The organism is Rossellomorea sp. DUT-2 (assembly GCF_052665285.1).
This window is the reverse complement of record NZ_JBQPEO010000006.1, coordinates 1-115,343: the sequence shown is the minus strand read 5'-3', so window position 1 is coordinate 115,343 and position 115,343 is coordinate 1. Positions and strand designations below refer to the sequence as shown.

At 42.8% G+C, this 115,343-nt stretch carries 105 protein-coding genes, 21 tRNA genes, 2 rRNA genes, 5 riboswitches and 1 other annotated feature (1 of these 134 running past the window's edge); of the genes, 32 read left to right on the top strand and 96 right to left on the bottom strand.

Annotated features, from left to right (window positions below):
* The 3 genes in view from ACOSV2_RS20140 to ACOSV2_RS20130 are tightly spaced (at most 36 nt apart) and all read left to right on the top strand, a layout consistent with a single transcriptional unit that may run on beyond the window.
* A protein-coding gene (locus tag ACOSV2_RS20140) for a GNAT family N-acetyltransferase (protein ID WP_113969775.1) crosses the window boundary here: on the top strand, positions 1-247 show its end. Its footprint begins 386 nt before the window's first position; the window shows 247 of its 633 coding nt (coding positions 387-633); its start codon lies beyond the left edge, outside the window; the stop codon is at positions 245-247.
* Between the two features lie 36 nt (positions 248-283).
* Entirely contained in the window at positions 284-931 is a 648-nt protein-coding gene (locus ACOSV2_RS20135) for an acetoin utilization AcuB family protein (protein ID WP_113969776.1), read from the top strand.
* A complete protein-coding gene (locus tag ACOSV2_RS20130) occupies positions 928-2,103 on the top strand; it encodes an acetoin utilization protein AcuC (protein WP_113969777.1) in 1,176 nt (391 codons plus the stop codon). Before ACOSV2_RS20135 ends, ACOSV2_RS20130 begins: the two co-directional genes overlap by 4 nt.
* A gap of 94 nt (positions 2,104-2,197) precedes the next feature.
* On the opposite strand, the gene motS is transcribed toward ACOSV2_RS20130, so the two are convergent.
* The 4 genes from motS to ACOSV2_RS20110 all read right to left on the bottom strand — a co-directional run bounded on the left by motS (position 2,198) and on the right by ACOSV2_RS20110 (position 6,375).
* Positions 2,198-2,935 (bottom strand): flagellar motor protein MotS, encoded by a 738-nt coding sequence (motS, locus tag ACOSV2_RS20125; protein ID WP_428976620.1) that lies wholly within the window; start codon positions 2,933-2,935, stop codon positions 2,198-2,200.
* Positions 2,925-3,743 (bottom strand): flagellar motor protein MotP, encoded by an 819-nt coding sequence (gene motP, locus ACOSV2_RS20120; protein WP_428976619.1) that lies wholly within the window; start codon positions 3,741-3,743, stop codon positions 2,925-2,927. The genes motS and motP overlap by 11 nt, the downstream gene beginning before the upstream one ends.
* 60 nt (positions 3,744-3,803) lie before the next feature.
* Positions 3,804-4,802: a catabolite control protein A gene (gene ccpA, locus ACOSV2_RS20115; RefSeq protein WP_113969780.1), complete on the bottom strand. Its 999-nt coding sequence runs from the start codon at positions 4,800-4,802 to the stop codon at positions 3,804-3,806.
* Between the two features lie 496 nt (positions 4,803-5,298).
* Positions 5,299-6,375: a bifunctional 3-deoxy-7-phosphoheptulonate synthase/chorismate mutase gene (locus tag ACOSV2_RS20110; RefSeq protein ID WP_113969781.1), complete on the bottom strand. Its 1,077-nt coding sequence runs from the start codon at positions 6,373-6,375 to the stop codon at positions 5,299-5,301.
* A gap of 204 nt (positions 6,376-6,579) precedes the next feature.
* Between ACOSV2_RS20110 and ACOSV2_RS20105 the strand changes: the two genes are divergently transcribed.
* Positions 6,580-8,733 (top strand): cell division protein FtsA, encoded by a 2,154-nt coding sequence (locus ACOSV2_RS20105; RefSeq protein ID WP_428976618.1) that lies wholly within the window; start codon positions 6,580-6,582, stop codon positions 8,731-8,733.
* A 52-nt stretch (positions 8,734-8,785) separates the two neighbouring features.
* Here ACOSV2_RS20105 and ACOSV2_RS20100 read toward each other — a convergent pair whose 3' ends face one another.
* The 4 genes from ACOSV2_RS20100 to ACOSV2_RS20085 all read right to left on the bottom strand — a co-directional run bounded on the left by ACOSV2_RS20100 (position 8,786) and on the right by ACOSV2_RS20085 (position 12,060).
* Complete coding sequence (locus ACOSV2_RS20100; protein ID WP_428976617.1) at positions 8,786-9,364, bottom strand: YtxH domain-containing protein; 579 nt, start codon at positions 9,362-9,364, stop codon at positions 8,786-8,788.
* A gap of 1,231 nt (positions 9,365-10,595) precedes the next feature.
* Positions 10,596-10,910, bottom strand: a complete 315-nt coding sequence (gene ytxJ, locus ACOSV2_RS20095) for a bacillithiol system redox-active protein YtxJ (protein ID WP_428976616.1) — start codon at positions 10,908-10,910, stop codon at positions 10,596-10,598.
* 131 nt (positions 10,911-11,041) lie between these two features.
* Complete coding sequence (locus tag ACOSV2_RS20090; RefSeq protein WP_428976615.1) at positions 11,042-11,530, bottom strand: YtxH domain-containing protein; 489 nt, start codon at positions 11,528-11,530, stop codon at positions 11,042-11,044.
* A 17-nt stretch (positions 11,531-11,547) separates the two neighbouring features.
* Positions 11,548-12,060, bottom strand: coding sequence for a DUF948 domain-containing protein (locus tag ACOSV2_RS20085; protein ID WP_148970968.1), 513 nt, complete (start codon positions 12,058-12,060; stop codon positions 11,548-11,550).
* Positions 12,061-12,265: 205 nt separating this feature from the next.
* Here ACOSV2_RS20085 and ACOSV2_RS20080 point away from each other — a divergent pair, with 205 nt between their 5' ends.
* A complete protein-coding gene (locus ACOSV2_RS20080; RefSeq protein ID WP_428976614.1) occupies positions 12,266-13,381 on the top strand; it encodes an aminopeptidase in 1,116 nt (371 codons plus the stop codon).
* Between the two features lie 258 nt (positions 13,382-13,639).
* Here ACOSV2_RS20080 and murC read toward each other — a convergent pair whose 3' ends face one another.
* From murC to ACOSV2_RS20035, 9 genes are all read right to left on the bottom strand, one after another.
* On the bottom strand, positions 13,640-14,956 hold the full coding sequence (gene murC, locus ACOSV2_RS20075) for a UDP-N-acetylmuramate--L-alanine ligase (protein ID WP_428976613.1): 1,317 nt from the start codon (positions 14,954-14,956) through the stop codon (positions 13,640-13,642).
* 157 nt (positions 14,957-15,113) lie between these two features.
* Positions 15,114-15,782: a hypothetical protein gene (locus ACOSV2_RS20070; protein ID WP_428976612.1), complete on the bottom strand. Its 669-nt coding sequence runs from the start codon at positions 15,780-15,782 to the stop codon at positions 15,114-15,116.
* 8 nt (positions 15,783-15,790) lie between these two features.
* Positions 15,791-16,894 (bottom strand): nicotinate phosphoribosyltransferase, encoded by a 1,104-nt coding sequence (locus tag ACOSV2_RS20065; RefSeq protein WP_397551819.1) that lies wholly within the window; start codon positions 16,892-16,894, stop codon positions 15,791-15,793.
* 108 nt (positions 16,895-17,002) lie between these two features.
* A complete protein-coding gene (locus tag ACOSV2_RS20060; RefSeq protein WP_428976611.1) occupies positions 17,003-19,864 on the bottom strand; it encodes a DNA translocase FtsK in 2,862 nt (953 codons plus the stop codon).
* 454 nt (positions 19,865-20,318) lie between these two features.
* A complete protein-coding gene (gene ytpR, locus ACOSV2_RS20055) occupies positions 20,319-20,924 on the bottom strand; it encodes a YtpR family tRNA-binding protein (RefSeq protein ID WP_428976681.1) in 606 nt (201 codons plus the stop codon).
* Positions 20,924-21,733 (bottom strand): DUF1444 domain-containing protein, encoded by an 810-nt coding sequence (locus ACOSV2_RS20050; protein WP_428976610.1) that lies wholly within the window; start codon positions 21,731-21,733, stop codon positions 20,924-20,926. The genes ytpR and ACOSV2_RS20050 overlap by 1 nt, the downstream gene beginning before the upstream one ends.
* Before the next feature lie 167 nt (positions 21,734-21,900).
* Positions 21,901-22,218, bottom strand: a complete 318-nt coding sequence (locus ACOSV2_RS20045; RefSeq protein WP_428976609.1) for a thioredoxin family protein — start codon at positions 22,216-22,218, stop codon at positions 21,901-21,903.
* Position 22,219: 1 nt separating this feature from the next.
* Positions 22,220-23,251, bottom strand: a complete 1,032-nt coding sequence (locus tag ACOSV2_RS20040; RefSeq protein ID WP_428976608.1) for a PTS transporter subunit IIC — start codon at positions 23,249-23,251, stop codon at positions 22,220-22,222.
* A gap of 902 nt (positions 23,252-24,153) precedes the next feature.
* Entirely contained in the window at positions 24,154-24,660 is a 507-nt protein-coding gene (locus ACOSV2_RS20035) for a hypothetical protein (protein WP_397551813.1), read from the bottom strand.
* Between the two features lie 173 nt (positions 24,661-24,833).
* Here ACOSV2_RS20035 and ACOSV2_RS20030 point away from each other — a divergent pair, with 173 nt between their 5' ends.
* Entirely contained in the window at positions 24,834-25,280 is a 447-nt protein-coding gene (locus ACOSV2_RS20030; protein WP_428976607.1) for a YtoQ family protein, read from the top strand.
* Positions 25,281-25,490: 210 nt separating this feature from the next.
* Positions 25,491-26,984 (top strand): peptide MFS transporter, encoded by a 1,494-nt coding sequence (locus tag ACOSV2_RS20025; RefSeq protein ID WP_428976606.1) that lies wholly within the window; start codon positions 25,491-25,493, stop codon positions 26,982-26,984.
* A 71-nt stretch (positions 26,985-27,055) separates the two neighbouring features.
* Here ACOSV2_RS20025 and ACOSV2_RS20020 read toward each other — a convergent pair whose 3' ends face one another.
* The 3 genes from ACOSV2_RS20020 to ACOSV2_RS20010 all read right to left on the bottom strand — a co-directional run bounded on the left by ACOSV2_RS20020 (position 27,056) and on the right by ACOSV2_RS20010 (position 29,200).
* Positions 27,056-27,220, bottom strand: coding sequence for a hypothetical protein (locus ACOSV2_RS20020; protein ID WP_428976605.1), 165 nt, complete (start codon positions 27,218-27,220; stop codon positions 27,056-27,058).
* A gap of 268 nt (positions 27,221-27,488) precedes the next feature.
* A complete protein-coding gene (locus ACOSV2_RS20015; protein ID WP_428976604.1) occupies positions 27,489-28,019 on the bottom strand; it encodes a DUF84 family protein in 531 nt (176 codons plus the stop codon).
* A gap of 107 nt (positions 28,020-28,126) precedes the next feature.
* Positions 28,127-29,200 (bottom strand): M42 family metallopeptidase, encoded by a 1,074-nt coding sequence (locus ACOSV2_RS20010; protein ID WP_428976603.1) that lies wholly within the window; start codon positions 29,198-29,200, stop codon positions 28,127-28,129.
* A 236-nt stretch (positions 29,201-29,436) separates the two neighbouring features.
* Between ACOSV2_RS20010 and ACOSV2_RS20005 the strand changes: the two genes are divergently transcribed.
* Positions 29,437-29,751 carry a PepSY domain-containing protein gene (locus ACOSV2_RS20005; protein WP_113969801.1) on the top strand — a complete coding sequence of 105 codons (315 nt, stop codon included), beginning with the start codon at positions 29,437-29,439 and terminating at the stop codon, positions 29,749-29,751.
* A 67-nt stretch (positions 29,752-29,818) separates the two neighbouring features.
* Here the strand turns inward: ACOSV2_RS20005 and ACOSV2_RS20000 are convergent, their stop codons facing one another.
* Positions 29,819-30,661 carry a YtnP family quorum-quenching lactonase gene (locus ACOSV2_RS20000; protein WP_428976602.1) on the bottom strand — a complete coding sequence of 281 codons (843 nt, stop codon included), beginning with the start codon at positions 30,659-30,661 and terminating at the stop codon, positions 29,819-29,821.
* Positions 30,662-31,491: 830 nt separating this feature from the next.
* A complete protein-coding gene (trmB, locus tag ACOSV2_RS19995; protein ID WP_428976601.1) occupies positions 31,492-32,136 on the bottom strand; it encodes a tRNA (guanosine(46)-N7)-methyltransferase TrmB in 645 nt (214 codons plus the stop codon).
* Between the two features lie 251 nt (positions 32,137-32,387).
* Here trmB and ACOSV2_RS19990 point away from each other — a divergent pair, with 251 nt between their 5' ends.
* Positions 32,388-32,666, top strand: a complete 279-nt coding sequence (locus ACOSV2_RS19990; RefSeq protein WP_428976600.1) for a YtzH-like family protein — start codon at positions 32,388-32,390, stop codon at positions 32,664-32,666.
* 4 nt (positions 32,667-32,670) lie between these two features.
* Here ACOSV2_RS19990 and ACOSV2_RS19985 read toward each other — a convergent pair whose 3' ends face one another.
* The 5 genes from ACOSV2_RS19985 to thpR all read right to left on the bottom strand — a co-directional run bounded on the left by ACOSV2_RS19985 (position 32,671) and on the right by thpR (position 38,263).
* The gene (locus tag ACOSV2_RS19985; protein ID WP_428976599.1) at positions 32,671-33,444 is read right to left on the bottom strand and encodes a phosphotransferase; all 774 of its coding nucleotides are present in this window, start codon (positions 33,442-33,444) and stop codon (positions 32,671-32,673) included.
* A gap of 187 nt (positions 33,445-33,631) precedes the next feature.
* Positions 33,632-35,776 carry a type I pullulanase gene (gene pulA / locus ACOSV2_RS19980; protein ID WP_428976598.1) on the bottom strand — a complete coding sequence of 715 codons (2,145 nt, stop codon included), beginning with the start codon at positions 35,774-35,776 and terminating at the stop codon, positions 33,632-33,634.
* Positions 35,770-36,723, bottom strand: a complete 954-nt coding sequence (locus ACOSV2_RS19975; protein ID WP_428976597.1) for a diacylglycerol/lipid kinase family protein — start codon at positions 36,721-36,723, stop codon at positions 35,770-35,772. Before ACOSV2_RS19975 ends, pulA begins: the two co-directional genes overlap by 7 nt.
* The gene (locus ACOSV2_RS19970; RefSeq protein ID WP_428976596.1) at positions 36,720-37,688 is read right to left on the bottom strand and encodes a nuclease-related domain-containing protein; all 969 of its coding nucleotides are present in this window, start codon (positions 37,686-37,688) and stop codon (positions 36,720-36,722) included. The genes ACOSV2_RS19975 and ACOSV2_RS19970 overlap by 4 nt, the downstream gene beginning before the upstream one ends.
* 23 nt (positions 37,689-37,711) lie before the next feature.
* Positions 37,712-38,263: an RNA 2',3'-cyclic phosphodiesterase gene (thpR, locus tag ACOSV2_RS19965; protein WP_428976595.1), complete on the bottom strand. Its 552-nt coding sequence runs from the start codon at positions 38,261-38,263 to the stop codon at positions 37,712-37,714.
* Positions 38,264-38,428: 165 nt separating this feature from the next.
* On the opposite strand from thpR, the gene cysK reads away from it, so the two are divergent.
* Positions 38,429-39,358: a cysteine synthase A gene (cysK, locus tag ACOSV2_RS19960; RefSeq protein WP_428976594.1), complete on the top strand. Its 930-nt coding sequence runs from the start codon at positions 38,429-38,431 to the stop codon at positions 39,356-39,358.
* 74 nt (positions 39,359-39,432) lie between these two features.
* Here the strand turns inward: cysK and ACOSV2_RS19955 are convergent, their stop codons facing one another.
* The 3 genes from ACOSV2_RS19955 to pepV are packed head-to-tail and all read right to left on the bottom strand — an operon-like array spanning position 39,433 to position 42,007.
* Positions 39,433-39,711, bottom strand: a complete 279-nt coding sequence (locus ACOSV2_RS19955) for a hypothetical protein (RefSeq protein ID WP_428976593.1) — start codon at positions 39,709-39,711, stop codon at positions 39,433-39,435.
* A 13-nt stretch (positions 39,712-39,724) separates the two neighbouring features.
* Complete coding sequence (dat, locus tag ACOSV2_RS19950; RefSeq protein WP_428976592.1) at positions 39,725-40,579, bottom strand: D-amino-acid transaminase; 855 nt, start codon at positions 40,577-40,579, stop codon at positions 39,725-39,727.
* A gap of 21 nt (positions 40,580-40,600) precedes the next feature.
* A complete protein-coding gene (gene pepV, locus ACOSV2_RS19945) occupies positions 40,601-42,007 on the bottom strand; it encodes a dipeptidase PepV (protein ID WP_428976591.1) in 1,407 nt (468 codons plus the stop codon).
* A gap of 473 nt (positions 42,008-42,480) precedes the next feature.
* Between pepV and ACOSV2_RS19940 the strand changes: the two genes are divergently transcribed.
* Positions 42,481-42,702 carry a DeoR family transcriptional regulator gene (locus tag ACOSV2_RS19940; RefSeq protein WP_428976590.1) on the top strand — a complete coding sequence of 74 codons (222 nt, stop codon included), beginning with the start codon at positions 42,481-42,483 and terminating at the stop codon, positions 42,700-42,702.
* Between the two features lie 484 nt (positions 42,703-43,186).
* On the opposite strand, the gene ACOSV2_RS19935 is transcribed toward ACOSV2_RS19940, so the two are convergent.
* Positions 43,187-43,906, bottom strand: coding sequence for a pseudouridine synthase (locus ACOSV2_RS19935; protein ID WP_428976589.1), 720 nt, complete (start codon positions 43,904-43,906; stop codon positions 43,187-43,189).
* Positions 43,907-44,049: 143 nt separating this feature from the next.
* Between ACOSV2_RS19935 and ACOSV2_RS19930 the strand changes: the two genes are divergently transcribed.
* Positions 44,050-44,277 carry a hypothetical protein gene (locus ACOSV2_RS19930; protein ID WP_113969815.1) on the top strand — a complete coding sequence of 76 codons (228 nt, stop codon included), beginning with the start codon at positions 44,050-44,052 and terminating at the stop codon, positions 44,275-44,277.
* A gap of 131 nt (positions 44,278-44,408) precedes the next feature.
* Here the strand turns inward: ACOSV2_RS19930 and ACOSV2_RS19925 are convergent, their stop codons facing one another.
* Positions 44,409-46,028 carry a putative polysaccharide biosynthesis protein gene (locus ACOSV2_RS19925; protein ID WP_428976588.1) on the bottom strand — a complete coding sequence of 540 codons (1,620 nt, stop codon included), beginning with the start codon at positions 46,026-46,028 and terminating at the stop codon, positions 44,409-44,411.
* A 202-nt stretch (positions 46,029-46,230) separates the two neighbouring features.
* On the opposite strand from ACOSV2_RS19925, the gene ACOSV2_RS19920 reads away from it, so the two are divergent.
* Entirely contained in the window at positions 46,231-47,493 is a 1,263-nt protein-coding gene (locus ACOSV2_RS19920) for a BaiN/RdsA family NAD(P)/FAD-dependent oxidoreductase (protein WP_428976587.1), read from the top strand.
* A gap of 50 nt (positions 47,494-47,543) precedes the next feature.
* Here the strand turns inward: ACOSV2_RS19920 and ACOSV2_RS19915 are convergent, their stop codons facing one another.
* The 6 genes from ACOSV2_RS19915 to ACOSV2_RS19890 all read right to left on the bottom strand — a co-directional run bounded on the left by ACOSV2_RS19915 (position 47,544) and on the right by ACOSV2_RS19890 (position 55,575).
* Complete coding sequence (locus ACOSV2_RS19915; RefSeq protein WP_428976586.1) at positions 47,544-47,726, bottom strand: sporulation protein Cse60; 183 nt, start codon at positions 47,724-47,726, stop codon at positions 47,544-47,546.
* A gap of 295 nt (positions 47,727-48,021) precedes the next feature.
* Positions 48,022-48,336 carry a rhodanese-like domain-containing protein gene (locus ACOSV2_RS19910; RefSeq protein ID WP_428976585.1) on the bottom strand — a complete coding sequence of 105 codons (315 nt, stop codon included), beginning with the start codon at positions 48,334-48,336 and terminating at the stop codon, positions 48,022-48,024.
* Between the two features lie 274 nt (positions 48,337-48,610).
* A complete protein-coding gene (leuS, locus tag ACOSV2_RS19905) occupies positions 48,611-51,025 on the bottom strand; it encodes a leucine--tRNA ligase (protein ID WP_428976584.1) in 2,415 nt (804 codons plus the stop codon).
* A gap of 85 nt (positions 51,026-51,110) precedes the next feature.
* Positions 51,111-51,332 (bottom strand) — a binding site (T-box leader).
* Positions 51,333-51,801: 469 nt separating this feature from the next.
* Complete coding sequence (locus tag ACOSV2_RS19900; protein ID WP_428976583.1) at positions 51,802-52,578, bottom strand: 3-hydroxybutyrate dehydrogenase; 777 nt, start codon at positions 52,576-52,578, stop codon at positions 51,802-51,804.
* Positions 52,579-52,593: 15 nt separating this feature from the next.
* On the bottom strand, positions 52,594-53,916 hold the full coding sequence (locus tag ACOSV2_RS19895) for a GntP family permease (RefSeq protein WP_113969822.1): 1,323 nt from the start codon (positions 53,914-53,916) through the stop codon (positions 52,594-52,596).
* A 297-nt stretch (positions 53,917-54,213) separates the two neighbouring features.
* Positions 54,214-55,575 (bottom strand): sigma-54 interaction domain-containing protein, encoded by a 1,362-nt coding sequence (locus tag ACOSV2_RS19890; protein ID WP_428976582.1) that lies wholly within the window; start codon positions 55,573-55,575, stop codon positions 54,214-54,216.
* 174 nt (positions 55,576-55,749) lie between these two features.
* Between ACOSV2_RS19890 and ACOSV2_RS19885 the strand changes: the two genes are divergently transcribed.
* Positions 55,750-56,259 (top strand): cupin domain-containing protein, encoded by a 510-nt coding sequence (locus tag ACOSV2_RS19885; protein WP_428976581.1) that lies wholly within the window; start codon positions 55,750-55,752, stop codon positions 56,257-56,259.
* Between the two features lie 345 nt (positions 56,260-56,604).
* On the opposite strand, the gene ACOSV2_RS19880 is transcribed toward ACOSV2_RS19885, so the two are convergent.
* From ACOSV2_RS19880 to ACOSV2_RS19870, 3 genes are all read right to left on the bottom strand, one after another.
* Positions 56,605-57,792 (bottom strand): MDR family MFS transporter, encoded by a 1,188-nt coding sequence (locus ACOSV2_RS19880; RefSeq protein WP_428976580.1) that lies wholly within the window; start codon positions 57,790-57,792, stop codon positions 56,605-56,607.
* 155 nt (positions 57,793-57,947) lie between these two features.
* On the bottom strand, positions 57,948-58,112 hold the full coding sequence (locus tag ACOSV2_RS19875; RefSeq protein WP_428976579.1) for a glycogen biosynthesis protein GlgD: 165 nt from the start codon (positions 58,110-58,112) through the stop codon (positions 57,948-57,950).
* Positions 58,109-58,402, bottom strand: coding sequence for a YtzC family protein (locus ACOSV2_RS19870; protein WP_113969827.1), 294 nt, complete (start codon positions 58,400-58,402; stop codon positions 58,109-58,111). Before ACOSV2_RS19870 ends, ACOSV2_RS19875 begins: the two co-directional genes overlap by 4 nt.
* Positions 58,403-58,604: 202 nt before the next feature.
* Here ACOSV2_RS19870 and ACOSV2_RS19865 point away from each other — a divergent pair, with 202 nt between their 5' ends.
* Together ACOSV2_RS19865 and ACOSV2_RS19860 are read left to right on the top strand one after the other, a co-directional pair.
* Entirely contained in the window at positions 58,605-59,570 is a 966-nt protein-coding gene (locus tag ACOSV2_RS19865) for a TIGR01212 family radical SAM protein (protein WP_428976578.1), read from the top strand.
* Complete coding sequence (locus tag ACOSV2_RS19860) at positions 59,567-60,139, top strand: tRNA (mnm(5)s(2)U34)-methyltransferase (RefSeq protein WP_428976577.1); 573 nt, start codon at positions 59,567-59,569, stop codon at positions 60,137-60,139. Before ACOSV2_RS19865 ends, ACOSV2_RS19860 begins: the two co-directional genes overlap by 4 nt.
* Before the next feature lie 92 nt (positions 60,140-60,231).
* Here ACOSV2_RS19860 and ACOSV2_RS19855 read toward each other — a convergent pair whose 3' ends face one another.
* From ACOSV2_RS19855 to ACOSV2_RS19840, 4 genes are all read right to left on the bottom strand, one after another.
* The gene (locus tag ACOSV2_RS19855; RefSeq protein ID WP_428976576.1) at positions 60,232-61,236 is read right to left on the bottom strand and encodes an LLM class flavin-dependent oxidoreductase; all 1,005 of its coding nucleotides are present in this window, start codon (positions 61,234-61,236) and stop codon (positions 60,232-60,234) included.
* A 102-nt stretch (positions 61,237-61,338) separates the two neighbouring features.
* Entirely contained in the window at positions 61,339-63,726 is a 2,388-nt protein-coding gene (locus ACOSV2_RS19850) for an immune inhibitor A domain-containing protein (protein WP_428976680.1), read from the bottom strand.
* A 343-nt stretch (positions 63,727-64,069) separates the two neighbouring features.
* Complete coding sequence (locus ACOSV2_RS19845) at positions 64,070-65,143, bottom strand: tetraprenyl-beta-curcumene synthase family protein (protein ID WP_428976575.1); 1,074 nt, start codon at positions 65,141-65,143, stop codon at positions 64,070-64,072.
* Positions 65,144-65,157: 14 nt separating this feature from the next.
* A complete protein-coding gene (locus ACOSV2_RS19840) occupies positions 65,158-65,961 on the bottom strand; it encodes an alpha/beta fold hydrolase (protein ID WP_113969832.1) in 804 nt (267 codons plus the stop codon).
* Positions 65,962-66,045: 84 nt separating this feature from the next.
* On the opposite strand from ACOSV2_RS19840, the gene ACOSV2_RS19835 reads away from it, so the two are divergent.
* Positions 66,046-66,561 (top strand): gamma carbonic anhydrase, encoded by a 516-nt coding sequence (locus ACOSV2_RS19835; RefSeq protein ID WP_113969833.1) that lies wholly within the window; start codon positions 66,046-66,048, stop codon positions 66,559-66,561.
* A gap of 233 nt (positions 66,562-66,794) precedes the next feature.
* On the opposite strand, the gene metK is transcribed toward ACOSV2_RS19835, so the two are convergent.
* Complete coding sequence (metK, locus tag ACOSV2_RS19830; RefSeq protein ID WP_428976574.1) at positions 66,795-67,997, bottom strand: methionine adenosyltransferase; 1,203 nt, start codon at positions 67,995-67,997, stop codon at positions 66,795-66,797.
* Positions 67,998-68,208: 211 nt separating this feature from the next.
* Positions 68,209-68,353, bottom strand: a riboswitch (SAM riboswitch).
* A gap of 325 nt (positions 68,354-68,678) precedes the next feature.
* Between metK and pckA the strand changes: the two genes are divergently transcribed.
* A complete protein-coding gene (gene pckA, locus ACOSV2_RS19825; RefSeq protein ID WP_428976573.1) occupies positions 68,679-70,268 on the top strand; it encodes a phosphoenolpyruvate carboxykinase (ATP) in 1,590 nt (529 codons plus the stop codon).
* 60 nt (positions 70,269-70,328) lie between these two features.
* Here pckA and ACOSV2_RS19820 read toward each other — a convergent pair whose 3' ends face one another.
* Positions 70,329-70,478, bottom strand: a complete 150-nt coding sequence (locus tag ACOSV2_RS19820; protein WP_113969836.1) for a lmo0937 family membrane protein — start codon at positions 70,476-70,478, stop codon at positions 70,329-70,331.
* Between the two features lie 236 nt (positions 70,479-70,714).
* Here ACOSV2_RS19820 and ACOSV2_RS19815 point away from each other — a divergent pair, with 236 nt between their 5' ends.
* Positions 70,715-71,503 (top strand): GNAT family N-acetyltransferase, encoded by a 789-nt coding sequence (locus tag ACOSV2_RS19815; protein ID WP_428976572.1) that lies wholly within the window; start codon positions 70,715-70,717, stop codon positions 71,501-71,503.
* A 43-nt stretch (positions 71,504-71,546) separates the two neighbouring features.
* Here ACOSV2_RS19815 and ACOSV2_RS19810 read toward each other — a convergent pair whose 3' ends face one another.
* From ACOSV2_RS19810 to ACOSV2_RS19780, 7 genes are all read right to left on the bottom strand, one after another.
* Positions 71,547-72,113, bottom strand: coding sequence for a biotin transporter BioY (locus ACOSV2_RS19810; RefSeq protein ID WP_428976571.1), 567 nt, complete (start codon positions 72,111-72,113; stop codon positions 71,547-71,549).
* A 381-nt stretch (positions 72,114-72,494) separates the two neighbouring features.
* Positions 72,495-74,789 carry a 5-methyltetrahydropteroyltriglutamate--homocysteine S-methyltransferase gene (gene metE, locus ACOSV2_RS19805; RefSeq protein WP_428976570.1) on the bottom strand — a complete coding sequence of 765 codons (2,295 nt, stop codon included), beginning with the start codon at positions 74,787-74,789 and terminating at the stop codon, positions 72,495-72,497.
* Between the two features lie 153 nt (positions 74,790-74,942).
* A riboswitch (cobalamin riboswitch) is annotated at positions 74,943-75,127 on the bottom strand.
* 68 nt (positions 75,128-75,195) lie between these two features.
* A riboswitch (SAM riboswitch) is annotated at positions 75,196-75,306 on the bottom strand.
* Positions 75,307-75,405: 99 nt separating this feature from the next.
* Positions 75,406-75,603 (bottom strand): hypothetical protein, encoded by a 198-nt coding sequence (locus ACOSV2_RS19800; RefSeq protein ID WP_428976569.1) that lies wholly within the window; start codon positions 75,601-75,603, stop codon positions 75,406-75,408.
* A complete protein-coding gene (gene thiC / locus ACOSV2_RS19795; RefSeq protein ID WP_428976568.1) occupies positions 75,581-77,338 on the bottom strand; it encodes a phosphomethylpyrimidine synthase ThiC in 1,758 nt (585 codons plus the stop codon). The genes ACOSV2_RS19800 and thiC overlap by 23 nt, the downstream gene beginning before the upstream one ends.
* 148 nt (positions 77,339-77,486) lie before the next feature.
* Positions 77,487-77,603: riboswitch (TPP riboswitch) on the bottom strand.
* Between the two features lie 81 nt (positions 77,604-77,684).
* Positions 77,685-78,377, bottom strand: coding sequence for a copper homeostasis protein CutC (locus ACOSV2_RS19790; RefSeq protein ID WP_428976567.1), 693 nt, complete (start codon positions 78,375-78,377; stop codon positions 77,685-77,687).
* A gap of 222 nt (positions 78,378-78,599) precedes the next feature.
* Positions 78,600-79,538 carry an ABC transporter substrate-binding protein gene (locus ACOSV2_RS19785; RefSeq protein WP_428976566.1) on the bottom strand — a complete coding sequence of 313 codons (939 nt, stop codon included), beginning with the start codon at positions 79,536-79,538 and terminating at the stop codon, positions 78,600-78,602.
* A gap of 20 nt (positions 79,539-79,558) precedes the next feature.
* Positions 79,559-80,080 carry a hypothetical protein gene (locus tag ACOSV2_RS19780; RefSeq protein WP_428976565.1) on the bottom strand — a complete coding sequence of 174 codons (522 nt, stop codon included), beginning with the start codon at positions 80,078-80,080 and terminating at the stop codon, positions 79,559-79,561.
* A 167-nt stretch (positions 80,081-80,247) separates the two neighbouring features.
* A riboswitch (cobalamin riboswitch) is annotated at positions 80,248-80,434 on the bottom strand.
* A gap of 130 nt (positions 80,435-80,564) precedes the next feature.
* On the opposite strand from ACOSV2_RS19780, the gene ACOSV2_RS19775 reads away from it, so the two are divergent.
* Positions 80,565-80,897, top strand: coding sequence for a hypothetical protein (locus ACOSV2_RS19775; protein WP_428976564.1), 333 nt, complete (start codon positions 80,565-80,567; stop codon positions 80,895-80,897).
* Positions 80,898-80,936: 39 nt separating this feature from the next.
* Here ACOSV2_RS19775 and ACOSV2_RS19770 read toward each other — a convergent pair whose 3' ends face one another.
* Both ACOSV2_RS19770 and ACOSV2_RS19765 read right to left on the bottom strand, forming a co-directional pair.
* Entirely contained in the window at positions 80,937-81,179 is a 243-nt protein-coding gene (locus ACOSV2_RS19770) for a DUF2584 domain-containing protein (RefSeq protein WP_428976563.1), read from the bottom strand.
* Positions 81,180-81,844: 665 nt separating this feature from the next.
* A complete protein-coding gene (locus ACOSV2_RS19765; protein WP_428976562.1) occupies positions 81,845-82,627 on the bottom strand; it encodes an alpha/beta hydrolase family protein in 783 nt (260 codons plus the stop codon).
* Positions 82,628-82,844: 217 nt separating this feature from the next.
* Between ACOSV2_RS19765 and ACOSV2_RS19760 the strand changes: the two genes are divergently transcribed.
* The 3 genes from ACOSV2_RS19760 (at position 82,845) to ACOSV2_RS19750 (ending at position 85,476) form a co-directional block, all read left to right on the top strand.
* Positions 82,845-83,846: an ABC transporter substrate-binding protein gene (locus ACOSV2_RS19760; protein WP_428976561.1), complete on the top strand. Its 1,002-nt coding sequence runs from the start codon at positions 82,845-82,847 to the stop codon at positions 83,844-83,846.
* Positions 83,847-83,918: 72 nt separating this feature from the next.
* The gene (locus ACOSV2_RS19755) at positions 83,919-84,695 is read left to right on the top strand and encodes an ABC transporter ATP-binding protein (RefSeq protein ID WP_428976560.1); all 777 of its coding nucleotides are present in this window, start codon (positions 83,919-83,921) and stop codon (positions 84,693-84,695) included.
* Positions 84,676-85,476, top strand: coding sequence for an ABC transporter permease (locus ACOSV2_RS19750; protein ID WP_428976559.1), 801 nt, complete (start codon positions 84,676-84,678; stop codon positions 85,474-85,476). The genes ACOSV2_RS19755 and ACOSV2_RS19750 overlap by 20 nt, the downstream gene beginning before the upstream one ends.
* Here ACOSV2_RS19750 and ytkD read toward each other — a convergent pair.
* The 3 genes from ytkD to ACOSV2_RS19735 form a co-directional block, all read right to left on the bottom strand.
* On the bottom strand, positions 85,466-85,939 hold the full coding sequence (gene ytkD, locus ACOSV2_RS19745; protein WP_428976558.1) for an RNA deprotection pyrophosphohydrolase: 474 nt from the start codon (positions 85,937-85,939) through the stop codon (positions 85,466-85,468). The two genes, ACOSV2_RS19750 and ytkD, sit on opposite strands and share 11 nt — an antisense overlap.
* A gap of 96 nt (positions 85,940-86,035) precedes the next feature.
* Complete coding sequence (locus tag ACOSV2_RS19740; RefSeq protein WP_428976557.1) at positions 86,036-86,374, bottom strand: hydrolase; 339 nt, start codon at positions 86,372-86,374, stop codon at positions 86,036-86,038.
* A gap of 56 nt (positions 86,375-86,430) precedes the next feature.
* Complete coding sequence (locus ACOSV2_RS19735) at positions 86,431-86,820, bottom strand: phage holin family protein (protein WP_324745114.1); 390 nt, start codon at positions 86,818-86,820, stop codon at positions 86,431-86,433.
* Positions 86,821-87,049: 229 nt separating this feature from the next.
* On the opposite strand from ACOSV2_RS19735, the gene ACOSV2_RS19730 reads away from it, so the two are divergent.
* Entirely contained in the window at positions 87,050-87,295 is a 246-nt protein-coding gene (locus ACOSV2_RS19730; protein ID WP_397554453.1) for a DUF6154 family protein, read from the top strand.
* A gap of 222 nt (positions 87,296-87,517) precedes the next feature.
* Here ACOSV2_RS19730 and ACOSV2_RS19725 read toward each other — a convergent pair whose 3' ends face one another.
* Positions 87,518-87,700, bottom strand: coding sequence for a hypothetical protein (locus ACOSV2_RS19725; protein ID WP_428976556.1), 183 nt, complete (start codon positions 87,698-87,700; stop codon positions 87,518-87,520).
* A gap of 188 nt (positions 87,701-87,888) precedes the next feature.
* Here ACOSV2_RS19725 and ytzI point away from each other — a divergent pair, with 188 nt between their 5' ends.
* Positions 87,889-88,062 carry a YtzI protein gene (gene ytzI / locus ACOSV2_RS19720; protein WP_428976555.1) on the top strand — a complete coding sequence of 58 codons (174 nt, stop codon included), beginning with the start codon at positions 87,889-87,891 and terminating at the stop codon, positions 88,060-88,062.
* Between the two features lie 47 nt (positions 88,063-88,109).
* On the opposite strand, the gene ACOSV2_RS19715 is transcribed toward ytzI, so the two are convergent.
* Complete coding sequence (locus ACOSV2_RS19715) at positions 88,110-88,583, bottom strand: S-ribosylhomocysteine lyase (RefSeq protein ID WP_428976554.1); 474 nt, start codon at positions 88,581-88,583, stop codon at positions 88,110-88,112.
* A 239-nt stretch (positions 88,584-88,822) separates the two neighbouring features.
* On the opposite strand from ACOSV2_RS19715, the gene yidD reads away from it, so the two are divergent.
* The 5 genes from yidD (at position 88,823) to ACOSV2_RS19690 (ending at position 93,728) form a co-directional block, all read left to right on the top strand.
* Positions 88,823-89,068, top strand: coding sequence for a membrane protein insertion efficiency factor YidD (gene yidD, locus ACOSV2_RS19710; RefSeq protein ID WP_397554451.1), 246 nt, complete (start codon positions 88,823-88,825; stop codon positions 89,066-89,068).
* Between the two features lie 157 nt (positions 89,069-89,225).
* On the top strand, positions 89,226-90,188 hold the full coding sequence (locus ACOSV2_RS19705) for a metal ABC transporter substrate-binding protein (RefSeq protein WP_428976553.1): 963 nt from the start codon (positions 89,226-89,228) through the stop codon (positions 90,186-90,188).
* Between the two features lie 294 nt (positions 90,189-90,482).
* Positions 90,483-91,841: a cytochrome ubiquinol oxidase subunit I gene (locus tag ACOSV2_RS19700; protein WP_428976552.1), complete on the top strand. Its 1,359-nt coding sequence runs from the start codon at positions 90,483-90,485 to the stop codon at positions 91,839-91,841.
* A 24-nt stretch (positions 91,842-91,865) separates the two neighbouring features.
* The gene (locus tag ACOSV2_RS19695; RefSeq protein ID WP_428976551.1) at positions 91,866-92,894 is read left to right on the top strand and encodes a cytochrome d ubiquinol oxidase subunit II; all 1,029 of its coding nucleotides are present in this window, start codon (positions 91,866-91,868) and stop codon (positions 92,892-92,894) included.
* Positions 92,895-93,005: 111 nt separating this feature from the next.
* Positions 93,006-93,728: a 3-ketoacyl-ACP reductase gene (locus ACOSV2_RS19690; protein ID WP_428976550.1), complete on the top strand. Its 723-nt coding sequence runs from the start codon at positions 93,006-93,008 to the stop codon at positions 93,726-93,728.
* A 62-nt stretch (positions 93,729-93,790) separates the two neighbouring features.
* Here ACOSV2_RS19690 and ACOSV2_RS19685 read toward each other — a convergent pair whose 3' ends face one another.
* From ACOSV2_RS19685 to ACOSV2_RS19655, 7 genes are all read right to left on the bottom strand, one after another.
* Positions 93,791-94,162, bottom strand: a complete 372-nt coding sequence (locus ACOSV2_RS19685; protein WP_428976549.1) for a VOC family protein — start codon at positions 94,160-94,162, stop codon at positions 93,791-93,793.
* A gap of 77 nt (positions 94,163-94,239) precedes the next feature.
* Entirely contained in the window at positions 94,240-95,346 is a 1,107-nt protein-coding gene (gene menC, locus ACOSV2_RS19680; protein ID WP_428976679.1) for an o-succinylbenzoate synthase, read from the bottom strand.
* Entirely contained in the window at positions 95,336-96,826 is a 1,491-nt protein-coding gene (locus ACOSV2_RS19675) for an o-succinylbenzoate--CoA ligase (RefSeq protein ID WP_428976548.1), read from the bottom strand. Before ACOSV2_RS19675 ends, menC begins: the two co-directional genes overlap by 11 nt.
* 95 nt (positions 96,827-96,921) lie before the next feature.
* On the bottom strand, positions 96,922-97,740 hold the full coding sequence (menB, locus tag ACOSV2_RS19670) for a 1,4-dihydroxy-2-naphthoyl-CoA synthase (protein WP_064092736.1): 819 nt from the start codon (positions 97,738-97,740) through the stop codon (positions 96,922-96,924).
* Between the two features lie 15 nt (positions 97,741-97,755).
* A complete protein-coding gene (gene menH / locus ACOSV2_RS19665) occupies positions 97,756-98,565 on the bottom strand; it encodes a 2-succinyl-6-hydroxy-2,4-cyclohexadiene-1-carboxylate synthase (protein WP_428976547.1) in 810 nt (269 codons plus the stop codon).
* Positions 98,562-100,304, bottom strand: a complete 1,743-nt coding sequence (gene menD, locus ACOSV2_RS19660; RefSeq protein ID WP_428976546.1) for a 2-succinyl-5-enolpyruvyl-6-hydroxy-3-cyclohexene-1-carboxylic-acid synthase — start codon at positions 100,302-100,304, stop codon at positions 98,562-98,564. The genes menH and menD overlap by 4 nt, the downstream gene beginning before the upstream one ends.
* A complete protein-coding gene (locus ACOSV2_RS19655; protein WP_428976545.1) occupies positions 100,297-101,706 on the bottom strand; it encodes an isochorismate synthase in 1,410 nt (469 codons plus the stop codon). Before ACOSV2_RS19655 ends, menD begins: the two co-directional genes overlap by 8 nt.
* 303 nt (positions 101,707-102,009) lie before the next feature.
* On the opposite strand from ACOSV2_RS19655, the gene ACOSV2_RS19650 reads away from it, so the two are divergent.
* On the top strand, positions 102,010-102,933 hold the full coding sequence (locus ACOSV2_RS19650; RefSeq protein ID WP_428976678.1) for a 1,4-dihydroxy-2-naphthoate polyprenyltransferase: 924 nt from the start codon (positions 102,010-102,012) through the stop codon (positions 102,931-102,933).
* A 112-nt stretch (positions 102,934-103,045) separates the two neighbouring features.
* Positions 103,046-103,810, top strand: a complete 765-nt coding sequence (locus ACOSV2_RS19645; protein ID WP_428976677.1) for a TraR/DksA C4-type zinc finger protein — start codon at positions 103,046-103,048, stop codon at positions 103,808-103,810.
* A 37-nt stretch (positions 103,811-103,847) separates the two neighbouring features.
* Here ACOSV2_RS19645 and ACOSV2_RS19640 read toward each other — a convergent pair whose 3' ends face one another.
* From ACOSV2_RS19640 to ACOSV2_RS19505, 28 genes are all read right to left on the bottom strand, one after another.
* The gene (locus tag ACOSV2_RS19640) at positions 103,848-106,253 is read right to left on the bottom strand and encodes a glycogen/starch/alpha-glucan phosphorylase (RefSeq protein ID WP_428976544.1); all 2,406 of its coding nucleotides are present in this window, start codon (positions 106,251-106,253) and stop codon (positions 103,848-103,850) included.
* Positions 106,243-107,688, bottom strand: coding sequence for a glycogen synthase GlgA (gene glgA, locus ACOSV2_RS19635; protein WP_428976543.1), 1,446 nt, complete (start codon positions 107,686-107,688; stop codon positions 106,243-106,245). Before glgA ends, ACOSV2_RS19640 begins: the two co-directional genes overlap by 11 nt.
* Positions 107,685-108,713, bottom strand: a complete 1,029-nt coding sequence (locus tag ACOSV2_RS19630; RefSeq protein ID WP_428976542.1) for a glucose-1-phosphate adenylyltransferase — start codon at positions 108,711-108,713, stop codon at positions 107,685-107,687. The genes glgA and ACOSV2_RS19630 overlap by 4 nt, the downstream gene beginning before the upstream one ends.
* A gap of 40 nt (positions 108,714-108,753) precedes the next feature.
* Positions 108,754-109,911, bottom strand: a complete 1,158-nt coding sequence (locus ACOSV2_RS19625; RefSeq protein ID WP_428976541.1) for a glucose-1-phosphate adenylyltransferase — start codon at positions 109,909-109,911, stop codon at positions 108,754-108,756.
* Between the two features lie 14 nt (positions 109,912-109,925).
* On the bottom strand, positions 109,926-111,785 hold the full coding sequence (gene glgB / locus ACOSV2_RS19620) for a 1,4-alpha-glucan branching enzyme (protein ID WP_428976540.1): 1,860 nt from the start codon (positions 111,783-111,785) through the stop codon (positions 109,926-109,928).
* Positions 111,786-112,607: 822 nt separating this feature from the next.
* A tRNA-Glu gene (locus tag ACOSV2_RS19615) sits at positions 112,608-112,679 on the bottom strand.
* Between the two features lie 6 nt (positions 112,680-112,685).
* Positions 112,686-112,776, bottom strand: a tRNA-Ser gene (locus tag ACOSV2_RS19610).
* A 7-nt stretch (positions 112,777-112,783) separates the two neighbouring features.
* Positions 112,784-112,858, bottom strand: a tRNA-Asn gene (locus ACOSV2_RS19605).
* Between the two features lie 9 nt (positions 112,859-112,867).
* A tRNA-Ile gene (locus tag ACOSV2_RS19600) sits at positions 112,868-112,944 on the bottom strand.
* A gap of 9 nt (positions 112,945-112,953) precedes the next feature.
* Positions 112,954-113,027 (bottom strand) — tRNA-Gly (locus tag ACOSV2_RS19595).
* Positions 113,028-113,047: 20 nt separating this feature from the next.
* A tRNA-His gene (locus ACOSV2_RS19590) sits at positions 113,048-113,123 on the bottom strand.
* A 22-nt stretch (positions 113,124-113,145) separates the two neighbouring features.
* Positions 113,146-113,221 (bottom strand) — tRNA-Phe (locus ACOSV2_RS19585).
* Positions 113,222-113,272: 51 nt separating this feature from the next.
* A tRNA-Asp gene (locus ACOSV2_RS19580) sits at positions 113,273-113,349 on the bottom strand.
* 78 nt (positions 113,350-113,427) lie between these two features.
* Positions 113,428-113,501, bottom strand: a tRNA-Met gene (locus tag ACOSV2_RS19575).
* Between the two features lie 35 nt (positions 113,502-113,536).
* Positions 113,537-113,629, bottom strand: a tRNA-Ser gene (locus ACOSV2_RS19570).
* A 16-nt stretch (positions 113,630-113,645) separates the two neighbouring features.
* Positions 113,646-113,722: transfer RNA gene (locus tag ACOSV2_RS19565), tRNA-Ile, on the bottom strand.
* Positions 113,723-113,726: 4 nt separating this feature from the next.
* Positions 113,727-113,803, bottom strand: a tRNA-Met gene (locus ACOSV2_RS19560).
* Between the two features lie 81 nt (positions 113,804-113,884).
* Positions 113,885-113,960: transfer RNA gene (locus tag ACOSV2_RS19555), tRNA-Ala, on the bottom strand.
* A 7-nt stretch (positions 113,961-113,967) separates the two neighbouring features.
* Positions 113,968-114,044: transfer RNA gene (locus ACOSV2_RS19550), tRNA-Pro, on the bottom strand.
* Between the two features lie 7 nt (positions 114,045-114,051).
* A tRNA-Arg gene (locus ACOSV2_RS19545) sits at positions 114,052-114,128 on the bottom strand.
* A gap of 102 nt (positions 114,129-114,230) precedes the next feature.
* Positions 114,231-114,319: transfer RNA gene (locus tag ACOSV2_RS19540), tRNA-Leu, on the bottom strand.
* Positions 114,320-114,328: 9 nt separating this feature from the next.
* Positions 114,329-114,403, bottom strand: a tRNA-Gly gene (locus ACOSV2_RS19535).
* 8 nt (positions 114,404-114,411) lie between these two features.
* Positions 114,412-114,496 (bottom strand) — tRNA-Leu (locus tag ACOSV2_RS19530).
* A 40-nt stretch (positions 114,497-114,536) separates the two neighbouring features.
* Positions 114,537-114,612 (bottom strand) — tRNA-Lys (locus ACOSV2_RS19525).
* 29 nt (positions 114,613-114,641) lie between these two features.
* Positions 114,642-114,717, bottom strand: a tRNA-Thr gene (locus tag ACOSV2_RS19520).
* 126 nt (positions 114,718-114,843) lie between these two features.
* Positions 114,844-114,919 (bottom strand) — tRNA-Val (locus ACOSV2_RS19515).
* A 10-nt stretch (positions 114,920-114,929) separates the two neighbouring features.
* Positions 114,930-115,046 (bottom strand): 5S ribosomal RNA (gene rrf, locus ACOSV2_RS19510).
* A gap of 171 nt (positions 115,047-115,217) precedes the next feature.
* A 23S ribosomal RNA gene (locus tag ACOSV2_RS19505) occupies positions 115,218-115,343 on the bottom strand; the annotation flags it as partial.

Genomic DNA, 115,343 nt, shown 5'->3' with positions numbered 1-115,343 from the left:
CATCGTCATTACGACTGAATATTATTGGCATTGGGACTTAAAAGGGACTGGCCTGAACGTGTGGGAATATCGTAAAGTGATGGAAAAAATGATGAACGCCGGCGGATTGGAATATTACGCAACGGATGACCCTGAAATCAGTTCCCATCCAGCTAATTGTTTAATGGCGAGAATCGGTACCAGAGTGGATCCGGATTCCATCCAACGATTTGATCAACTGAGGTTTATGAATCGTTTTATGTATTAATGGAATTCTGACAAGTTTTCTAAAGGGGTGGAGAACGTGATTGTAGAAGAAATTATGAAAACGAAAGTCGAAACACTATGTGCAGACGATACTATTGAAACAGCCATAAAATTAATGCGGGAAAAAAAGATCAAGCATATCCCGATTACCAATCGTGATATGGAAGTGATCGGGATCGTGAGTGACCGTGATGTAAAAGATGGGACCCCATCTATTTTTCATGATGAGTCCTCAACCAGTGAATTGCAGAATCCGCTTAAATTGATCATGAAGAAAGATGTGATCACAGGTCATCCTCTGGATTTTGTCGAAGAGGTTGCGGCACTCTTTTATGAGCACCGGATCAGCTGCCTTCCTATTTTGAAGGAAAAGAAGCTCGTCGGAATCATTACTGAAACAGACCTGTTGTACACTCTCATCCAACTGACGGGAGCCCACCAACCCGGCTCTCAAATCGAAGTGAAAGTCCCGCATAAAGCAGGGATTCTTTACGAGGTAGCCGGTATCATCAGAAGGAATAACTCCAATATTCAAAGTGTGCTCGTGTATCCGGATAAAAAGGACGAACAGTATAAAATCCTTGTGTTCCGAGTAAGAACGATGAATCCGATGAATGTGATCAATGATCTGAAAAAAGAAGGATATGACGTGTTATGGCCAAACATGCCAGGAATCTCATCATGACCAAGGATGCTGTTTTCATCTATTCAGACGAACTCCTCGGGTATCGGTTCTCTGATGAGCATCCTTTCAATCAAACCCGATTGACCCTGACGATGGACTTACTCAAAGAAGCAAACGCTCTTCAATCAGATGAAATCGTTCCACCACGAATGGCTACTGATGAAGAGTTATTTCTTAATCACGATCCCAACTATGTAAGCGCCGTCAAACGAGCGAGTGTCGGCCAACTCTCTCAAGATCAGGCAGAAGGGTTTGGAATTGGTACAGAAGATACACCGATGTTTCAAGGAATGCATGAAGCGAGTGCTTATTTGGTAGGCGGGACGTTAACGGCCGTTGATCTTGTCATGACGGGAAAAGCGAAGCATGCCCTCCATCTCGGCGGTGGTCTGCATCATGGTTTCAAAGGAAAAGCATCAGGATTCTGTATTTATAACGACAGTTCAGTGGCGATCCGCTACTTGCAGGAAAAGTACGGTGCCCGGGTACTATACGTCGATACAGATGCTCATCACGGAGATGGCGTTCAGTGGTCCTTTTATGATGATCCCGACGTGTGTACCCTTTCCATCCATGAGACGGGTCGTTACCTCTTCCCAGGGACAGGCAATATTAATGAGCGCGGTCACGGAAAAGGATATGGGTATTCGTTCAATATCCCCCTCGATGCCTTTACAGAAGATGAATCGTGGCTCGAAGCTTACGAAACGTCCTTTCGTGAAGTGATTGAATTCTTCAAGCCGGACGTCATATTGACTCAAAACGGGGCAGATGCCCATTATTATGATCCACTCACCCACCTTTCGGCTACCATGAATATATACCGGGAAATCCCGCGTATCGCCCACGAGTTGGCTCATGAGTACTGCGGGGGCAAATGGATTGCCGTTGGGGGCGGGGGCTACGACATTTGGAGAGTGGTTCCGAGAGCCTGGGCGCTGATTTGGATGCAAATGACCGATCGATTGGACCGCACCTCTTCATTCCCTGCTAAATGGACGGAACGCTGGCAAAGTAAAGCAGGGGTCACCCTGCCATCTGAATGGTGGGATAGACCTGACATTTACAAGCCTATTCCGAGAAAAGGCGAAATCACGGAGAAGAATAAGCAAACCGTAGAGAAAGCTCTCTACTCCATACGGCAGCAGCTCAGGCAAAAGCCCGGTAGTTAAACAAGGCGGAGGCGGCTCGTTCAAAGGCGACAAGCATAAGGCAAGAATACGAAAAAACCAAGGTACTCTCATCCCATTGAGAAGTCCTTGGTTTTTATTGTTCCTCATATGCAGGATCTGTTATGATCACTTCCACACGCCTGTTCTTTTGAAGATTTTCCCTTGTGTCATTAGGTGCAATGGGTCGTGTGTCCCCATATCCGACGGCAATGAAACGCTTCGGATCTAAGTTCTCGGTTTGAACGAGATACCGGATCACACTGCTTGCCCTTGCAGAGGAGAGCTCCCAGTTTGATGGAAACCGATATGTACCGATGGGACGATTATCTGTATGTCCCTCCACTTTCACGAAGTTTGGGATTCTCGATAAGAGATCGCCCACTTTATTTAAGAACGGATAAGCCTCCTCAAGGACCGTTGCTTCACCTGAAGCAAACAGGGCTTGCTCCTGTAGGACCAGCACGACTCCACGCTCGGTTCTTGTGGCCACTACAACGTCACTTAGTTTGTTTTCATTTAAGTAGCTTTGAATATCGGCTAAAAGTTGATTCAACTCTTTATCGGTTCCCTCACTGTTCTGAGGCTGAGTTTTCTCCCTCTCCATTTCAGGCTCGGCAGAGGGATTCTCGAATGGGATGACAGAAGGATAAAACTCGAGTATTTGACGCTGCTGAAAGGAATCAGCGATGGTCCTGAATTTCACGATATCAATTTGAGACATGGAAAATAGTAAAATAAAGAATACGAGAATAAGAGTAATGAGATCAGAAAAGGTTACCATCCATTTCGGTGCACCCGTGGGCTGAGACGGTTGTCTTCGTCTACGCATCATGGAATGTTGCCTCCTCTTGCTTCCTGCCAGCAGAGTACATCTCCAGTTCCTCATTGGATAAGAACACTCTCAGTTTCTCTTCCAATATTTTCGGATTTTGACCGGATTGTACCCCGACGACACCTTCAATCACGATTTGTTTCATAAACACTTCTTTTTCTGTTTTCATCGCTAATTTGGATGCCATGGGCAGGAAGACAAGATTTGCAAGAATCGATCCATATAGAGTCGTTAATAAGGCGATGGCCATATTAGGTCCTAATGACGCTGGGTCATTTAAATTCTTCAGCATCAGTACGAGACCAATCAAGGTCCCGATCATCCCCCAGGCAGGCGCATACTCCCCAGCCTTATCCAGTAAACTTTTATTTTTACGATGCCGCTCTTCTAAAGCGATGATCTCGGCATTCATGATATCGACAATCACGTCCTGCTCAATTCCATCGACGGCTAACAGGACTCCTTTTCGAATGAAAGGATCCTCGACCTCTTCCACTTCCGCCTCTAATGAGAGAAGACCTTCTCTCCTGGCTTTTTCTGATAGCGTCACAAACGTGCGAATGAGGCCTTGAAGATCGTATTCCTCGTCACGAAAGGATTCTCTCATCACTTTCCCCAATTGCTTCAATTCCTTAATAGAGAAGCTGACCAGCATGGCAGCGACCAAACCGCCTATCACAACAAACATGGACGGCAGATCTACGAAGGAACTGAAGCCTGTAATACCAGCGTTCGTGATGATGGCGAAAGCGACGAATAGAAACCCAACTACAACCCCGATCGGTGTAAGAACATCAAGCTTTTTCATTTTGACTCTCCCTACAAAAATAAGTTCTGTTTGTCTTTACCTTTTATATCGACAAACTTCTTATTTTGTTGAGTTCCGATGTTCAAGTCGATGAGGAAGAACAACTGTGGATTCTTCAACCGTTTCTTTGTTCATATATTTCGTTAATAATCTCATCGCCACAGCCCCGATATCATATAAAGGCTGAACAACTGAGGTTAACTGTGGTCGAACCATAAGCGCCAGTCTTGTGTTATCAAAGCTGATTACTTCAACTTCATCAGGAATGGACACGTTTTGATCCTGAGCGCCGTGAACGACTCCAAGGGCCGTCTCATCATTTCCGACGAATATAGCGGTCGGCTTGTCCCCAAGCTCAGAAAACTTCTGCCAGGCTTCAAGTCCTGAGTCATAGGTGTACTCACCTTCAACAACCAGGTCGTCACTATATTCCACTCCGGCTTTAGCGAGGGCTTCGCGATACCCTTCTAATTTAAACTTCATGTTGATTGTATCGTGGAAAGGACCGCTTACAAATCCAATTCGCTTATGTCCTTTTTCCAACAATTCCGTAACAGCATCGTAGGAAGCCGCTTTGTAGTCGATATTAACGGAAGGAACTTTGTTTGTTTCTTCCACAGCTCCAGCTAATACGATCGGAACCGGGGAACGCTCGAATTCCTGAACGTGTTCCTCGGAAATGTGCCCGCCAAGGAACAGGATTCCGTCCACTTGTTTACCAAGCATCGTGTTGAGAAGATGAAGTTCCTTCTCCACATTTTGATCTGAGTTACTTAAGATAATATTGTACTTGTACATCGTTGCGATATCTTCGATTCCACGTGCCAATTCAGCATAGAAAATATTAGAGATATCCGGAATGATGACTCCGACCGTTGTTGTTTTCTTACTTGCAAGTCCCCTTGCTACAGCATTCGGACGATATCCAAGGCGGTCAATGACCTCCAGTACTTTCTTTCTTGTTGCCGGCTTAACATTGGGATTTCCGTTGACCACACGTGAAACGGTTGCCATGGAAACATTTGCTTCTCTTGCTACATCATATATTGTAACGTTCATAGCTAACTCTCCTTTACTCTTCTACTCATTTATTTATCTTATTTTACACTAAATAAACCTAAAGAAAAAAGCGATTACAATAGTTTGTTAAAAAATGCACATATTTATATTCACGTTAGTGTTTTTTCAATGTATATAGGTTATTTATCTGCAATTACCTTGATAATCATACGACAGTCTCTATATTCGTGCAACGACTGTGCCTTGTCTTAATAAAAAGTTCATTCTGGCATGGTGAAAAATCGACGAACAGTATACAGGCTTACTGGTAGAAGAGTATGCGTTTCGCTGATATATTTGGGATTACGCTGATAAAATGAATTTTGCGCTGATATCCTCAATGGAGTTTTTATGGTTCACCTGAAATTTACGCATTATTGGGTTCATCTGCAGCTCATATGTAAAAAAGCACTCCAAATGACAGCAGAAAAACATTTTATAAATCAAAAACAAAGGGTTGAATCCCATCAATAGGATCCAACCCTTCTCTTATATATTATACCTCGATCGTTCTTCCTTTTAACAGCTCCTGATAGAAGTGATCAAATTGATCTAAATCCATTTGTTGGGCAGAATCGGATAAGGCAACGGCAGGATCAGGATGAACCTCAGCCATTACACCATCTGCACCGATGGCAAGTGCTGCTTTCGCCGTTGGAAGCAACAGATCTCTGCGTCCGGTTGAGTGCGTTACATCCACAAATACTGGCAGATGCGTTTCTTGCTTAAGAATTGGGACAGCTGAAATGTCCAATGTGTTTCTTGTCGCTTTTTCGTACGTACGAATTCCACGCTCACAAAGGATGATGTCTCCATTACCTTGTGAAATGATATATTCTGCTGCGTTGATGAATTCATCGATCGTTGCAGCTAAACCGCGTTTAAGCAATACGGGCTTCTTCACTGCTCCTGCTGCTTTTAACAGCTCGAAGTTTTGCATATTTCTCGCTCCGATTTGAATCACATCGATATATTCCAATGCGGGTTCGATATCGGCGGGATTCACGATCTCACTGACGACAGCCAGATCATATTCATCGGCCACTTTTTTTAGAATTTTTAAGCCTTCAATGCCGAGGCCCTGGAAGTCATAAGGTGACGTTCTCGGTTTGAACGCTCCGCCTCGAAGTAATTTAAGCCCTTTTGCTTTGACGGCTTTGGCCACTTCTGCCACTTGCTCGTAAGATTCAACCGCACATGGACCGAAAATGAAGTGAGGCTTTCCGTCACCAATTGAATCTCCGTTGATCGTTACAATCGTATCATCCGGTTTCTTTTTACGGGAAACCAGCAGTGCTTTACGGTGATCATCTTTTTGAAGCTCCAAACCGGCTTTAAAGATTTCTTTAAAAATATGTTCAACGGTCGAATGTTCAAATGGACCATTATTATTTTCTTTGATCAGATTAAGCATGCCTCTTTCTCGAACAGGATCATAGCGGTATACTCCTTGAGTTTCCTTGACACGCCCGATTTCCTGAACTAGTTTAGCACGTTCATTAATGGTGTCTAATAGTTTTAAGTTCATCTCGTCTACTTGTTTTCGTAATTGATCGAGCTCTTGATTACTCACAATACAGCACCCTTTCTTTTTTTATCCTGTTCATACGTAAAAACTGTTATAGTTTTAAGAAAGTATGATACATTTTTGATATTGAAACTTATTATAATAGAACATATCCAAAATGTCACGATAAAATTCTTTATTAATTAGACGCTTTTAAGCGCTAAAGTATTTAGTATTGTATGAGAATAGGCTAAAGTAGGTGAACACTAATTGAAAAATACGCAAAAAATATTTGCTTTGGACATCGGAACCCGATCGGTCGTCGGGATTATTTTAGAAGAAATAAACGGAATATTTCAAGTTTCAGATATTTTAGTAGAAGAGCATAAAAAGAGAGCCATGCTGGATGGTCAGATTCATGACGTTCCAGCAGTTGCCGAGGTCATTTCTTCCATTAAAGCACAATTGGAGAAGATACATGGTCCCCTTCATAAAGTGTGTGTTGCAGCTGCCGGAAGAGCTCTAAAAACGGAAACCGCAGCTTCCACATTAACTATAAAAGGGAAACCACTTCTTCAAAAAAACGATATCCTCCATCTCGAATTAAGTGCTGTCCAACATGCTCAAGCATTGGCTGCAGAGAACGAAAATGATGCGAAGGGCTATCACTATTACTGTGTTGGTTATTCCGTCCTTTTTTACCGTTTGGATGGTGAGGAAATCGGCAGCCTCATCGATCAGCAGGGGGAAGAGGCCACCGTCGAGATCATCGCAACCTTCCTTCCACGTGTCGTGGTTGAATCCCTGATTGCGGCATTGAACCGGGCGGGCCTTGAAATGGAGGCCCTGACCTTGGAGCCTATCGCTGCGATCAATGTGCTGATTCCAGAATCCATGAGACGACTCAATGTAGCCCTCGTTGATATCGGAGCAGGAACATCCGATATCGCCCTTACCAATCTGGGCACAGTCATTGCCTATGGAATGGTTCCGACAGCCGGCGATGAAATAACAGAAGCCATCAGCAATGAACTGTTGCTGGATTTTCCTTTAGCCGAGCAAGCAAAAAGGGAGATTCATTCCGGAGAGGAGATTACGGTTACCGATATTCTTGGTTTTGAAACGAGTTTCCCTGTACTGGAGGTCGTGGAGAGAATTGGTCCAGCTGTCGATCGTTTAGCCGGGGAGATTTCTAAGGAGATTCTCCGTCTGAACAATGGAAAACCTCCACAAGCTGTCATGTTGGTAGGAGGAGGCAGCTTAACACCTGAGCTCCCGGGCAAATTAGCGTCATCCTTACAACTTCCACACAACAGGGTCGCTGTAAGAGGCGTGGAGGCGATTCAGAATATCACCATATTGGATGAAGTAACGAAAGGACCGGAACTCGTTACACCTATCGGGATCGCCATTGCCGCTAAACAGACACCTGTTCAATACGTCACAGCCCACGTGAACAATCAACCGGTCCGATTATTTGAAGTAAAGGACTTAACGGTCGGGGACTGTATATTGGCTGCCGGCTTAAAACTGATTAAGTGGCACGGGGTTCCAGGGAATGGTTTCTTTGTAACCGTCAATGGGCAAGATATATCCTTACCAGGAGGTCACGGTCAGGCACCTCTTATTGAAAAAAACGGTCAGCCCAGTGCACTGGACGAAAAAATCAACCATAACGATATGATCACTGTTCACAAAGGAGAGAACGGGACTTCACCACATGTAACCATTGGAGATCTATTAGACACCTCTTCTAAACAGATTGTGATAGATGAGAATCCTTTTTTACTGGCTCCACTCGTCTACAGAAACGATCAACCTGCATCTCTTGAGGAAATCATTCAGGACCGTGATTCTATCCGGATCGAATTAATGGAATCACTCTTCGACGTGTTAAAGCATTCAGGCTATGAGGAATGGTTAGAAAGCACTAAGCCCTATCGTATTTCCATCAATGGTAAAGACACCTTCTTCCCTGCATATAGTGGAAAGCTGTTCATCAACGGTTTTGAGGCGAAGCTTTCATCAAAGATTCAACAAGACGATATCATTTCATATAAACCAGGCTTTACTCCAACGGTAAAAGAGATTCTCGCCAAGAAACAGCTCACCACAGGGGCTTCTATCACTATTACTTTTAACGGAAAGAAAGTAGAGCTTATGAAAGAGAGCAGCCGTGTTTATCGCAATGGCAGCAGACTTGAAATGGACGATCGATTGATTTCTGGGGATTCGATTGAAGTAGAAGAACAACAAATAAGCTCATTTATTTTCCAGGACTTATTTAACACTGTTGAGATCAACATGCCTTCTCATGCTAACGGAAGCTTCGTGCTCTTGAAAAACGGAGAGGAAACCACCTTTTATGAAGAAATTCAACAGGGGGATGAACTCGAAATCGTCTGGCCTCAGTCCACACGCTGAAAGAAAGAATAGCGAACAACAAAAAAACTGGCATTTACGCCAGTTTTTTTGTTTATGATCCAACTTGTCCAGGTACGCTGCTCGTACGATTCGTTGGATGGATATTGTTGTTGTTATCGTTCGTAGCTGTTGAAGTCTGTGAGCTGTTTACTGAAGAAGTCGTGTCGCCTGTCACTTCATCACTCGCTTCTTTCACTTTACCGCCTATATCCTTCAATTCCTCTGCCGCTTCCTTTGTTGTAGCGATAATTTCTGAAGAATCTTCCTTTACTTGATTCACTTGATCGATTACATCATCATTCACCTTTTCATAAAGGTTCTGTGCGTCGTTGATCGCATCCTTTAATACAGTGGAAGCCGTTTTAAGGCGATCCTGCCAGTCGTTCACAACTCCCGATGGGTTCTCCCTTACCTTTGCCACCATCCCCATTGTGGAGTCCTTCACATTGGTTGTTCTGGATGAAACTCTTTTTCTCGTTGTTTTATCAAGCATAGCCAGTGCGCCGCCTACTACAGCTCCCACTACCATGCCTTTTAACAACTTACCGTTCTTCTCACCGGAAGTGCCGTTCATTGCAGTCGTATTAGTCGTATTGCTCGTTTGAGTATTATAAGGTACAGTCTGTGTCATGAATCGATCCTCCTAATTTACTTTAAATAAATTTTATTCTTACAGAGTAAATTCCCTCTATGCCAGAAAATAAACACTTGGGAGGGAATTACCAAATTTTTATATAAATGCACGCATTCTTTCTGTACTCTTATTGAAAAATACATAACCTCCCTCGCCATAAAAAAAGGTTCTTTTCACAACGATTGTTGTTCATTAACATAAGATCTGCTTGGGCTCTGTCAAATTAGTATGTGCTGGATGGTGAGGGGAACTACTTCGCTTTCCGCGGACGTTCGGCCGAGCCTCCTCAGCTTCGCTTCCGGGGTCTCGGCACGCCCGTACTTCCGCAGGAGTCTACGCAGTTCCCCTCACAATCTATAAGAAAATTTCGTGACAGAGCTTTAAAGTAACAAAAACTATCTGGAGAAAACGGAATTCGCTCTCTTTGAAAGATAGTTCAATGATCTTCTTGATAGTTTGTTTTAGGAACAACGCTCAACAAGGTCACAATAGGAGCAATTTAGAGATTAAGTATCTATACTTATAGCATTCACAATGTAGAAGCACAGAGTGGATTGTAGCGGAAGTCACTTGACTCCTGCGGGAGATAGAGGAAAGGTCGAGACCCCGCAGGGCCAAAGCCCGAGGAGGCTCGACTTCCTCCCCGCGGAAAGCAAGTGACTGGAGCGAAAAGGAACGGTCCATGATTCACACTACCACTCGTTCATAGCAATAATATTTACGAAAGGCTCTTTTCGCAAAGATTGTTGTTATCTAGCATAGAATCTGCAAGGGCTCTGCCAACCAGTTTATGCTGGATGGTGAGGGGAACTGCTCCGCTTTCCGCGGACGTTCCCCTCACCGTCTTTAACAGAATTTTCATGACAGAGCTTCAAGGTTGGGAAAAAACTAGAAAAAAATAATCCTTCTTCTTTAAAAGGAAAATCAATCTCTACTTACCTTAATTGAGATTGTTTGCTAAAATTCTTATTTTGATTGTTTTCCGTTAAGGATACATGCTCAGAAAGTTGATTGGAGCGGAAGGATGCTCGACTCCTGCGGGAATAGCTGGACAGGTGAGACCCCGGAGGCGCAGCCGAGGAGGCTCACCGCCAGCCCCGCGGAAAGCGAGCATCCTGTAGCGGAAAGCAACTATTACTTTCTCCTCTACAATAGCAACAAACTTTACGAAAAGAGCCTTACGAAAAGAGCATAAAAAAAGACCCTGCAATTAAACAGAGTCCTTTCCCTACAACTTATTCAATTCATTCTCAGTAATATTCCAATGTGAAGCATTCCAGCCCGGTTTCCCTTCAATAAACAAGAAGGCTTGGGGTGATTCATGCTTGATGCCGTATTTTTCAGCAATATGATTGGATAGCTCCCTTGACTCTTGAACGGCTAAATAGTAGCCTTCTTCCTCTTCATGCTTGTTCAAGAAGGCCTGGTATTCGTTGAAAGCATTTGAGCTCACCGGGCAGGTTAAGCTGTGCTTCATAAAAAAGAAGCGGGAATTCGTTTCGGATAGCTGTTCAAACTCTTGAACGGTTTCAATCTTTTGCATATCATTCATACTCCTTTACTCAAAAATGTGCATTATTAGATAGCAGGAGACAGACGTGCCTCTTAGCATTTTTATTCCAACAAAAAAACGGTGAAGTAATCATATCACTTCACCGCCCTTGGAATCAATTATTATTGTTTATATGTTTTTTCAGTTTCGTCAAATGCCTTTTTTGTTTCTTCGAGCTTTTGATTCACATCTTCTGTTTCTTCCACAGGTGTTGTATCACCCACAGCAACAGCTTGAAGTTCATCATTTGTTTCTTGTAGCTCGTTATTATTTGAGCGGTATGTTTTCAGCTTTCCAACGACATTGTTGGATTGCTCCTGTACTGATTTTGAAAGTGCAGATGATTTTTCTTTTGCTACTGCAGCAAGCTCATTGCTCTTTTCTACAGCCGTGTCTTTCCACTGACCTGTCTTTTCTTTCAGTACGCCAGCCTGCTCATTGATATCATGGCGAAGGTCTTTACCGGATTTAGGAGCCAGAAGAAGAGCTGATGCCGCTCCTACGATTCCTCCGATCAGTGTTCCGATCATGAAGTCCTTTGAATTGATGTTGTTGCTGTCGTTTGTTTGGTTCTGGTTTTGGTTCTGATTTTGATTGTACTGTTGTGTCATGTTTAAAATTCCCCTCTCTAATTGTTATAAGATCTTGCTCTTTTAATCAATTTTTCTCGAGATCGAACTTCTTTAGATGCTTGGTTTTGAACAGCTGCATCAGGTTGACTTGGCTGTTTTTCCTGTTTTTGTTTCCATTTGTCCTTTAACTCGATAAAGGCATTTCCCCACTGAACCACCTGTGAAATCTTCCCCTGATTGCGTTCAAGTTCAGTTGAAATGGAAGTACTTACTTTCTTAACCGAGTTATTGAGGTTCTGGATGGAATGCCCTACATCTCTTACTGCATAAACAACAGTGTTCAGATCCTCAGATTTCTTCTGGATATCCTCAGCTAATAAATTTGTTTTATGTAGTAATTCAGTAGACTCTTTGGTTACTCCCTGAAGCTGACTCTCTAGACCCGTCAATGTCGTAGAAACACTGTCCAGGGTAGAACCTAAAGACTTCAAGGTCTTCATGACACTCATAACTAAAATAAAAAATGCAACTGCTATCACAGCTACGCTTAGATAAAGAATGATTTCCATATGCCACACCTCCATGTATAGAGATTCTTTACCCTTATCATAAACAAATAAACATTATACTAGTATTTCTTCTTTTCTCATGAATTCTCCTGCATTAAAAAATAAAAATATTTATTGTTTTAGCATTTCTCATTTTGTTTCTTTCATCCATTAATAAATGTTTTAGGGTACAATAAAATGGACTATATAAAAGGGGGAAGATGACTTGAAAGACCCACGCATAGAAAAACTGGCAAAAAATTTAATTCAATATTCAGTTCAGTTACAACCTGGAGAGAAAGTATTGATCGAAAACTTCGGTTTGCAGCGGGAACTGGTGACGGCACTCGTAAAAGAAGCATATGCAGCCGGGGGATATCCTTTCGTATCCATTAAAGATCACGCAGTCGACCGCGCATTATTGATGGGGGCACAAGAAGAACAATACAATATGATCGCAAGTTTCGAGGCAAATGTCATGGAGCAGGTGGATGCGTATATCGGTTTGCGCGCAGGTGATAATATCAGCGAGCAATCGGATGTACCTGACGAAAAGATGAAGATCCACGGTAATACGATCGGGAAAAAAGTACATAGAGAAATCCGTGTTCCTAAGAAAAAATGGGTCGTACTACGTTATCCGACTTCATCCATGGCACAGCTTGCCAACATGAGTACAGAAGGGTTCGAAGACTTCTACTTCGATGTCTGCAACCTGGACTACAGCAAAATGGACAAAGCCATGGACAACCTGGTCGAGCTCATGAACCAAACGGATAAAGTCCGCCTTGTCGGGGAAGGGACGGACCTTACATTCTCCATCAAGGACATTCCTGCAGTGAAATGTGCGGGACGCCTGAACATTCCCGATGGAGAAGTATACAGTGCACCTGTAAAGGATTCAGTAAATGGAATCATTTCCTACAATACACCTTCACCTTATAATGGATTTACCTTTGAAAATGTGAAATTGACATTCAAAGAAGGTAAGATTGTAGAAGCCTCTGCCAATGATACAGACCGAATCAACAAAATCTTTGATACGGATGAAGGGGCAAGATACGTGGGTGAATTCGCAATCGGTGTGAATCCTTACATCCAGCATCCGATGCAGGACATCTTGTTTGACGAAAAGATTGATGGCAGCTTCCACTTTACGCCAGGCGAATGCTACGAAGAAGCATACAATGGAAACCACTCGAACATTCACTGGGATATGGTGATGATCCAGCGTCCTGAGTATGGCGGCGGAGAAATCTATTTTGATGATGTGTTGATTCGAAAAGATGGACGGTTTGTCATTGAAGAGCTTGAAGTGCTGAATCCGGAGAATTTGAAATAACAATGAAGAGTCACTGTCATGAATCATGATGGTGACTTTTTTTTTGAGGGTGCAAGAAAGATAGTGTTGAATCATCTCATGAATATGGTCAGATATTCTCCTGCTGAATAACTTCCAAATTTCACCTGTTAATTTTCGCATCATATTCTCCTGCTGAATATCCCTCTTTTTTAACAGGTGAATTTCTACAAATAATCTCCTGTCAACCCTATCTCAAAGCTTAAAAAAACCGGCTCCCATCAGAACCGGTTTTTCACATTAATTTTCTGCTAACTGTTCCTTTAGCGTTTTTTCATACGCTTGTTGAAACTTTTGTACATCTCCTGCTCCCATGAAAATCAGCACTGCGTCTTCATGTTTGAGTAAAGCAGTCGTATCTTGTTCATCTATAATCTCGCATCCTTCAATCTTGCTTCCAAGATCGTTGATCGAAAGTTTCCCATGATTTTCACGTGCGGAACCGAAGATTTCACATAAGTACACTTTGTCTGCAAGACTTAGGGTTTCTGCAAACTCAGAAAGGAAGGTTTGCGTACGTGTAAATGTGTGAGGCTGGAAGACAGCGATAATTTCTTTTTCAGGGTATTTCTGTCTTGCCGAATCTACGGTTGCTTTAATTTCAGTCGGATGATGAGCATAGTCATCGATCAGGATTTGGTTGCCCACTTCTTTTTCAGAAAAACGGCGTTTAACCCCTTTGAATGAGCTTAATCTCTCCTGGACGATGGCTGTATCAAGTTCTTCGTAATGACAGATGGCAATGACGGATAAAGCATTCATGATGTTATGGTCACCGAATGTCGGGATTTTGAATGCCGCATAAAATTCATTACGGACAAACACATCGAATGAAGTGCCGGTTCTGTCCCTTGTTACGTTTCTCGCCTGGAAATCATTCTCCTCAGCGAAGCCATAAAATACGACTGGCACTTGAGCTTGGATTTTCTGTAACTGTTCGTCATCTCCACAAGCGATGATTCCCTTTTTCACTTGCATCGCCATCTCCTGGAAGGCAGAGAAAACGTCATCCACATTGGCAAAATAGTCGGGATGATCGAAGTCAATATTTGTCATGATGGCATAGTCAGGAAAATAAGACAAGAAGTGACGGCGATATTCGCACGCTTCAAAGACAAAGTATTGAGCATCCACTTCCCCTTTCCCTGTTCCATCGCCGATCAGGAAGGATGTTGGCTTTGCGCCACTGATGACATGTGCCAACAATCCGGTTGTAGACGTTTTTCCGTGTGCGCCGGTTACCGCTACACTTGTAAATTTCTGCATGAAGTCTCCAAGAAATTTATGATATCTAGTGAGGGGTAGACCTTGCTCTACAGCTGCCTGAATTTCTTCATGTGTATCCGGAAATGCATTTCCTGCGATCACATGCATATCCCCTCCGATGTTTTCTTTTTGGAAAGGGAGAATTTTTATATTTGATTCATCCAGAGCTTTCTGAGTAAAGAAATATTTATCTACGTCAGATCCTTGGACCTCGTAGCCCATATCGTGGAGTATTTGGGCTAATGCACTCATGCCCGACCCCTTAATTCCTACGAAATGATATATAGTCATAATAGAACCTCCAACAATCGTCTATCTAAAAGCATTATATGAAATGGTTATTATTTTGCTATCTGTCTTTAGCTTTTGATATTGAGTATTAAATAAAGAGAACTTTCTTCAACTTGAAACATTATATCATTTTTTAAAATCCCTGACCATGCACAAGCTACGAAAGACTGGAGATAATGAAGTTTGGCGCTTCTTCTTTTAAATACGTTCTCCATAATACCCCAGTTTTTTGATTCATTTGACCATAATGATTTTTCACATCTATTAAAATCTCCTTTGATTCAACGGGAAAAACAGGACCTAAGATCCACTGATGGGTTACTAATGGGACTTTTCTCATAAAATAGACCCCACCCTCAACAATTCCCTTTTCTTGACAACCAAGGTTTGTTTTAACAGAAACTTCATCATCCTGAATCACATTTTGACAAGTAAGGATCATGTGTTCATTCTGGGTATCGATTTTTCTAATGATGACGGGTTCCCAAGCTGCAGTCAGCACGATTGCACCAAGCAGTTTGACCGATTCATGCAGTGAATGCGACTGAAGAAATTGAAAGAACAGAGTTTGGCCTTTAATGGTCTTATAATCAAACAAAAACCATTCCTGAAACAGCTTATCGACTTCTCCATCCACTTGCGTCTCATCCTGTAATAGGAAACGTTTAGAGAAAATCATCTTGGCCCGTACCTTTTCTCTGATATTCGTTTCCTTTAAAGCGTACACGGAAGCTTTTCTATAGAGGTCTTTTATATGTTCCTCGGCCATTCCCTGCTTTTTTTGTCTATATTGTTCTAGATTTAAAAGGCTTTCTGGTTCTTGCATCCTCTCACCTATTCGAATTCTACTTTTTCCAGGCGGGGGTTTGGACGGAGCTTTCTTCCTGCCTTGGCTTCAGGGGAACCGTCAATTACGACGTTATCTCCTGTAAACCCGACATGGATCTTAAGAAGGCTGCTTCCCACTCCATACATATCGACTGGAACCTGATTTTCCTCAAACTGGCGAATACGATCTTCGTTAAATCCACCTGACACCACGATCTTGACGTGGCGGAACCCCTCTTCATCCAAGGCATGTCTTAATGCATTAATCAGTTGCATGTTAACTCCCCGGGGATCAAATGTTCCAAGCACATGTTGATTACGCAGGAAGTATTTATCGATCATCATTCGTGATGTATCTACCCTTACCCCTTTTAATTCAGGGCCAAACTCCCGTGCTACCTTTAATGAGTCTGTAATGGCATCATTATTGTAGTCTACCAGTGCAATGAGCTCGTCTTCAGGAAATGTTTCCTGATAAGCTTTCGTGGCTTCCACGATATCGCCATTGAATAATTGGATCAGGGCGTGGGGCATGGTTCCCATCCCTTTCTTTCCCCACCATTCGTTCATGGCATGGGTAGCCTGAGCTGTGGATCCCCCGATAAAGGCTGCATATCCATCCCCGGCCTGCTGTGTAAAGTGATCATCTCGATCACCCATGAAGATGACAGGTTTTTGTTTGCCTGAAATAGAGGCAGCTTTCATCACATTATAGACACTCGTCGCCACTGACGTTCTTCTTGCCAGGATGCCGTCTATGATTCCTTCTAAATAACCAAAATCCTGGTAACGACCCTTGATGGTCAGAACCGTTTCAAAGGGTGAAATTTGATCTCCATCTTTTAAGGAATGGATTTCAAGATTTTCCGGATTATCAGCGAAACTATGCAGAAGTGCAATCACTTCATCCGTTCCGCAGATAACGGCATGGTTTTTTTGGAAGAATTGCATGGTGACAAAAGCATCCGGTTTATACTTTTTGGCAATTTCCTTCGTTTTCAAAAAATAAACCGCTGAAAACCAGCCATCCTTAATTCTTTCGTCAAACTTAAATGTATGATTGGTCAATCTGTTGAGTTTTCCTTGAAGTTTCAATTCTATTTCTTTCATCACTAAAGCTCCTTATGGCTCTTCCTACACAAAAATAGGTATTCTGTTTACTGAATCCTAAAAGGACACATATAAACAGAATACCATGTATTAAATGATTCTACTAGTCTATGCCAGAGTCTCCAATTCACTTTCCGAAATCAGGACATCCCTTGGTTTACTGCCTCTGGACTCTGAAATAATTCCATTACTCTCCATCATTTCCATCAATCTTGCCGCGCGGTTATAACCGATTCTGAATCTCCGCTGCAAGGCAGATGCAGAGGCCCCTCCCTGGTCGACGACAAACTCACAGGCTTCTAAAAATAATTCATCTTCTTCCTCAGTAACCTGTGCTTTCTTAATCAATTCATCCTGTTGGAAGAGATAATCCGGCTCTCTTTGCTCTCTTACATGGTTGATGATGTCATCGATTTCATCATCTGACACAAAGGTTCCCTGCAAGCGGACCGGTTTAGATGAACCATTTTCCAGGAAGAGCATATCTCCCTTACCAAGAAGCCTCTCTGCACCGCTTCCATCAATGATCGTTCTTGAATCGACGCTTGATGATACGGAAAACGCCACTCGTGTCGGTACATTGGCTTTTATCAAGCCTGTAATGACATCGACTGAAGGACGCTGAGTCGCAATGATTAAATGAATCCCACATGCACGGGCCTTCTGTGCGATCCGGCATATCGCTTCTTCAACATCTGCAGGCGACATCATCATCAAGTCAGCTAACTCATCAATGACTATGACTAAATACGGCAGCATATCGCTGTATTGTTTATTCCGTTTGGCCAGTTCATTAAAGCGTTTAATATCCCTTACACCTGTATGAGCGAATAATTCGTATCTTCTTTCCATTTCCTCCACAGCCCATTTAAGAGCTGCAGTAGCTGCTTTCACATCTGTTATGACCGGACTGACGAGATGTGGAATCCGGTTATAGGGAGCAAGCTCTACCATCTTCGGATCAATGAGAAGCATCTTCAATTCATCCGGTGATGCTTTGTACAAGAGACTCACCAGTATCGAGTTGATACAAACACTTTTTCCCGATCCGGTAGCACCGGCGATGAGTCCATGTGGCATTTTGCTTAAATCAGTCACGATCGGCTGTCCGGAAATATCGAGACCAAGAGCTGCGGTCAGAGGGGAAGTTGGCTCTTGAAACTCAGGACTTGCAATCACTTCACTGATGCATACAGGACGGCTCTCCCGGTTAGGCACTTCAATACCAATCGTATGCTTACCGGGAATAGGGGCTTCCATTCGAATATCCCTTGCAGCCAGGCTCAGCTTAATATCATCTGATAGATTGGTAATCTTATTCACCTTCACTCCAGGTTCCGGCTGAACCTCGAACCTCGTAACGGATGGACCTTGCGTGACATTCACTACTTTGGCCCTTACGTTAAAGTTATGAAGGGTTTCGTCCAATAATATTCTTTGTGAATCGAGCCACTCTTCGCTCATTTCCTTTGATACAGGAGGCATTAGATAATCCATTTCAGGAAATACATAGTCCCTTGTCCTTTTGGAAGATGAGCTTAATTCGCTGTAACTCTTTACCGCCTCTTCTCCTTGAACAGAACTTTGTTGGGACGCTTTCTGTTCAGGATGATGAATGGATGTCACTTCTTCCACTTTTTCTTGCTTCACTTCCCGTACAGGTTGTGCCCTCTTCTCGGGTTCTGCCTCAGTCTGGGTTAATGTTTCGACCTCACTTTCCTTGCGGGTGGGGGTCGAATCATTAAGAGCTGATCGTTTTCGCGTATCTAACTGTCGCTTATCCTGTTTCAGCATCAATACGTTAAAAGGAAGGTGAGACCTCTTACGTCTCTGAGGCTCTTCCTCCCTCGGGGCATGTTGGGAACGGGCAGATTCTGACTTTTCTTCTACTCGTTTCTCCTCACTCGTGGATTCACTTTGTACAACGGGTTCTTGAACCGGTGTCACTTGAACTGGTGTCTGTTGAACCGGTGCCTCTTGAACCGGATGAACGGGTTCCTGGACTTGTTCTTCATTTTCCCGCTCAGAATGGACGGGTTGTGGTGGCTCTTCTTGAACAGAGTGATTAATAAGCTCTTTCTCTTTATCTGCTGAATACTCTGGTGCTGGTTGCTCCGTTTCAGATATAAGTGAAACACGTTCATTTGGCTTCTGGGAAACTTCCTCGGTGAGCTCCACTTTTTGATCTGGATCTTCAACTGGAGTGGTTTCATTGATGTCTTCAGCCTCAACCATTAGCGTATCTTCAATCAGAGATTCTTCACGTTTTTCTTCCGGGAAATTCATCATCATCCCAACAGGTTCATCGTTAATAGGCTTTTCCGATTCAGCTGGTTCAACTTTGATATTGTTCGATTCAGTTGTTTCAACTTCGCCAACGGATGCTGATTGACTTTCCTCAGGAATTGAATTCTCTACTACAGATAGATCCTCATGATCAGTCACAGCTTCTCTGCTCTCTTCTTCTTTATGTAAAAATTTCTTAAGCTCGAACTCTACCTGGTCTTCTTTTTTTACCGGTCGTCCTCTAAAACCATAAATAGGTGAAGGAATTTCCGTCGGGGTGAACGGCCTGCTGTTCCCCTTTTCCACTTTAGGAGATTTCTTCGGTTGGACTTTAGCCGCTGGTTTTTCTTCTTTCCACTTTCTATTTCTAGAAGTGTGTTCCTGACTCTTATTCTTTTGTTCCTTAGCGGGCTCTTCCTTTTCCTGACTTCTTCGATTTCTATTCGTTCGTGGACGATCTATGTTTTCTCCATCCGATATAAGGGGAAAGCGAAAGGTTCCTTTAGGATATTGATACGTCATCCTTGCTTCTACATCACGTGAATGATTGGGCCCTACTATATTTTTACGTTCAGTCTTTTTACGTTCAACATGCTGAACTTCATCATTAGTTTCATCATAGTACTCTTCAAATTGATCATCATTATCTGATAATTTACCAAATATTTTTTTAATCCAGCTCACAAACATCACTCTTTCTTTCATACTTATTTATATTTTATCAGTTAAAGAGAAAAATTCGAGTCATTTCGATAGAATAAGAGAATTGTTAAAGGATTGTGTCGAAATAAAAATAGGTGTAAAGAGAATGTAATACGTTTTGGAAGGTAACTTTCGGTACTTTGTTGCCTAAGCGAGTAGTGGTTGATTTCCGCTCCAGGTGCTCGCTTTCCGCGGGGCGTGAGTTGAGCCTCCTCGGGCTTTGCCCTGTGGGGTCTCAACTTTCTATTCCCGCAGGAGTCGAGCACCTTCCGCTCCAATCAACTTATAAAGATCCCTTCATTTTCCAGTAATCAATGAGAAAATCTTAATCAAAAACTACTATGAATAAGTTTCAATAAGTTTTCAATCGTATGACCTCTAACATTAATAAAAACAAAAATACCTGAGCCCACACTCCGGACTCAGGTATATATTTTTAAGCTGTGAATGGTTGACCCACTTGGTAAGTGTCTTCAAGAACGAGGATTCCTTTTTCTTGTGGAGCATCTGGAAGTGCAAGTTCTTTGGCAGAACAAATCATGCCTGATGATGCCACTCCGCGAAGTTCTGCATCCTTGATGACCATTCCGCTTGGCATGACAGCGCCAACTTTCGCAACAACGACTTTTTGTCCTTTGTCAACGTTAGGAGCACCACACACGATTTGCAGGGTTTCATCCCCAACATCCACGGTACAAATGTTCAATTTATCTGCATTTGGATGCTTTTCTTTTTCAGACACAAATCCTACCACGAATTTTGGTGAAAAGTCTGCTTCCAACACTTCATCGAAACCGTTCTTCTTGATGGCTTCATTGATCATTTGGAGCTTCTCTTCATTCATTTCGACAGGTCCCACTTCACTTAAATCCATATACTTTGATGCATGGAAAAGGTTATATCCAAGTGTTTTCCCTGTTTTCTCATCAAACAAACGTGCAGCATCTTCTTTTCTTTCGTGTAGAACTTCTCCTTCAAACCCTGGTTCCATTGTAACGATCAGGGTATCACCAATACCTTCTAAGTTATAAAATACGTTCATCATTTCTTCTCCCTTTCCTTTTTGCGGTTTTTTGCCAGAATGAAGATCGGCTCGAGTTCCCCTTCTTCATACACAAAGGATAGTGCCGTAATCGGAACATTTCCTGTCGTAAAGAAGCTCATCGTCATTTGGGCAAGAACATCATAGCCCGTTTCATTGCGGATATCCCCGATGACCAAAACATCCTGATGAGGTACAGATACAGTCATTTCACCTTGAATATCCTTGCTTACCTGCTTTAAGAAAGCATCATTCAAAATACGACTTGCATCATATCCATCATTATTATTTAGAAAATAGAAGATGTTTCCTGCCACTTCATCCTTCTTCATTTCAGTTGGTAAGCTTCTGACATTGAACAAGGCGGTCTCCTTCATTTGCTCGTGGGACCATCCTTCAGCCTTTAGCATATTTTCATCTAATAGTCTATAGGTTTTCCCAAGATCAACAGCATAATAGATCCGTGTTTCAGCTGTATGATCATCTGTAACGAGGGCAACCCCTTCATTGGATTCTGTGGCAAAAGAAGTGGAACGGATTACTGGAAACACTTTTTTCTCTTTATTCCCAAGGTCTGCTCCGGTCCCCATTACGTTTAAAGCTTCTTCCACGTAATAAACCACTTCATTGATAATGGACTTATTATTTTCTTTCCACTTGGATACAATCGGTGGCAGGGCGACGGTAATCCCTTTTTTCGTATCGGTGTTCTCAATTCTAAGTGAATCCTTATCTCGATTATATGTAAACGTACGATTTGGTTTCTCTAATCGTTCCTGTAGTATACCTTTTAGCTTTTTAATGTCCAAATCTGATCCTCCTTTGGTGGTACTATTATAATAGAAAGTATCGATCCATTGCTGTTTCATTCACTTATAACATTTTACATCAAAATGCCTAGAATACAAAAGGAACCTGTTTCATTTCAGGCAAAAAGAAAAAGGACCCCAAAATAAGGTGATCCCTTTTCATCCTATTATGAAGATAATGTGTTCATGAAGTTCTCGATTTGTTCTTTTGTTTTACGGTCCTTATTCACAAATCGTCCAAGCTCACGGCCGTCTCCGTATGCCAGAAAGCTTGGAATTCCGAAGATATCCAATTCAATGCACAGATCAATGAATTGATCTCGATCTACGTATAGGAATGTGTACTCTGGATATTGGCTCTCGATTTCCGGAAGGATCGGCTCGATGATTCTGCAATCCGGACACCAGTCAGCTGAAAACATAAATACATGCTTGCCACTTTCTTTCAACTGGTGAAACTCTTCCACTGTTTCAAGTTTACGCATTTTATTTGCCCCCTGTTTCAATCTTCATTTGATTAGGTTTGATCCAACCTAGTTTACGCATATATTCAGATATTAACAGGCTTATGAATGCAGGTCCAACAAAATGCAACATAAGGATTCTCAATGTTACATCCCAACTGAATCCCATCGTTTTAAAGGTCATGATTTGACCGACGAATCCGCTGGTTCCCATTCCTGCCCCGGCAGCATTGTTCTCCATCAACCATATCGTGGTTCCGATGGGTGCCAATATCATGCCCGCAACGGTGGGAGGAATGAGAATTCGGGGATTTCGAACAATATTAGGTACTTGTAGCATGGAAGTACCTATTCCCTGAGCCAATAATCCACCTACTTTATTCTCCCTGTAACTGATAACAGCAAATCCTACCATTTGAGCAGCACATCCAATCGTTGCTGCTCCGGCCGCGACTCCATTCAATTCAAGCATAAGGGCAATGGCGGCACTTGATATCGGTGCTGTCAAAGCAAGACCCATGAGGGCAGCCACCAAAACCCCCATGATAATCGGGCGTTGCTCAGTCGCCCAGCTGATCCAGCTGCCAAACATGCTCATAAAGTCGGCAATTCCCGGTCCTATAAAGTAAGCTATCGTAAACCCTGAAAAGATGGTGACGAATGGAGTGACAATGATATCGACTTTCGTAGTTTTACTGACTAGCTTACCTATTTCCGTTGATATGACAGCTGCTACATAAGCTCCCGCCGGTCCACCCAAGCTTGCGCCCGCTGCTCCCGTAACAACCGCAGCAAACAGGACAAGTGGAGGCGCCCGAAGACCAAAGGCAATGGCTGCCCCGATCGCAGGACCCATCAAGCTGATCGCCAGACCGCCCATCTCAATGAAAAATTCACTTAACCCAGGTGAAAAAGGTAGCTGTTCCCCAATCGTCTTAATGATCAATCCGATGATCAGCGAACTGAACAATCCTAAAGCCATATAACTTAACGCATCTATGAAATACACCTTCGCAGATATTGTAATGCCTTTACTCTTTAAGAATTCTCTCACGTGGTCTCTCTCCTCTGTGTTAACCTTCTTCCTTTTACTAGTGTAAAGACACTTGTTTGTCTTGTCTATATATTTTACCTCTACCCGGCAATCAATTTCCACCTATTTTCCTTTTAATAAAGCGTCCCTATTCAATAAAAATGGCACTTTTAGCAAAGATTTTTATTTTTAACATTAAGTCTACTTGGGCTCTGTCAATTAGCGTGTGCTGGGTGGTGCGGGGAACTGCTCCGCTTGCAGCTAGCGTTCGACCAAGCCTCCTCAGCTTAGCCGAACGAGATCTTGGCACCCCCGTACTTCCGCAGGAGTCTTCGCAGTTCCCTACACCATCTAAAAAAATTTTCGTGACAGAGATTAAAGGTAGCAAAAAAGACAAACTAAAGAAACAACATATCTTCTACACAAATAATTGGCTTTATAAGAGATGGTTTTTCAAGATTTTTTTTTATAAATTTTCAGTTTGTAATCCAAGGGTAAATTCTGCCCAGGTTCAATTAAAATAGACTTGAATATGTCTAAGAATGAATAACAGGCGTTTGATAGATTTCGTTTTCAGCTTTACCATCAAAGTATATTTACAAAAGGAGCTATTTTGTGTTTGTGTATCCGTCATTAGGCAGTCAGATTATAGAAGCACAGAGTGGATTGGAGCGGAAGGCACTTGACTCCTGCGGGAAATAGAGGAAAGGTCGAGACCCCACAGACGGGACGTCGAGGAGGCTCGACTTCCTCCCCGCGGAAAGGAAGTGCCTGTAGCGGAAAGAAACGGTCCCTGTTTACCACACTACCACTCATCCAAAACACAAATTCATATTTTTGGAAGTTTTGCAAAGCACCAATGTTTACGAAAAGAGCCAAAAAAAAACCGATTTTCCGCCTAAGCAGAAAATCGGTTTTTATCGTTATGATTTATGTTTAACTGAAGCTGCCATTTTCATCATCATCTCTGCATGATCTGCTAAATCATCTAATTCCGCCTGTGTCGTTACCTTCGTTCCACCCACTCCAACAATAAGTTCGTATTCTTCCGTATCGGGCAGTTTCTTAATGACATAGTATCCTAAGCGATTGTCCTCTTTAAAAGTCCCATGTTTCAAGAGATTTTCATTGTCACTAATAGCCATTTGATATAGAAGTTCACTATCCTTATTTTCTTGAGGGTTTGTAAAAAGAATAAAAGTATCAGAGCTTTTTGAAATAATGATATTATTGGGTGATTCTTTTTCTATTTTGGCTCCAAATGGAAGATAAAAGTTAATGTTTCCAGCCTCTTCTTTAGCTGCCTCATTTGAGCTTAATGTGTTCTCCACCACTTTGGCTGTCTTTTCTTTTTCTTGATCGATTGTTGTGTTGCATCCGGCTAAAATAAGCACAAGAATAAAGAAAATGACTGTGTGTTTGATTTTCATCCTATACTTATCCTCCCTTTCATGCTTAGGACCTACGCTTATGATACCCTCACAAAGTCCTACCTGACAACCCTTTCAATAAGAAATCCTGCCTTTTTAATGGGAAAACAGGTTATTTTTAACTCACATAGGGTATTTATGATAAAATGACTAAAAACAGGAGAGTGAAAATCATGAAATTCACAGTGTATCTGGCAGGGGAAATACATAGTTCCTGGAGAAACGAGCTTAAAGAGAAAGCAGAAGAGCTTCGTCTCCCTCTATCTTTCGTCGGTCCGATGGAAAATCATGAACGTTCCGATGCAATCGGGGAAGAAATTCTTGGTGAACAGCCAAATAAAATACTCCGCGATGAGGCAGCATCGAGTATTAACAATCTTCGAACAGAGTTACTAATGAAAAAGGCCGATGTGGTGATTGCCTTGTTTGGAGAAAAATACAAACAGTGGAATACTGCTATGGATGCGAGCACCGCCATCACACTTGGAAAGCCTCTTATTCTTATTCGTCCTGAAGAACTCCATCATCCGTTAAAAGAACTCTCAAACAAGTCAAATGTCACCGTAACAAATATAGATCAGGCGATTAAAACGTTATCCTATGTTTTTGAAACAGAATAAAATCATAAAAAATAAGCATGCCGTCCACATTGGGAGGCATGCTTATTTTTTATGATCATTACATTATCCCCGGAACTATTTTACTATTTTAAAATAACTTAATATTAGCAATCTAAAGACATTTTGTGTTATTATTAACAATTTATAAACTTTTTTTGACTTTATGAAAATATTAAAATATTATAGTAAAAGAATAAGGGAGGTAGTAACATGTCATCAATGAATAAACAGAAAATTGTGGATAGTGTCCCTCAAAAAGGTTTCTTTGGACATCCGAAGGGATTATTCACTTTATTCTTCACAGAATTTTGGGAGCGCTTTTCCTATTACGGAATGCGTGCCATCCTCGTATTCTACATGTACTATGAGGTTTCAAAAGGCGGACTGGGCCTGGAGCAAAACACAGCTTTAGCAATCATGTCTATTTATGGTTCACTTGTATATATGTCCGGAGTAATCGGAGGCTGGTTGGCAGATAGAATATTCGGAACTTCGAAAGCCGTCTTCTACGGTGGAATATTCATCATGTTTGGTCATATTGCTTTATCATTTCCAGGAAGTTTAGCCATGTTCTTTGTTTCGATGGTATTGATCGTTGTCGGAACGGGATTATTAAAACCGAATGTTTCAACAGTTGTCGGTGAAATGTACAGCGAAAGTGATACTCGCCGAGATGCAGCTTTCAGTATTTTCTACATGGGGATCAACCTAGGTGCATTCATTGCTCCACTAATTGTCGGTAAGCTTATGGAAACAAAAGGATTCCATTGGGGATTTGCGGTAGCAGCCATCGGGATGTTCTTAGGTCTTGTTGTGTTCATGCTAACAAAGAAAAAGAATCTTGGTCTTGCCGGTACCTATGTTCCAAATCCGCTTGCGCCGGCTGAAAAGAAAAAGTATGGTTTAATCACAGGATTAATTGTTGTTGGTCTTGCCATCATTTTAGGTATTACGATTCCTGCGGGTCTATTTACATTAAACGTATTCATTAATTTAGTAGGTATCTTCGGTATCGTCGTTCCAACCATTTACTTTATCGTAATGTACTATAGTCCAAAAACCACAGAAACTGAACGCTCAAGAGTCATCGCTTACATTCCATTATTTATTGCAGCGGTTATGTTCTGGGCGATTCAAGAACAGGGTTCAACCATCCTAGCAGTCTACGCAGATAAGCGAACTGACCTGGAATTCATGGGAATCAGCATCTCACCTGCCTGGTTCCAATCGTTAAACCCATTATTTATCATCCTATTAGCTCCAGTATTTGCCTGGATGTGGGTGAAACTTGGTGATCGTCAACCATCGGTTCCGAAGAAGTTTTCATTCGGTCTATTGTTTGCCGGCTTATCCTTCTTAGTGATTCTATTACCTGCATACTTCGGAGGAGAAGATTCACTTGTAAGTCCATTATGGCTTGTGCTTAGCTATTTGATCGTTGTTCTTGGTGAGCTATGCTTATCACCAGTCGGTCTTTCAGCGACAACCAAATTAGCTCCGGAAGCTTTCTCTGCTCAAACGATGAGTCTTTGGTTCTTAGCTTCTGCTGCTGCACAGGCGCTGAATGCACAACTTGTCCGTTTCTACACACCAGAAACAGAAACTCTGTACTTTGGGGCAATCGGGGGAATGGCAATCGTATTGAGTATTGCATTATTCCTGCTTTCACCTAAGATTCAGGAGTTTATGAAAGGTGTAAAATAATTGACTTAACCCTCTGAAGTTTTTCAGAGGGTTTTTTATATAACTGAAGGGATTTACTTTTATCCATCCTGCTAAGTATAAGAAGAACTCCGCTTCAAAACGGAGTTCCATTCCCAACTATTAGAATAAGCCACAGCCACATCTTCTATTGCGTCTTCTTCTATGACAACCACATCTTCTACGGTTATCTTCAGTTCCCAGGACATTATCATCTCTTCTTCTGCGACATCTTCCACGATTATCTTCTGATCCTAATACATCATCTCTGCGATCACGTCTCCTTCTGTCACCAAAAAGCAACTTATCCCAGTCACAGCATCTTCTGTCATCACGACGGTCATCACGACGACCCCCAACTCGGTCATTACAATAATGGCATCCCATAAATTCTTACCTCCTTAGAAAGAATTTATCAGATAAAATAAAGTCTGATATACTCCATCCTATGAATATCAGGTAGAATTGGTATGGGCCAAGTACCCTCTATAGGTAAAAGTCTATCGATTATAAGTCCTTCTCTTTGTTTCTGAACTGCCACTGACCTATTAAGAGCTGAACCACGTGCAGAAACATAGCCTCTCTCGTAATGAGTCCATTCGTAAACACGCCCACTGCGCCTTCTTTTTTTCTTATCCCGGTGGTTTTAGTGTACTCATCCATCAAGGGTCCAAGCTCTTCCCCAGCTTTTAACTGACTGCTGATTTCTTTGGGAAGAGGGATTCTGGCTCCTCCACCAATGATTTCGTTGCCGCTCCGATCTACGAGTGCCCCCCAGTTACAGACAAACATTCCGTAAAGTGATTCCGTCACTCCTCCTTCAAGACCGATCCCAATATCGCTATCTGTTGCCCGCAGGATGTTCTTGGCCCGATTTAACGCACCTTCGATGGTCTCTTGATCAGAGATTGGCTGCTCATCTACATTTGAATCTGTTTTGTGACACTCGAACTCGATGTCCTCATAGTGTTCCTTAAAAGCCTTTTGAATGGCTTGTACTTTTGCGGGATTTGTCGTTCCAATTGCTATTTTCAACAAATTGATACCTCATTTCTAAGAGAGAGTCACTCCCTTTTTATCTCTATAAAAAGACTGTCTCAAGAAGTTCATAAATGAGACAGTCTTTTTAGTATATTTTTCTTGAATTAGCCGTTTGATTTAATGGATTCAATTGTGGAACGGTCACATTGCTTCACTAATTTGACAATCAGTTCTTTCGCAGCCGCATAATCATCTACATGGATCATGGATGCATGGGTGTGAATATATCTTGAACAGATACCAACAACGGCACTCGGAACCCCTTCATTTGACATATGTACTCTCCCGGCATCCGTTCCGCCTTGAGAAACAAAATATTGATAAGGAATGTCATTTGATTCAGCTGTATCAAGAACGAATTCCCTGATGCCTCTGTGGGTAACCATTGAACGATCAAGAATGCGAAGGAGAGCACCTTTCCCTAATTGGCCAAATTCATTTTTGTCCCCTGACATATCATTTGCCGGACTCGCATCGAGGGCAAAAAAGATATCCGGATTAATCATATTGGCTGCTGTCTGGGCACCGCGTAATCCTACTTCCTCCTGAACCGTGGCTCCGGAAAATAGAGTATTGGGAATTGTCATGCCTTGCAGCTCTTTTAACAGCTCAATGGACAATCCGCATCCATAGCGGTTATCCCATGCCTTCGCAAGTATTTTTTTCTCATTCGCCATAGGTGTAAACGGACAAATCGGGACGATCTGCTGTCCCGGTTTGATCCCGATTTCCAGTGCATTGTCCCGATCATCAGCACCGATATCAATGAGCATGTTCTTGATTTCCATCGGCTTTCTACGCTGCTCTTCTCCTAGCAGGTGAGGAGGGATGCTTCCGATTACACCTGTAATCGGACCGTTATCCGTAATGATTTGAACACGCTGAGCAAGCATGACCTGACTCCACCAGCCTCCAAGTGTTTGAAAGCGGAGCATTCCATTGTCCGTAACAGAGGTGACCATAAATCCTACTTCATCCATATGCCCTGCAACCATCACAACAGGATCCTGATCATTGCCTTTTTTCACTCCAAATATCCCGCCCAGACGATCCTGTACGATGTCATCAGAGTATTGAGACAATTGTTCTTTCATAAATTTACGAACCGCATGCTCATTACCGGGTGCTCCCGGCAATTCAGTCAATGTCTTAAAAAGTTCCAACGTATCTTGTTTCATGTCATATGCCCCTTTTATATAAAATCTACTTTATGTATAATCTTATTTTACAGAACTTTCGAACGTCTTACCACCAATTGAGAAGAAAAGGAGTTCTCTTTTTTGTTATTTCTTTGATAGAATGTACCTATAGATGGAAAATAATCGCGAATTAATGGGGAGATAGTGGAAAGAGCATGCTATTCCTTGCGTGTCAGAGAAACATCAAATACTCATTGCCTGTGGAGGGAATAAAAATGAACTGGAAATCTTTCATGATCGGTATCGGAATCGGAGCAGCAGGAGGATATTTTCTGAAAGAAAAATTGGATGATTCAAGCATGGTTTCTGCCGAAAAAGTATTAAAGGACGTCAAACTTTCATTTAAAAAAGAGGGGAACATTGATGGCTCTTGGATTGGAATGAAGCCCGAAGACTATCAGAAGCACTCGGTGACAACGAAAGTCTATAAAGGTGGGGTATCCAGAAGAAAAGACGGGGAACTGGAGCAATATGAGTTTTTAGCAGATGCGTATACGGGCACTGTTGTAGATGTGTATCCTTTAGCTTAAATAGACTAGCCGCATCATAACAAAGGATGATCCCAAGGTCTTGGGACCATCCTTTATTTAGTCATTATTATTTTTCCCTCAGTACGTGATCAACGATTTCTCCATCTCTATTCCACTTGATCCCTCTATAAACCGCATCATGATAGAAAAGGAACCAGTATTCTCCTTCAATCGCTTGATTGATCCACTTGTATTTGGCATCGATGGACGTCATCGGATAGTCGTCATAAGCCAGTACCCATAGCGGATTTTTGTGAGCGTGAGTAGGCATGATATCTGCCATATGGATGAACTTCTCCCCGTTATGCTCTAGAAGGATAATCGAGTGCCCATCACTGTGACCTCCCGTATGCACCATCGTAATTCCAGGAAGTACTTCCTTTTTTCCTTCGAACGTTTCCACTTGAGATTGAATGCTTTCCCAATTTTCTTTCCAGTATGTATTGCGGGAGCGGACATTCGGATTTCTCATTTCATCCCATTCCACTTGGGAGGTGTAAATGGTTGCATTCGGGAATACAGGAACAAGCTTATCCCCCTCATATTTTGTTAAGCCGCAAGCGTGATCGAAATGCATGTGAGTCATTAACACGACATCAATATCATCTGGCTTCAAGCCCAGTGTTTCCAATGATGCCTCGAGACCCGACTCTTCATGCACGCCGTAGTTACGCTTTTGTTTATCATTCAGCTTCCCTTTACCAATACCGGATTCAATTAATACTTTCTTCCCTTCCCATTCGAAAAAGAGCGGATCTGTTCGTAATTCGATTTGATTCAAGTCATTTACGGCATATTTTTTGGACCAAAGAGGCTTTGGGACCACTCCGAACATAGCTCCCCCATCCATGTGTGTGACGCCGCCATTCAGCCAATATATCGATATATCTCCAACCTTCAACGTTTCCATTTTGACTCCTCCTTTGTTCATTCCCTTTTATTTTATCAGAATTTATGGACAACTTATAGGTGGATGCTCGCTTTCCATGTGTCGGGCCTGGGTCTCACCCACTGGATTTGCATAACTTCCCAAAAAGTGAATTTGAGTTTTAAATAATTGGAAGTGTGAAAACAGTGACCGTTCCTTTCCGCTCCAGGCACTTGCTTTCCGCGGGGAGGAAGTCGAGCCTCCTCGGGCTTTGCCCTGTGGGGTCTCGACCTTTCCTCTATTTCCCGCAGGAGTCAAGTGCCTTCCGCTACAATCCACTCTGTGCTTCTATATTTTGACTGCCTAATAACGGATAGAATAAAAAAAATCCCATTGTAGACAGTTTGTTTCCAAAAACAAACTGTCTACAAGGGAGTACAAAATTAACCTCATTATGAAAGGTCAAAAAATCAGTTATTAGTCATATGTTTATCGTGATTACTCACGGAGGATTTAGCCTGTCTATCCTCATTTAACTTACTTTTCAAAGAAAGTAGTGGTCGATTTGTGATTGTATATGATTGAAAATCTGTTTTTTAACTATTTTTTGACTCTTTTTAGCTCTGTCACGAAAATCTTATATAGATGGTGAGGGGAACTGCGTAGACTCCTGCGGAAGTACGGTCGTGCCGAGACCCCGGAAGCGAAGCTGAGGAGGCTCGGCCGAACGTCCGCGGAAAGCGAAGCAGTTCCCCTCACCATCTGAGCACATACTGATTGGCAGAGCCGAAGCAGAACCTGTAAAAAAACAGTCTTTACCAAAAGGGCTGAAAAAAATAGCCCCACAAAATTGCAGGGCCATCAAATAATACTTATTGATTTTGATATTGGGCTTCAACCCGGTAAATTCTTTGTCCTTTGGCTGAAAATTTCTCTTCATATTCAGTCATGATATTTCCTTCAAAATCGCTTTTGTGAAGATCCAGACTCAAGAAATTCAGATGGAGACCATACCATGAGAAGCTCTTTAATGAGTATTCAAATAAGCCTTGATTGTCTGTCTTAAAGTGGATTTCTCCGCCTTTGATCAGCACATCTTCATATAGCTTCAAAAAATCTTTATAAGTCAATCGACGTTTTTCATGACGGTTTTTCGGCCATGGATCAGAGAAGTTCAAGTACACTCGGCTTACTTCTTCTGATGCGAAGTATTCAGTCAGGTTCTTTGCATCGACATTTAGCAGCTTGACGTTAGGAAGCCCGGCTTCAATCAAGCGATCAAGAGCGGTTACAATGACGCTTTCATATAACTCGATTCCAATATAATTAACGTCCGGATTAGCTCTGGCCATTTCCGTGACGAATTGACCTTTTCCAGTTCCTACCTCGATGTGGATAGGATTGTCATTACCAAATTCTTTATTCCATTGACCTTTTATCTCCTGGGGTTCTGCCACAACATACTGTGGATGGTCACTGATTCTCTCAGAAGCCCACGGTTTATTACGTAAACGCATGTAGACACCTCTTTTTTTATTATCGAAAAAAACATACCACGACTATCCGTCCTGTGCAAGAGCCAATCCCCGCTTCAGATCTTCTGGCTGATGTGCCCTTTTTGAGGTCCGTCCCTCAAAAAGCGCGCATAATTGAAAAAGGAATTCACACACTATTAGTGAATTCCTTTTTCGGGTCTGGTCATTTTGAAGGGCTGAAAAAGTACGTGTTTCTTTAAATCTTTGCAGACGAAAATGAAAGGGTGTACTCTATGCCTTTAAATTCACAGAATCAAATGCAGTTACTATCAGATATTTTAAGCAATCACAGTGCGGATTGCTGCGGTTCGGTTTCTGAATGTGAGCAAGTTGAACGATTGGTGAAGTCATTAATGGTTAATGCTGATATTCACGAAAACGTAAAGCCTGTCCTGCAGGAAATTTATCAGTATAGTCAAAGCGGGATATCCTCAGCTGACCTATCGAACCATATTACGTCGAATCAAGATAACTTGTCCCAATGGGTTACGGATATGAACAACTATTCTTAATGAATCAGATCACTTTGTGCAGATATTCAATCCAGTGATTCATTTCGTGAAATCGGGCTTTTCCTTTATGCCACTGAATGGATAATATCGTTTGTGCAACCACATACCATTTCATTCTCAGCTTTAAGTTATCGGTCAGCTCAACACCATATTGAGTTAACCAGCTCTCCCATTGATCTTCAGGGATATACCAGTATAATAAGAGCCCTACGTCAAAGGCCGGGTCCGCGATCATGGCCCCGTCCCAATCGATTAAATACAACTGGTTGTAATCAGACAGCAGCCAGTTGTTATGATTGACGTCACCGTGACAGACTACATATTCTTCCTGCTGAACTACCAAGAGCTCTTTTTGAAGAAATAATAGCGCCTCTCTAATGACAGGCAATGAAAGAAGATCGAATTCTAAACCTGTCTCCACTTCCGTAAGCATATGCTCCGGCTGAAACGGCTCTTTTCCCAACCGCTCAAGCATGGTTGAAAGCGGCTTTGAGGAATGAATCTTGTTAAGCAGCTTGGCCACTCGTTCATCCATCATTTCTTCCGGCTTTAATTCTCTTCCATTTAACCAATGTTGTGCCGTTATGACATCCCCGTTTTCCAGTCTTTTGGTCCAAACTAGCTTGGGTACGATTCCTTCTGCAGACAATACAGCCACAAAAGGGGAGGAATTGCGTTTCAGAAATAACCTTTGCTCCTGGTACTGAGCAAAGAACGCTTCTCCAGTAGCACCGCCTGCGGGGACTATTTCCCAATCTTGGTCAAATAAGTGTTCCAATATATTCACCTTCTATTGGTCCTTTGTCATGTTTATATGTTCAATTACGTTAAAAGTTGAATTCATTCACTACATCAAAAAAAGTCTTATAAAATAAAAAAGACAGCTATTGGGCAATACAATCAATAGCCATCTGTTTAAGATTTTATCGTCATCTTGCGTTTTCGTCAAGCACTGGAATGAACTGTTACCTTACAAATACATAGGAAGAGACAGGTTCAAGGGTTATGGTTGGCTCTTCTACCCCATAAAGACCGTTTACATTTGCCCGATTTCCGTCGGACAAACAAATCCAATCTTTTCCTTCGGGGAGTGCATACTGACACTTTTTCGAATCGGAATGGAAGACCATGAAGATATCGTTCCACGGACCATAAGGGTGAACATTCCGGTAGCGGACCACAACAAGATTTTCAATGCTATGCGAGACTTCCACATGCTCCCGGATCAGGCTGCTCTTTTGAAATCGGAAAGCACCATGGCTTTTACGGATTTGAATCAGTGCTTTTACGTATTGAACCACATCATCGAATTCTTCTCTTCTTACCCAGTCTAGTTGATTAATTTCCACAGGAGAATTGTAGCTGTTTTCAATCCCCTTTTTCGTTCTGTAAAATTCCTGTCCTGCATGAATAAAAGGGATCCCTTGAGATAGCAGCACCATCGTGGTTGCTAATTTATGGCGATTCATAAGGGTTCCTTCATCTTCATTTAAACAAGCTTTCATTTTATCCCATAGGGTGTGATTATCATGGGACTCCACATAGTTGACGGATTGCGTCGGCTCTTTAAAGAGACCTCTTTCCCCACTTTTCATCCCGACACTTCCAGTCAGGACGAGTTCCACCTTTTGTTCCAAGTGACCGTGACCAAGGGCAAACCCTTTGTCATATAAGTTAAACGTACTTCCTTTAATGGTGTCCCTGAACCAGTCATTGAATTGACCGATCCCCTGAAGCTGATGGGCGTTACGCAGGTTGGCTTTTTGATGGGGAGGCAGGGGTGTATTCAGGTCCCAGCCTTCTCCAATGATGATCGCTCCCGGCAAAACCCTTTCCACTTCTTCACGGATTGTCGTCATGGTCTTAATATCAAGAATTCCCATCAGGTCAAAACGGAAGCCGTCGACACCGTACTCTTTTATCCAATAAAGAATCGAATCAACAATAAATTTCCTGGCCATCAGGCGTTCGGAAGCAAAATCATTTCCCACTCCCGTCCCATTCGATGGTAAGCCATTTTCGTCGTGACGGAAGAAATAACCGGGCACGAGCTTTTCAAAGGATGATTCCTCCCGAATGAACACGTGGTTGTACACCACATCCAGTATGACCCTGATATTTTCTTCATGAAGGCTTTGAATCACGCTTTTCAGTTCACTGATCCGTTCATAGGGATCTTCAGGCTTTAAACTGTAGCTCCCCTCAGGCGCGTTAAAAAACAAAGGATTGTATCCCCAATTATAACTTTTATCGGTAGGGTGATCCGTCACCCCATCGAAATCATTGACAGGAAGCAGCTCAACATGGGTGATGCCCAGCTCCTTTAAGTACTGAATTCCACTACTGAATCCTTTCGGTGTAGAGGTCCCTTTTTCTGTAAAGGCACGATATTTTCCTGCGAATTTCATGCCGCTTTCTTTTTGGGCTGAGAAATCACGGACATTCAATTCATAAATGACAGCATCTGCAGGGGAAGTTAATGGTGCCAAGGAAGAAGGACCTTCCCCGCGTCCAAGGTTCACAACACATCCCCACTCACTGTCGTAGGAAACCGATTTAGCATAGGGATCGATCAGTTCATCCCAAACCAGGTTGATACACGTTAGAATGGTATAATAATAACGATCTACATCGGTATTCACCTTACATTCCCATACGCCGTTCTCAACTCTGGAGAATGGGTATTGTATCTCTTCATCATCAGGGGATTTCAGCTTTAATCTTACCTCGGTAGACGTCGGAGACCATACTTTAAACACGGTGCACCCCTCTTGGCAGGTAACACCAAGGTCATCCCCGTCATAATAATAGCGTTGATCAAACTCTTCCGTTCTAATGACCGCTCCGATTTGCAGGTCTGTCTTTGTGTTATGCTCATCGACAACTTCATAGATTTCACCCAGGACAACCTTCTCACTCTGGATCGTCGTGACATATTTCATCGCATCATTGAGGGGAATCTTTTCTTCAATGTGAAGAGCTATTTTTTCACTACCTTTTATGAGAGAGAAGTGACTGGAATTCCCATCATGATAATCGTATGGGAGAATCAATGTAACCGTATTGAACGTATCTAAAAACGCATCGTAATGCCTACTAATGACTAACACTTCTGCCACCCACTTCTGTTTAACATTTTCCAACTTAATGGAAGAACATTCACCTTCAATTCATTCCCCTTCTTCAGTTCTTCAATTGTGTCTCCGTCTGCGTGAACGGGTACATCCTGACCCGATCGGATGGTCATGGTTGTTCCTGAACACGTGCTGACTTCATTGAAAGCCGTATGTTTTCCGAAGAAGACAGATAGGAAGACCAGGAGTAATTTCCACCTCGATAACCCATGGAGAAGGGTCATATCGATAGATCCATCATGAGGACAAGCCTGAGGGGCGATCTTCATTCCTCCACCAAAAAAAGGCTGATTCGAAACAGTTACAAACCATACCTTGTGAAACACCTGCTCTTTCCCATCAACATCTATCGAAAGGGAAAAGGGTTTATACGTAAACGCTTCCTTACAAAGGAGGATAGTATAGATCAATTGTCCAAGGGACCATTTGTTCAACCACTTTTTAAAGGATGAACGATTGGCCTTACGGGCAATTTCCGCATCAAATCCTATCCCTATATTATTCACGAAATGCCCATTTGGTCCGCTGCTCATGGTAAATTGACCTGAATCCAGGGTCACGAAATCTTCTTTTTTTAAACCTTCCTTTATTAAGGTATATGCTTGTTTTTTATGGTTAGGCCAATTATAGCCCCTTGCAAAATCATTACCACTTCCTGATGGAATATACCCTATAACGACCTTGTCAAAACCGATTGTTCCACTCACCACAGAGTTCATGGTCCCATCACCACCTACTCCCACTACCAGGAGCCAGTCGTCTGGAGATTGGTTGACGACACTTGACACAATGTTCTTCACGTCACCGGGGTGACCCGTCACAAAAATCTCATGTGGAATATCGATGGTTTGACTAAAATGATTCCACGAAGATAAGGAATGATGATTCTTTGCTGAAGGATTCACGATGAAAATCGTCTTCATTGCTGGTTCTCACCTGATTCAACCGCCTGTTCTCCCCATTGAAGCCTCTTGAATGAAGTGGTCTGGCAATACTCCAAGATGGCTTGTGCCGCTTTCAACTGGACACTCTTGATCGGAGAAGAGCTTGAGCGCTGCTGCTGGAACCATTCATTGTGGAGCCGCTTGTCAAGAAACTGAATGCCCACCGGAGCTTGTGGGTAATCTATGTATCCATTTCTGCTTATCACGCCTTTATGTATAGGAAGGTCCACACCTGCATATTGAATGATTTGATGAAGTATTCCCTCCATCCTTCTCAGTCCGATTAGAGGGTTTAATACCTTCGTCTCTACATCTCCCCATTTTTTCAACCAAAATCGTTCTCCTGAACCGATATAGGCAGTTCCCTCTTCAAATTCGAGAAAGGTTAAGCACCAGATCCCTGTTGGGGTGATCAGAATGGTTTCGAGTTCTACAGGGGCATGTTTAATCTTTAGTACCGGGTTGTACATCACCAATATGTTATCTGGAAAGCGCTGAATCAGATAGCGCAATCGTTCGTCATAATGATAACTATTGTCTACATAGGATTTCTCCATGATCGTGGAGCTTGCCCATCTCAACTGAAAATCAAATACAAGGTCCAGGAAGGAAACCTTCAATTCTTCCTCCGTAGAGATATCCTGGTTTGAATCCAATTCAAATGCAATTTCTTCATCATTTGGCTGAATGAAATTTGAGAGCTCCTCCTCTTCAGCTTCTTTCTTTTTGAACAGTGAAAAGAGCTTCTCCTTAATGGAGTTCCTTTCCTCTTCTTGTCCTTCCTCCTTAATGATTGGGGAAGCGGGAGGAAGATCACCGTTTTCCCAATGTTGTTTCATTTTTTCCCATTGCTGCTTTTTTAATCGGACAAATTGGGAAGGATATCTATATAAATCCGTTTCGTACCTGGAAACGTAATCTTGAAGTTTAATCAGCTGTGCCATATGGATCGGTCCTTTCATGACGGTCAATTTGCATGTAACGGTTTGGTGTAAATGGCTTCATACTTTGGCAGTCTATCTAAGTGAGTTTGATATAACACGATTTCTCCTGCTGTGAAAGAATGGGTGTCCGTTGGCTGAAACGAATTCAACCACCAGGAAGTAAAAGGAAAATCCCCATTCCACTTTCTCCCTACGGTGATATGTGGAGAAAAAGGTCTCTTATCTAATGGAAAGCCCGCTTCTTCACACGCACCATACACACTTTCCCGAACTCGTTGTAAGATTTCAGAAGGCTGAATGCCCATCCAAAGAATTCTGGGTGAATCACTTTTTCCAAAGGTACCGTAGTGATCAAGGGTTAATGAAAATGAAGGACAATAGAGGGCCTCTATTTTATGGATCACGGGTTGAAGTTCGTCCGCACTTCCTAAAAAGGCCAAAGTGATGTGATAGTCCTGCGGGTGCACCCAGCGCTGAAAAGAACCCTCATCCATCATTGGCTCTGTCCACTTATGTATAAGGTGTTTCGTTTCTTGAGATAAAGAGAGTGCAAAGAAATAATGAGCTTTCAACATATCACTCGTCCTTTCATTTGTTACTACCATTTTAGCAAAATGTGTCATGAGAGAGAATGACTAGAAGGAAATGCAATAAAAATGAAATACAAAGCTCATTTATTTGATAAGATTTATCTGAATTAGTACGATAGAAGAAGAACGTTTTCTGAAAGGAAGTTGACTATGAAAGTTGTACAAAATATCGCTGAACTGATCGGGGACACCCCCCTTGTCAAATTGAATCGACTCAATCCTGCTGACGGAGCGGATGTATATGTTAAATTGGAATTCTATAACCCGAGTAAAAGTGTGAAGGATCGTGCAGCCTTTCAAATGATCGTTGAAGCAGAAAAGGAAGGCTACTTAAAAGAAGGCTCAACCATCATAGAGCCTACAAGCGGAAACACGGGTATCGGACTTGCCATGAATGCAGCAGCAAGAGGATATCGCGCAATCCTGGTCATGCCCGATACGATGACTCAAGAGCGTATTAATCTGTTAAAGGCATACGGGGCTGAAGTTGTCTTAACACCTGGAGATGACAAAATGCCAGGTGCCATTGAAAAAGCGAAAGAATTAACAGAGCAAATTCCCAATAGCTTCATGCCGATGCAGTTCGAAAATGATGCGAACCCGGATGCCCACCGAAAGACGACGGCCCTGGAGATTGTGGAGGCCATGAAAGAAATCGGCAAGCCCTTATCTGCATTTGTTGCGACTGCCGGAACGGGCGGCACGATTACAGGGACTGGCGAAGTGTTAAAAGAGCACTATCCGGATCTCGCCGTTCATGTGGTGGAACCGGCGGGATCCCCGGTTCTATCCGGAGGTAAGCCAGGTAAGCATAAATTAGTAGGAACGAGCCCAGGGTTTGTTCCGGATATCCTGAATACGAGTGTCTACGATGAAATCCACAAAATCGAAGACGAGCATGCCTACGATATTGCTCGCAGAATGGCAAGTGAAGAAGGTATCCTGGTAGGACCTTCATCAGGGGCCGCTTGTTATGCAGCCATAGAAGTGGCGAAGAAATTATCACCTGAAGATGTAGTCGTGTGCATTGCCTGCGATACAGGAGAAAGATATCTATCAAGTGACCTGTTTAGGTTTTAATGACAAAATCTGAACAGGCTTGGACGATAACCAAGAGAGGCTGCGCCCATGACGGCGCAGCCTCTTTCTTATGTTTATTTAACCTTATGATACTGCGTGATGAAATGCTCTGGGGAAGACTTAACAACAAACGTCCACACTCCTTCAATCGTGTGAAGATACAAAAAAGTATAGTAAGCTGACAACGGCTTGCTTGTCACATCCATCACGTCCTTGATGGTGAAGCTTTTCGTAGGAGTCTCGATTCGATCATTGTATAAATAAAGATGCTCCTCTGTCTCTACCGTGAATTGCTGGTTGTCTTCTATTCTTCGTTCTGTCTTCATAAATGGTTGTGAACAAATCAATCTCATTTAAAGCCTCCAACTATTTTACCGGGCTTTGTTCCCTTTTTCTCTCACTAAAGAGTGCCTGCAGCTTTCTCGTTACTGAACCGGGTTTCCCATTCCCAATCACCTGTTGATCAATCTTAATGACGGGCATTACTTCTGAAGTCGTACTTGCGATGAATACTTCATCCGCTTCGAGAAGATCAGGGACAAGAAACGTCTCTTCTTGAAAAGAGATAGCATTTCTTCTGCATAAATCTTCAATGACTCTTCTCGTAATGCCATTGAGGATCAAGTTTGTTACGGGATGCGTGTAGATGACCCCATCTTTCACTATGAATGCATTCGAAGAGGAACCTTCCGTCACCGTATCACCTCGATGCAAAATGGCTTCGAAATGGCCTTCAGAAGCCGCTTCTTCTTTTGCAAGCAGGTTTCCAAGAAGATTCAAGCTCTTAATATCACATCTCAGCCACCTGATATCTTCGACCAGCTTAGCTGTTACACCTTGCTCCATCTGGCGAAGAGGAACAGGGAAGTCTTTCGTATAGGCAACAACACTTCCCTTTACCTCTTTCGAAGGAAAATGGTGCTGACGGGAAGACACACCGCGTGTCACTTGTAAATAAACTATCCCGTCTTTCACTTGATTGGAATCGATAAGCTCCAGAAGATGCCCAGTCAGTTCATCTTCTGAATACGGAATGGACAGCTTCATCTTTTCAGCACTTTGATAAAGTCGCTCCATATGCTCCTTCATCGTGAAGGTGTTTCCGCCGTATACGCGAATCACTTCATAGATGCCATCCCCGAATTGATACCCGCGATCCTCAATATCAATCTTCGCATCGGCACGATCGATGACTTCCCCATTTACAAATACTGTGTTCATTCTGCTCTCCCCTTGTCTCTCTTAAGATTCACATGCTAATTCATAGATAGCCTGTGCGTAAATAGCCGTTGCTTTCAGGAGATCCTCTATATACATATATTCATCCTTCTGATGAGCAATATCTTCACGGCCCGGGAATAAGGCTCCAAAGGCTACGCCTGCCTCCAAGCTTCTGGCATAAGTCCCTCCACCGATGCTTAATAATTCTCCTCTTTCCCCGGTTTGGTCTTCATATACTTTTTTCAGCGTCTGAACGAGTTCATCATCCTTGGAAACGTGATGAGGTTTACTATCTGTGAAATTTTCAACCGAATAGCCTTCGATGTTTTCAATGATCGCCTTACCTTTTTCCATTTCAAATGTAACTGGATAACGCATGTTCAGCCCTAATCGTCCGCCTTCAGCATCTGAATATCGAAGCTTCCCTACGTTGATGGTTAAATCTCCCGTAATGTCGTCACGGTAACTTACACCAAGCTGGATCCCTCTTGAATCTTTAAAGAAATTCCTGGTCGTGAACTCAAAGAATTCTTTCCCCTGAGAAGAAAGGGGCAGCTGTGATAAGAATGCACCTAAGTAGAGACCGGCATTTTTCCCATTGTCAGGCTCCATTCCATGAGAGGAAACTCCTTCTACTTCAAAAACAAGCTCTCCGTTTTCAATGTAATAGTTGCCTTTGATGTTTTCTTCCTTTGTGAAAATTTCAAAGTTTTGAACCCACTTTGTGTGATCCTCTTCGACCAGCAGGACCGCTTTGGCATAGTCTGGAACCATGTTGTAGCGGCGTCCGGACTCAAAAGACAGGACTTTGATGCCCGATTGAGGCTCATCCTCCGATTTTGTTTGGACTAAATCATAGTCGGCGATCCCTTTTTCTGCATGGATGATCGGGAAGTCCGCATCAGGGGCAAATCCCATTGTAGGCATTTCTTCGTTTTTAAAATAGTGCTCTACACATCTCCAGTCACTTTCTTCATCTGTTCCAATGATCATCCGGACCCGCTTATTGAAGGTTGGATCAAGATCCTTTACGATTTTCATGGCATAATAGGCTGCCATTGTAGGACCCTTGTCATCGATCGCTCCACGGGCGAAAACCTTACCGTCTTTTATCTCACCGCCATAAGGATCGACGCTCCATCCATCCCCTTCAGGCACAACATCCACATGACAAAGAATACCGAGAAGATCATTCCCTTCCCCAAATTCTAAATGTCCGGCAAGATGATCGACATTCTTAGGAGTGAAACCGTCTTTCTCTCCAAGGGTTAACAAATAGTCCAGCGCTTCCTTCACGCCTTTCCCCAGCGGTGCTTCCTCCGTCGCATTCTCTTCATCCAGCACACTTTTAATTTGCAGGAATTTCTGCAGATCCTTAAGCAAATCGTCTTTCCGCTTCTCCACTTCATTCGTCCAATTAATACTCATTCGTATCCACCTGCTTATATGTATTTACTTCTACTCTCATTTTATACTGTTTTATGGGGAAATCCAAACAGAGAGAATCCTTATGTAAGTGGTCTTGCTCTGTTCAATGAGCATACTGCCTGAATGAATATCGTAGTGAAATATGTACCGTTCCTTTTCGCTACAGGCACTTCCTTTCCGCTACAACTCTTACGATTAGAACCTTATAAGATAAAAAATACATATATTTAGCATTTTCTTCATATTCTAGGAATACAACCATCAAGTTACTACGTAAATTGTTTGTAAATTTGGACAATATTTTTGAAATTTTGTCGGATTAGGAGTACAATGTAATTGTCTGACATCTTATGAGTAAACTTTATATGTAGAAAAGGGGTTGTCTAAAGCGCATAGTACATATGGTAGCACGTGAGGTGCACAAACGACACATGTAGTCTTTGCCTTTGGAAAAATGATGAGGGAGTGGTTCTTTGAAACCTTCAACCAATCGTATGCTAACTAGAATCAAAGCTGTGTACATGTACATTAATCAGAAAGGTACTGTAACAACTCAAGATCTTGTAGACGAATTTGGCATTACTCCTCGCACCATACAAAGAGATCTCAACGTGTTAGCGTATAATGACTTGGTACAAAGCCCAAGTCGGGGTCAATGGACAACTACAAAGAAGAAAGTAAAGATGACTTCTTAATCGAAAAGCGGAAGGGCTTTGCCCAGAGGCGACAAGCATAAGACGAACCTGCCAAAAAGGCGGGTTTTTGCCTTTTTGGCAGGTTTGGCTTATGACCTCGAGCCTCTAAGCCCTGGAGCTGGACACATACAAAAGCGGAGGCGGCTCGTTCAGGCCCGACAAGCATAAGACGAGAACGCCGGAAAGGCGCCCTTTGCCTTTTTGGTGTTCTTGACTTATGACCTCGAGGGACTAGCCGCCGGAGCTGGACACATAGAAAAGCGGAGGCGGCTCGTTAAGAGGCGACAAGCATAAGCTAAACCTTCCGGAAAGGCGCTTTTTGCCTTTTTGGTAGGTTTAGCTTATGACCTCGAGCCTCTAGCCGCCGGAGCTGGACACATACAAAAGCGGAAGGGCTTTGCCCAGAGGCGACAATAGCAAACTAAAATGACTTTCAATCAACGAAATGGGGCAGCACCTTTATGAAGGGTGCTGCCCCATTTCTTTATTCAGGTTTGTATTCTTTTAGTAACGTAACTTCCTCTTCAGTCAGCTCACGGTACTCACCAAGCTCCAGATCTTTATCAAGCTCAAGGGGACCCATCGTTAAACGCTTTAGATACATGACGCGCTTCCCTACGCTTTCGAACATTCTTTTCACCTGATGAAATTTGCCTTCTGTAATCGTCAATTCAATATCAGAGGTCAATCCTGATTTTAAAATCGTCAATTCCCCCGGCTTTGTTTCGTAGCCATCTTCCAACGTGACCCCTTTTTTGAAAGCTTCCACGTCCTCTTCCGTCACTTCCCCGTCAATCACGGCAAAATACGTTTTCGGCACATGCCGCTTCGGAGAAAGGAGCTGGTGGGATAATTGACCGTCATTAGTAATGAGGAGGAATCCCTCTGTATCTTTATCGAGCCTTCCAACCGGAAATGGATTGAATATTTGATCTTCCAATTGAAGTAAATCAATGACGGTTTCATCCTGTCCATCTTCTGTGGCGGAGATGACTCCAGGTGGCTTATTCATAAGAAGGTAGATGAATTCACGATACTCAACCTGCTCACCGTACAACATCACTGTATCTTTTTCCGTATTGATATGTACTTTCCCATCTTTAATGACCTCTCCATTGACTTGAAGACCGCCATCCTTTAATAATTTCTTTACTTCTTTCCGGCTGCCGTAACCCATATTGGCAAGCATTTTATCTATTCTCACATTAATCACGCTCCGTATATATATATTATGTTGAATTATCAGTGATTCGAACCGTCCATAGGCACCTACCCATTCATGTTTCTATTCTTAGCATAGGCTACTAAAGGTAAGCAACTTTGATAAAAGTAAATGAGGTGAAGCGTATGTATCCTTATCGACAACAAGGTTCAGGTGGATTATTAATCCCTATTCCACTCCCTGGAGGCGGTGGACAGGGATATCCAGGTTTTCCTGGTCAAGGGTATGGTGGCGGCATCAATGACCGGTTAGACCGACTCGAGAGACAATATGAGCGTCTGGACCGTAAAGTCGACCGCTTGGAACGAAAAGTAGAGCGACTTGAAAGACAGCTTGGGTATTATAATAATTAGCGTTTCCATTTCACATTTATTGGTTAACGGTGAATAAACCCATTAAATAAGAACGAGGCTCACTTTCCATTACGGACCTGCGCCATTCAATAAAAAAAGGGATGATCGGCATTGTATCATCCCTTTTCCTTTTACCCTATGCGAAGTTTACTGCGAATTCTCGTGATTTTATCCCCGAATAATCGATCTGCCAATTTACTTCTTAAGCTTAAGTAGAAGTAAACGAGTGCTCCCACCCCGCCACAGATCGCAACGAGAAGAATCGATTGGAATCCGGACTCAGGATTGAGGAATTGAACCAGTATACCATATAGCACCAATACCACTACTGCCATGACGGCATTCAGTGCTCCAATGAACATGGTTCTTCTCATAATCAGCCTGAATTGATATCTCGCGTATTTCTTGATGATATATAAATTGATTAGAATTGCTACCGAATACCCAATTACAGTGGCGATGACTGCACCTTGAGTTTCAAACAAGCGAATCAACGGTATGTTCAGGACAAGCTTGAGAAGCAAACCGACAAGCAAGCTGAAGATTGTAAATTTCTGTTCGTCAATCCCTTGAAGGATCGCTGCCGTAACAGCAAATAAAGCAAACAGAATCGCAACAGGTGCATATGCTCGTAAAATAGACGTTCCTAATTCATCACTGTGATAGAACATTGTATACGTTGGTTCAGCTAAAAGCGCAATCCCTAAAGCGGCCGGTACTGTTAAAAACAATAGAATTTGAAACGTTTGGTCGATGTTTCTACGCATCGTTTTCCGGTCGCCACTTGTGTAAGACGTCGTAATCAACGGAATCAGTGTCATAGAAAAGGCGGTTGCCAGTGACACTGGAATAATCACGAGCTTATGAGTATAGAAGTTCAATACGGCAAATGCCTGATCGGAAACACTCGCATTTCCAATCGCAGACATCGCAGTGTTAAAGGTAATCTGATCAACCAGTTGAAATAATGGATTGGCAAGCCCTACAAAAATAAACGGAATCGAATAGGCGATGATTTCTTTGTACATCGATCGTAATGAAATCTCTTCCTGACCGCGATCTTCCTTTAATAGCTCGTCTAAATGAGGCTTTCGTTTAAACCAATACCAAATCAATGCCCCGAGACTTGCCAGCCCCCCGATAAATGCAGCAAACGTCGCTACAGCAATGGCGGTTGTCACTGATCCGTCCAAGATGTTTAATACAACATAAATCCCGCCCAGTAAGAAAACAATCCGGACAATCTGTTCGATCACCTGGGAAACCGCAGTCGGCCCCATGGATTGATGACCCTGGAAAAAACCCCTGATCAAGCTCATAAACGGAATGATGATCAGTGCAAAACTTACTGCCCGAATGACGGTTGTCACCTGTGCAACCGAAATGACCTGCTCATCACTTTTGATCGTCATTTCAGCAAAAATTGGTGCAAATGCATACATAATGAGGAACGAAACAATCCCCGTCAGCGTCATCAACACCAATCCTGACTTAAATAGCCTTCGTCCTACAGCATATTCCCCTATGGCATTATATTTTGAAACGAATTTCGAAACGGCCAGGGGCACACCGGCAGTCGCTACAGTCAGAAAGATTGTATAGGGTACATACCCGTATTGATAAAGGGAAGCCCCCTCTTCATGACCTTTTAACAAATCATCAAACGGTATAACATAAAAAAGACCCAGAAACTTCGAAATAAAGGTCCCTAACGTTAAAATAAACGTCCCTCTTATTAATTTAGATGACATAGTATCCCTCTCTATATATCTTGTTGCTCATTAAACAAACAAAATAAAATCCTACTTGAATATTTACACACTATCAGTAGTTTACTACTGTACGAATCGAATGACAATTTTTTTCGAATGTTGTATTTAAAACCCATCCCATTTAAAATAAGGAGAAACTTCTTTTGAAAACGAAAGAGCAAAACTAAAAGTTGGTGGAAAAATGGTAAAAAAATACGATGTGATTGTCATAGGTGGAGGACCATCCGGATTGATGGCCAGTATCGCAGCCGGTGAAAACGGGGCGAACGTCCTTCTTGTGGATAAAGGAACGAAGCTTGGTAGAAAGCTTGCGATTTCCGGAGGCGGCCGCTGCAACGTGACCAATCGACTTCCCATAGAAGAAATCATTAAGCATATTCCAGGAAATGGACGTTTTTTATATAGTGCCTTTTCCGAATTCAGTAATGAAGATATCATCGCTTTTTTTGAAAAGCTGGGAATACAATTAAAAGAGGAAGATCACGGCAGGATGTTTCCCGTATCGAACCGGGCCATGGATGTTGTGGAAGCCTTATTGAAGCGCATGAAGGAGTTAAAGGTGGATACCCGGACGAGCACAAGCGTGGAGGAAGTTCTGTACGAAAATGGCGAGACGGTCGGTATCCTCTTGAAAGACGGGGGAACCATTGCCACAAAGGCTGTCGTCATCGCGGTTGGAGGCAAGTCCGTCCCTCATACCGGATCGACCGGGGATGGATATCCTTGGGCCACAAAAGCGGGGCATACGATTACCGACTTGTTCCCGACGGAGGTTCCCCTTACATCGGACGAGCCTTTTGTTAAAAAGAAAGAGCTTCAAGGACTTTCATTGCGCAGCGTTGATTTAAGCGTATTGAATCCTAAGGGAAAGAAAATCATCACGCATAAAATGGATATGATCTTTACCCATTTAGGAATTTCCGGACCGGCTGTTCTGCGTTGCAGTCAATATGTAGTAAAGGCCATGAAGAAATGGAACCTGACCCATGTTGCGATGCAAATCGATTCCATGCCTGATCAAAATGAAGAACAGCTATTCCAGACTCTTCATAAGCAAGTAAAGGAAGATGGAAAAAAAGCCGCGAAAAATATATTCAAAGGATTGGTTCCAGAGAGGTACCTGTTATTTTTACTCGACCGTGCAGAAATCGATCACGATGAAAAAGGAGACCATATCTCCTCAGAGAAGATCCGCCAGTTTACCAAGTTGTTAAAACAATTCACCTTCAATGTGAACGGAACCTTATCCATTGATAAGGCGTTTGTAACGGGCGGCGGAGTCTCCATTAAAGAAATCGAACCGAAAACGATGGCTTCAAAGAAGATGAACGGCCTCTTCTTCTGCGGGGAAGTACTGGACATCCACGGATATACTGGTGGGTACAATATTACCTCTGCCCTTGTTACCGGAAGACTGGCAGGCTTTAATGCAGCAAAGATATGATACAAAAAGAAAGGTTGATCCCATCTGCATCCGCAGTACGATCAACCTTTTTATTTTCTGTAAACTACCATGGCCGAGAAACAATAAATTTGATCTTCTACTTCCTCCGCCAATGCTGCTACATGATATTTAATATCCACGATTTTTTTATCATCCAGTTTACTGAGAAACTGATTCATATCTTTCTCTAAATCTTTCTCATGCTCATAATCGAAGACTTTCACCTGAATCATAGAGCTCCCTCCCCATTGTTGATTGATATTAGTATCGTCAGAATATTTAGTTTTCAAACAATTGGTGGGGAGTTTTTTATTTGGGATTGAGTTGTGATGGGAGGGGGAATTCGGGATTTCGCCGTTATATTTTGAATATCGCCGTTATATCCTGGATTTCTCCGTTAAACGAAAATTTCGCTGTTAAATCAATTTACTTGAGTAATTTCACCCTGCCAGCCACACTCAAATACATTAAGAAAAGAAAAAAGCACTCCCTTTATTAAAAAAGGATGTGCTTCCCTCAGAAAAACCATTATTTCTTCTCTGCTGTCTCCCCAGCCCAGTTCATCATGCCGCCTTCCATGTTCACCACTTTGTAGCCTTGTTCCTGCATGTAATGAGCGACATTTCCGCTGCGGTTTCCGGAGCGGCAGATAAAGATGTACTCCTTGTCTTTATCAAATTGATCCAGTGATTCAGGAATTTCACCCATTTTAATATGCTTCGCCCCAGGAATCACTCCCTCTGCCACTTCTTCATCTTCACGTACATCCACTAAAAGCAATTCTTCACCATTTTTCAACTTATGCTCCAACTCATCCGTCGTAATCGTTTTAATTGTATCCATTCTCAACTTCCTTTCATCATTCATTATTCATAATTCATTCATCACAATTATACCAAAGCCCGTCTCCCAAACAAAAAAATCAGATTGAAAAAGAGGGACGGACCTCGATAGAACTCTGATTTAAAGCGATTTGCGATCAAAATCCAGCCCATATAGAGGTCCGTCCCCCTAAATAGAAAAGAGGGACGGACCTTGCTGAAATACAGAATCCCCAATTGCTAGCATTTGCTAACAATCGGATTCATTTCAAGGTCCGTCCCTCATAAATAAAATATTAGTTAGCTACGATGTTCACTAGTTTGCCAGGTACGGCGATGACTTTGCGGATGGTTTTTCCTTCGATTTGTATTTTGATTTCATCGTTTTCCATGGCGGTTTTTTCTAGATCTTCTTTGTTCATGTCGCGAGGGATCATGACTTTGGCTTTCACTTTTCCGTTCACTTGAAGGACGATTTCGACTTCGTTGTCGACAAGCTTCGATTCATCGAATGTCGGCCATGCTTCGTAGGAAAGCGTTCCTTCGTGACCAAGCTTGCTCCAAAGTTCTTCTGTCATATGCGGAGCGATCGGTGCCAGCATCTTAATGAAACCTTCCACATAGTTCTTAGGAAGTGTGTCAGCTTTGTACGCATCATTGATGAATACCATCAGCTGAGAAATTCCTGTGTTGAAACGAAGCCCCTCGTAGTCTTCCGTCACTTTCTTAACGGTCTGATTATACGTTTTGTCCAGGTCACTGTTCGGTGCATCTGTCACCTTAGAGGATAGTGAACCATCCTCTTCGACAAGCAGGCGCCATACACGGTCAAGGAAACGACGGGCTCCGTCCAGGCCGTTTGTGCTCCATGCAATTGAAGCTTCCAGTGGACCCATGAACATTTCATATAGACGAAGAGTATCTGCTCCGTGAGATTCTACCACCTCATCCGGATTGACAACATTCCCTTTTGATTTACTCATTTTTTCATTGTTTTCCCCGAGGATCATTCCTTGGTTGAACAGCTTCTGGAATGGCTCTTTCGTTGGAACTACGCCGATATCATATAGGAACTTATGCCAGAAACGGGCATACAGCAAGTGAAGGACCGCATGCTCGGCTCCTCCGATATACGTATCCACCGGCAGCCAATTTTCCATTTTCTTCGCATCAGCAAGAGCTTCTTCGTTATGTGGATCGATATAACGAATGTAGTACCAGCAGCTTCCTGCCCATTGTGGCATTGTGTTTGTTTCACGGCGGCCTTTTTTACCTGTTTCAGGGTCTTCGACATTCACCCATTCACTGATGTTCGCAAGTGGAGATTCACCTGTACCCGACGGTTTGATCTCAGTTGTCTTCGGAAGTACAAGAGGAAGCTCGTTTTCCGGAACGGTCGTTGTTGTACCGTCTTCCCAATGGATGACTGGAATCGGCTCGCCCCAGTAACGCTGACGGCTGAATAACCAGTCACGCAGACGGTACGTTACTTTCTTCGTTCCGATATTCTTCTCTTCCAACCATGAAATGGCTTTCGAAATCGCTTCTTCCTTCTGCAGTCCATCAAGAAAACCGGAATTCACATGCTCCCCGTCACCTGTATATGCTTCTTTCTCAACGTTGCCTCCAGCGACCACTTCCACGATTGGAAGATCGAATTCTTTGGCAAACTCATAATCTCTCTCGTCATGAGCAGGAACAGCCATGATGGCACCAGAACCGTAGCTCATTAGAACGTAATCGGCAATCCAGATCGGCATTTTGCTTCCGTTAGCGGGATTGATCGCATAGGCGCCTGTGAATACACCCGTTTTTTCTTTTGCAAGATCTGTACGTTCAAGATCACTTTTTGACTTGATCTTGTCGATATACTCATTCACTTTCGAGCGTTGTTCCTCAGTTGTGATTTTCTCGACGAACGGATGCTCAGGAGCAAGAACTGCATACGTTGCACCTAAGATCGTATCAGGACGAGTCGTGAAGACATCGAATGATTTGTCATGACCATCGATCACAAATTTCACTTCTGCTCCTTCAGAGCGTCCGATCCAGTTGCGCTGCATGTCTTTAATGCTTTCAGGCCAGTCTACATCTTCAAGGTCCTCAACAAGACGGTCGGCATAAGCGGTGATCTTCAGCATCCACTGCTTCATCGGACGGCGTTCTACTGGATGCCCTCCACGTTCACTCTTCCCATCGATGACTTCTTCATTGGCAAGGACCGTCCCCAGTGCCGGACACCAATTTACGGCAACCTCATCCACATAAGCCAAGCCTTTTTCATAAAGTTTGGTGAAGATCCATTGTGTCCATTTGTAGTAGCCTGGATCTGTTGTATTGACTTCGCGGTCCCAATCATAAGAAAACCCCAGTGATTTAATTTGACGGCGGAAGGTATTAATGTTCATCTCTGTGAATTCTGCCGGGTCATTCCCTGTATCAAGGGCATATTGCTCAGCCGGTAAACCGAATGCATCCCACCCCATCGGATGAAGGACATTGTACCCTTGCATGCGCTTCATGCGGGAAAGGATGTCCGTTGCCGTAAACCCTTCCGGATGTCCTACGTGAAGGCCAGCGCCTGATGGATATGGGAACATATCCAGTGCGTAAAAATTGGATTTCCCTTCGTCTTCCGTCACCTTGAACGTTTTATTTTCTTCCCAATACTGCTGCCATTTTGTCTCAACACTTCTATGATCAAAACTCATATTGAGATCCTCCTTTAATTTTCATTCGAAAGGCAGGTGCCTTTCTTTTTTTAAAAAAATAAAAAAACTCTCATCCCAAATAAATATTTGGGACGAGAGTTTGTAATAACATTCTCCCGCGGTACCACCCACATTAGTGTACACGCACTCAGCTTCATTCATCCTTAACGCGGAAAACGGCAAGTCTTACTGATGTTCACACTTGCAACTCAGCAGGCGAGTTCATGATGCTTCTGGTTGACTTTCACCACCCGTCAACTCTCTACGACAGAAATCCATCATTACTACTCCTGATCAACGTTTCGATATAGGTAAACAATATATGTATTCACTATTTTAGTGAAAAATATACAGAAGCGCAAGCCTATTGTTGGTTTGCGGGTAAGAATTTTGTCATTTGTTTGTGAGTATGGGTGGGAGTTTTGTCCTTTTGATGAAAGTTCGGCCGTACTCGTCTTCTATCAGGCTGTTATTGAGAAGAATTCAGCTTTATTGGTGGAAATGGGGCCGGTCACGAAGTCGAGTCCGGCCGTTCAGTGCAAAATGGGACCGGTATCCAGACGAATCCAGCCGTTTCCGCCGAAAATCCGGCCGATATCGAGAATAATCCGGCGGTTTTGACGAAGTATACAGCCGAAACTGAAGATAATCCGGCCGTTTTCATCATAAATCCAGCCGATTTACGTTTTTTCACAAATCAACACACTTCACTTTTCTCTCGACTCCACATCAATAAAAAAAACGACCTCCTAAAAGGTCGTTTCTCCTCCATCAGGCTACTGAACCGTATACCCGCCGTCCAGCACGACTGCCTGCCCGGTAATTCCCTTGGCTGCGTCGCTGCACAGGAACATGGTATAGTCTGCAATTTCTTTGACATCCAGTAATCTTCTCTGCGGTACGAGAGGATAGATGACTTCTTCTATCACTCTCTCAAACGGGATATTGCGCGTTTTGGCAAGGTCCCCCAGCTGATTGCGAACCAGGGGGGTGTCCACGTAGCCCGGACAAACCGCATTCACGGTAATTCCATGCTGTGCCGCTTCCAATGCCGCTACCTTTGTGAGGCCGATGACTCCGTGTTTGGCAGAATTATAGGCGGCTTTGCCGGAAAAACCGACTAAGCCATTAATGGAGGCCATGTTGATGATCCGTCCTGCCCCCTGCTCCTTCATGTAAGGCAGGGCATGTTTGATCGCGATAAATGGAGCGGTCAACATGACTTTTATGAGAAGTTCAAATTTCTCTGTCGGGAACTCTTCAATATGGGACACATGCTGAAGTCCTGCATTATTGATCAATACATCCAGCTTCCCGTAGTGATCCACCGTTTTAGCGATTGCCTCTTTTATTTCCGATTCCGATGTCACGTCACAGCGCAATCCAAGAACTTCATGCCCTTCTGCCTTAAGGGCCTCTGAGGTTTTTTGAACGGCGTCTTCCTGCAGATCCGTCAGGACGACTTTCGCTCCATTAGCAGCGAATTCTCTTCCGATTTCGTATCCGATTCCTTGCGCTGCCCCTGTTATGAATACAACTTTGTTTTCAACCATGATGATACTCCTTTCTTAGATCCCTACGCCAAATGAGAATAAAAGAATCGCTAATGCTAAACCGATAAGTGGGACAATGACGGTTACTGCACCTACCGCGCCATACGCTTCTCCATGTGATTCATTACAGATCGAGCGGATCGTCGTCACGACATATCCATTGTGCGGCAATGAGTCCAGTGCTCCTGAAGATATCGCGACTACCCGGTGAAGGGCTTCAGGATTCACACCCATATCAACATAGTGAGGAGCGAGGATCGGCAATGCGATCGCTTGACCACCGGAAGCTGAACCGGTCATCCCTGCTATCACACTGACGGCGATGGCTCCACCGATCAATGGGGATCCAGGAATATTCGTCATGACATCAACGGCTGTACTGAAGGCTGGAACGGCTTTGGCCACTCCTCCGAATCCAACGACTGCAGCTGTGTTACCGATAGCGATCAATGCTCCAACCGTACCTTCGGAAACAGCTCCCCAGAAGCCTTTGAAATATTTGCGATTCAACACATAAGCTGAAATGACACCACCTAATAAGGCAATGATAAGAGCGGATTGTTTTAAAGAATCGTGGAAAGTGAAAGCCAGGATAAGGACGACTAATAATGGCACCAATCCCATGAACGGATTAGGTAAAGGTCTTCCTTCATCAATGACCGGATCTTCTTCACGTGAATGAAACTTCTCTCCTTTATTGACTGCTTTAGTGATCATACGTTTTAACCACCAGTAGCCAAACACCGCCATAAACACGGCAACGATCAAGCTGACTTCCCAGCCTGCATATGGTGTCGTCCCCAGATATTCAATCGGGATCCAGTTTTGGATCTCAGGTGAACCTGCAGAAGTCATCGTGAACGTGACCGATCCGAATGCTAATGCCGCAGGAATGAAACGGCGCGGCAGATCCGCTTGTTTAAATAAACTAACGGCCATAGGATAAACAGAGAATGCAACTACAAAGAGACTGACTCCCCCGTATGTTAAGACCGCACAGGCAAGCACAATGGCGAACACGGCATACTTCATCCCCAGTTTTTCTACTACAAACCGTGAGACACTATCAGCTGCTCCGCTGTCTTCCATCACTTTTCCAAAAACGGCACCTAATAAGAACATCAGATACCAGGCAGCGACGAAGCTTGTAAAACCTGACATATAGTTTGAAACGAGATTCGCTTCCCCTTCACCAGCTAACTGAGGAAAGAGCGGCATCCCACTCAAAACTGCGACGAATAAAGCCGATATGGGACCAACAATCAATATGTTCATGCCCCTCATCGTTAAAAAGATTAATAAAATGAGTCCTCCAATAAGACCGATCATGCTTAACATGATATTTCCCCCTTTGTTCTCTAAAGATGATCAAATTAAAATGAAATCGTTTACATTTTTATCTTCTCTTTTTCTCTCCTTTCCATAAAATACTTTCAAAAAGAATACATGCAACAATTGTGCCAACTTTCAGATTACTACTCATCCACTCATTTCCTCACCCCCACATTATAAAAATTCCAGGATTCTGGACAGATTCAGCATTTCAGTCACGAAATGTACATATTTACACAAAAAACAAAACAGTCCGGAAACATGGACTATTTTCCATATTTCCGGACTGACGGCACAATCATATTATAGGAGCTGATATTTATTTAACTTCTCATACATACTTGATTTACTTATTCCCAGTGTCTCTGCAACCTTTCGTTTATCGTGCTGATGAGTTTGCAGACTTTGAGTCAACACGGATTTTTCCGTTTCTTCGAGGATTTCTTTTAATGTCTTAGTGCCGACATCATATAAGTTTCCGACCTTCATATAAGAAGGCAGTGACTGAAGAGAGATCCAGCTTTCATTAGACAAATAGGTGGAGGCGTTAATGACATTTTCTAATTCACGCAGATTCCCGGGCCAGCTATAGGAACGAAAGATCTGGATCACTTCGTTTTCAAATCCTTGAATCCGTTTCCCCGATGATTTTGTGGATTTCCCCAAGAAAAAGGCAGCCAAATTCTCGATATCTTCCTTCCTCTCACGGAGAGGGGGAATTTGAAAGGGGACTACATTAATACGATAGTACAGGTCGCTTCGAAATCGTTTTTCTTCCATCATTTTTTCAAGGGGTCGGTTCGTTGCGGCGATGATGCGGACATCCACATGCTGAATCCTTGTTGAACCGACGGCTTCGACCTCCCCTTCCTGTAAAGCCCTGAGAAGCTTCGCCTGCATGTTGAGAGGCATGTCCCCGATTTCATCAAGGAATAGTGTTCCCTTATGAGCCAGCTGAAACTTCCCTTTTTTACCACCCTTTTTCGCTCCTGTAAAAGCTCCTTCTTCGTAACCGAATAGCTCTGATTCCAGTAGCTGCTCCGGGATCGCCGCGCAGTTCACTTTAATAAAAGGTTGTCCGCTTCTTTCGCTCAGCTGGTGAATACTATGGGCGAACAGTTCTTTACCCGTTCCGCTCTCCCCTCTGATCAGGATCGAAATGTCACTGGGGGCAATCATTTGAGCTTTGTCCTTCAATTCATTCATCCCGGGTGATTCACCGATAATATCATTCAGCGTGTATTTCACGCCTGTATTGATATCCTGGATGTAACTTTGAATTTTTGACATCATGTTCTTTACGTGAGAACTCATTTGCATCCATTCACTCGTGTCCCGGAAGATCACTGAACCAAATGCTCCTATTACTTTGCCATCAACCCGAATCGGAATCCGATTGGCGATCATATAGTTCCCTTTTATATATTGAAGGTCTGCCACTTCCTCTTTGCCACTATTCGCAACAATATGCATACGTGTGTTTTCGATGACATTAGTCACATGTGAGCCAATCGCTTTATCTCGTTCTACTTCAAGAAAGTGACAGTAATTGTCATTTATATAGATAATCGTGCCTTCGTTATCAACGACGACCAACCATTCGAATGCGTTCTCAAGAATGATTTCAATCATTTCGACGGATACCTTTTTTAATAAGCTGCTCATTTCCGTTGCCTCCTCTGTTTTTGAAAGAGAACGTATACATCTATAGTAGCACATACAATCACCTTCGTTGCGGAAATGAAAACGGTTTGCCAATCTTTCAATTACTAGTGGAGAATCGGTTTAATTTATACGGAATTAGGGAAACTTCTTAACAATGAATGGAGGAATGAAAGGATGAAAATCGCAGAACTGAAGATATTTTATTTCGAAGACGATGGAATCATCCCGAACAACCCGGACCTGCCCGTAATCATTTACCGGAATGCACTTGATCATCCTCATGACGCCGAAAAGCTCTTTAACAGAAATCAGTGGCTCAATAGTTGGACAAATGGCATATATGATTACCACCATTACCATAGTAATGCACATGAAGCATTAGGGGTCATGGAAGGTGAGGCAACGGTTCAATTAGGTGGCGAAATGGGCGAGGAAGTGACGGTCCATAAAGGTGATGTGATCATCCTTCCAGCCGGGACCGGACATAAGAAATTATCCTCAAGTCCCGACTTTAAAGTCGCAGGTGCTTATCCGAACGGGGACGATTATAATTTGAAAAAAGGTTCATTGCGTGAACGGCCAAGTGTTCTAATTGAAATTAAGAACGTTCCGCGTCCATCATTGGACCCTGTGTTTGGAAATACGGGTCCACTCATAAAATATTGGCTCAAGAAAAAGGTTTAACCTAACGTTCTGCATCCAATCGTTACGTTTTTATTCGATTTTTTTCCCATTCCTATTTTTCTATAGTAATGCTTCTTAGAAACGACTATAAATATTTCTAAAACTTCCTTTAATCTAACTGATTAGATTATTTTTTGTAAAATAGTCTTGTTTTCTTATAAGTCCTATGCTATTCTATTATAGCGATGAGCTGAATTGTGTAAGTCGGGGATCACGTCCTTGTGACAACAAACGATGTGGCGTTTGCTGATCTCTCGCCTCAATTTTTTGCAAGTGGGCTTCCGTAGGAAACGGGAGCCCTTTTTATATGGAGAAACCCCCAATGAATTCTCATTGGGGGTTTCTTTATTGTTGAACCGATACGGAGACTGGGCTTTTCTTTTTCAACGGTCGGTCATATTGACTCGTAATGACTAATGAAACCATGAAGAAAGCGATCAACGTCATAAACAACACCTGCATGCTGAATACGTCCACTAATACTCCTCCGATAAACGGTCCAATCATTCTCCCTCCTGTTGCTGTACTATTGACGATTCCCTGATAGAATCCTTCTCTCCCTTTTGGAGCCAGTGAGTTAGCAATGGTAGGAACAGCCGGCCATATGAGCATCTCACCAATCGTCAGAATGATCATGGCAATGGCAAACCATTGAAATTGATCGGCAATCGAAGCCACTGCGAACGAAACCATGAAAATAATCGTCCCAATCATAATTTGAAGCTTTAAATTATGTTCAAACCGCTTGATGGCTTTCGATAAAAGTGGCTGTGCAAGCACAATCAATGCTCCATTGATCGTCCACAATAAGCTATATTGTTTCAAGGAAATATTGATTTCCTGGGTGTACGTTGCAATAGTGGATTGCCATTGTACATAGCCCATCCAACATAATAAATAGGCCACACAAATGAAGAGCAGTGCCTTCAGTTTCGATTTATCCCTTATCACCTTAGACTCATTCAACACGGATGTTTGATGACCGTTAACGGAAATGTTTCGATAACCCAATAAGGCAATGAAGAAAAAGACGATATACATACTAAGATTCGCTAAGAATATATAGTTAAAGGAAAACGAGGCGACGAATCCTCCTAATGCGGCTCCAACGGCAACTCCAATATTTTGCGCCACATAGACGGAATTGAATGCTTTCCGTCCACCTTCAGGCCATACCGAACCTGCCATGGCATACATGGAAGGAAATACAATCCCTGAGCCAAATCCAACAATGGTCAAAAAGACCACATAGTGAGGCCAGCCATGCCAAATATTCATCCCGATGAGTGCAGTCAAGGTAATGGAAATCCCTACTAATATCGAGCGGTATCCACCAAACTTATCAAAGAGTGTTCCCCCGATCAGATTACCGATGACGCTCGCTCCAGCGTTCATCATCAGCACAATTCCCGCTACAGACAGTGACTTCCCTAAATTCTCATGAAGATAAATGGTATTAAGAGGCCATAAAAAAGAGGCACCTGTCACATTCACCATCATTCCAATGACAAGCAACCATAATGATTTGGGCATGTTTCTGCCCCCTTTCCATCATTTTATTTCGAGTCCCAAAAGGATTTTACTCTTTTTTGTGAAAGGGGGCAAGAATTTTTTCTCAAAATAGATGTCCTTTTTCATAACTTAAAAAACCAGGTGCACGTATTTAAAGAGCACCTGGTTTCTGTCCATTATTTTCCGTTATGATGATCGGACTTAACAGGCTGTCCTTGTTTTTCGTAACGCTTTTTCGCAGCTTTGACAGGATTGTTTTCAGCCCCGAATTCTGTATCTAAATTACGGAATTCACTGCGGGTCTTTTGTTCAGGGTTTTTTTTATCGGAACGAGTGGTCAATGTAATTTACCTCCTACTACATTTGGATCATGATCTAACAAAATCATCTCATTTTGTAAGGCCTGAAGCTGAAGTCTCATGCGATGCAATTGCTCACGCTGTTGAGAGTTGGCGCTGTTGGCCAAATGAGCCACATCATTCACCGCTTCTTCAAGCTGCTGCATGGCTTGAGTGTATTCCACATCGTGGTAATGCTCTTGCTGTGTCCCGGATTTATATTGTTCTTGAGCGTAACGAATGGCATCTTCACACTTTTGAATGCATTCATCAACCGAATTTCTTGTTGCCATTTCGACTACCTCCTTGACGTATAGAATAAAGAAGAGGAAGGTCCCATCCTTACTCTCCTCCATCTTAGTTTGAACCTGATTGCCCGTTTCAGAAGTGGTAATCTTCACCTATTTCTCTATGCAGGATACATTTGACCCCGTGTTCATGGTAAAATCTCTTTGAGCCATACATACTTTTTTTTTACACATTGAAACGTAGGAGGTGTTTGTCATCGAGACAAACCCATTTCCATATGCCACAGATTTAAAACGATATCATACGTGGAACTACCATTTACGAAATCACTTTGGACATAAAGTCTTTAAGGTTGCTTTGGATGGCGGCTTCGATTGCCCGAACCGGGATGGCACGGTCGCCCATGGCGGCTGTACTTTTTGCAGTGTTGCCGGCTCTGGAGACTTTGCCGGGAGCAGGATAGACTCCTTAGAAAAGCAATTCAATGATATTAAAGGAAGAATGCACAAGAAGTGGAAAGACGGTAAGTATATGGCGTATTTCCAAGCCTTCACCAACACTCACGCACCTGTTGATGTGCTAAAAGAGAAATACGAATCCGTTCTCGGGCAAGAGGGTGTTGTAGGTATTTCCATCGCTACCCGTCCGGACTGCCTTCCTGACGATGTAGTCGAATATTTAGCTGAATTGAACGAAAGAACCTATTTATGGGTAGAACTGGGTCTGCAAACCGTTCACGAAAAGACCGCCTCGTTGATCAATCGGGCCCACGATTATCAGTGCTATGTCGATGGAGTCAATAAATTAAGAAAACACGGTATACGGGTCTGTTCCCATATTATTAACGGACTTCCTCAAGAAGATGAAGAAATGATGATGGAAACGGCACGTGAAGTGGCCAAGCTTGACGTCCAGGGAATTAAAATCCACCTCTTGCATTTACTGAAAGGAACTCCCATGGTCAAGCAATACGAAAAAGGACTGCTCGACTTCATGGATTTCGATCATTACGTAAAATTGGTTTGCGATCAGCTGGAAGTCATTCCACCGGAAATGATCGTTCACCGCATTACGGGGGACGGACCTATCGACCTGATGATCGGACCGATGTGGAGCGTGAATAAATGGAGTGTATTGAACGCCATTGATGATGAACTTAAACGCCGGGACAGCTGGCAGGGAAAATACTATAAAGTGGATGTGAAAACATGAAATTAGATCGTATCTTACCTTTTGCAAGAGAGCTTCTGGAACGGGCTGTCAAACCAGGAGACATTACAATAGACGCAACACTCGGGAATGGGCATGACACTTTATTCCTGGCTCGGTTAGTCGGAGAAAATGGCCGGGTATACGGTTTTGATATCCAAGAGGATGCCATAGAAAACACGAAAGAACAGCTCATCACCCATGACCTTGCTCACCGGGTGACACTCTTTCAACAAGGTCACGAGACAGTGATGAATGTCATTCCTCCCGTCCATCACGGGAAAGTGACAGGCGCAATCTTTAACCTTGGGTACTTACCCGGTGGCGACAAAGAAATTGTCACCCGCCCAAAAACAACGATACTCGCCTTGAATCAAATCCTGGAAATGATGGCACCTGAAGGGATCCTTGTCCTTGTCATTTATCATGGTCACCCGGAAGGAGCGGTAGAACGGGACTATATCCTTCGCTACGTGGAAAAACTGGACCAAAACTACGTCCACGTCCTTCGCTATCAATTCATGAACCAGCTGAATAACCCTCCATTTATTGTGGCATTGGAGAAACGATAAAAAGAAAAGCGTAAGGGCTTTGACTAGAGGCGACAAGCATAAGCTGGACAATAAAAATAGGGACGGACCTTTTCGAGGTCCGTCCCTATTTTCTATAATAATTCCTTAGCAATTAATTCAAATGATTTAAGTTTATCTTGAAAGTCATGGGTGATGCTGACGAGCATGATTTCATCTGTTTCGTACTGTTCACTGAGTGAAAGTAGTTGTTCTTTCACTTTTTTAGGATTTCCCACTACCATGCGTTTGCGATTTTCCCTCACTCTCATTTCTTCAAATGGGGTGTACTGATAAGCTGCCGCTTTTTCAGGGCTTGGTGTCCCGTTTGAACGCATGCCTTGTTCAATCATTAAGATCGCTAAGTCTATGCTGGATGCGACTCTTCCTGCTTCTTCATCCGTTTCGGCACAGATGGCAAACACGGCTACGATGTTCTTTGGCTCCTTCAGGTATTCGGAAGGAACAAAGTTATTTCTGTAAGCCTGCGTATATTGAGGGCCGCCTTCCCCGTTAATAAACTGGGCAAAGGTATACGGTAATCCTTTTTGTGCCGCCAGCATCGCACTGGATGGACTTGAACCGAGCATCCAAACTTCCGGCATCGTTTCAATTATCGGTGCTGCGGTTAAGCCCTGGTAGGGATGGGTATCCGGTAATGAATCGGTTAAGTACCCCAGCAGATCATCGATTTGTTCAGGATATCGATTGACGTCCCTCGGCTTCCCGTCGTGCAGGGCCATCGTTGCCATCGGCATTCCGCCAGGTGCCCTCCCGAGGCCTAAGTCAATACGATTCGGGTTCAGCCCTTCAAGCAACCGAAAGTTTTCCGCTACTTTATAAGAAGAGTAATGAGGAAGCATAACCCCTCCGGAACCTACACGGATTCTTGACGTATTCTGTGCCAGATGGGCGATCAACACCTCCGGGGAGGAACCTGCCAATCCCGTTGAATCATGATGCTCGGATACCCAGAAACGTTCAAATCCCAACTTCTCGACATGTTGTGCTAATTGTACTGTATGATGTAAAGCCTCTTGTGGGCTCATTCCTTCTGAAATGGGTGATTGATCTAAAACACTAAGCTTCAAAATGGACATCTCCTTTAATTGATGTGAGTATTATTATCAATTCAGTAGTAAAAAATGTCCACTAACATGCTTAAAGGGTGACTGCCGAGATGGCAGTCACCCTTAACTTACTTATTTTTTGTAGATTAACACTTTACCGACTGTACCGTCAGCACTTTCTCCTGTTACACGGAAATTCAATCCGTAATTCGGTACGTTACGTCCCGCGTCTACCATACCTTTGTTGCTGTAATCTGCACTGTCGTCAAATAATGGGTTACGTTTAGTGTGGTTGTCTTTCATCGTGATACCAGTAATATCAGAGTAATCCAAGAACATTTTCTCAGATTTATTTAAGCTGAATGCAGCATCGTGAACCTGGTAACGAGTCGATCCAACTGTGCCGTCGCTCCAATAATTTGTCTTTTGGTCTGCATCGACAACACCGACGAATCCATCTCCAGGGTGAATTCCTGTCCAGTTTTCGCTGAATTGTTTGTCAACGTACCATACTACCAAACCACCATCATATTTCATTAAGCTTGCACCACGGCGGATGTTGGCAAGACCTTTATCTACACCGTTGTGGCTGCGCCATTCCAGTAGGTAGTAGTGGTCTGAGCGCTTGATACCGTCGTTTTTCGTGAAGCCGTCTAAAACGAATTTTTCATCGCCTTCAGCGTCATCAAACAATACTTCTTGTCCATCGACCACTACAGATAAATCATCTGCATATAAACCAGGATTTGAAACTGCTCCGTCTGTTACGTACTCAATGGCTACCTCAACTTCTTCTCCTGCATAATCAGACAAATCGAAAGAAGCATCTATCCAACCGTCAGAAGAGCCTGTGATACCATTTCCTTCATTAACATCATATGGATCCTCATTTGTAGTAATATCACTAGCAATAGGCTCGCCATTTACTGTTACATATGCATAATCCCAATCTTTCTCGATGTCATACCAGGCTTTGAAATTGAACTCAGCAGATGTAGCATTCGTTAAATCCACAGTAGTAGTTAAATAATTGTGTAAGTCATCTGCACTTCCTGAGAAATACTCATATTCACCGCTTGCCGGCTCATTGATGACTGTTTCTTTTTTAGGAAGATTGACTTTGACTACGTCGTTATTTGTTCCTTTTGTGTTTGCTTCGTCGAGTAATAGTTCTGTTCCTGCTTTAGTAATGTCTTCTAAGTTGGTTTCTTCTCCATTTAACCAGTTCCCTTGAGTACCTTCACTATCCACTACAGCAGAAGACTGAAGCATTTCTTTCATATAAGGACTGAACCCTGTAGGCTGAGTTCCCGGAATATCCCCGGCCCAGCTTCCGCTTGCCATGATGGACCAATAGCTTACCGGCTCACCTGTTCCTGTGTACTGAGTATCGTACTCATCTGGAAGACCTAAATCATGTCCAAATTCGTGGGCCATAACCCCGACAGCACCGTCTTCAGGTTCGATAGTGTAGTCGTAGGCATACATTGTTCCTTCTCCCCAATAATCCACTTCAGGTGCCGGAGAACCTTCGATTGGGAAAATACCACCTAAATTCCAACGATGAGACCAGATTGCGTCTGACCCTAATGACCCCCCGCCTGCTTCTTCACCCACACCAGAGTGAATAACCATTAAGTGATCAACAAGTCCGTCTGGCTCAAGATAATCCCCATCCCCATCGAGATCATAACGATCCCATTTGTCATAGTCAGCAAGGTTTACATTCGGATCTGCAGCTGCTGCCTCTAAAGCTTCTTTTACAAGACCTCTTGCATTCACGTCACTACCATCGGGTTGTGGGTCATTACCACCATATGCTGCTGCCGGCTTACTTGCTGTATACCAACCGGCAACTTCACCTTCTACAGAATAGCTTCCACCCGATTGTTGTTCATAATATTGCTTCATGGAAACATAGTTTTTACCGTCTGGGCCTGTCCAACCACCTTCACCAAACAGCATGTCTTGATAATGTGCTCTAGAATAAGCATCCTCATCATCATAATACATATCAGTTTCATCCGGAGTTAATGTATTATGAGGCTTGTCAGGATAATCCACTAAAAGAACTAACACGTCATCCGTTCTTTTCACGCCATCATACGCTTCTTCCTCCACAGAAGCCGGTGCATTCTTCTTAGCTTGTCCAAGCTTATTTCCCTTACCTGAAGTCAAGCTGTTATTCTTCATTTCTTTTTGAAGCTTAGACTTCGCTTCTGCTTCTTCACCGTGTAGTTCGCCTTCTTCCGCTTGTTTTTCAGCAGAATCCGCTTTCGCTTTCAGGAACTTTTGCAATGCTTTCTCCGCTTCGGCAGGTGTCGCATTTTGCTTAATTTTGCCTTCTTCCTTCAGCATTTCAATCAGGCGTTCATCATTCGCAATGCCTAAATCAAAAGGCCCTCCATGTTTATGATCATGTTTCACCGTCGGCTTCGCTAACACATTTTCAGGCACTGTGGTTGCAGCTGATGCAGGTACGGCAAATGCCCCTACACTTAATGCCGCGACCATGGCCATCGATAATACTTTACGAGATTTCAAACACGTTTCCCCCTCTTGTTATGCACTAAATTTTTACACTAATTAAAATATACTCCATTATTCTGAAAAGTAAATATTTTCAGAATACATTAGTTACTTAGTATTACGAAATAATATATATTTAGGTAAATAGTATTGTATTCTGCAATATTTTTAATGAGTAAATTGTCATAAATTGAAAGATGTCAACGAATATTATTTGTATAAATATGGTATTTAAGGTCGAATTTAGTATACTACCTACCGACTATAGTTTGATAAAACAGACAAAAAAAGGGACGGACCTTCGAAACTTGTTTCGAAGGTCCGTCCCTCTTTTTCAGGATGTTTTTTTCCGATTTCTCCATTTTCGGTAGATTTTTCCGTTTATGTAGAAGAATCTGGTGATCCAGCCGGCTTGTGCGATGAATTGTTTGGAGAAGGATTGTACTTTTTCTTGTTTGTTTGCCTTGTCGTCTGACAGGTAGACGCCTATGAGTCCTTTGTTGATCAGGCGGTGAAAATGGGCATGGGGCAGTTCATGGGTGTGTTCGTCTGCCTTCTGAAGGAAATGAAGAAGACGCTCTTTTAAATGCTCATCATCTTCATAATAAAAGCAGAAGTTCAAGTCTCCCCCCTCATGATCCTCATCCTGATCGATGAAGTAATCAAGAAGAATGTGTAATCCTTGAATGTATGGAAAATATCCTTGTTTGATTTTTTCTGTATAAGATGGCTGAAAATCACTTCGGCATGCGTATGACACTAAACAGAAGATGCCAAGTGTCGATCCGGAGCAGGCGGAAAACTCGTACCAATTCATTTCCGGAAGGTTCGCACGGTGAGTTTCAAACCAATTCTGCAGCCTTCCTACCCTTTCCTCTTTTCTTACATGTTTATGTATCTGCAAGTCGCAGTAGTATTCACAAAGCTGTATAAGATCCTTTTGGATGCTATTATAGTGGGTCAATGATTCAAGTACGGACTGACAGGTAAGCACTAAATCCCTCAGATATCCCCCGTCATCCTGATCGGCCCTTAAAGCATAGTAATTGGCAGGCTCAGCACCCACCGTCAAGGCATCTTTCATGGATTGATGAAGAAGGGCAAAATCGTCGGGATCCAGGGAAACGCTTCGATCACACAGATTATCCAAATAATCACTTATGGTTTGATAGGCGACGATAAATCGAATCGTGTCTTCTTTTTTGTCCAGTGCCAGCAGGGAAAGGATCGATCCACCTTCACAATGAAATGTTTTATGTTCGATACTGGCAAGGGCCTGACTTCTTAGTTCCTGATTGGGGATCGCTTCTGCCCGTCTCTTCCACTCATCTAGTTCTTTATTAACAATCGGAAAAACATTTCGGTATACTCTTGTCATTAACGAAAAGGGATCACTTGGGATCGACACCTTTACCACCTCTTTTACAAAATGTATCCTAGCGCTTTCAAACGACTTTCAATGAAAATCTTCGAGTATTCAAAGATATCTTCTCTTTCTGGTTCATTATAGATTTCATGATAGCATTTCGGCCATTCTTTGTAATGCATTTCAGATAAAGACAGTTCGTTGAACCATTTTTTCACTGCTTTTTTATCGACGATTTTGTCGTCACCAGCCTGCAGAACGAGCAGAGGAACGTCAGGCATTTTTTCCAGGTTTATAAAAGCCAGTTTGATCGCATGGGCGAGCTCCCTGTACCAGCGGACAGACACCTTGGTGATATAGAGTGAATCGTTGCTGTCAATTTCACGTACATCTGCATTTCTTGTTGCCATATCAATCGTTAATCCTGATGGAAATTTCACCATGGGAGCGATCTTATTCAAACCGTGGGACAAGAGCTCGATCGGTTTTGAAGGGGTCGTGACCAAGCCTAAACATGGTGAGGACAATATCACACCTGCCAGGTTCACATGGGATTCCTGAAGCATACGCACCGCAACGAGCCCACCCATACTATGACCAATCACAAATACAGGCAATTCAAATTGATACGCCGCCTGTACCCAATCTTTCACTTCCACTATATATTCATCAAACGAATCAATATGTCCTCTTTGACTTCTTGAAGTCATACCCTGACCCGGTAAATCCCCCATGATGACATGGAAGCCTGCTGCACGCCACATTTCAATGAGCCAACCGTACCGGCCATGATGCTCCATTGCTCCATGAATGATAACGATGACTGCCTTTGCTTCTTGATCTGTTTCCCATTTCCACATGGCAATTCCTCCTTAATAGTTCTCTATGTGAATGAATTCTGCTACCATTATTATAGTAAATATTATTGAAAGGGGTAGTAAAAAATGCTCTATCCATATTATGATAAAAAACCAATCATCGCTCATTCGGCATACATTGCCGATCATGTGACCATCTCCGGGGACGTGGAGGTCGGTGAAGAGTCCAGCATCTGGTTTAACACCGTCATCAGAGGGGATGTCGCTCCAACGAAAATCGGTAATAAAGTAAATATACAGGATAATTCCATTCTTCATCAGAGTCCAAATAACCCTCTTATTCTTGAAGATGAAGTAACCGTAGGCCATGGAGTGATTCTACATAGCTGCAAAATCCGAAAAAAAGCTTTAATCGGCATGGGATCGATCATTCTCGATAATGCTGAAATTGGTGAAGGGGCATTTATTGGGGCAGGAAGCCTTGTTCCACAAGGGAAGGTCATTCCTCCCAACACACTGGCATTCGGCCGGCCGGCAAAAGTAGTGAGAGAGTTAAACGAACATGATATTAGCGAAATGAAGCGCATCTCCAGAGAATACGCAGAAAAAGGACAATATTATAAAAGCATCAAACCATTTTAATATCCTATACTTGGGATACCCCAACCAGCCTTTGCTTACTCATGGAATTTTTTCATGTGTGGCTGGTAAAAAAATGATGAACTTGATGGTTGTCTGCCATTTCAAGATTTATCTGCAAAAAATCAATTTTATCTGCCGATAGACACAGAACATCTCATTTCACTACAATCCGCCACAACTAAAAAGACCAACACTATAAAAAAAGTGTTGGTCTCTTCTATCTCTCTATTTCCTTATTCGCTTAACGCTTCCGCTTTTAATGCTTCCGCTTTGTTTGTACGCTCCCAAGGAAGATCAATATCGTTACGGCCAAAGTGTCCGTAAGCAGCCGTCTGCTTGTAGATCGGACGACGAAGGTCCAGCATTTTGATGATTCCTGCAGGACGCAGATCAAAGTTATTGCGAACAACGTCAATGAGTACGTCTTCTGATACTTTACCTGTTCCAAAAGTATCAATTGAGATGGATACCGGTTGAGCGACACCGATTGCATACGCTAATTGAACTTCACATTTGTCAGCAAGTCCTGCTGCCACAATGTTCTTCGCTACATAACGTGCTGCATAGGCTGCAGAACGGTCCACTTTTGTTGCATCCTTACCAGAGAATGCACCGCCGCCGTGACGAGCGTATCCGCCGTATGTGTCAACGATGATTTTACGTCCTGTTAATCCTGCATCACCTTGTGGTCCGCCGATAACGAAACGACCAGTCGGGTTGATAAAGTATTTTGTTTGCTCATCGATCAGTTCTTTCGGTACAACAGGATCGATGACATATTCTTTTAAGTTACGTTGGATTTGCTCAAGTGACACTTCAGGGTGATGCTGAGTTGAGATAACGATCGTGTCAATGCGAACCGGCTTATCGTTTTCATCATATTCAACGGTTACTTGAGTTTTTCCATCCGGACGTAAGTAAGGAAGGATTTCTTCTTTACGAACTTCAGTCAGACGACGGGAAATTTTGTGAGCAAGGGAAATCGGAAGAGGCATAAGCTCTTTCGTTTCATTACAAGCGAATCCAAACATTAACCCCTGGTCACCTGCACCAATTGCATCGATTTCTTCATCCGTCATTTTACCTTCACGGGCTTCAAGTGCCTGATCAACACCTTGAGCGATATCAGCAGATTGTTCATCGATGGATGTTAATACAGCACATGTTTCAGCATCAAAGCCATATTTCGCACGAGTGTAGCCAATTTCACGGATCGTTTCACGAACGATTTTTGGAATATCGACATACGTATTGGTTGTAATTTCACCTGCAACAAGAACAAGACCCGTCGTAACAGACGTTTCACATGCTACACGAGCATTCGGATCATTTGTAAGAATTGCATCAAGAATTGAATCAGAGATTTGGTCACAAATTTTATCTGGATGTCCTTCCGTTACGGACTCAGATGTAAACAGACGACGTTTAGTTGACATCAAGGTTCCTCCTTAAGCATAATTGTTAGACTTTAATCTAACAAAACATTAAACAGATACGGTACTCATTTCCCTAAGTAGTATGAAGTAAACATGAAGTTTTTATAAGAAAATCATGAATTATGTGCATTTGATCCACTATAAACAGAAAAAACCCTTCCTCGAAAAAAGCATTAGAGGAAAGGTTTCAGATCATAGCCGCGCCTTTTCTCTCTTATCGTTCAAGGTTCTTAGACCTTGCCTCAGTTTAGCACCTTCGCTTAATCGGATCGTTTCAAAAGAATAAGATCCATTCACTATATAGCAGGTTGCTGGGTTTCATAGGGTCTGCTCCCTCCACCAGCTCAGGATAAGAGTATCCGTTCAAGGAACTATGATAACGTTTCGTACAAAGGGTGTCAACTTTTTTTCGAGTGACATGTTTAACCATTTAAGCTTACTCTATTTATGATTCCAACCTATCTTGCCCTCATAAAATAACCTAATTAGGCATTGAGGCTAAACATTATGATATTTCCTTCATATATATAAGAAGATACAAGCTATATTTGGACAAAAAATGTGACAATATGAAGACACAATATAAAATTGAATAAATAGTATAGACTAATGATTCAATTGTGTTATACTATTTTTGTGAAGTAAACGAGATCATTAAATTTATATAAAGGAAGGGTTCTAATGAATTCAGTGAGCATGTCTAATGAATTAACAGAATTACTTAACGGTCAAAACATTCAGGAACAATTATCTGTTTCCCAATTAGTTGAAAAAGTCCTTCAACGAAATGAAGGCGTTTTAACATCATCAGGTGCAGTCAGAGCAGAAACTGGTAAATACACAGGACGCTCTCCTAAGGATAAATTCATTGTAGAAGAACCATCCACAAAGGATAAGATTGAGTGGGGTTCTGTCAATCAACCAATCTCTTCAGAATCATTCGATAAACTATATACAAAAGTATTAGATTACTTAAAAGAAAAAGAAGAAGTATTTTCATTCAAAGGGTTCGCAGGTGCTGACCCAAAACATAGACTACCGATTCAAGTGATCAACGAACTCGCTTGGCATAATCTTTTCGCTCACCAATTATTCATTCGCCCTTCAGAAGAAGAGGTAAAGGGTCATCAATCAGAATTCACCGTCGTTTCTGCCCCTAACTTCAAGGCAGATCCAGCAGAAGATGGAACTCACTCTGAAACATTTATCATTGTATCATTTGAAAGAAGAATTGTCTTAATTGGCGGAACTGAGTATGCAGGTGAAATGAAGAAATCGATCTTCTCTGTCATGAACTATGTGCTTCCAGAATCCGATATCCTTTCCATGCACTGTTCTTCAAATGTTGGACGCGAAGGAGATGTGGCATTGTTCTTCGGTTTATCCGGTACAGGGAAAACGACATTGTCCGCAGACCCTAACCGCCGTTTAATCGGCGATGATGAGCACGGATGGTCCCCGAACGGTGTATTCAATATTGAAGGCGGCTGTTACGCTAAGTGTATTGGACTGACACGTGAAAAGGAGCCTCAGATCTTTGATGCGATCCGTTTCGGTTCTGTCCTTGAAAATGTGGTTCTCGATGACCATTCCCGCATCGCTGATTATGAGGATAACTCATTAACAGAAAACACTCGTGCTGCGTACCCTCTTCAAGCGATGGAAAACATCGTTGAACCAAGTGTTGCAGGACATCCGAATACCATTGTATTCTTAACGGCAGATGCATTCGGGGTATTGCCTCCAATCAGCAAACTGACGAAAGAACAAGCAATGTACCACTTCTTGAGCGGTTATACATCGAAGCTTGCAGGTACTGAGCGCGGAATCACTTCACCACAGGCCACATTCTCGACGTGCTTTGGCTCACCATTCCTGCCGCTCCCTGCCACTCGTTATGCCGAAATGCTTGGGAAGAAAATCGATGAGCACAATGCACAAGTATTCTTAGTGAACACTGGTTGGACCGGTGGAGAATACGGTGTTGGAAACCGCATGAAGTTATCGTACACTCGTGCTATGATTCAAGCAGCTCTTGAAGGGGAACTGACTCACGTTGAAACAGAAACGGACGACATCTTTGGTCTGAACATCCCTGTTCACGTTCCTGGTGTTCCTGACGAAGTCCTTCAACCAAAGAGAACCTGGTCCAATGAAGCAGCCTATGAAGTGAAGGCAAAAGAACTTGCCCACAAATTCAACGAAAACTTCAAGAAATTCTCAAACGTACCATCTGAAATCGAACTTAAAGGCGGCCCAGCCGTTAAATAGTCTATATATCAAAGGTCCGTCCCTCGAATTCGAGGGACGGACCTTTGATATTGTAAGGGGTTATAGCCCTTTCTTTCGCCCGGTTATTCTGTTAAATAAGAATACAACAATGGCAATAACAAGTAATACATGGATGATGGCTCCTCCGATTTTAAAAATCAATCCAAGTAACCAAAGGACTAAAAGAATTCCAATAATGGTCCAAAGCATAAAGTTTCCCTCCTAATAACTGTGTTTGATGCTAAGATTCCCTATTTTAATGAATTTAAAACCACGCATGGTATTTCATAAAAAAGTGTAGCTATTCATAATTTCTGTTAGTCCAACAAAAATTATGCAAGCTACACCACTTGTACCCGCTATTATTGAAATTCTCCTAAAAATAATACTTTACTAAATATTTCTAATTTTGGTATGATAATGATTATTTACAGGAGGGGAACTTGATGATCAGACAGCTTACAGAACAGGATCATGGTCTTTGCCAGCAACTCATTCATCAGCAGCCTGCTGAGAATTTGTTTATTATCGGGGATATTGAAGCCTTTGGGTATGAACAGGATTTTCAGAAAATTTGGGGCGACTTTGATGCGGAAGGGAATTTGAGGGGAATCCTCCTTAAGTACAGAGAAAACTTCATCCCTTTTTCCATGGGTGAATTTGATGCAGAAGGGTTTGCCGGAATCATCAATGGAACCGAAGACTACAGCATCGTTTCCGGTTTAAAAAGGATTGTGACGCAGGTCGAACCCTTTTTATCCAGAGAAATTAATTCCAAAAGACATATGTACTATGCTAAATGTGACAACACGGAAGCAATGGATCGACAAGACCTGCCTCATGTAAAACAGGCTACCCTCACTGATTTACCTAAACTTGTGGACCTGTTGAACAGCATCCCTGAATTCAGTGGTGGCGACTTTTCTGTAGAAAAAAGAAAACATAGCATGGAAGCAGGAGTGTCGAGAAGCTATTACGTAGAAGAAGACGGAAAATTTGTTTCTTCTTCTTCCACAACCGCGGAAAACAGTATGTCTGCGATGATTGTCGCTGTATGTACACATCCTGAGTATAAGAAAAAAGGCTATGCGACGGAGTGCATGACGAAGCTTTGTCGTGACGTATTAGAAGAAGGAAAAGAGTTGTGCCTATTCTATGATAATCCCGAAGCAGGGAAAATTTATAAACGAATCGGATTCAAAGATATTGGCTATTGGTCTATGTATAAATTTTAATCATAAAAAAGTTGACTCCCAACAAAGAGTCAACTTTTTTTCATTATGCTGCTACTTTCCGATTCCCGATCAACCTGGCTTGAACCAGACGCTGTCTTACCGTGATCCCAATCCAGCTTGCAAGGAATGCTTTGATAAGTCCAACTACGATAAATGGATAAACGCCTGCTGCCATTGCCTGATTCCAGCTAAGATCGGCAACAAATTTCAGTTGAATGGTACCCAGGACCAACGTAATGATCATTCCGACCGTATTGGCAATCATCGCCATCGGAATCGTGAATTTGGTTTTCTCAAGAATGAATCCAGTAAAGAAAGCCGCTACGATAAAGCCGAAAATATAGCCTCCTGTAGGCCCAACCAGTACCTGTGCACCTCCACTGAATCCTGCAAATACAGGAACACCGACTGCTCCCAGGGCTGCATAGCATACCATGGCAAACGCACCATATCGGCTTCCAAGAATCGTCGCTGTAATTCCTACTGCTAATGTTTGCCCACTGATAGGAACGAGTGGAAGTGGAATCTCGATTTGAGCGAAAATCCCCGTAATCGCAGCAAAGATGGCACAGTGAATGATCACCCTTAATTTTTCTCCGTTCACTTTCAAATCCCCCTTGTGTATGTAAACTATGTATAACTTTAAGTTAACACAATTCAAAGGATTTTGGGAAGCTTATTTTTTTCTCCCTCTATATTTTAACTGGGAGCATAGACATTGCATATCTTTTCTTCCGCCTGCCATGCTAAAGCGGTTTTTAATGAAATCCTCCCTTGTAGGAACTCATCAACCCCCTTATCACTCACCAAATACAGGATAGTGCGCTTTGGCTGATGTTCATTAAATACTTGAATGATTCTTCCTATGGCTATGTATGGCATTTTCTTTTTATCTCCTTATGAGCAGGACGCAATTCTTTTCAATTGCGCCCTGCATTTTGAAAAGGTGGATCAAAGGAACGTAATCATCGGCACTCGATCATATTGACAATTATCCTTCCTTTTTCATGAGCATCTCTGCACGCACTTGTTCCGCCGCTTCCACCATGGTTTTAAGAGCTGATACCGTCTCATCGATTCCACGTGTTTTCAAACCACAATCCGGGTTGACCCAGAATAAATCGGCATCCAGCACTTCAAGAGCCCGATGTATATTACGGATTAATTCTTCATGCTTCGGCACCCGGGGGCTGTGAATGTCATATACCCCAAGACCTATCCCTTTATCATACGTATGATCTTCAAAAACATGGATCAATTCCCCATGACTTCTTGATGTTTCAATTGAGATGACATCAGCATCCAAATCACTGATGGCATCTATAATATCTTCAAAATCCGAATAACACATATGGGTATGGACCTGGGTTTGGTTCTGTAAAGATGAAGTGGCCAATCTGAAAGCATAAACGGCAGCCTTTAGATATTCCTCCCAATTCTCACTCTTTAAAGGGAGTCCTTCTCTAAGTGCCGGTTCATCGACTTGTATCATACGAATGCCATTGGCTTCTAATTCCTCTATCTCCTTTTGGAGAGAAAGCGCGATTTGATTAGCTACTTCATAACGTGATACATCATTCCGAACAAATGACCAGTTTAGAATCGTGATCGGGCCCGTTAACATCCCCTTAACCGGTTTATCCGTTAAGGATTGAGCGTATACAGTTTCTCTAACGGTCATGGGTTCTTTAAATTTCACATCACCATATATGAGTGGTGGCTTCACACATCTGGAACCGTATGATTGTACCCAGCCATACTTCGTAAATTGAAAACCTTCTAATTTTTCACCAAAGAATTCAACCATATCCGTCCGCTCGAATTCACCATGTACAAACACATCAAGGCCGATTTGTTCCTGAATTTCAATCCAACGTTTGATTTCTGCCTGAATATATTGCTGATACTCCCCTTCAGAAAGATCTCCCTTCCTCCATTTCAGCCTTTGCCTTCTCACTTCCTGGGTTTGAGGAAAACTGCCGATTGTAGTGGTAGGTAGAAAAGGTAATGAAAAGTACTTGGCCTGTTCCTGTTTACGAATATGGAAAGGATCTTTTCTCCCGACATTGTTAGGATCTTTCACCTCTTCCTGCACCTCTATCTTATTACGCAGTGGTGATTCGTTTAAATTCTTAATCGCCGTTTCACTTTGAACGATATCATCGTTTATTGTCCCGGCTCCCTCACGAATCCCCTTTGTTAAGATAGAGATTTCATGTAATTTCTCATCAGCAAATGATAGAGCGTCAATGAGGGGTGTACCAAGTGTTTCTTCATTCTGCAAGGTTACTGGTACATGTAGTAAACTGCATGATGGTTGTATGATCAAGCGATCACTCGGAACATACCCTGCAATGAACGATAGAAGCGAATGGGTATCCGCAAGATTACTTCTCCAAATATTCCTGCCATCAAGAATGCCGGCAGCCAGGAGTTTATCCTTAGGAAAGCCAAATCTTTTCAGCGCGGCCAAATTCTCACCACGATCATGCACAAAATCTATCCCTATGCCATCTACCGGCAATGCTAACACCCGCTGGTACCTTTCCAAACTATCATAATAGGTTTGAAGGATGATTTTTAACCCGGGGCAGGATTCTTTAAGCGTTTGATAGACTTCTTTGAATTGACCCATCTCTTCATCCCCGATGGATGTGCATAAGATCGGTTCATCCATTTGTACCCACTCTACCCCCTCTTCCTGTAATTCACGCAGTACTTCAGCATAAAGAGGGACAAATTGATCAACAAGAGTTTTATAATCACCGGTTTCATACCCTTTAGACAATTTCACAAAAGTGAAAGGACCTAAGATAACCGGTTTCCCTTCTATACCTAGCTTTTGTTTTGCCTCTCTAAATAAATGCAGGGGACGATTTTCCACTAACTGAGGTATGATCCCATCAAGCTCAGGCACGAGATAGTGATAGTTGGTGTTAAACCATTTTGTCATTTCTAATGCCACCGCGTCCTTCGCGCCTCTGGCCATTTCAAAATACGTTTCAAGAGAGACCTTACCCCCACTATAATGAAACCTCTCGGGAACCAAGCCGAACATAACGGCTGTATCGAGCACATGATCATATAAGCTGAAATCTCCAACCGGAACTAAATCAATCCCCTGTTCTAATTGCTTCTTCAAATGGTTGACTCTTATTTCCTTCATTTGTTCTAAGAAGGAATCCTTTTCAATCTTCCCTGCCCAAAATTGTTCCAGGGTCTTTTTCCATTCACGCTTTTCACCGATCCTTGGATATCCTACATTGGAACTAATCACATTACTCATTCAATCCTCACTCCTTATACTTGATATGGTTGTCATCAACAAAAAAATCTCCCTTTCAAATGAAAGAGAGATTCATACGTATCACTAACTAGAGTTGAGACATTCTTGTATTCTCAACACGTATTCCTCACCCCTCTCTATATCCACGTAGAGCATAAGCGCATACAACAGGCAGGTCTCCTGACTTAGGTTCACAGCTTCTTATCCCTTCCCATTTCAACAGAAATAGTGGTTGAATGATAAGTCGCTCCCCATTACAGTGGCGGGACCGTGCCGGATTTTCACCGGTCTTCCCTTTTAGCTGAGCATGACTCAGCACCTATTGCATTTGTCTATTAAATTTTTATTTCAAAAAAAGAAAAGCCCTCTCTTGCGATAGAGAGGGCTTCATGTCTATTAGAATCCTCTCTTATTTTCCAAAGCCAATTGCTTTGCAGGAATTAGCACCTTTTCAACACATCGGTTGAATGGTTGCCGGGTTTCATAGGGCCAGTCCCTCCACCTCTCTTAATAAGAGTCACACATATATATTCATTTACTATTCCGAAATTTGTAATAATCGTAGCACGGTACATACAAGCTGTCAAAAGAAATTTAATCTATAACTTACACGTTTCTAATAATAGGTACTTTCTACATAATGACATTTGATACAAGATCTTGTTACTTGCGTTTCATAGAAGACATGCCTGCAGTTTTCCTGAATGCTCTTCACTTCTTTTTCGAGTTGGATGACTCTCTGATTGAGCTTTACGATCTCATTCTTCAATTTGAGTACATGGCTAAGAGGTTCATCGATAGATGTTTGATCCATTTTCCACAAACTCCTTCGATTTTTCTTTCAGCCCTTTTTCTATTTCCTTATGAGCGTCATCAATGCTATTTTCCTTCATTTCCCTTATATCATGTGATATTCTCATTGAACAAAATTTCGGTCCACACATTGAACAAAAATGGGCCGTTTTTGCCCCTTCTGCAGGAAGTGTTTCGTCATGATATTCCCTTGCACGTTCCGGGTCCACGGATAAATTAAATTGGTCATTCCATCTAAATTCAAATCGAGCCTTAGAAACGGCATTATCTCTTACTTGTGCCCCTGGATGCCCTTTCGCCAAATCCGCTGCGTGTGCAGCGATTTTATATGCAATGACACCCTCTCTCACATCATCTTTATTCGGTAATCCGAGATGCTCTTTCGGTGTTACATAGCACAACATGGCTGTTCCAAACCAACCGATCATGGCAGCCCCTATGGCGGAAGTAATGTGATCATACCCCGGGGCAATATCTGTCGTTAATGGGCCCAAGGTATAAAAAGGAGCTTCATGACAGATTTCCATTTGCTTATCCACATTCTCTTTAATCATATGCATCGGTACATGACCAGGGCCTTCAATCATCACCTGTACATCATGCTTCCAAGCAATTTTGGTTAGCTCGCCCAATGTTTCAAGCTCGGCAAACTGTGCTTCATCATTCGCATCAGCAATTGATCCGGGCCTTAAACCATCTCCTAAGGAAACGGAGATATCATAGGCTTTTAAAATCTTACATATATCTTCAAAATGTGAATAAAGAAAGTTCTCTTTATGATGGGCAAGACACCATTGTGCCATGATTGAACCTCCACGGGAAACAATGCCTGTTGTACGCTCAGCCGTCAGCTGAATATACCGCAATAATACACCTGCATGAATGGTGAAATAGTCAACTCCCTGCTCCGCCTGTTCGATTAATGTATCCCGGTACACATCCCATGTAAGATTCTCTGCAATTCCGTTTACTTTTTCAAGTGCTTGATAGATCGGTACCGTACCAACAGGGACAGGGGAGTTTCGAATGACCCACTCCCTTGTTGTATGAATGTTTTTCCCTGTTGATAAGTCCATTATGGTATCGGCACCCCAACGAGTTGCCCACGTCATTTTCTCCACTTCTTCTTCAACGGAAGATGATACGGCAGAGTTTCCGATATTCGCGTTTATTTTCACATGAAAGTGACGGCCGATGATCATCGGTTCACATTCAGGATGATTGATATTGGCAGGAATGATGGCCCTGCCATTTGCTACTTCTTCTCTTACAAATGAAGGATCAACATTTTCCCTGATCGCGATGAACTCCATTTCCGGTGTAATGATTCCTTTTTTCGCATAATGCATTTGAGTCACATTACGCCCCATTTTTGCCCGCATTGGGGTACGTTTGATAGTAGGGAACGACTCTACGTTTGCACGAGGATCGTCTCCTTTATAGCCGTTATCTTCCGGCTCGATTTCACGTCCCGGGTAAGCCGTGACATCTTGACGTTCTTGAATCCACTCTGTGCGAACGGGAGGTAACCCTTTATGAATATCGACTTGGTAACGCTCATCTGTATATGGTCCGCTTGTATCGTATACACGAACCGGTTCATTCTCTTCCACGCCCAAGGAAACATTCGTCCTACTCAGTTCAATTTCTCTCATCGGTACAAGTATGTCTGGCCTTGAACCTCCGACATATACTTTTTTACTGTTTTTAAATTGCGTCTTTAACTCGATTGCCACTTAACTTCTCCTCCTTTTGATTGGATCTTGGAAGTTACTGCGTCAGGCTTCCCATTGTTAAACAAAAGGACATGAAGACACAAAAAAGGGTCCTGAATAATCAGAACCCGAAATGTCAAAAAGTAGTAAGCGCCTCAAAACACAAATAAGCGCTTTCGTACTACTTCCCTACGCTGGTATCATCCAGATCAGGTTCAAAGGGTCAAAGAACTTATGCGTTCTCCTCTCAGTCCAAGCAATGTATCGGACTCCCCTAGTAGAAATATTGATAGTATTCTATTGTATTACATACTATTTTTACCATGATTCATTCTTTTTTCCAATAGTAGTATAGTAACAAATCAAATTAGGACATAATCACACTTTTGATTTCCATTACCTTTTTAGAGTCTATCCCTAAGTCATAGCTCCCATTATGACGGACACCTGATCCTACATGATATTCTCTTGCTTTTAGCTTGCTGTGTATTTCGCCTATATTATCCACAGTTAAGCCCGAACCCGGCATGATGATAGGACCACCCATTTTCTCTATTTCCCTCATTTCACCAATCGTATCCAATCCCTTACTCACTTCAGATTTTCCGCCTGATGTAAGAATTCGATCAACGTTTAAGCCTGATTGGAATATTCCTTTACATAGGGCTACTGGATCATCAGAGAGGTCGATAGCGCGGTGAAAAGTAATCGATTGACCCTTCGCATTTTGTACGATCTCCTTTAAAGCGTTGGGATCAAGCTTACCTTCAGGTGATAATGCGCCAAAAACGATGCCTCGTCCTCCCATTTCAACTATGGTTCTAACTTGATCGGCCATGGTATGCAATTCATCAGACTGATACGAGAAAGATTTACTATGTAATCGGATCATAATCTGAACAGGAATCGAAACAGTCCCTAATACTTTTTCTATCACATGAAAATCAGGAGTTAATCCTCCCTCATGTATGGCAGACACCAATTCAAGACGATCTGCTCCGGATGCTTCTGCCACTTTGGCATCCTCCTCATTCAAGACTATGACTTCCAGTTTACTCATGTTGAATTCTCCTAACGTGATGATGTTAGGTTAACTTTATCACAATGTTAAAGATTGTTGAACTTGTGATGAAAAGGATTTCCCCGCAAAAATATGTGGCTATTTAGAAAGAAGACAGTACTAATATGTTTGCTTTACAAAACCTACAAAAAGTAACAATCTATCAGAAAAAGACAATGATCCCTCTTTCAAATCATTGTCTTCCCCATCTAACATTCAATCTTATTCAGAAAACAATTCCGGATACACCGTTTTGGCTGTAAGCTCAACGGCTTCTCCAATACGTGGTCCCGGTCTTGACATAATGTCTGAATCCAAGAAATAGACTTGGCCATTTTTCACTGCATGTACATCTTTCCAGCTTTCCCGGGACTTGATTTCGGCTGTCTGCTCGTCGACATACCCCACTGTCGTTAAAATCATATTAGGATTCCGTTTAATGATTTCTTCTTCTGCAACTTTCACCCAGCCTTTTTGATCTACAAAGATATTCTCGACCCCGGCCGTTTCCAGTATTTCCTGCTGAAATGTTTCTGCTCCAGCTGTATAGATATCAGGAGATGGACTGATTTCAAAATATACTTGTTCTTTTTCCTTTAGCGTGCTTACTTTTTCTTTCACATCTGAAATCTGTTGCTTGATACCGTCTACCAATTCGTTCCCCTTCTTTTCTACTCCCATTACCGTTGCAATTTGTTCAATATCCCCATAAACATCTTCAAAGGTTTGGGCAGATTGAATGACGAATACGTTTAATCCCGCCTCTTCAAGCTGCTTCACTCCGGCATCGTCTCCAGTAGTATAAGCAATGACAACTTCCGGCTTTAGTGCAATGACCTCTTCAGCATTGACCGTCATGGAATCCGACACTCTTTTAATCTCCTTCGCTTCTTCAGGATAGTTGTCGTATTCAGTTGCCCCGGTTACCTTATCTCCGGCTCCTATGGCAAAGAGAATCTCTGTGTTACTCGGCTGTAAGGAAATAACGGTTTCCGGCACTTTCTCAAAGCTAATTTCTTCTCCCCTGTCATCGGTCACAGAATAAGACTCATTTTCAGGCTTGACTTCCTTTGTGGATGTTACTTCTTCCCCATTGCTGCACCCTGCGAAAACAACCAGAATGATTGATAATAGTAAACTATTTAACCCTGACTTTTTCATATTTCATCTTCCCCGCTTCTCTATATTTTGTCGCTATACGATTTACTCACAAAAGGAATTTCTTCAATCCCTTCACATTTATTCACATACACAGCCATCACAAACAGGACATTTGCCAGTAAATGAGCGTATTTAAATAAAATATTTTCCACTTTCATCTCAGTACTGACTTTATGTAAGGCACGGACGGACTTTTTCGCTTCACTGCGACAGGTATGAAGCGTACATGCGGCTGTACAGCCTTGCGGAAGGACAAAGGTTTGAATACGATCCTCGACTTCCGACACATAACGATCATACATTTGGCTCAATTTATTCAAGTCCTCTTCCATGATGGCCGTAATTCCCCGCACCGAGCCATTGAGATGGTACGCCATCTCAGCTAAATATAGTAAATCGCCGTGCAATTTCGGTAAGTGTTCCGTCATTGATGACGCGAGTCCGATTTTAGTCGACAGTGAATCGGTCCGGATCTCAAAATCTACAGTTGAAACTGACTCTCTCATATAGGGATAACATAAGTAGCGGAAATCCTTTGCCATATGTAAGTTCCTCCTTTCTGAATGATGTTTGTGAAACACCTATCGTATCTTCCGGGAGGGTACATAAACACAAAAAAAACCACCCAAGAATATTGGCCGGCAGTTGTCATCCATATAAAAAAAGAGATGCTAAAAAGCCGCACCATACCCTTAACTTCCGAAGAGCATAATACGATGGAAAATAGGCAGGTATCCTGGCTCGTGCGTCAGCCTACTTTAAGAACCTTCCCATCTGAATGATCAAATAGTGGTTTTCTTCTTATTTCGTCAGCACTTACAGTTGCGGAAACAGCTTCGGATTCACACCGAATTCCCTTTATGCTAAAGATCAGCACCTAATTTCTGCGTGGGTTTATTCACTTAAGGAACATTATACCACTATATCCATTTCAAAGTTGATGAAGTTTTGCATAAAAAACAAACATGTTGACGTACAAGCTTGAATATCTTTTGAGTATGTGAAGAAATGATAAGGAGGAAAAACATGAAGCGATTCGTTGTTTTGATATTATGCGCATTCTTATTAAGTGCATGCGGAGCCAAAGAAACTGCATCCTATGAATTATGTGGATTCGGGGATATGATGGTGGTGAACAAGAAGGAATATGTAAAGGTCACTGAGGAGAAGAAGCTGGTACTGGATAAAAGGCTCGGGGCTATTAAAGAAAAGATTGATAGTGAGTATCACCCCGTGAATGATTTTACGGCCAATACACTGAAAAAAGGGACACCGATTTATAGCGTGAAAAATCACAGCAACTATCTCATCGCACAGACTGAGGATAACCGCTATATTTTATATGAGGAAATCGAGTAAAAGGAGGGCTGTAAGCGGATGTTTACAGCCCTCCTTTATTTAGTTCGTGGAATTCAAGGAAATCAAACGATACAGAATCGTCGTTTTCTCATCCGTCCACTCCAGCTTTTCAATCCTGCCGTAACCACTGGGATCACTGTGTTTCGTTTTTCTGACATCTATCGGAATATGCATAGGGTAAAGGCGATATCCTTCCTTTTGGAGCTCGAACAGATTCTCTTCTTTCCGCACTTCTTTTCCTTTTGTCACAATCATCGTGTTTAATTCCAAGCCCATGCCCATTTCGCTTGACCTCAATCCTATTTTTATTTGCTCTATTTTAACATAAGAACTGCCTAGGCTCTGTCAATTAGTGTGTGCTGGATGGTGAGGGGAACTGCTTCGCTTTCCGCGGACGTTCGGCCGAGCCTCCTCAGCTTAGCCGAACCGGGTCTCGGCACGCCCGTACTTCCGCAGGAGTCTACGCAGTTCCCCTCACCATCTTCAAGAGATTTTTCATGACAGAGCTACAAAGCGTAAATCAATCTAATTAGAAAACAGAAATCTTCTATAAATCATTTACCTCCACCTTAAGGGGGTTGTTTACTAAAAGTTTTGTTTTTTTCAAAGAAACATGCTTAGAAAGTTGGTTGGAGCGGAAGGAAGCTCGACTCCTGCGGGAATAGCTGGACAGTACGAAAAGCGGAGAGGCTTTGCTCAGGGGCGACAAGCATAAGACGAGTCTGCCGGAAAGGCGCTCTTTGCCTTTTTGGCAGACTTGGCTTATGACCTCGAGCCCCAAAGCCCCGTAGCTGGACAGGTGAGACCCCGGAGGCGCAGCCTAAGGAGGCTCACCGCCAGCCCCTCGGAAAACGAGCATCCTGTAGCGGAAATCAACTATTACTTTCTTCATTAAGATAGCTACAAGCTTTGATCAAAGAAGAGCCTTTTATTTAATACACCACTGTCTATTGATTTTTCATCCATGTGCATAGCATGGAGACGATTTGTTGATTCTTTCGTGGTGGGAAGTAGTGCGTAAACTCTTTAAAGTATCGGGACGACACAGATTTCTCCAACTCTTTCAGTCTTTTTTCTAATCTATATGCATGCTCCACAGAAACGTTCTGATCCTTTTCACCGTGAATGATCAATACGGGAGCTTCAAGGTTGTCTAATTCGTATAGTGGGGTACGCCATTCGTATCGTTCCGGAACTTTATTGGGACTTCCCCCTATAACTCGTTTCATCATTCTCCTGAGATCCTTCCGTTCGTCATATGTTAAGAACATATCGGAAACGCCTCCCCATGTAACAACAGAGGTGACGTCCCTCTGCTCTATGCCTGTCAGAAGTGCCATGACCCCTCCACGGGAAAAGCCAAACACATGGATCCGGTTATGGACCACTCTGTGATAGTCTTTAAGCAGTTCAACACCCGAAATGGCATCTTCACGATCATCCCCCGCAAAATCTTCATTTCCCTCTCCTCCAAGATTACCTCGGTAATAAGGAGCAAATACAATGAATCCGTGAGAAGCAAATTGAGCGATTCTCGCCGGACGGACCATGCCGACGCCTTTGATCCCACCTCTTAAATAGAGGAAACCCTCATACTTCCCAACTCCAGCAGGTTCAGCCAATAAGCCCTTTACCCGTAGACCGGAGGATAGATAGGTAATTTCATATAGTTCCACATGAGGATTAGGTGAAGGAAACAAGGTTTTCTTCACAATCGTTCCGTTTTTCATATTCTCTTCCTTTCAAAACGTGCATTGGGTATTCACACATTTTTTATACTTCACATAAGATATTTTAGCAAATCTCATCATTAGCAGACGATTCAAAACCCTGCCTTTATGACCATCCTACCCTTTTAATATGGAAAGATAAACAAGGCAAAGAGAGATGCACTCATCCCCATTCTATCGTTAAACGAGTTTATAAAGCTTAAAGGAGGAATATTGAATGAAAAAATGGCTTCGTAGTGGCTTTGCCGTGTTGCTCATAGGTATGTTGGCAATCGGGTTGACAGCATGTGGAGAAAAAGAAGAAGTCGTACAGAAAGTTCGTGTAGCAGAAGTAACACGCTCGATTTTCTATGCTCCTGAATATGTCGCAATCGAAAAAGGATTCTTCAAAGAAGAGGGACTCGACATTGAACTGACCACTACCTGGGGTGGAGATAAGACCATGACTACCTTGCTATCGGGCGGCGCCGATATCGCCCTGGTCGGTTCAGAAACCTCCATCTACGTCCATGCACAAGGTTCCGATGATCCGGTCATTAACTTTGCTCAATTAACCCAAACCGATGGAACATTTCTCGTCTCCCGTGAAAAAGTAGAGAACTTTGATTGGGATCAGCTAAAGGGGTCCACCTTCCTTGGTCAGCGTAAAGGCGGAATGCCACAAATGGTAGGGGAATTTGTCCTAAAGCAGAACGGCATCGATCCACAGAACGATCTGAACCTGATCCAAAACATTGATTTCGCGAATATTGCCAGTGCCTTTGCTTCCGGTACAGGGGACTACGTTCAATTATTCGAACCAACGGCATCCATTTTTGAACAGGAAGGAAAAGGGCATATCGTGGCTTCCTTTGGAACAGAATCAGGGCACGTTCCCTATACAACGTTCATGGCAAAAGACAGTTACATGAAAGAAAACAAAGAAACCGTTGAGAAATTCACGAAAGCTTTGTTCAAAGCTCAAGCATGGGTCGAGGAAAACAGTGCTGCAGACATCGCCAAAGTGATTGAACCCTATTTCGAAGATACAGAGCTTTCATTGATTGAAACGGTAGTTGACCGCTACAAATCACAAGGATCCTTCGCGACAGACCCGATCCTTGACGAAGAAGAGTGGAACAATCTCCAGAACATCATGGATGAAGCAGGAGAGCTTCCACAGTCCGTTGATCATGAAACGTTAGTGAACACGTCGATTGCTGAAAAAGCAGCAAAGTAGAACGATCCGGGGCTGACTTCACATGTCAGCCCTTCCCTTATAGAAAAAAACGAAAATGGAGGCTTAAATACAGTGAACTTTCTATCTTTAGAATCGATCCACCACACCTACTTTTCACCCAAAACGGCCACCCATGCCCTCTCAGACATTACGCTTGCGGTAAAAGAAGGGGAGTTTGTCTCGTTTATCGGTCCGAGTGGATGCGGGAAAACCACGCTGCTCTCCATTATTGCAGGACTTATCAAGCCGACTGAAGGAACGATTCTTTTAAACCAGCAACCCATTCGAAAAATGAAAGAAAAACTGGGATACATGCTGCAGCAGGACTATCTGTTTCCGTGGAAGACCATTGAAGAAAATATTTTATTAGGTTTAACCATTATGGGGACCCTGACTGAAGAAAAGAAGAAGGAAGCTCGTGCTTTGTTGTCTGAAATGGGGTTGGAAGGTGTCGAAGCATCTTATCCAAGGGAACTGTCGGGAGGAATGCGTCAAAGGGTGGCCCTGATTCGAACCCTGATTACAGAACCTCAATTACTTCTCCTGGATGAACCTTTCTCGGCACTCGATTATCAAACCAAATTAAAGTTAGAGGATTTGGTGTACTCCACTTTAAAGTCCTTTGGCAAAACCGCTATTCTTGTGACCCATGATATTGGCGAAGCCATCTCCATGAGTGACCGCATCATTCTATTCGCGTCGAAACCAGGGTCTATCCACACGATATTCGAGGTCCCGCCACGGTTAAAAGAGTTAATGCCCTTTGAAGTGAGGAATCACCAGGAATACCCGGGATTTTTCCAAACCATATGGAAGGAGCTTGAAAAACTTGAATCACGAATCGGTTAAACAAAAACACCAGGAATACATCCAATCAATTAAAAAAGAACAGCGATGGGTTTGGTTTTATCAGGCTCTTATTTTCTTTGTGTTCTTTTCTCTGTGGGAAATCGCGAGCCGGAACAGCTGGATAGATCCCCTCATTTTCAGCTCACCTTCAAAAATCTGGAAGCTTTTTCTCATAAAACTTGGAGACGGAAGCCTTTTGGCCAATCTTTCTGTCACACTCGGTGAAACCATCATCGGATTCATTCTCGGCACCTTACTTGGAACCCTTTTAGCCGCTTTATTATGGTGGTCACCATTTCTTTCTAAAGTATTGGACCCTTATCTTGTAATCATGAATGCCATGCCCAAAGTAGCCCTCGGTCCGATATTGATTGTGGGGCTGGGACCCGGCTTCACATCGATCATCGCCATGGGTACCGTCATTTCCGTCATCATCACCACGATTGTTGTGTATACTTCCTTCAGGGAAGTGGACCCGAATTATTTAAAGGTGATGCAGACCTTCGGAGCCAAAAGGGGGCAAATGTTCAAAGAAGTCATTCTCCCTGCCTCTTTCCCGACCATCATCTCGACACTGAAAGTCAACGTGGGTTTATCATGGGTCGGGGTCATCGTAGGAGAATTCCTTGTTTCCGCCAAAGGGCTTGGGTATATGATCATTTATGGTTTCCAGGTCTTTAACTTTACCCTTGTCCTGCTATCCCTGCTTGTCATTGCCGTATTCGCTACCATTATGTATAAGCTGGTTGAACAACTCGAAAAGAAGTTGATCAAATCATAAGGTTGAGATCCCTTATTCTTTTGAGAGCCAAGTCCACCACTTGATCTTTCATGATAAAACTAAAGGAAGGATCGTCATGAATGTTGGAGAAATCCCCATTCCAAAGGACGGCTCCTTCTGTTTCCAGATAATCTTCCTTGCTTATGATCTCCTCAGCGTTAGCAAAGAAAATCGTTTTGATAAATGGTGAGTGATCATATACCTTATATTCGCCAATGCATAACGGCTCCTTGATCATTCCCCCTGTCTCTTCAAACGTTTCACGTACCGCAGCTTCCTCAAGGGTTTCTCCTTTTTCCCTCTTCCCCCCAGGAAACTCCAAGCCTCTTTTTTTATGCCGTGTTAACAACCATTTCTCCTTGTAGCGGCATAGAACCAACACATGATGTGATTCTTGTTGAAAGCTTCCCTTTTCAAAGGATATTTCTACTCTCTTCCCATTTACATCGATAAAATGTTCCATCTGACTTCACCTCATCCGTACACACTTTCTTTCATCTAAACATAAATAAAAAGCATTGGTCCACAGATATCTCTTCTGAACCAACACTTTTATTCATTACTGAGGATCCTCATGAGGCTCTGAGCTCAAGATACCAATACTCTCAATGAACTTCTTCGCTTCATCATCTCCCAGACGATGAAGCATTTCATACACTTGATGCAGGTTCTCATCATATGCATCATTTTCCCGATCAAAATGATATTGAATATAAGGGACATGCGCACGATAGAAGTTCTGCCAATCGACTGAGTGATTGGAATCGAATACCTCCCGCAGCTGGGTGATTTCTTCATCTGTTGCAGATATCTTAAAGTTCCAAGGTGAATCCGTAGAGCTTCTTGAAATTTCACCAGTGGCTACTTCAATATAATAATCGTGTCGTTCTTCGTTCATCTTCCCACTCCTTCACTGTGCTTACCCTTCATTTTCCTCAATTGACGAAATTCTATTCACTTCGATTTCTTCTTTAAGACTTCTACCGCTTTCCTTAGAAACTCCGGTACAGGTACTCCTGCACGCCCTACATTTTCTATGATCGATATCATTTCATTACATAAGTAAAAAATAATTGTGGCATTACGAATAAAGTGTTGATTTGTTAGTATAGTATCAATAAGATGGGCAACCGTGACAAGGGAAAAAATCAACACCTTGCGGCCAATCCCCCTTAAACCGAATTTACTGGATAACTTCCCTTCAATCCCACTTGCAATCATCCCTGTAAAATAATCCAAAGTCACGGCAATTAACAAAATGGTCAACAGAGAATTCCATTCTCCAAATAAGTTTAAAATGATTGCACCCAGTCCCGATCCAACGAACAGCATACTTTTTTCCAAATAAAGCATCTCCTTTTTGTAATGGTTGGCTTGTAACAAGTGAATGTGAAACCAGGACCTCACCGGCTTTAACAGCAGCTTCTCGTGTCAAAAAGTGCAAAAACCATTTTATAGCCCATGGTTAATTAGTCTTATAAAGGGTAAAGACAAATAAGAGTTGTCCTAGCATAATATGTAGAGTAATTCATAAACGTTCATGGTAAAATGAAACGAAAGGGAGGTGAAGCGCATGAAGTTAATCGAAGAAATCTATGAAATGTACCGTGGAAGGATCAAAGGTACCGATGAAGACTTAGACCTCATTGCCCTTACAATCTTAGAAGATACCTCCAGGAGCGAGCTACTGGAACTTATTCAGGAAATGGAAACAGAAGAATTACAATACTTCTTCCGCTTATACATATTTGAAACACTAAAAGAAAAATGGTCCAACAGCGAAGAACGAGTGAGACTTGAGAAAAAGAGTCTGCACTAACCAAAAAGCGCAGGCGGCTTCGGTAGGCCCGACAAGCACAACTGGGAAATCCCAAAAGGCGCTTTTTGCCTTATGGGATTTTTCAGTTGTGACCTCGAGGGACTAGCCGCCGGAGCTGGACAACCGAAAAGCGCAGGCGGCATGAGCAACAACTAATTGAAATTTTCCAAATGAAAGAAGAAGCCTTGCTCCGAATTTCCCGGAACAAGGCTTCTTCCCTTTTCAACCCCTCACATCAAGGACATGTCCTTTATCGGGATGCAGCGCAGGCTGACTGACCTGCATTTCTTTCATCATTACGGTCGCTTGAGCCGTTTGTGTCGCCATCTGACTTTTCAATAAATTCATACTGAGTGTTCGTTGAAGCTCAGCGACTTGCTTACCCATCATTGAAGAAACGTCCATGGTAAAATCCCCCTCGTTTCGTTTATTGAAGCTCGTACATACTAAAATTCACATGCACCTTTGAGGATACCAAATATTACTAGTCATTAGTAGATAAACCTGCGTATTCACGTCATAAAAATGTTGATTTTCGTCCATGAACATCCCCATCTTCTATGGTAAAATAGTGAAAAAAAGGGGGTTGCATAATGTCAGTAACTCTTGTCCTGGTCATTGCTGTTGCTATATGTATTTTAGTGATATTCGTAAGTGCCCTTACGACTTCCAAAGCATATACAGCGGTTAAACATACAGTCGATCCACTTGAAGATAATCCTCACTTGGAAAAGATGAAGCAAGAAGAAGAAAATCAAGACAAATAAAATAAAATCCACCGTTCTAAATTTGAACGGTGGATTTTATTATGTTCTTATGCAAAAACCTGCTTTAACTCTTCGTTGCTTTTGCTAAGCCAGAATTTCATTAATTTCTTTGCTCCTTCTAAATCATGGAGCTTCGCCTGGCCGCATTGTTTTTCATTGGCAGCCGGAATTTCTTCTATCTCGACCGCTTCTTTCATCGTATCATTTAAGAGGTCGATGATTTCTTCTACTTTCGGCTCTCCGCTGACGACCAGATAGTAGCCTGTCTGGCATCCCATAGGAGAAATATCAATAATATCGAAATGAGCATACGGCTCAGCATATTTACGGATGGTGAAGGCTAATAAATGCTCAAGTGTATGAATGGAATCAGGCTTCATCGCTTGTTTATTAGGCTGACAGAAACGAATATCAAATTTGTTGATAAGTCCGTCGCTACCTACTTTATGGACACCGCAATGTCTAACATAAGGTGCTTTCACTGCATTATGATCTAATTCAAAGCTTTCTACTGAAGGCATTAAAATCACTCCCATTTAGTTTCTAGTTATAAGTATAACGTAAATTCATAGTTATTTCATCAACTTAATCTGAATTAGGTTGAAAACCTGTTCTTTCTATAAAAAATGTAACCTATTTTTCATTAATCCCATTGGAATGCCGCGACTATGATTCCCTTTGAATCAGCAATAAGTCAAAAACATTTTAATCCCCTATACAGTTTTGATATAGTAAAAGAAAATCAATCAGGAGACAGATTATGAAAAGGTTATTGTTATTTGTATTTAAGGTGTACCAACGAGTCATCTCTCCCCTCAAGCCTCCCACTTGCCGGTTTTATCCAACCTGTTCCCATTACGGTGTTCAGGCAGTGAGTCGGTTCGGTGCATTACGAGGAGGATGGTTGACAGTAAAACGGATTTTGAAATGCCACCCTTTTCATCCTGGTGGAATTGACCACGTGCCTGAAGAATGGCCTTCTAAAAATACGAATCATTCCGACTAGCTCCTATCCGGAGATGGTCTTTCTTTTTTTAAAGGATAAAAATTTAAAAATTCATCCATATGTCTTGCTTATTCCCCATAACGGTAGTAAAATAACCTTTGTGCTAAATCGTAATCATTACAGTTATCAAATTATTTAATTTAAAGGAGGATTCCTCTTGAACTATATTCGTATGAGTTTACTTTTATTATTGATTTTAGTATTATCCGCTTGCGGAGCCTCTTCTGAACAGGAAGAAGGAAAAAATAAAGATAAATTGGAAGTGTACACCACCGTGTATCCACTGGAGGATTTCACGAAGAAAATCGGCGGGGAACATGTGGATGTGGAAAGCATTTATCCTCCAGGAGCCGATGAGCATACGTTTGAGCCTTCTCAAAAAGATATGATTAAAATGGCTGATGGAGATGTTTTCTTCTACATCGGTATGGGACTTGAAGGATTCGTTGAGGGATCGAAATCGATTCTGGAAAACGAAGATGTAGTCGTTGTACCGACCAGTGAACATGTTGAATTGAATCATGAAGGAGATCATGGTGAAGAAAGTGCGGAAGAGCATGAAGAACATGGAGACTCTCACGAGGATGAGCACAACCATGACGTTGATCCTCATCTTTGGTTAGACCCGGTGTACTCTAAAGAAATGGCGAAAACCATTGCCGATACCCTTTCAAAAGAAATGCCGGAACATGAGGAAGATTTCCAGGGGAACCTCGCTGCATTAACGAAAGATTTAGATGCGCTGGACGCTGAATTTAAGGACATGGCAGCAAATGCGCCAAAGAAAACCTTCTACGTTTCTCATGCTGCTTACAGCTATTGGGAAGAACGCTACGGACTGCATCAAGAAGCCATCGCCGGATTGAATACGGCTGATGAGCCTTCTCAGCAAGAGCTTAAGAAGATCATTGAAAAAGGGAAAGAAGACAATGTTCAATTCATCCTCTTTGAACAAAACGTTTCTTCCCGTCTAACAGAAGTCGTTCAAAACGAATTGGGTGCAAAAGCCCTTACCCTCCATAATCTATCTGTCCTTACTGAAGAAGATAGAAACAATGACGAAGATTATTTTTCACTCATGAAGAAGAACATCGAGACGTTGAAACAGGCATTACAATAGAACATTTTGAGAGAGAGCAGCTGGTGAGCTGCTCTTTTTTAGTTTTCGCGATTAAATTATCGGCTATATTATCGACTTTTCGAATTTATTATCGACTTTCCCCCATATATTATCGACTTTCCGATTATATTATCGATTCTGCCTATTATATTATCAACTTAAAAAAAATCAACATACCCCTGCAGCATTCTAGATCTCCAATCAAACTTTCTCCCCCTACTAAAAATCATGAATATTATTTTCCATTAAGTGGACAATAAGGAAATGTTAAAGACTAGTAAGGGAGACATGAGAATGGATGAATTAGTAATTGCTCGTTCCTTGTTTGGTACTACGATGGCCTTTCATATCATTTTTGCCACACTAGGAGTCGGTATTCCTTTAATGATTCTTGTTGCAGAAATTATGTATCAGCGGACGAATGATCTGGACTATTCCGTGATGGCAAAACGCTGGACGAAGGCGTTCGCCGTGCTGTTGGGGGTAGGGATTCCGACAGGGACGATTGCCGGTGTTCAATTGTCGCTCCTATGGCCTGGATTCATGGAGGTTATCGGGCGGGTGATGGCACTCCCGTTCCAAATCGAAATCTATGCGTTTTTTGTGGAAGCATTATTTATGTCTATTTATGTGTATGCGGCGAATCGGATCGCTCCATGGATGAGGATTGTGAGTCTTGTCCTGGTCGCCATCGGGGGACTCGCATCAGCCGTATTAATCACGAATGTGCATGCTTTTGAAGGGACACCTGCCGGATTTGAAATGGTGAACGGAGAAATCACCAATGTGGATCCTTGGAAGGCCTTCTTCAATCCAAGCTTCTTCGTAACGGCGGGGCATGTAGCCTTATCTGCTTATGTAGTGGGGTCGTTTACGATTGCGACAGTTTCTGCATTTAAGATGCTCCGAACTTCATTTGGGTCAAGAATTTATAAATTTCATCAAAAATCCCTCATGATTTGTTTATTAGTAGGGGGCGTCTTCTCCTTCTTCACGGCGATTAATGGTCATGAATCGGCCCAAATGCTTCATGAGTATCAGCCTGAAAAACTGGCTGCTGCTGAGGGATTATTTGAGACACAAACCCATGCCCCGCTTGCGATTGGAGGATTCACGGATCCTGTGGACCAGGAAGTGAAATGGGGTATCGAAATTCCTTGGGCCCTTAGTTTTCTTGCTGGAAACAGCTTCGAAACGGAGGTTATCGGCTTAAATGACTTCCCTAAAGAATATTGGCCGCCTCTCTTCGTTCATACGTTATTCAACGCGATGGTAGGAATTGGATCTCTGCTTATTTTACTTTCCCTCATTGCCTACGTATGGAACAAATTATTGAAAAAAGACCGGTTCCCTAAATGGTTGATGTGGTCGTTTGTAGCCGGTGGTCCCCTATCGATCTTAGCCATCGAATTCGGATGGATATTCGCTTGTACGGGCCGTCAGCCTTGGACGATTTACCGCATTCTCAGTACAGAGGACTCGGTTACCACGTCAGGAAACTTAGCCGTTCTGTTCGTTCTGTTTGTTTCGGTTTATGCGATTTTGGCTGTATCCGTGGTTCTTGTTCTCTTGTATTACTTCAAACGGAATCCGCCTGAAAAAGACATCAACAAAGCGGAAGGAAAGAATAAGGATATTCCTCTATCCACATAACCAGCAAGAATTGGAGGTGAAGTTATGACACAAGCATTGATTGCCATCACGATACTATGGGGATTCGTCTTTATTTATGCCGTCATGGCAACGATGGATTTCGGGGCCGGCTTTTGGTCAATGGTCTACATTAATCATGACAAAACAAAAGCGACCAATATCGCCAACCGGTATCTGTCACCAACCTGGGAGGTGACGAATACGTTCATCGTTGCCCTGGTAGTGGCAGTGTATAGTATGTTTCCGGGTGCTGCCTATTCATTAGGAACCGTGCTGCTCATCCCGGGAAGTTTAATCCTGCTGCTTCTGGCTCTTCGGAGTGCATTTCTGGTTTTCTCACATGTGGCAGATGATTACAGAAAGCCGCTGACCTATGTGACAGGGATTACAGGCTTACTGATTCCAGGTCTGCTCATCAGCGTACTTCCTATCTCTCACGGCCCTTACATCGATTTTGAAGACGGACAAACGCTTCTTCTGGGGAAGCTGCTTACGAGTCCGCATGAATATGCCTTCTTCGGATTTGCCGTTGCCAGTACGTTGTTTCTTTCATCCTTACTTCTTGCTGACTACTCCAAAGCTTCCAAGGAATTTGAAGCCTTTAAAGTGTATCGGCGGGATGCCATGATCATCGGTCCTATCTCTGTCGTTATGGCGTTCTTCATTATGTTCACCATGAAGAATGAGGCGTCATGGATATATGAAAGAATGATGGAAGACCAGAAATTGTTATGGCTCTCCTTAATTGGGTTCCTGGTTGCCGGTGGAGCATTATTTCTACCCACCAATAAAGAGGGGATGAAGGGAATGCCCCGTGTGGCTGTCATCGCCGTGACATTTCAATATGTACTGGCAAGCTATGTATACGGTAAAGCCCACCTGCCCTATATCATCTACCCGGAAGTCACGATTCAGTCCGGATTCACGGATCCCAACTCGTTTAAGGCTGTGTTCATCACCTATATCGTTGGATTCATCATCCTGTTTCCCGGTTTTGTGTACTTTTGGAGCTTGTTTATGAATGATAAACGATATTTGAGGCAAAAAAGTTAATGACTGCACGATAGCTCCGAGAATTTCGGAGCTATTTTTCTTATCATTTGCTTATCCATTTCCGTGGCCTTACACTAACGGTAGAAATTCGATTTGAAAGGATGATCCATAGTGGCACAATCGATTAAAGGTAAAATCGCTTATATTACGGGTGCTGCCCGGGGAATCGGAAAAGCAACGGCATTGGAGCTTGCACGTGAAGGAGTTCATGTCGGGTTGATCGCCCGTACACAAAGTAAGCTGGAACAAGTTGCAGAGGAAGCGAAATCTCTGGGTGTGAAGGCAAGTGTCGCAGTAGCTGATATCTCAGATATGGAACAAGTGAATGAAGCCATTTTAAAACTGAAAAATGAACTCGGTGCAGCCGATATCCTGATCAATAATGCCGGTATCGGAACGTACGGTTCTTTTCTGGAAATCGATCCGGCAGATTGGAAGAAAACCTTTGAAGTCAACGTATTTGGAACGTATCATGTGACGCGTGCCGTCCTGCCTCAGCTTATCGAGAAAAACCGAGGGGACATCATCAATATTTCTTCCAGCAGCGGATTGAAAGGCACGGCAAAAAGCACGGCTTACAGTGGTTCGAAATTTGCCGTTCAAGGTATGACAGAAGCGTTGATGCAGGAGGTTCGACCACATAATATCCGTGTCATGACTCTGAACCCAAGCCTCGTAGCAACGGATCTTACCTTTGGGGATAAGCTCGATGAAGCAGACAAAGAGAAATACATGCAGCCGGAGGATTTAGCGGAACATATGGTTTCTCAGCTGAAATTACACCCTCGCATCTTTATCAAGCAGTCTCTTCAGTGGGCGACGAACCCTTTTTAATAAACATAAGAAACAAGAAAAGCTCAGATTCAGCTCTGAGCTTTTCCATTTCAACCTTCTTTTTATCTGTGTTGATCCACAAGAATCGGATTGCCATCAGGATCTTCAATCGTGAAACTTGCAGGACCATCACCTGATTCATCTGCTTCAGTCAACATTTTTACCCCTTGTTCTTTCAGCTGCTTTTGAAGATTCCGAATGTCCGTAAACGATTCGAGATTTTCGGCATTTTGATCCCAGCCTGGATTAAATGTCAGGAGGTTCTTTTCAAACATACCTTCGAACAGACCGATTACAGTACTACCATTCTTCATGATAAGCCAATTTTGGGCAATTTCCCCTCCCAAAGTTTGAAATCCAAGTTTTTCATAAAATGCTTTTGATTTATTAATGTCTTTCACACTTAAACTTACGGAGAATGCACCTAGTTTCATATTTCCTCCTCCTGAAAATTGATAATTCAGATTTTCATGTATAGGTCAAGTATAAGTAAGTAACTTGATAAAGACAACTATGCGTTTAACTTTTCTCTATACGTGGTCACTTCACTCAACCGTTTTTTATTCAACTCCACACCTATCCCCGGACCATCCAAACGTTCCGCCCTACCATTTTTCACGACGATAGGAGAAGAAATGATATCTTCTTCCCAATATTTCGAGGAGGAAGAAATATCCCCGGGAATCGAGAATCCCTCGAGGGTGGCAAGGGTCAGATTATGAGCCCGGGAAACCCCAAACTCGATCATCCCTCCGCACCATACTTTAATGTGATTCTCCTGACACAACCGGTAGATTTCCAAAGCACTAGTGTACCCTCCGACTCTGCCAAGCTTGATATTGACTACTCCGCAGCTATTTAAGTAGATGGCACTTTTCATATCATGGGGGGTTACGATGCTTTCATCCAAACAAATCGGAGTCGACAACTCTTTTTGCAAAAAAGAGTGTTCTACTAAATCGTCAACTCCCAAAGGCTGTTCGATCATCTCCAGACCAAACTCATCCAGTGCTTGAAGCCGGCTTTTGTCTTCAAGGGAATAAGCTGAGTTCGCATCTGCCAGAAGAGAAAGCGAAGGAAAATGGTCCCTCAACTCTTTCACAATCTCCACATCCGCTCCAGGAGAGATTTTCAGCTTTATGCGTTGATACCCTTCTTGCACAAGATCTTCAGCCGAATGGATCATTTCTTTCACTGAGTTGGACCCCACAACGGCTCCGGCAAGAATTTCAGAACGTGTCCCCCCGATCATCTCCCAGAGAGGAACGTTCTGCTGCCTTGCATAGAGATCCCATAAAGCCATTTCAAGTGCAGCCTTCGCCATTGAATTTCCCCGAACGGCTGCGAATCTGTTTCCGATTTCGTCAGGGTGTTGATATGGATTGCTGTATAGGAGAGGAATGAGTACATCCTTAAGCATATGATAGGATGTTTTCACGGTTTCTTCTGTATACCACGGTGTGGAAAAAGCAACCCCTTCTCCCAGCCCAATCAATCCATCGGCATCTTGAACCTCAACGATGATCCCTTCTCGTTTTTCAACAGTTTGCAAGTGTGTCACAAATGGCTTTTTCAATGGCATCGATAGGATGTGAAGCGTAATCGATTTAATTTTCATCGACATACAGTCCTTTTTCCCACTGATCCCTGAGCACTCTTCTCAGCAGTTTATTCGAGGCATTTCGTGGTACCTCATCGACAAAGATTATTTTTTTCGGCTGTTTATATGATGCCAGATGTGCGCTGCAGTATTGTAAGATCTCTTCTTTTGTAAGACGCTCTTTCTTAACGATAAACGCACAGGGAATTTGCCCCCATGTGTCATTTGGAATTCCAACCACCCCGGCATCCTCTACCCCGTCACAGCCTAACAGCACACTTTCAATTTCCGCAGGATACACATTTTCTCCCCCGGAAATGATGAGGTCTGATCGCCTGTCCAATACAAATAAGAATCCCTCATCATCTACATAGCCGATATCCCCAGTATGAAACCAGCCATCTTCAAAGCTTTTCGCATTGGCTTCCTCTCTCCGGTAATATCCGTTCGTCACATTCGGGCCTTTCACCAGGATTTCACCCTCTTGATTTGCTCGAGCTGCACCCTTTTCATTCTTGATTCTTAATTCGGAAGGAAAGAGTGGTTTCCCCGCTGAACCCAGCTTCGTCATACTGTATTCAGGTGATAACGTCACAATTTGAGAAGCCGTTTCCGTCATTCCGTATGTTTGAAACACGGGCACTCCCTTATCTTTACAAGCTTGAAGTAATGGAAGTGGTGCAGGTCCGCCGCCTAACAGCATACAGCGGAAGTTCGGGTGATACGTTCGATTTCCTGAATCTTTCATCAAACGCTGAAGCATATTGCTTACAACCGACATGATTGTGACTCTTCCACTTTCAAGCTCCTGATTGATGGTCTCGACGTCGAAGGTTTCAAACAGTCGTACCTTCATTCCATAAATCACACTTCTCATAAGGATCGAATATCCGCTTATATGAAAGAGAGGAACCGAGCAAAGCCAGGCATCATTTTCACTTATTCCCAGGTTCAAAGAAGATCCAATGGCACTCCACCAATGGTTTCCATATGATTGAAGGACTCCTTTGGGGGCTCCGGTCGTACCTGATGTGTACATAACCGAGCATGCTTGGTCTAACTGAAAATAATCCTTTACTTTAAAGCTTGAAGGGGCTGTTTGCAGCAATTGAGAGAATGAGATCCCATCAACGTGTTCCCCTAACAAAGACAGCTTCCCCTCAAACTCGTCGTCATAAATGACCGCCGATAACTCCATATCCTGTATTTGAAAAGATAATTCCTTCGAACTTAGTTTGTTATTTAATAGTACAGTCGTGAATCCGAGCTGTTGAATGGCATGAACGACCAACACAGATTCCACTTTATTTTTAATCATGAGTCCCACAAAAGGATGTGCAGAAGATTTCACTATGGTATGAAGCTGCTCACCGATGTGAATTGCTTTTTCCCAGAGCTCTCCGAAGGTATATTCCACATCACCATTACTTATTGCCATCCGATCAGGGGTTAAGAACGCTCTTTGTTTTAGCCAGTTAGGCAATTGCTGTGTTGTCATCCTGTCATTCTCCATTCCTTTCTTGTGTGTGCTCTTTAAATACTTCATTTAAAAAAGCCCGACGAATCCAAAAAGATTCATCAGGCCACCTTAAATCAAGGGAAACGAGGGAATTGTCCAAAGTCCGGTTTACGCTTTTCTTTAAATGCGTCTCGACCTTCCTTGGCTTCATCCGTTGTGTAGTATAGAAGTGTAGCGTCACCTGCAAGCTGTTGCAGACCCGCCAATCCATCTGTATCCGCGTTGAATGATGCCTTTAAGAAACGAAGGGCAGTAGGACTGTTCTCAAGCATTTCTGATGCCCATTGAACCGTTTCTGCTTCAAGCTGCTCATAAGGTACAACTGTATTGACCAGTCCCATTTCAAGCGCTTCTTGTGCATTGTATTGACGGCAGAGGTACCAGATTTCCTTTGCTTTCTTATGTCCGATGATGCGGGCAAGATAACCGGCACCGTATCCAGCGTCAAAGCTTCCTACCTTAGGACCCGTTTGTCCGAAGATTGCATTGTCAGCAGCGATCGTCAGGTCACACACAACGTGTAGGACATGTCCGCCACCGATTGCGTACCCTGCTACCATCGCAATGACCGGTTTAGGGATCACACGGATTAAGCGTTGTAAGTCCAATACATTCAGACGTGGAATTTCGTCTTCCCCTACATATCCGCCATGTCCGCGAACTCTTTGGTCTCCACCAGAACAGAATGCCTTTTCTCCAGCACCTGTCAGGATAATAACTCCAACCTTGGAATCGTCACGTGCATAGGCAAATGCATCGATTAATTCCATTACCGTTTTAGGACGGAATGCGTTACGAACTTCTGGTCGATTGATCGTAATCTTAGCGATTCCATTATATGTTTCGTACAAAATATCTTCGTAATTTCTTTCTGAAACCCATTCAAAAGCCATTGGTTTGTTCCTCCTTTATGTAGTTAACAGTAGTTCCTCTATTATTGTACCAAACTTTCGCGGTTCTTCCACATGAATTGCATGACCTGTGTTAGAAAATGTCATGATTTGAAAATCCGGATTATGCTTTTTCATTTCTTCTGCAATATGAACAAACTTCTGGTCCAGTTCTCCGACTAGTAAATAGACTGGACATGAGATCTCGCAAAGCTGGTCCCACCAAGAATCTTGAGCCCCTGTTCCCATTCCTTTCAAGCTATTGGATAAGCCCAAAGGGGACTGATCCAGGCGCTGCTTCCGAATCTGGGCACGCTCTTCATCAGTAAGTCTTTTTTGAGTAGCAAACAAGGGGATCTCTTCCCAAAAGTCGACAAAGGCTTCCATTCCTTCTCTCATGATTCTGTCGGCTAAAGCATGATCTTTTTTCCGCCGTTCCACTCTTGCTTCACTCGTTTTCAATCCGGGAGAGGCACTCTCAAGAATCAAAGTCTTCACCTTTTGAGGATACCTCATGGCGAAGTGAAGGGACGTCCGACCTCCCATGGAATAGCCGAACAAGATTGCCTGGTCTGCTTCAAGTACAGACAAAATGGAATCAAGATCATTCGATACATGATCCATTGTATATCTTGATGGATCTTCAGGGGATTCTGTACGTCCATGACCAATCAAATCAATGCTTATGCACCTATACCTAGTAGATAACCGATCAGTGATTCGTGACCATGTTGTCGTATCCCCGGTAAAACCATGAAGAAAAACCAAAGGCACTCCTTCTCCTTTAACTTCTACAAAATAACGGATATCATTCACTTGAAGAATCAATGAACGTCACCCTTAAATTTCTTCGCCATTTCCCGGGAAACAAAATTCCACAAATTGCGATGATTTGCTACATTTTCTTCACGGTTCGTCATGACTTCAATGATTTTCAAGCCATTTCTGTGCTGTGCTTCCGATACCGCTAGATGAAATTCTTCTTCTGATTCCACTCGGAAATAACTGGCATCATAAAGCCTGGCAGCATGAGAGAAATCCAGATCCATCGGCGTGCCGAACAAATCTTCAAAGTATTCACCTTCACTCGCTTGCGGAAGATAGGAAAAGATTCCCCCACCATTATTATTCAGGACCACTATGGTCAGATTCAGCTTATACTTTTTCCCAACGAGGAGGCCGTTTAGATCGTGGAAGAAAGCAAGATCCCCAATCAGAAGATACATGGAATCTGAGCAGGTGCTCATCCCAAGTGCGGTCGACACTACGCCATCAATTCCGTTCGCTCCCCGATTGGCATAGATACCGATGGACCGGTTATTACTAAAGAAAAACGTATCCATGTCCCGAATCGGCATGCTGTTGCTGACAAATACATTCGACTTTTCAGGCAGATGTTGAATAAGTTCACTAACTGCCATTCCTTCATCCCACGACTGATGACCTTTTATAAGCAGTTCCTTTGTGGAATGATTCACATTCTTCCAGTGATTGATCCATTCATCAGAACCATCGCGACTTGCTTCATTGATCATGCTTTGGCAGAATTGGCCTTCATCACAATAGATGTATTCCGTCCCTTTGGAAATGGGATCCTGCCACTCTTCCCCCGGACTCACGATCCAGTATGGAATGTCCGAAAGACTTTTCAGAAACAACATGAGAGGCTTTGATACAGGCATGGCTCCGAAACGAATCACGATTTCAGGATGCAGGCTCTCCTTCACTTCATCAATCTTCAGGAACGTATCATAGGTATCGATTATATGTGCCTTCGAATGAGAACCGCTCCTCATTTGGGAGAGGGGGTCCGCTGCGATTGGAAAGCCGAATTGCTCACTAAAAGAAATGATGGAGTCAATCGAATCACTATTCAGTCCCGGTCCGCAAATAATCAGACCTCTCTTATTATTTCCGAGAATCCCCTGCAGCTCCTGTGAGACAGAGGGGGACAGGCTCCTTTCTCCGTGAAGGACCCTTTTCACCTGTGAACCTGATGAATAAGAAACGTTCTTTAAATCAGGAATTAACGGTTCTCTAAATGGAAAGTTAAAGTGAACGGGTCCTTTCGGTTCTCCTAAAGAAAGTCCTATTCCTCTGGATGCTGAAGATCTTGCATATTCAAGCATGGACGGACTATTTTCCGGCAGTGCCATATCCACTGTCCATTTTACATGTTTTCCATATAGATCGAGCTGATCAATCGCTTGCGGGGCACCTACCTCACGCAGCTCATGGGGACGATCGGCCGTCAGCACGATCAATGGCACTTTCGCGTAGCGTGCTTCAATAATCGCTGGATAATAATTGGCTGCTGCCGTTCCGGATGTACAGAGGATCGCGATCGGCTTTTTCTTTGCCTTCGCAACCCCTAGAGCAAAGAAAGCAGCAGAGCGTTCATCTACATTAATGTACGTTTTCACTTCAGGATGATGGGCGAATAACAACGCCAAAGGAGTAGAACGAGAGCCAGGGCTAATGACTACATCGTCTACTCCATTTCCAACTAATTCTTCAATAAATGCCGCTAAATAATGAGTTAGCTTCTGCTGATGTTCATCAATCATGTACGTTTCCCCCTAATGCCCTTAGCATCGGTCGAAATTTCATTTGTGTTTCTTTAAATTCACTTTCAGGTTCGGAATCTGCCACAATTCCACACCCTGCATATAAATAGGCCTTATCTCCCTGAAGGAGACCCGAGCGAAGGGCAACGGCATACTCACCATTTCCATAGGCATCGATCCAGCCTACGGGACCTGCATATAATCCGCGGTCCATCTCTTCCTCTTCCCTGATTACGTGCAATGCTTTATCCCTCGGAACCCCACCTAATGCAGGAGTCGGGTGTAATTTCCCCACCAATTCCAAAAGGGATGTATGTTCAGAAGCCTGCCCGGTGACAGGAGTATATAAATGCTGAATGTCTTTCAGCTTCATCAATTGAGGCGATGATGGAATCGTCAACGACTCACAGTAAGGTGCAAGAGCCTCATGGATACTCTCAACAACAAGCTGATGCTCGTAACGGTTCTTCTCATCCAGGAGGAGCTCCGTTCCCAGTTTCTCGTCGTTTTCCAGCGTATCCCCGCGTGCGATGGATCCTGCTAAACAGGTGGAAAGAACATCATCTCCTGTTTTCTTCACAAGTCGTTCAGGTGTGGCTCCAATAAAACAGCTTTCTTTCCTTTCAAAACTGAAAACAAAGCTATCCGGCTGCTGCTTCCACAAATTATCCAATACAAAGTCAGATGACACTTGCGTTTCAAACGCCACTTCACATTTTCTGGCAAGCACTACCTTATCCATCTCACCCTGTTTTAAACGATTCACTACATTTTGAACAGAATCCTTCCATTCTTGAGGCTTCATATCCCTATTTTGCAGCCATCGGGGCTGTTCAGGTATAATGGGCATCCCCGCGCTTTCAAGAAGCTTTTCTTTGACCCTGATAAGATCATGGAATAAGCTTTCTTCCGATTCTTCCGGATAGCAAATGAAATTCATCGTTAAATAGTTGGTTTTCCCCGGCTTTGTCAGCATAAACTTAGGTAATTGAAACGTACCGTTCGAGAATTGCTCCCACTCTTCTCCGATATCATTAAGCGGATCAAAGCTAAAGCCCCCGAATAACAAAGGTCCTGTGCCTGTCCATTCTTCCCCGGTCACAATCACTGACTCTTCAATTAAGCGCTTCCACTCTTTCTCAACCGTAAAAAATCGGTCATTTATATCATTTGCAGACATGATATGAGCTGCTCCAAGCCCTACCAACGAAATGGTATGATCACGGTCCTTCCATAAAAAACGCTCTCCCATAAAAGAGCTTCCTCCATAATAAAAAGAAAGAGGATCCACTGCATCTACTTCCTCCACTATGCTGAGAAGGACGGGGTGATGTATTTGTTTAGCCTTCATTTTGGCTGTATCATATGCTTTTTCAATTTTGGTTTTATGAATGGTAACCAATTGAATTCCCCCAAACAAAATCACGTACGATATTCAAACTTATTTTAAGATACACCTGTCTTTAAGGTGTGTCAACGAAGTTTAAGACATGATACAATTTTTATCCTTATTATATATAATAAACCCTTTTTCCCCTTTTGAGAAACCAAAAGCGTTGTAAAAGTACTCAATTACTGGAAAATAGCACCTTCACGGATATTTTAGAAAATGATTGACAGTCCCACTCGCTTTACCTACACTTTAATCTGTAAAGGAATTGTAATGTTTTCTGAAAATTCCTTATTGCGTAAGGGAGAGAGTATGATGGAACAACAAGTATCCAATGTTTTGGAATCAGATAAAGGGTGGAAAATCTGGTGGCAGCTTACAAGGCCACACACTCTAACAGCAGCATTTGTACCTGTTTTACTAGGCACCGTTCTTGCACTGCAATTTACTACGGTAAGCGTATCATTATTTGCCGCCATGCTTATTGCATGTTTGCTTATCCAGGCTGCTACCAATATGTTTAACGAGTATTATGACTATAAGCGAGGCCTTGATACAGAGCATTCTGTCGGTATCGGAGGAGCAATCGTCCGGAACGGGGTCAAACCCTCTACGGTCATAAACCTGGCCTTTTCATTGTACGGAATTGCCCTTTTATTAGGAATTTATATTTGTCTTAATAGCACATGGTGGCTGGCACTCATAGGTATAGTGTGCATGGCAGCGGGGTACTTTTATACTGGAGGACCTATGCCAATTGCTTACACGCCTTTTGGAGAGATCGTCGCAGGGTTCTTTATGGGACTTGTGATCATTCTCATATCATTTTACATTCAAACCGGATATATCAATGAGGACAGCATCCTAATTTCCGTTCCCGTTTCTATTTTAGTCGGCGCGATACTGCTGGCCAACAACATCCGCGACCTGGATGGGGATAAAGAAAACGGTCGAAAAACAATCGCCATTCTTTTAGGAAGAAAAGGAGCGATCATCCTTTTGGGGGGCATGTTTGTCGTATCCTATGGCTGGATTATCGGGCTCGTTCTTGCCGGCGTTTCATCACCTTGGCTATTCGTTGCCTTTCTTAGTATCCCGAAAGCCGTCAAGGCCACGACAGGATTCTTCGGAAAAACACAGCCGATCGAAATGATGCCCGCCATGAAAGCCACCGCACAAACAAACACCATCTTTGGATTCCTTTTATCCATTGGACTATTACTTGCATATATGCTTTAAAAAACATGAGTCGACCCTTCATTTAGGGTTCGACTCTTTTTTTATGTTTTAATAACCCCACTTTCGGATAAAGTATGGTTAGTACATTATTTAAGCGAACATAATGAAGGATGTGAAGAAATTGCTAACAGACAGCCAAAAACAGACACTAAAACAAGAATTGGTTCAACAGGAAAAACAGTTACAGGAACATTTACATCAGGATTTAGATAATCTTCACCATACAAATGAACGTGATAACTCAGGTGAACTCTCCCTTTACGATAATCATCCTGCCGACATGGGAACAGAGTTATATGAAAGAGAGAAGGATTTCGCCATAGATGATCACGCCAAACTGGAACTAAATAAAATTCAAAAAGCCCTTCAGGCGATGGAACAAGGAACGTATGGACAATGTAAAGAATGCGGTCAGGAAATTCCATACGAGCGGTTGGAAGTCATTCCGACGACACTTTATTGTAAAGACCATTCACCGGAACAATCGACTCCCCAGGATAGACCAGTAGAGGAAGAAGTACTGCAGCCGCCTGTTGATAATGAATTCAGGCACGAAACCGAGGGAAATGTCCGGGATGATCAAGACAGCTTTCAGGAAGTAGGCCGCTTCGGTACATCCGAGACACCTTCTGACTTCGAAGGTGATTATGAAGACTATTCCGAATTGTATCAGGATGAAGACACATCAGAAGGATTTACCGAGGATTTCGAATCCTTTGTCGGAACCGACATGGAAGGCTCCAATCGCAAGGCTTACCCTTCGAAAACCCATGAAGAATACGAGGATATGCTGGATGAGAACAATATGGAATCCACATTGGGTGACATACCGTATAAAGATGGCGACAGTTATATTTCTGAAAAGAAGAAGAAATGATTTAAAAAGCTTGGGGAAAGTTTCCCCAAGCTTTTTCCTACTTTATTAAACTGCCCTGTGCAATGCCCCATATGTCTTTCGCATACTGCTCAATCGTCCGGTCACTCGAGAAATATCCGGAGCCCGCAATATTCTGCAAGCACATTCGTGACCAATGCTCTTTATTTTCATACGCTTTTCCTGCTTGTTCATGAGCCCTGACATAGGAATCGAAATCCCTTAGAACAAAGAATTGATCGTTCTCGGTTAGTAAGGAATCATAAATGGTTTCAAAATGGTCACCTGCATCAGGAAGTGTATCGTCAATCAATTGATTCAACACCCTCTTAATTCGGGCATCATAGTGAAAATACTCCATTGCATAATATCCACCGTGATGCTGATATTTCATCACTTCATCAGCGGTTAAACCAAAAATAAAAATATTCTCTTTTCCTACTTGCTCAAGAATCTCAATATTCGCCCCGTCCAATGTTCCGATGGTCAAGGCTCCGTTCATCATGAACTTCATATTTCCTGTACCGGAAGCTTCTTTGCTGGCTGTTGAAATCTGTTCAGACAAATCAGCTGCGGGAATGATTTCTTCCGCTAATGATACCCGGTAATTTTCCAGGAAGACGACTTTAATTCTCCCTTTTACAAGTGGGTGGTCATTCACCAGATCCGCTACAGAGTGAATCAACTTAATGATTTTCTTCGCATAGTAGTAACCCGGGGATGCTTTTGCTCCAAAAATGAACGTTCGCGGATGAAAATCAAAGCTTGGATCTTCCACACAGCGATTATAGAGGTGAAGAATGTGTAAAACATTCATCAGCTGGCGCTTATACGCATGTAGCCGCTTCACTTGAATATCAAATATCGAAGTAGGATCGACGACGATTCCATTACTTTCAAATATTCGATCTGCAAGCTTCCGTTTATTTTCCTGTTTTACATCATACAGGTCCTTAAGAAACACCGTATCATGATGATACTCTTTCAAGTCCGCTAACTTACCGGGATCTTTAATCCATCCATCCCCGATGGAAGACGATATCAGATTCGACAGTGACGGGTTGCTATTCAATAGCCATCTTCTATGTGTAATGCCATTCGTCTTACTATTAAATTTATCAGGATAATATTGATAGAATAAGTTCATTTCTCTTAGCTTTAAGATTTCCGTATGAATCTTTGCCACTCCATTCACACTAAAGCTTCCTACAATCGCCAGATGAGCCATTTTCACTTCATCATGGGAGATGATCGCCATATCCTCTATCCGCTTCCAATCACCAGGATACTCCTTCCACAATTCCTGACAGAATCGCTCATTGATTTCATTCACGATCATATGGATGCGTGGCAGCAGGGGTTGGAAAATACGGATCGGCCATCTCTCTAGTGCTTCTGAAAGAGTCGTATGATTCGTATAGGCAAATGTATTCGTAGTGATTTCCCACGCTTCTTCCCATTCAAAGGAATACTCATCAAGAAGGACCCTCATCAGTTCTGGAATCGCGAGAACCGGATGAGTATCATTGATATGGATTGAAATGTTTTCATGAAGCTCCTTCAAATCCCCATTCCGATACAGATAGGAATCAAGAATAGAGCGGATACTTGCCGATACCAAGAAATATTGCTGTTTAAGTCGCAGGATTTTCCCTTCTTCATGGGTATCGTCAGGATAAAGAAATTCAGTGATCGCTTCCGTATCACGCTTGTATTTCATCATATCTTTCCCGGCTTTATAGGCAGCGGGTTCAGCACTCCATAAACGGAGAGTATTGACCGTCGACGTCTCAAATCCTACTACAGGCATATCATAAGGAACGGCCGCTACAACTTCTGCATCCACATGTCGAAACTTCAATACATCATTATCCGTATAAGATTCCACCTGCCCCCAGAAAGGCACTTCGACGGTAAGATCTGACTTTCGAACTTCCCATACATGTCCATGACGCAGCCACTGCTCCGGAAGCTCCATCTGAAAACCGTTGACAATCTTTTGTTCAAATAATCCATGCTTGTAACGGATCCCATAGCCATGACCAGGTAAATTAAGGGACGCCAAAGAGTCCAGGAAACATGCAGCCAAGCGACCCAGACCACCGTTTCCGAGTCCCGCATCGTGCTCAACCTCTTCCATTTCAGCAAGGTCTATTCCAAGGTCCTTCAATCCCTTATCCACAATATCGTAGATTCCTAAATTCATCAGGTTCTGACGAAGCAGGCGTCCAAGGAGAAATTCAATCGATAAGTAATACACCTGCTTTTGTTTACTGAACCGGTACTGCTCATTCGTATGAATCCAGTTCATCGAGATGTATTCCCGTATAAGATGACCTAATGTAAAAAACTGATCCTGAGTGGTGGATTCAGGAAACGTCTTTCCATACATCATTTCAAGCTTCTTCAGAAACATTTCTTTAAATTCAATTGGATCAGAAAACATGGCTTTCACTCCTTGATACCAGGTCAGCATATAGTTGATTATACTTAAAGGCCGATTGGGCCCAACTATAATCTTTATTCATTGCGGTTCGTACAATATGATTCCATGTTTCCGGATCTTCGTAGAAATACGATAGAGCTCTTCGATAGGTGTAGAGCATATCGTGAGCATTAAAGTTCTTAAACGAAAAACCGTTCCCTGTCTTCGTTTCTTCATTATAGGATTCAACCGTATCGTTCAATCCGCCTGTCTCCCGGACAAGCGGAAGGGCTCCATATCTCATGGCAATTAATTGACCCAGTCCGCACGGTTCGAACTTAGAAGGCATCAGGAACAAATCACTGGCAGAATAAATCTGTTTTGCCAGTTCCTCATTAAATCCGATTTGCACTCTGACCTTATCCGGATACGTCCATTCCATCTCCCTGAAGAACTGTTCAAACTCCCAATCCCCTGTTCCCAACAGGACAAACTGAACATTTTCCTGAATCATTTCATGAAAGACTCCCCTGACCAGCTCAAGCCCTTTTTGATTCGTTAACCTTGAAATGATGGATACAAGAGGGGTTCCTTCATTCTCCTCGAGCCCGAGGCTTTTTTGCAGATGGCGCTTCGCCTGTTTCTTCCCATGAAGGTTGCCGCTGAAATAAGGAAACTCTCCCTCATCCGGATTGTACACTTCATCGTCGATCCCATTGAGGATACCCAATAATTGGTTGTATCGTTGACCCAGGATATTATGAAGCTTTTCTCCATAGTAAGGCGTGAGGATTTCTTCTTTATATGTAGGACTCACAGTTGTGACAAAATCCGAAGAAATGAGCGCCCCTTTCATGAAATTGATGTTTCCATAAAACTCGAGGTATTCATGATGAAAATACCTCTCAGGGATGTCTAACAAGTCAGTCATCACCTGTTTAGGATAAATCCCTTGAAATTGCAGATTATGAATGGTGAACACGCTACGTATAAAGGAATAGCCGGGTCTCTCCTGATACTCGCTTCTCAACAAGAACGGAACCATGCCTGTGTGCCAATCATGACAGTGAATCACATCAGGGTAAAAATCGAGGACAGCGATACTTTCCAATACGGCTCTTGTAAAGTACGCGAATCGCTCCCCGTCATCAAAATATCCGTATAGACGATCCCGATTAAAATAGTATTCATTGTCGACAAAATAATACGTTACTCCATTTTCATTGTACTCTTCAATTCCACAATACTGATTTCGCCAGCCAACTGACACGAAAAACTCTTTCTTCCGATTCATTTTAGAACGAAACTCCTGAGGAATTCCACCGTATTTAGGCAGAATCACCCTGACATCCGTCCCTAAACTCCTTAACTCCTTAGGCAGGGCGCCTGCAACGTCCGCTAAGCCTCCAGATTTAATGAAAGGGACACACTCGGATACTACAAATAACACTTTCACGAATTCATCAGCGCTCCTTGAATCATCCCTTTGCGAATGACTATTGGGTTGTTTGGATCTCCGATAAGCTTTACGCCATCCTCAATTTTCACATCTTTATCCAAGATCACATTCTCTAGTACACAGTTATCTCCAATTTGGCTCTTCTGCATAATGATGCTGCTCGAAATCGTTGTATTTTTTCCAACCTTCACCGCTCTGAACATCGTAGAGTTCTTCACTTGACCTTCAATGAAGCAACCATTGGCGATGATGCTATTTTTCACACTTGCAGCTGATGTGTAGCGTGTTGGCGGCTCATCCTTCACCTTTGTATAGATTGGCATATCTTTCTTGAACAGCTCTTTCCAATAAGATAAGTTCATTAGCTTCATGCTGGCATCATAGTACTCTTCAATGCAATCAATCGTTTGAACAAATCCATCATGCTCATAGCCGCACACCTTAAAACCGCTATCCATATCCTCCACGACATCCTGCATACATGTATAGCCTGTTTCACGTCGTTTCTGGATCAAATCAATGAGTGTATTCGTTTTCACCAAGTACATGTCTAAAGAGTTTCCGTTATGACGCAAGTCAGTTATATCACAGCCGATTCGCATATGGCGTTGCAGGACCGGTTGGTAGTCAATATTACATAACGTAAAGCAATTGCTGATCAATGCGTACTCCTGTGTACTTCGCTTAAAATAGTCCAGGTGATGAGCGAAGTGATTAAATGATCCCACACCATCTTCACTTGCTTCCAGGCCTGGTGCCGGGAAGAAAAACAACCCATCACGCTTTCTGTTCAGATCCCAGTTCTTCCCCGATCCAAGATGATCCATAAGGGAACGGTATTGAAACTTAGGGAATATCGCAACGGAACCAATATCCGAATTCACCATATTGGAAAGTACAAAGTCGATCAGGCGGTATCTGCCCGCAATCGGAAGGGCCGCTAATGAACGATGTAACAGTAAATCCTCTAACGAATCATAGTAACTAGTAGCATCAATAACTCCAAGCATAGTATTTTTCAAAACACTTCCTCCTCTTATGTTGTAATGTGGACTTCAACCCTTACACTTTTTCTTGTTCCAGTAGTGTTTCAATGAATGATTCCGTAACCAAAATGATTTCATCCGATCCTTCTTCCGGCATGATGCATAGGCCGCTCGGAACCTTGACATTCGACGGCACGATCGCCTGCTCGATATAGGCGTTTTCCCCAATGACAGCATCCGGCATAATGACTGAGCGACTGACATGCGCTCCCTTTTTCACTGTGGTTCCTTGAAACAGGACGGATTTGCGGATGGTACCTTCAATCGTACATCCTTCGTTCACAAGAGATCCCTCCACAGAGGCTTCTTCAGAAATATATTGAGGTGGCTCATTTGGATTAACCGAATACACTCGCCAGTCGTGATCGAACAGATTCAGCTCATTTTCCTCATCAATCAAGTCCATATTGGCTTCCCATAAGCTCTTAACCGTTCCGACATCTTTCCAGTACCCTTTAAACGGATAAGCCATCAGTTTTTTCTTCTCATCAAGCAGCAAAGGGATAACATCCTTCCCAAAGTCATGGCTGGAATCAGGATTACGCTCATCCATCTCCAAGTAATCCTTAAGCACTGAATAATTGAAAATATAGATACCCATCGAAGCTAGATTACTCTTAGGAAAAGCCGGTTTTTCCTCGAACTCTGTGATTCTCATTTCCTCATTCGTGTTCATAAGACCGAACCTGCTTGCCTCATCCCAGCCTACTTCAATGACAGAAATCGAGACGTCTGCTTTCTTCTCAATGTGATATTCCAGCATTTTGCTGTAATCCATCTTGTAAATGTGATCTCCCGATAGAATCAATACATATTCAGGATCATATTGCTCAAGATAGTTCATATTTTGATAGATCGCACTGGCCGTTCCCGTATACCAGCGCATCTCAGATGATTCCGCATAAGGCGGGAGTACGGTCACTCCACCATTTTTACGATCAAGATCCCATGCGCTTCCAATCCCGATATAAGAATTCAATACTAATGGTTGGTACTGAGTAAGGACACCCACCGTGTCAATCCCGGAGTTCGTACAATTGCTCAAGGTGAAATCAATAATGCGGTATTTCCCTCCAAAAGGTACGGCTGGTTTTGCCAGGCTCTTTGTCAATGAGCTTAACCGGCTCCCTTTTCCACCTGCTAATAACATCGCTACACATCTACCTTTTCCCATCCTTCTCTCCCCTTTCAATCTATTGGTTTTAAATAAACGGCTGCGTATGGCGGAATCGTCATTTCCACATATCCATCTCTTCCATGGTACGACTCATTGTGCACAACAAGAGGCATTGGATTCACCTGATGAGAACCCCCAAATCGTTCATCATCGCTATTCCAAATTTCTTCATAAGAAGACACCTTATTCACACCAACCTTATACTGGTGGTATACATGAGGGCTGAAATTACAGATCACTACAAGATGATCCCCCTTCTCTTTCCCGTTTCTGATAAAAGAGAAAATCTGCTGCTCTCTATTATCCACATCCACCCATTCAAATCCTTCTGAACGATGATCCATTTGGAATAATGGTTCAGCACCTTTATATAAATGCATAAGTTCTTTAAAATATGAATTGAATTTGTGATGAAAATCATAATCCAATAAATGCCAATCTAATTCCTCTAAATCCTTCCACTCTGAAAACGGGGCAAGTTCACTTCCCATAAACAGAAGCTTTTTCCCTGGATGAGCCATCATATAGCTCAGGAGCAGCCGGTATTGAGCGAATTTCTGCCAGTAATCACCGGGCATTTTATTCAATAATGACTTCTTCCCATGGACCACCTCGTCATGGGAAAACGGAAGCACATAATTCTCTGAATACGCATATAACAATGAAAATGTGATAAGAGAATGTACATGCCTTCTTTCAGACGTATCTGTTTCCATATATTTAAGGACGTCATTCATCCATCCCATATTCCACTTATAATTAAAGCCCAGTCCTCCATAATGAACAGGGGATGTCACCTGTGGCCAGTCTGTAGAATCCTCTGCTATCATCAAAATCGAAGAGTCATACTCAAAAACGGCCTTATTCAAGTTTTTTAGAAACTGTAAGGCTCCCTCATTAGGAGCAAGCTCTCCCTGGTTTGCCCAGTAAATAATATTGGCCACTGCATCAATCCGGAAGCCATCAATATGATACAGATCCATCCAGAACCGTGCATTCGATATCAGGAAGCTTCTCACTTCCCCCTTACCTAAATCAAAATTCGCTGTTCCCCACGTATAATTCTCACGGTCCCGTTCCTCTCCATACTCATAAGCAAACGAACCATCAAATTCATATAACCCGTGGGCATCTTTACAAAAATGACCCGGGACCCAATCCAAAATCACGCCAATATTATGTAAATGACATTCATTCACGAACGCCATCAATTCATGAGGTGAGCCGTAGCGACTAGTCGGAGAATAATAACCAGTACCCTGATACCCCCAAGAACGATCAAACGGATGCTCCGTGACAGGCAGCAACTCAATATGTGTAAATCCTTGTTCTTTCACATGAGGAATTAATTGCTGAGCCAATTCCTTATAAGAAAGAAACTTACCCGCTTTCTTCTTCCATGTGCCCAAATGCACTTCATAAATCGCCATAGGCTTGTCATAGACCGTCGAACTGCCTCGATCCTCGAGCCACTTCTCATCCTCCCAGGAAAATCCCTGCAGCTCATACACCACGCTTGCAGTATTTGGACGCTTCTCAGAAGCAAACCCGTATGGATCCGCCTTAAGCTTCTTTAAACCGGATAGAGTGGTAATCTCGTACTTATACGTTTCTCCAGATAGATCCCCATCAATGCGAATTGTCCATAAACCTTCGTTATTCCGCCGTCTAAGTTCATACCCGGCTCCATTCCAATGATTAAAAGATCCAACCAATGAAACATGTCTTGCTTTCGGTGCCCAAACGCAAAATTCTGTATAGGTCCCAGTGGAATCTCTTCTCACATGTGAACCCATAAACTGATAGGCCTGCTGCAAATTTCCCTCATGAAACAAAAAAACATCATAATCTGATATGGTCATTGCGTTCATCAACTCACCTACATTTTTTCAATCTACTTACTACTTTCTTTCAACTTCATCAAAATCCTCTTTATTATCGTCGCTCAATTACGACAATTTCCTACATACTTATGATAAAATGGTTCGCTTTTGGAAAGTCTTACTAAATGGTAAGGTTTACATTGGAAGAACATAGGGGAAACGTGTTGAATTCATAGCATAATTTGTCGAAAGTTTTTTTATTAAAAAAGTGAAATTTTAAGGAAATGCAGAAGGATTCAGGTATTTTGTATCGTTTTAGGTGGAAGGGTGAGGAATCTGTGGTGTCGAATGGAGGAGTGATTAAGAATCGATGATAAGTCTTGCAGTTGCTTCTTAGGGTGGATAAAACCTGTTTTATGGGACAATAAAGGAGGAATCATGCATAGTGTAATCTTTGAGGAGGTAGGGGTTATTCAATACTTTGAGAAGATTAATGGGGAGATTAAGAGGTGGTTGATGCCTATTACTCTTCGATGATCACTGACTGAATATCCCCTCACATCTTCCGATTATCGTATTGAAAAATTCGAGCTAATAAGAAGAGTGTAGAAGTTGATAATAAATGTTGGAAAGTCGATAATAAAGTGGCCAAAGTCGATAATATATGTTGGAAAGTCGATAATATATCCCTCATACAGATGTAGAAGCATGCTTTCTCATGTAAAACCGCTTATTTTAATCCCGATCTGGCTCCATATTCAATTAAATCGCTTCATTAAGTCATGTTTTTAACTTATTTTAAATAAAATGACCGCCAATTTTACTTTGTACAATAAAAAAAGACTATCAAAATGATAGTCTTCTTTCAGATGACCCATACGGGATTCGAACCCGTGTTACCGCCGTGAAAGGGCGGTGTCTTAACCGCTTGACCAATGGGCCATAATATGGCGGAGAAGGAGGGATTTGAACCCTCGCGCCGGTTGCCCGACCTACACCCTTAGCAGGGGCGCCTCTTCAGCCACTTGAGTACTTCCCCATATTATTGGCTCCGCAGGCAAGATTCGAACTTGCGACCGATCGGTTAACAGCCGATAGCTCTACCACTGAGCTACTGCGGAATAATGAAATGGTGGGCCTAAGTGGACTCGAACCACCGACCTCACGCTTATCAGGCGTGCGCTCTAACCAGCTGAGCTATAGGCCCAAAAATAATTGGAGCGGGTGAAGGGAATCGAACCCTCATCATCAGCTTGGAAGGCTGAGGTTTTACCACTAAACTACACCCGCACTATTTATATAAGAAGATATGGGGCGACTGATGGGAATCGAACCCACGAATGCCTGAACCACAATCAGGTGCGTTAACCACTTCGCCACAACCGCCATAATGTCTTCAAATAAAAAATGGTGGCTCAGGACGGAATCGAACCGCCGACACATGGATTTTCAGTCCATTGCTCTACCAACTGAGCTACTGAGCCTTACTTAGAGTGAAATATTTAATTATGAACCATAATCTTATAAAAAGAAAATGGCGGTCCGGACGGGACTCGAACCCGCGACCTCCTGCGTGACAGGCAGGCATTCTAACCAACTGAACTACCGGACCAAAGTTTTTTCGCGATAGCGAAAATAACTATCCATGCGTGACTCATTAAGGATTATCCTATCTAAGTCAAAAATGGTATTGCGGGGACAGGATTTGAACCTGCGACCTTCGGGTTATGAGCCCGACGAGCTACCGAACTGCTCCACCCCGCGACGATATAAATATGAAATTTCCACTGAATAAAATATGGAGGAGGAAGGGGGATTCGAACCCCCGCGGGCTGTTACACCCCTGTCGGTTTTCAAGACCGATCCCTTCAGCCGGACTTGGGTATTCCTCCGTAATGAAATGGTACTTGGTGGACCTTGTAGGACTCGAACCTACGACCGGACGGTTATGAGCCGTCTGCTCTAACCAACTGAGCTAAAGGTCCCTTTTGGTAGCGGCGGAGGGGATCGAACCCCCGACCTCACGGGTATGAACCGTACGCTCTAGCCAGCTGAGCTACACCGCCAAGATACATTTAATATCAAATTAATTGATAGATGAATCTCTCAAATATCAATGACGTTTATTTTGCTTTCGCAAAAAAATTTGGTGGAGCCTAGCGGGATCGAACCGCTGACCTCCTGCGTGCAAAGCAGGCGCTCTCCCAGCTGAGCTAAGGCCCCAAAGAAGTGGTCGGGAAGACAGGATTCGAACCTGCGACCCCTTGGTCCCAAACCAAGTGCTCTACCAAGCTGAGCTACTTCCCGAAATATATGGCGCGCCCGAGAGGAGTCGAACCCCTAACCTTTTGATCCGTAGTCAAACGCTCTATCCAATTGAGCTACGGGCGCTAAATGATTCTATTGTTCTTTCCTTATTGACAACCGCAAGTTAAGGAAAGATATTTTGCTTACGCAAACCATTGAAGATTATTTTGCTTTCGCAAAAAATCTTGGTGCCGAGGACCGGAATCGAACCGGTACGGTAGTCACCTACCGCAGGATTTTAAGTCCTGTGCGTCTGCCAGTTCCGCCACCCCGGCAAAATCTTCTGGAGCGGAAGACGGGATTCGAACCCGCGACCCCCACCTTGGCAAGGTGGTGTTCTACCACTGAACTACTTCCGCAAAATAAATGGTGCGGGTGAAGGGACTTGAACCCCCACGCCTTGCGGCGCCAGATCCTAAGTCTGGTGCGTCTGCCAATTCCGCCACACCCGCATGATATAAATGGAAAGATATTTTGCTGCGCAAAAACCTTTGGTGAGCCATGAAGGATTCGAACCTTCGACCCTCTGATTAAAAGTCAGATGCTCTACCAACTGAGCTAATGGCTCATCTGAAAAGATGATATTTAGAACCAAAATGGTGCCGGCAAGAGGACTTGAACCCCCAACCTACTGATTACAAGTCAGTTGCTCTACCAGTTGAGCTACACCGGCATGTATGCTTGGTTTACTTATATATGAAGACTACTTAATGAAAAGTTGTTTTCATATAGGAAATTCAAGGAGAGATATTTTGCTTGCGCAAAAATCTTTGGTTTATTTCACTTGCGTAAAAAAACTTGGTGGAGGATGACGGGATCGAACCGCCGACCCTCTGCTTGTAAGGCAGATGCTCTCCCAGCTGAGCTAATCCTCCAAAATATTAAGCCTGGCGACGTCCTACTCTCACAGGGGGAGATCCCCCAACTACCATCGGCGCTGAAGAGCTTAACTTCCGTGTTCGGCATGGGAACGGGTGTGACCTCTTCGCCATTGTCACCAGACTATTTCTTGTCTCTTTTAAAGGACAAGTATTATTATATCGCGTAGATATAATTTTTCAAGGCTTTTTTTATATTTACGTATAAAATTCATTCCCTGAAAACTAGATAAAGAATTGATGTCAAGAAAGCCGAATATCGACCAATTGTTGTTCATTTAAAAAATGACTCTTTGTGGTTAAGTCCTCGATCGATTAGTATCAGTCAACTCCACATGTCGCCATGCTTCCATCTCTGACCTATCTACCTAGTCATCTTCTAGGGATCTTACTCACTTACGTGATGGGAAATCTCATCTCG

Excerpts from the sequence above, each read along its gene's own strand:
- ACOSV2_RS20090 (WP_428976615.1), bottom strand. The coding sequence starts at position 11,530 with ATGACACAACAGTACAATCAAAATCAGAACCAAAACCAGAACCAAACA.
- ACOSV2_RS19765 (WP_428976562.1), bottom strand. The coding sequence starts at position 82,627 with ATGAAAAACGGAACGATTGTGAAGAAAACCTTGTTTCCTTCACCTAAT.
- glgB (WP_428976540.1), bottom strand. The coding sequence starts at position 111,785 with ATGAACGCAATGACCATATCAGATTATGATGTTTTTTTGTTTCATGAG.
- ACOSV2_RS19800 (WP_428976569.1), bottom strand. The coding sequence starts at position 75,603 with ATGGATCAAACATCTATCGATGAACCTCTTAGCCATGTACTCAAATTG.
- ACOSV2_RS20085 (WP_148970968.1), bottom strand. The coding sequence starts at position 12,060 with ATGGAAATCATTCTTTATCTAAGCGTAGCTGTGATAGCAGTTGCATTT.
- cysK (WP_428976594.1), top strand. The coding sequence starts at position 38,429 with ATGAAAGTTGTACAAAATATCGCTGAACTGATCGGGGACACCCCCCTT.
- ytpR (WP_428976681.1), bottom strand. The coding sequence starts at position 20,924 with ATGAACGTATTTTATAACTTAGAAGGTATTGGTGATACCCTGATCGTT.
- metE (WP_428976570.1), bottom strand. The coding sequence starts at position 74,789 with ATGAGTAATGTGATTAGTTCCAATGTAGGATATCCAAGGATCGGTGAA.
- ACOSV2_RS19890 (WP_428976582.1), bottom strand. The coding sequence starts at position 55,575 with ATGAGCAGCTTATTAAAAAAGGTATCCGTCGAAATGATTGAAATCATT.
- metK (WP_428976574.1), bottom strand. The coding sequence starts at position 67,997 with ATGTCAACTAAACGTCGTCTGTTTACATCTGAGTCCGTAACGGAAGGA.
- ACOSV2_RS19900 (WP_428976583.1), bottom strand. The coding sequence starts at position 52,578 with ATGGTTGAAAACAAAGTTGTATTCATAACAGGGGCAGCGCAAGGAATC.
- ACOSV2_RS19685 (WP_428976549.1), bottom strand. The coding sequence starts at position 94,162 with ATGAAACTAGGTGCATTCTCCGTAAGTTTAAGTGTGAAAGACATTAAT.
- ACOSV2_RS19650 (WP_428976678.1), top strand. The coding sequence starts at position 102,010 with ATGGAACAACAAGTATCCAATGTTTTGGAATCAGATAAAGGGTGGAAA.
- pepV (WP_428976591.1), bottom strand. The coding sequence starts at position 42,007 with ATGAGTATTAATTGGACGAATGAAGTGGAGAAGCGGAAAGACGATTTG.
- ccpA (WP_113969780.1), bottom strand. The coding sequence starts at position 4,802 with ATGAACGTTACAATATATGATGTAGCAAGAGAAGCAAATGTTTCCATG.
- ACOSV2_RS20045 (WP_428976609.1), bottom strand. The coding sequence starts at position 22,218 with ATGCGTAAACTTGAAACAGTGGAAGAGTTTCACCAGTTGAAAGAAAGT.
- ACOSV2_RS19840 (WP_113969832.1), bottom strand. The coding sequence starts at position 65,961 with ATGTGGAAATGGGAAACAGATCAAGAAGCAAAGGCAGTCATCGTTATC.
- ACOSV2_RS19915 (WP_428976586.1), bottom strand. The coding sequence starts at position 47,726 with ATGATTCAGGTGAAAGTCTTCGATTATGAGCATGAGAAAGATTTAGAG.
- ACOSV2_RS19730 (WP_397554453.1), top strand. The coding sequence starts at position 87,050 with ATGAAGTTAATCGAAGAAATCTATGAAATGTACCGTGGAAGGATCAAA.
- ACOSV2_RS20070 (WP_428976612.1), bottom strand. The coding sequence starts at position 15,782 with ATGCAAGAACCAGAAAGCCTTTTAAATCTAGAACAATATAGACAAAAA.
- ACOSV2_RS19835 (WP_113969833.1), top strand. The coding sequence starts at position 66,046 with ATGCTCTATCCATATTATGATAAAAAACCAATCATCGCTCATTCGGCA.
- ACOSV2_RS19790 (WP_428976567.1), bottom strand. The coding sequence starts at position 78,377 with ATGAGTAAACTGGAAGTCATAGTCTTGAATGAGGAGGATGCCAAAGTG.
- ACOSV2_RS19640 (WP_428976544.1), bottom strand. The coding sequence starts at position 106,253 with ATGTTTTCTGATCCAATTGAATTTAAAGAAATGTTTCTGAAGAAGCTT.
- ACOSV2_RS19910 (WP_428976585.1), bottom strand. The coding sequence starts at position 48,336 with ATGGATACAATTAAAACGATTACGACGGATGAGTTGGAGCATAAGTTG.
- ACOSV2_RS19920 (WP_428976587.1), top strand. The coding sequence starts at position 46,231 with ATGGTAAAAAAATACGATGTGATTGTCATAGGTGGAGGACCATCCGGA.
- ACOSV2_RS19850 (WP_428976680.1), bottom strand. The coding sequence starts at position 63,726 with ATGGCCATGGTCGCGGCATTAAGTGTAGGGGCATTTGCCGTACCTGCA.
- ACOSV2_RS20065 (WP_397551819.1), bottom strand. The coding sequence starts at position 16,894 with ATGAAAGAAATAGAATTGAAACTTCAAGGAAAACTCAACAGATTGACC.
- ACOSV2_RS20130 (WP_113969777.1), top strand. The coding sequence starts at position 928 with ATGACCAAGGATGCTGTTTTCATCTATTCAGACGAACTCCTCGGGTAT.
- trmB (WP_428976601.1), bottom strand. The coding sequence starts at position 32,136 with ATGCGTTTACGTAATAAACCGTGGGCTTCTGAGAGAATCAGTGACCAT.
- menD (WP_428976546.1), bottom strand. The coding sequence starts at position 100,304 with ATGATTGATGAACATCAGCAGAAGCTAACTCATTATTTAGCGGCATTT.
- ACOSV2_RS19880 (WP_428976580.1), bottom strand. The coding sequence starts at position 57,792 with ATGCCCAAATCATTATGGTTGCTTGTCATTGGAATGATGGTGAATGTG.
- ACOSV2_RS19930 (WP_113969815.1), top strand. The coding sequence starts at position 44,050 with ATGTATCCTTATCGACAACAAGGTTCAGGTGGATTATTAATCCCTATT.
- ACOSV2_RS19700 (WP_428976552.1), top strand. The coding sequence starts at position 90,483 with ATGGATGAATTAGTAATTGCTCGTTCCTTGTTTGGTACTACGATGGCC.
- ACOSV2_RS19970 (WP_428976596.1), bottom strand. The coding sequence starts at position 37,688 with ATGGCACAGCTGATTAAACTTCAAGATTACGTTTCCAGGTACGAAACG.
- dat (WP_428976592.1), bottom strand. The coding sequence starts at position 40,579 with ATGAACACAGTATTTGTAAATGGGGAAGTCATCGATCGTGCCGATGCG.
- ACOSV2_RS20100 (WP_428976617.1), bottom strand. The coding sequence starts at position 9,364 with ATGACACAGACTGTACCTTATAATACTCAAACGAGCAATACGACTAAT.
- leuS (WP_428976584.1), bottom strand. The coding sequence starts at position 51,025 with ATGAGTTTTGATCATAGAAGTGTTGAGACAAAATGGCAGCAGTATTGG.
- ACOSV2_RS19925 (WP_428976588.1), bottom strand. The coding sequence starts at position 46,028 with ATGTCATCTAAATTAATAAGAGGGACGTTTATTTTAACGTTAGGGACC.
- motP (WP_428976619.1), bottom strand. The coding sequence starts at position 3,743 with ATGAAAAAGCTTGATGTTCTTACACCGATCGGGGTTGTAGTTGGGTTT.
- ACOSV2_RS19860 (WP_428976577.1), top strand. The coding sequence starts at position 59,567 with ATGAAATTAGATCGTATCTTACCTTTTGCAAGAGAGCTTCTGGAACGG.
- ACOSV2_RS20025 (WP_428976606.1), top strand. The coding sequence starts at position 25,491 with ATGTCATCAATGAATAAACAGAAAATTGTGGATAGTGTCCCTCAAAAA.
- ACOSV2_RS19990 (WP_428976600.1), top strand. The coding sequence starts at position 32,388 with ATGCCTTTAAATTCACAGAATCAAATGCAGTTACTATCAGATATTTTA.
- ACOSV2_RS19740 (WP_428976557.1), bottom strand. The coding sequence starts at position 86,374 with ATGAACGAAGAACGACACGATTATTATATTGAAGTAGCCACTGGTGAA.
- ACOSV2_RS19895 (WP_113969822.1), bottom strand. The coding sequence starts at position 53,916 with ATGTTAAGCATGATCGGTCTTATTGGAGGACTCATTTTATTAATCTTT.
- ACOSV2_RS20005 (WP_113969801.1), top strand. The coding sequence starts at position 29,437 with ATGAACTGGAAATCTTTCATGATCGGTATCGGAATCGGAGCAGCAGGA.
- ACOSV2_RS20000 (WP_428976602.1), bottom strand. The coding sequence starts at position 30,661 with ATGGAAACGTTGAAGGTTGGAGATATATCGATATATTGGCTGAATGGC.
- ACOSV2_RS19725 (WP_428976556.1), bottom strand. The coding sequence starts at position 87,700 with ATGGACGTTTCTTCAATGATGGGTAAGCAAGTCGCTGAGCTTCAACGA.
- menC (WP_428976679.1), bottom strand. The coding sequence starts at position 95,346 with ATGAAAATTAAATCGATTACGCTTCACATCCTATCGATGCCATTGAAA.
- ACOSV2_RS19975 (WP_428976597.1), bottom strand. The coding sequence starts at position 36,723 with ATGAAGACGATTTTCATCGTGAATCCTTCAGCAAAGAATCATCATTCC.
- ACOSV2_RS19955 (WP_428976593.1), bottom strand. The coding sequence starts at position 39,711 with ATGAGATTGATTTGTTCACAACCATTTATGAAGACAGAACGAAGAATA.
- yidD (WP_397554451.1), top strand. The coding sequence starts at position 88,823 with ATGAAAAGGTTATTGTTATTTGTATTTAAGGTGTACCAACGAGTCATC.
- ACOSV2_RS19760 (WP_428976561.1), top strand. The coding sequence starts at position 82,845 with ATGAAAAAATGGCTTCGTAGTGGCTTTGCCGTGTTGCTCATAGGTATG.
- pckA (WP_428976573.1), top strand. The coding sequence starts at position 68,679 with ATGAATTCAGTGAGCATGTCTAATGAATTAACAGAATTACTTAACGGT.
- ACOSV2_RS19715 (WP_428976554.1), bottom strand. The coding sequence starts at position 88,583 with ATGCCTTCAGTAGAAAGCTTTGAATTAGATCATAATGCAGTGAAAGCA.
- ACOSV2_RS19820 (WP_113969836.1), bottom strand. The coding sequence starts at position 70,478 with ATGCTTTGGACCATTATTGGAATTCTTTTAGTCCTTTGGTTACTTGGA.
- ytkD (WP_428976558.1), bottom strand. The coding sequence starts at position 85,939 with ATGGAACATTTTATCGATGTAAATGGGAAGAGAGTAGAAATATCCTTT.
- ytxJ (WP_428976616.1), bottom strand. The coding sequence starts at position 10,910 with ATGCAAAAGATTGAAACCGTTCAAGAGTTTGAACAGCTATCCGAAACG.
- motS (WP_428976620.1), bottom strand. The coding sequence starts at position 2,935 with ATGATGCGTAGACGAAGACAACCGTCTCAGCCCACGGGTGCACCGAAA.
- ACOSV2_RS19625 (WP_428976541.1), bottom strand. The coding sequence starts at position 109,911 with ATGGGAAAAGGTAGATGTGTAGCGATGTTATTAGCAGGTGGAAAAGGG.
- ACOSV2_RS19815 (WP_428976572.1), top strand. The coding sequence starts at position 70,715 with ATGATCAGACAGCTTACAGAACAGGATCATGGTCTTTGCCAGCAACTC.
- ACOSV2_RS20010 (WP_428976603.1), bottom strand. The coding sequence starts at position 29,200 with ATGAAACAAGATACGTTGGAACTTTTTAAGACATTGACTGAATTGCCG.
- thpR (WP_428976595.1), bottom strand. The coding sequence starts at position 38,263 with ATGTTGAAAGCTCATTATTTCTTTGCACTCTCTTTATCTCAAGAAACG.
- ACOSV2_RS19695 (WP_428976551.1), top strand. The coding sequence starts at position 91,866 with ATGACACAAGCATTGATTGCCATCACGATACTATGGGGATTCGTCTTT.
- ACOSV2_RS20030 (WP_428976607.1), top strand. The coding sequence starts at position 24,834 with ATGAAATTCACAGTGTATCTGGCAGGGGAAATACATAGTTCCTGGAGA.
- ACOSV2_RS19785 (WP_428976566.1), bottom strand. The coding sequence starts at position 79,538 with ATGAAAAAGTCAGGGTTAAATAGTTTACTATTATCAATCATTCTGGTT.
- ytzI (WP_428976555.1), top strand. The coding sequence starts at position 87,889 with ATGTCAGTAACTCTTGTCCTGGTCATTGCTGTTGCTATATGTATTTTA.
- murC (WP_428976613.1), bottom strand. The coding sequence starts at position 14,956 with ATGACTATATATCATTTCGTAGGAATTAAGGGGTCGGGCATGAGTGCA.
- menB (WP_064092736.1), bottom strand. The coding sequence starts at position 97,740 with ATGGCTTTTGAATGGGTTTCAGAAAGAAATTACGAAGATATTTTGTAC.
- ACOSV2_RS19770 (WP_428976563.1), bottom strand. The coding sequence starts at position 81,179 with ATGGGCATGGGCTTGGAATTAAACACGATGATTGTGACAAAAGGAAAA.
- ACOSV2_RS19775 (WP_428976564.1), top strand. The coding sequence starts at position 80,565 with ATGAAGCGATTCGTTGTTTTGATATTATGCGCATTCTTATTAAGTGCA.
- ACOSV2_RS19675 (WP_428976548.1), bottom strand. The coding sequence starts at position 96,826 with ATGACAACACAGCAATTGCCTAACTGGCTAAAACAAAGAGCGTTCTTA.
- ACOSV2_RS19780 (WP_428976565.1), bottom strand. The coding sequence starts at position 80,080 with ATGGCAAAGGATTTCCGCTACTTATGTTATCCCTATATGAGAGAGTCA.
- ACOSV2_RS19870 (WP_113969827.1), bottom strand. The coding sequence starts at position 58,402 with ATGGCAACAAGAAATTCGGTTGATGAATGCATTCAAAAGTGTGAAGAT.
- ACOSV2_RS20035 (WP_397551813.1), bottom strand. The coding sequence starts at position 24,660 with ATGAAAATCAAACACACAGTCATTTTCTTTATTCTTGTGCTTATTTTA.
- ACOSV2_RS19885 (WP_428976581.1), top strand. The coding sequence starts at position 55,750 with ATGAAAATCGCAGAACTGAAGATATTTTATTTCGAAGACGATGGAATC.
- ACOSV2_RS19855 (WP_428976576.1), bottom strand. The coding sequence starts at position 61,236 with ATGTCCATTTTGAAGCTTAGTGTTTTAGATCAATCACCCATTTCAGAA.